Raw genomic sequence first — 86679 nt, forward strand, 5'->3', positions numbered from 1 at the left:
CGGGGGGGGGGTCCGGTGCGTGCTGCCCGGCGCGCGCGCGGGGCGGGGGGGGGGGGGGGGGGGGGGGGGGGGGGGGGGGGGCGCGCCCCCCCCCCCGCGCCGCTGGTGCGCGCCGCCGGACTGGACACCGCGGTCCTCGACCACGACGACGTGCCGATCGCCGACTGGCGGCTGGCCGCCCTCCTGCAACACTCGGCCGAACGGCTGGACTGCCCCGACCTGGGACTGCGGATGGCCGCCCGGCACGACCTCGACACCCTCGGGCCGCTCGCCGCACTGCTGGCCAACTGCCGGACCGGCGCCGACGCCCTGGCCGCCACCGAGCGCTACCTGGCCGTGCACAGCGACGCGCTGAGTGTCGACCGGATCGCCGACCCGGACGGGCGGCCCGGCGTCACCGCGCTGCGCTACCGGCAGACCCGGGCCGGACTGCGGCCGGTGCAGGCCACCGACGCCGGGATCGGGTTCCTGCACCGGGCGATGCGGCGGCTGTTCGGCGGCGACTACGGGCTGATCGACGTCCGGCTGGACTACCGGCCGACCGCGGACCCGGGCGCTTACCTGCGGTTCTTCGGGGCGCCGGTCCGGTTCGGAGCGCCCGAGTCACTGCTGCGGGTGCCCGACGAGCTGCTCACCCGGCCGGTCGCCGGCGCCCGCGAGGAGCTGCGCGACCGGGCCGAGTCCTACCTGCGGATCATCCTGCCCGGGGCGGACGACATGATCGGCCGGATCCGGGCGGTGGTGGGGGAGTCACTGGACTTCGGCCCCGTACCCATCGAGGTCCTGTCGAACCGTCTCGCCCTGCACCCCCGGACGCTGCAGCGACGCCTCGCCCAGCTCGGGACCACGTATGCCGGGATCGTCGACGACGTGCGGCGTGACCGGGCCCGGCTCTACCTGACCGGGACGCGCCTGCCGTTCCACCACGTGTCGGCCCGGCTCGGATTCGCCGAGCAGGCCACCTTCAGCCGGGCCTGCCACCGCTGGTGGGGCGTGCCACCACGCCGGGTCCGCGCACCCGGGAGCCGTATTGTCGGGCTGAGTCAAGTTTCCGGCGGGTAACGGGAGCACGATCACGGCATGACGGACTCGCACGTCGACGTGCTCATCATCGGGGCCGGGATCTCCGGGATCGACATGGCCCACCGGATCAGCGAGCGGTGCCCGGAGCTGACCTACACCATCGCCGAGGGCCGGGACCGGCTCGGCGGCACCTGGGACCTGTTCCGCTATCCGGGCGTGCGGTCCGACTCCGACGTCTACACGCTGTCCTTCCCGTTCCGGCCGTGGACCGGCGAGAAGTCCATCGTCGAGGGTGGTGACCTGCTCGCCTATGTCGAGGAGACGGCGCGGGAGACCGGGGTCGACAAGCACATCGAGTACGGCACCCGGATCGTCGCCGCCGACTGGGACAGCGCCGCCGCCCGCTGGCGGGTGACGGCCTCCCGGGGCGGTGAGCGGTTCGGCTACGTGGTGCGGTTCGTGGCCTTCTGCACCGGCTACTACGACTACGAGGACCCGTACGACCCGGGGTTCACCGGCGACTTCGCGGGCCGGGTCGTGCACCCGCAGTTCTGGCCCCCGGATCTCGACCACACCGGCAGGCGGGTCGTCGTCATCGGCTCCGGCGCGACCGCGGTCACCGTGGTCCCGGCGATGGCCCGCGACGCCGCGCACGTCACGATGCTGCAGCGCACGCCCACCTACGTGCTGGCCCAGCCGAGCATCGACGTCGTCGGGCGGGGGCTCGCCAAGGTGCTGCCGGCCGGCGCCGCGCACCGGATCACCCGCGCCAAGAACACCGTCATGCAGTGGGCGCTGTTCCAGGCCTGCCGCCGCTGGCCGGACCGGATGCGGGCGCTGCTGCGCAAGGGGGCGGTGGCGCAGGTCGGCTCGGCGGACATCGTGGACACCCACTTCCGGCCGCCCTACGACCCGTGGCAGCAGCGGCTGTGCATCGCCCCCGACGGCGACCTGTTCAAGGCCATCCGCTCCGGCGACGCGTCGGTGGTCACCGGGCGGATCGACCGGTTCGTGCCGTCGGGTGTCCGCCTGGAGGACGGCTCGGTTCTGGAGGCCGACATCATCGTCACCGCCACCGGGCTGCGGCTGCGGCTGCTCGGCGGCATCGCGATCAGCGTCGACGGGGTGCCGGCCGACCTGTCGCAGTCGCACGCCTACCACGGGACACTGCTCAGCGGACTGCCCAACCTGGCCGTCTGCATCGGCTACATCAACCTGTCCTGGACCGTCCGCGCCGACCTGACCGCCCGGTTCGTGGCCCGGTTGCTGCGCAAACTGCTCGACACCGGCGCCGACAGCGTGGTGCCCAGCCCGCCCGCCGACCTCGGGCCGACCGGGCCGTTCATGGACATGCAGTCCGGCTATCTGGCCCGCGCCGCGGATCTGATGCCCCGGGTGACCCGCCGCTACCCGTGGGCGTTCCGGCAGAACGTGCTGCTGGACTCGTGGGCAACCAACCGGGCCAAACTCGACGAGGGCCTGGTCTTCGGCCGGGTACGCGCGGAGGTGGACGCGTGAGAGCGGTGATCCTGCACGACGGGAAGCTGTCGGTCGGTGAGGTGCCCCTGCCGGAACCGGGGCACGGCCAGATTCGGCTGAAGGTCACCCGTACCGGGATCTGTGGTTCTGATCTTCATGTCCGTCTCGACGCCGAGCCCAGCGCCGATGTGGCCGCCGAGGTGGGCTATCCCGACTTCGTCCGCCGATCACACCACGTGGTCATGGGACACGAGTTCACCGGAATCGTCGACGCCTACGGTCCCGGCTGCCGCCGTCGCTGGAAACCCGGCCAGGCCGTCGTCTCCCTCCCGCTGATAAAGCACGGCGACGACGTTCACATGACCGGCATGTCCGAGCACGCGCCCGGTGGCTATGCCGAATACCTGCTGGTCTCCGAGGCCGCCACCATGCCGGTCCCGAACGGTCTCGACCCCGATCTGGCCGCCCTCACCGAACCGCTCGCCGTCGCCTACCACGCGGTCCGCCGTGGGGACGTGGCCAAGGACGACACCGCCGTGGTGATCGGGTGCGGGCCGATCGGCCTCGCCGTGATCCTCATGCTCAAGGCCTCCGGAGTCCGCCGGGTCGTCGCCAGCGACCTCTCCGGGCCCCGCCGGGAACTGGCCCGCACCTGCGGCGCCGACGTCGTCGTCGACCCGGCCGTCCAGTCGCCGTGGGACGTGCTCGGTGATGACAAACGGCTGGTCACCGAGGCTACGGCCCTCTACGGGGCGGGGATCGACGCGATGGACGCCCTCCAGCGGATCCCCGGCGTTCCGTGGTGGACGGTGATGCGGGCCGGTCAGCGTTTCGGGGCCGGTCCGCGGGGCGCCGCCGTCTTCGAGTGCGTCGGAGTGCCCGGCGTCATCGAGGACATCGTCACCCACGCGCCGTTCCGCTCCCGCATCGTCGTGGTCGGCGTCTGCATGCGGCCGGACACGTTCCGGCCCACCATGGCCAGCAACAAGGAGGTCGACCTGCGGTTCTCGTTCTGCTACGACCCGGCCGAGTTCCGCGAAACCCTGCACATGGTCGCCCGCCGCCGCATCGACCCGCGCCCCCTGATCACGGGAGTGGTCGGTCTGGACGGTGTCCCCGAAGCGTTCGATCTCCTCGCCAAAGCCGACAAACACGCCAAAATTCTGGTAAAGCCCTAATTCTTGTACAAAAGAGCCGCGACCGGCTGCCACTCCATCCTTTGCCGCGGTGGCTGAGATCGGTGCTTACCCGGGCCCGGCCAGACGTCCCCTCGCCCACCGGTCGCCCGCTTCCGGGTTGCCTGCCCTCCGGCTTTCTGCGGCCGGTGGCGCTCGGTGGGTGGTCGTCGTTGTGCTTGCCGGGTATCGGGCCTGCCCGCTCCCGGCCGTAGCGCCCGTCACGGTTACCGGGGGGCGGTGACGAGCGTGGTGCGCGCTCACCCCGGAAAGCGCCTCGGCGGTCGATGATCGCCCATGATCTGTTTCCCCTGGAAGACCTTGGGCCATCGGATGCATCGGAGAGTCTCTTGCCGGTGGACGCGTCGACCAGAGCGATCTTGAACGATTTGCCACCGTTTCGGGTGGCCAATCGTTCAAGATCGCATAACGTCGCCATGCAAAGGGGGCGAAACGGGCGCTCGCTTCCGGCGAAAGCCCCACTTCCACCTAGCGCGGCGGACGTCGGCCCTCATGCGGTGATTCGCCCGACCTCCCCCTTGCCGTCCTGGGCATCCTCTGACGGCGGCCACGCGGTGCGCACGGGTATTCGACGTCGGCGCATCATTCCGCACGGACAACGGCCACAGCCAGCGCCGCGACGGCGAGGGCCGAGACTAGGCCGATCGTCCATCGCAACATCGAATGCCGGACGTAGAAGTCCTTGGCCCGCTTCCGGAAATGCACGTGGGCGGCGATCATCAGCAGCAGGGCCCCTGCCGGAGCGCCCCACCGGGCGCCGGTGATGAAGCCGCTCCCGCCGGGCCCGTCGACGGTTGCGAAGAGGCCGCTGCCACGCAGCGGCAGGAGATTCCAGGCGGCGAGCGCCAGCGTCGCGGCCACCGCGCCGATCGTGCGGGCCCATCGTCGTGCGAGCCGGTCACGGGTCAGGGCCAGCGCGAGGACCGAGGCCGCGGTGAGGACGAAGAGCAGCCATCCGGCCGCTGCCATGCCGCGCGGGTTCCCGGCGGTGGCTGATCGGGCCAGACTGACGTAGGCATCCGACAACACGGAGAGCGCGACGGGGAAGGCGGCGAAGTACACGACGATGACGACCGTGAACAGGACCAGGACGACGCCGAGACCCCCGAGGCAGCCGAGGAAGCCGGTGAACGTGCCGTCCTTGCGCTGCGGAGGGACCTCGACGCCCGGGGCCGCCGCATCGGGTTGATCGGGGGTCATCGCTTGATCCTAGGACGGGTGCGCTGCTCAGCCGTCAGGTGCCGAGGTGGGACTCGATTTTTCGAGCCAGGCCGGCGACTCCCTCGTGGACCGTCCGGCGGTAGCCGATGAACAGGCGGTTCGCCAGGGGAACCGCCCAGGCGGAGCGCCGGGCGATGTTGTAGACGCGGTAGGTCACGGTCGTCCCGTCCGCGGACGGGACGGCGCTGATCTCCCCGCGGTACCACCAGTGGCCCTGGAAGCCGACGACCCCGGGCCGATGGTCGACGTCCACGTAGGAGCGGGCCTCCTCGCCGCCGAGGAACGCGTCCAGCACCCAGCCGTCGTCGATGAGCGCCCGTACCCGCTCGACCCGTGCGCTCACCGGCGCCGAGGCCTCGAACAGAAGCTTCACGACGCCCGTACCCGGGTGTTGCGGTGTGATGATCCGTCCTCCTCCAGGAGTGGCGTTACGTCGGCCAGTTCGGCCATGTCGGCGGGCCAGGTGAGCCGGCCGGTTTCGATGTCCGCGGCGACCGCGGACACCCAGTCGCGTTCCGCGGTCAGCCTGCTCACCTCGTACTCCGTCTCGATCAGCAGGATGCGCGGCAGGTCCGGCACGGCACGGGCGGCGGCCAGGCGGCGCTCCAGCCCGGCCTGGCGCTCGCGCAGCAGACCGGCCACCGTCTCCGGTGACAGGCAGCCGGCGAAGCTCAGGGCCGCGGTGAGCAGCGACGCATCCGGATCCGGCTCACGCAGCAGCACCCCGATCCGCTCCCGCAGGCGTGCCCGCCCCTGATCGGTGAGCGCGTAGACGGTCCGCTCCGGCCGCCCGGCCTCGCGCACCACGTCGCTGACCCGGATCTCGCCGCCGCCGACCAGCCGATTCACCGCGTGATAGAGGCTGCGCGGTAACCCGGTGACGAACGTCTTGTGGGTTCTTTCGATCAGAAGATGCATTTCGTACGCGTGCCGCGGCCCCGTCATCAGCAGGGCGAGCACCGTCAGCGATGCCAGATCCCGATCAGCCTTACGCACACCCCACCTCCTTATGGCAGTTTGCAGTATTGCAGATCGCCATAGGGGTTCGGTTGCCGGGTTGTTGACAGGCGACCAGGCATGACATTCTTGGTGGTCTCACAGCTGAACCGGCGTGCCATCTCCACAGCCATGCGACGTGCCTCGGAGCGTGCGGAGTGCCCATCGATCTGCCAGGCGTCGACCGAGTGCCGGAAGGCAATCACCGTAGGCTCCTGATCCGGCTGCACCGGCTGTACAACGTGGCGGGCAGGCCCGCCACCCGGGCGATCAGCCAGATGACCCGCAAGAACCCGCGCCTGGAGCCGGTGTCGCACGAGACCGTGAGCGCACTGTTCCGCGGCGACCCGCTGCCCGCGTGGAGCAAGATCCGGTCGATCATCATCGTGCTGTGCCGGGCGGCGGATCAGCCGGTCGATGTGGACGAGGAACTGTCCGTCGGTGTCGAACTGTGCTCATCGGCCTCCCGGAACCCGGCGCCCCGGCCGGAACCCGAGCCCGAGCCGGAACCGGAACCTCACCCGTGGGTGGAGATCCGGCCGCCCGAGCCGGTGGCCGAGGTCATCGTGCACGGCCGGCTTCCCGAACGGGACCCGTTCTTCACCGGCCGGGAACCACAACTCGACCTGATCCACGAGCACCTGACCCGGGATCCGCACGTGCCGGTGGTGGTCCACGGCCCGCTCGGCGTCGGCAAGACGCAGCTGATCGCGGAGTACGCCCGGCTGTACTCCCCGGAGTACCCGATCGTCTGGTGGGTGGACGCACGTGATCTCGACCGGGCCACCACCTCGCTGGTCGAGCTGGCGAAACGGCTGGGCATCACGCCGTCGCCGGACCGGCGGCAGACCCTCGACCGGCTGTTCGCCGCGTTCGGCCGGGCCCGCACCTACCTGCTGATCTTCGACGGCCTGCGCGGCAGCGACATCCGGGCCCTGATCCGCACCATCAGTGGCAGCGTCATCGTGACGACCCGGGACGCGACGTGGGCGCGCGACAGCGCCTACCGCGACGTCGAGGTGCCCGACTTCGACCCCGGCGAGGTCGCCCAGTACCTGCGCAAACGTGGACGGGACGCGGCCGCGGCCGATGCGTTCGGGCGCATGCCGCTGGCGCTCGCCGAGTTCTGCCGGCATCCGTCCACACTGTCGATCGGCCAACCGGTGCTGGCCGAGGTGCGGTCGGCGCTGGCCCGGCTCGGCCGCGATCCGGGGACGGTGCGGCTGCTCACGCTGCTGGCCGGGTTCGGGGCCGGCCCGATTCAGGTGCCGCTGCTGGCGACGGCCGCCCGCCGGGAGGTGCCGGCCGAGCTGCGGGCGCTGCTCAAGGACCAGATCGCGCTGCGCCGCCGGCTGGCCGAGCTGGTGCAGGCGGGGCTGGCCCGGCGCGGCCCGGAGGACGGCGTCGAGATCCCGGCGCTGATCCGCCTCGCGGTGCGCGACCTGCTGCCCGACGCGGCCGGGGAGCGCAACCGCGACCACGTGCGGGAGATCCTGGTGGCGGCCGACCCGGGGCATCCGGAGGACCGGCGGACCTGGCCGACCCACCGGGCCATCGCGGCGCACGTCGGGCCGGCCGAGCTGGTCGACTGGCACCATCCGGCTGCGTACCGGACGGTGCGGCACCAGATCCGGTTCCGGTTCCTGGACGACGACATCGCCGGGGCACGGCGGCTCGGCGAGCGGGTGGAGACGGCCCTGGCGGCGCGGTCCGCCTCGGCCCGGACCGACGAGGCGGTGCTCCAGATCCGGCGGTACCACGCAAACGCGCTGCGGGCGGCCGGGCGGTACACCGAGGCGGAGGCCCTGACCGCGGAGATGACGGCCCGGCTGGCGGCCGACCCGGCGTACACGGATCATCCGGTGGCGCTGGACCTGGCCCGGGGGCGGGGGCACGATCTGCGGATCGCGGGCCACTACCAGCGGGCGTTCGAGCTGGACGAGGAGACCCTGCGCGGGCATCTGCGGTTCTTCCCGGAGGACGACTACCGCACCTCGGCCAGCCGGTACAACCGGGGCGTGAGCCTGCGGCTGCTGGGCCGGTTCGGCGACGCGTACGCCGACGACGAGGACGCCTATGTGCGGTTGCAGGCGCGCATCGGCGTACCGGATGGGGCTTTTCATCGTCTTTTGAATGCCATCGCCGAGGACCTGTACGGGCTCGGCCGCTACCGGGAGATCGGGCGGCGGCTGACCGGGGTGCTCACCCACGGCAAGGGCCGGGAGCTGCTGCGGGCCCGCCGGATGAGCGGGGTGGCGGCGCGGCGGCTCGGTGACCCGGGCGGCGCGGCCGAAGAACTGGCCGCCTGCCATCAGGCCTGCCTGGTGCGGGTCGGGGTGGCCCGCGAGCTGACCCTCGCGGTGGCGATGAGCTGGAGCGGGGCGCTGCGCGAGTTCGGGCGGCTGCGCGAGGCGCTGGACGTCGCGGAACGCGCCGAGCAGCAGTACGAGCAGGCGCTCGGCGCCGACAATCCGCTGGCCCAGGTCGCCCGGGTCAACGTGGTGGCGACCCTGCTGGCGATGGGCCGCGCCGAGCCCGCCCGGCAGATCGGATCCGAGGCGTACGTGGCGTTGCGCGGCCGTCTCGGCGCCGAGCACCCGTTCACGGTCGCGGCCGTGACGAACCTGGCGTCGGCGATGTCGCTGGAGGATCCGGCGTCGGCGCTGGGCATCTCCGAGGAGGCCTACCGCAGCGCCCGCGAGGTCTACGGCGAGTCGCACCCGGACACACTGCTGGCAGCCGCCAACTTCGCCGCCGACGGCGGGGCTTCTCCGTCGCTGGACGCCGTGCTCGGCGGTCTGCGCCGCAGCCTGGGTGCGGGCCATCCGGCCGTCCTGGATGTGGCGCGAGGTGTCCGCGCGATCGCCCACATCGAACCGCCGTCAGCCTGAATCAGGCTGTCAACTCTTGTCAGAACTCGTCCGACATCCGATCCGGCGGAGGCCTTGAACCGTAGCCTGGGACGGTCGCCCTCGTTTCCCCGTGGGGGCGACACAAACCGCGAATTACCAGGTCAACCACATATTGACAGGGTTTGACAGGGCCTTCCGGCGCCGGAGCCGGGAGCGCCGGAGGAGGTCACCATGAATGCTGCATCGGCGGAGGCGCCCAGCGAGGATCGGTGGATCCCGCTAGCCGATGTTTCCGACCTCCCGATCGAGTCGCTGGCGGCCGGGACCTCCGGAGTGCTCGGCCGGTCACTGCGGCAGGTGCTCGACGGTCTCGCCGACACCGACGGCGTGATCAGCGCGTTCGGTTCGTTCGTCGCCGAGGACTGACGGCCGTGGCCCCGGCGCCGCACGCCGCGGCTCCCTGGCCGTACGCCGAATTGGACGTGGCCGCCGTGCGCGCGGCAGGGCACCGGCCGGTCCCGTTCCGCGAGATGGTCCTGAAAGTCCATCAAAGGTGCAACCTGGCGTGTTCGTACTGCTACGTCTACGAGCACCCGGACCAGACGTGGCGTGAGCGGCCGCGGACGATGCCCGACGAGGTGCGCGACGCGGCGCTGACACGCTTCGCCGCGCACGCCCGGCAGCACGGACTCACCCGGGTGCGGGTGGTGCTGCATGGCGGAGAGCCTCTTTTGTACGGGCGGGACCGTCTCGCCGAACTCGCACGGTCGGCGCGCGCGGTGTTCCCGGACGGCTGCCGGGTCGACATCGGCATGCAGACCAACGGCGTCCTGCTCGACGAGCGGCACGTCGCCATGCTGCTGGAGAACGGCATCCAGGCCGGCGTCAGCGTCGACGGGGTGGCCGCCGACCACGACCGGCACCGGCGGACACCCAACGGCCGGGGCAGCTTCGCCGCCGTCGAACGCGCCCTCACCCTGCTCCAGAAACCCGACAACCGGCCCGCGTACGCCGGACTGCTCTGCACCGTGGCGGCCGAAACCAACCCGCTGGCCTGCTACGAGCAGCTACGGGCGTTCGACCCGCCGGCCATCGACCTGCTGCTGCCGCACGCCAACTGGGAGTCCCCGCCGCCGCCGGTCGAGGGGCGCGCCACACCGTACGCCGACTGGCTGATCGCCGTCTTCGACCGCTGGTACGCCGAGGAGGCGCCGCCCCGGATCCGGATCTTCGAGGACGCGATCAACCTGGTCCTCGGCGGGGCCGGCCGTGGCGAGCAGCTCGGCCTCAGCCCGTCCGGCGTGGTCGTGGTCGAGTCGGACGGCGCGATCGAGCAGGTCGACGCGCTGAAGAGCGCCTACGAGGGGGCCTGCTCCACCGGGCTGGACGTGCTGCGCCACGACCTCGACGAGGCGCTCGACCACCCCGGCATCGTGGCCCGGCAGATCGGCCGCGCGGCGCTCGCCGACGACTGCCTGTCCTGCCCGGCCGTCGCCTTCTGCGGCGGCGGCCACTACGCCCACCGCTACCGGCACGGCACCGGATTCCGGTCGCCGTCCGTCTACTGCGCCGACCTGCTGGCCCTCGTCCGCCACGTCTACGACCGTGTCGCCGTTTCCCTCGGGAGAAAACCATGACCGTCGCCGTCCACCGGCTGGCCCCGGACGCCCTCTCCGCGCTGGCGGGCGGGCTCGGCGGCGCCGAGGCGATCCGCGAGCTGCGCCGCACCCAGCTCAGCAAGCATCTGCTGCTCATCCGGTTCCTGCTGGAACAGGCTCCTGACTCTGCTGGAGAGCTTCTGGAGCGCGCCCGGCAGGCCGACCCGGCCGCGTTCCACCGGGTGCTCGGAGACCCGCTCACCGGCGGCTGGGCGGCGATCACCGGCCGGGCCGTGCTCCAGGGCGAGGCGTCGGGCGGGGACCTCGGATATCTGTCGGCGATCGCGGTGGTCGCCGCCGCCCGTGCCGGCGTCGACGGCTCGGTGGCGGTCCCGGTGCACCACGGCCTCGCCGTACTGCCCGGCGTCGGCGCCATCGAGGCCGGGAACGCCGCCACGGTCGAGGTGAGCACGACCGGGGGGCGGCTGTTCCGGCTCAGCGCGGACGGGGTGGTCGAGCTTTCCGCCGGGGACGGCTGGCTGCCGGTGCGTCGGCTCACCGCCGCCACCCGCGGGCAGTCGATCGACCTGGCCCTGGACGACGTGCATCCGTACCGGCACGGGCACCACGTGCCGCCCGCGAACCGGCTGCCCGGCGACGAGGTGCGGCGCTGGCAGGAAACCTTCACCGGCGCGTGGGCGCTGCTCGCCACCCGCCTGCCGGAACGGGCCGCCGAACTGGCCGCCGGCCTGGAGACGCTGGTCCCGCTGCTGCAGACCGACCCGCGATCGGCCCGCAGCGCCACCATCCGGCACGCCTTCGGCGTCTTCGGCCTGACGCGCCCCGGCACGCCCGCCGACTTCGCGGTCACCCTCGTGCACGAGTTCCAGCACTCCAAGCTGAGCGCGATCCTCGACCTGGTCCAGCTGACCGATCCGGACGACGAGGGGCGGTACTTCGCGCCGTGGCGTACCGACCCGCGGCCGCTGCCCGGCCTGCTCCAAGGCGTCTACGCCTTCGCCGGGGTCGCCGACACCTGGCGGGCGCTGCGCGGCGTGATCCCGGTGGCCGAGGCCCGCTTCGCCGAGACGCGGTTGCAGGTGGACCGCGGGCTCACCGCCGTCGAGGGGTCCGGGTCGCTGACCGCCGACGGTCTGCGCTTCGCGGGCGAACTGCGCCGAACCGCCGACCGGCTGCTGGCCGAACCGGTCCCGGACGGCGTGGCCCGGGAGGCGCGCGACACGCTCGCCCGGATCCACGGCGCCTGGCAGGACCGCAACGGCCGCTAGAGAACCCTTCCGGTCGCGGTCCGCGTGTCGCTTCCGCATCTTTTCCCTGTACGCGTGTCGTCGTCCCGTTCCTATTCGCCCTGTTCCGCCCGCCCGGCCCTTCTCGCTGCCCGCTCCAGCCTGTGCCGCCCCCGCCGGGCGTAGATCGGTTGGACACTCCCGCAGGTGCTGCCGTTCCCTCTGGGCGGGTGGTTGCGGTTTGTGCTCGCCAGGCACCGGGGCGCTGTTCCCGGCCGTCACGCCGGTCACCCTGGGCGGGTGGTCCCGGTTTGCTCGCCAGGCACCGAGGCTGCCCGCTCGTGGCCGTTGCGCCGGTCGTCCGGGGTGGGTGGTCGCGGTTTTGCTTCCCAGGCACGGGGGGTGCCCGCTCGTGGCCGTTGCGCCGGTCGTCCGGGGTGGGTGGGCGCGCTTTCGCGAGGGTGGGCGCGCACGGTGGCGGTGTCGTGGTCGCCGACGTGGCCTATCGCCGCGACGGCCGCTCACGTGGCGGCGTTTGTGTGCTTTCACCGTCGAAAGCCCGGCCGGCCGGAACTTCGTTTACCGGTTCTTGTGGAGGGCCGAGGGCGCCGGAGAGCCTGTTTCTCGGTTGTGGGTGGCCGCGATGTCGAGTCGCGCATTCGGATGGCTGTGGCGTCACGCCGGCTCACCGGCGATCTTGGGTGATGGTGGCTGTCGGGCCGATCTTGATTCCTGGTTGTTGTCCGGCGGTCGATCATCGCCCATGATCTATTTCCGCTGGAAGACCTTGGGTGATCGGATACATCCGGATGGCCACCATGGCGCAAGATCGCGCGTTCGGTGACGATCACCCAAGATCCACATCGATACCTGCGGATGACTTGCGCGGCCGACGGTGACCGGCCGAACCTCGCGGCGAAGGCGGGAAACACGCGCACAGGCGACTTGACATCCACCCCCGGCGCCAGCGGAGAAAGAGACTCTCCGGCTACCTCGATCTTCCACAAGAGCTGGTGAACGGGGTTCCTCGCTCACGCGGAGTTCGGGCCGGCCGGCCGGGCTTTCGGCGGTGAACGCACACAAACGCCGCCACGTGGGCGGCCGTCGCGGCGATAGGCCACGTAGGCGACCACGACACCGCCGCCGTGCGCGCCCCCCACCCTTGTGCAAGCGGGACCACCCGCATCGGGCGACGGCCGCAACGGCCGGGTGCGGGCAGCCCCGGTGCCTGGGAAGCAAGACGGCGACCATTCGCGCAGTGTGGCCGGTGCAACGGCAGAGGCAATCGGGTGTCTGGGCGGCAAGACGGCGACCATTCGCGCAGTGTGGCCGGTGCAACGGCAGAGGCAATCGGGTGTCTGGGCGGCAAGACGGCGACCATTCGCGCAGTGTGGCCGGTGCAACGGCAGAGGCAATCGGGTGCCTGGGCGGCGAGACCGCGATCACCCGCGCAGCGTGACCGAAAGCGGGGCCGTGAGCGGCGGCACATGCGGAAGTGACGGTCGGCCCGGCCTGCCTGGGCACCGATCTGCGCCCGGTCGGGGCGGCACAGGCTGGAGCGGGCAGCGAGAGGGGCCGGGCGGGCGGAACGGCCCTGATGGGAACGGGACGAGGACACGCGTACCGGAAAAGGATCGAAACTCGGACCTCGACAAGCCCGGCCGTGCCGATCAGGTGGGCGGCGCCTCGATGTCGCCCTCGAGCCGCTGCCCGGCCGCGGCCGCCGCGACCTCGGGATGGCTGGCGCCCAGCAGGCCGCTCAGCTGATCCAGCGAATCCCGGAAGAGTGCCGCGCCACGCTCCTCGGCGCCGGTGGCCCGCAGATCCAGGGACAGGTTGATGGCCCGCATCAGCACGTACGGATGGTCCTGGCCGCCGCGTGCCGCCGTGCCCTTCGCGTCGGCCTCCCGGCTCAGGCGCAGCATCTCCTCGGACAGTTCCAGCGCCGCTCCGTGCCGGCCGGCCAGCGCGTGGTCGTTGGCCAGGGACGTGCCGGCGCAGATCGTGTACGGATGGTCCGGGCCCAGCTTCACCTGCAACCGCGGGTACGCGTGCTGGTCCAGTGCGAACGCCTCCTCGAACAGCCCGGCGGCCCGCATGATGATCGCCCGGTTCACCTCGGCGGCCAGGGTCAGCGGGTGGTCGTCGCCGAAGTCGTCGCGGTAGCGGTTCAGCGCGTCGTCGGCCAGCTCCGCCGCCTCCGGCAACTCGCCGGCCTGCCGCAGCACGTTGGCCAGGCTCACCGTCGCCGCCACCGAGAACTCGTGGCTGCGGTTGAACGGGGAGTTGAAGCGGTTGGCGGTGCGCTCGTGGTTGGTCCGCATCACCTCGAGCGCCTCGGCGAGCCGGCCCAGTTTCCGCAGGGTGATGGCATGGGTCCGCTCGGACATCAGCACGAAGCCGTGCCGGGCGCCGAGCAGCCGCTCCTGCTCCGGCAGCCACTCCCGCAGCCGCTCCAGGGCGGCGTTGTAGTGGCCGAGACCGTAGAAGTCGCGGGCCACGTTCATGTGCGTGCGGATCACGTTGGCATCGACGATGCCCTGGTCGGCCCAGTGCGAGACGATCTCCTCGTCCAGCTTCAGCGCCTGCGCGAAGTCACCGAACAGCCGGTAGTCGACCGCCAGATTGCCCTTCACCCGCAGCGTGTACGTCTCCTCGTCGCCGAAGACCTCCCGGTGCAGCCGGTAGCTCTCCTCGTCGAACGCCATCGCCTCGCGGTACTGACCGGCGATGCGCATGTCGTGCCCGCGCTGGTTGCCGGTGATCAATGTGTACGGATGCTCGGGTCCCAGCAACGGACTGCCCAGGAACCGGTTGTACGTGTCCAGCAGCAGCTCGGACGCCGTGCTGCTGTCGCCCAGCGCCCGGATCGCGTTGGCGATCTGCGCCCGGGCCAGCAGAGTGGACTGTCCGTCCGGCCCGAGCAGCGGATCGGTCTCGTCCTTCGACCACTCCTCGGAGGCCCGGCTCGCCAGGGCCCGGCTGTTCTCGTAGTCGCCGACGATGTAGAGGTAGCGGGCGTGGTCGAGGACCGTCTGCCGGCCTTCCGGGGTGCCAGAGTGCACCATGTCCGCGGGCGTCAGGTGCGGGCCCATCTCGCTCTGCAGGGCCAGCTCACCGACCTCGTCCGGGTCGCCCGGCTTGGCCACCGCCAGCAGCCGCTGCACGTTGCGCAGAGTCTCCTGGCGCAACTCCGGGTTGAGCGTGTCGCGCAGCACCCGCTGCACCAGCCGGTGAACCTGGAGCCGCGGTGTCCGGTCGCCGGCCGCCATCGCCGACGTGGACCGGCCGACCTGTTTGGCCAGACCGTACTTACGCAGCTCGCGAACCATCCGGCCGGTCGAGATCGAGTCGTTGAGCGCGGCCCGCAGCTCCGCGGTGAGCGCCGCGTTGGCGCCGCGCACCAGCAGCGACTGCCGGACCGGCTCACCACCGAGGAACGCGAACAGGGCGAAGAACTGGGCCGCGGCCCGGTCGTTGTTGTCCAGCTTCTCCAGTGCGACCGACACGAACGCGGCGACGGTCAGCGGATAGTCGGCGGGCTTACCCTCGTTCAGCAGCTCGCTGCGCTCACCCAGCAGCTCGATGTACTCCCCGACCGGCATACCGGTCGCCAGATACCAGGCCGCCGCCTGCTCCAGGGCCAGCGGCAGGTCACCGAGCGCCTCGGCCAGCTCGTCCGCCTCGTCATCCGTGATCGGCGCCAGCGAGCTGGAATCCCGGGTCCGCCGGGTGAGCATCTGCACGCTCTCGTCCCGCCGGAACACGTCGACCTCGATCGGGATGCCGATGTGGCTCCACTCCTCGATCCGGGTCGTCACGATCACGTGGCCGCCGGTCGACGGGAGCAGCGGCGTCAGGTCGGACGGCTCGTCGGCGTTGTCGTAGACCAGCAGCCAGTCCCGGTCGTCGCCACCGGCGGCCAGCCAGTTCAGCACGGTCCGGGCGGTCTCCTGCTGGTCGTCGGCGATCGGCAGGTCGATCCGCTGCGCCAGCTGGGTCAGCGAGGCGAGCACGGTGGACGACTGCTCGGCCGGGATCCACCAGATGAGGTCGTAGCGGTCCAGATTCCTGTGCACGTACTCGATGACCAGCTGAGTCTTGCCGACACCTCCGAGACCCTTGAGCGTCGGCGGGAGAACCGAGGTGGTCGACTCCTTCGACAGCGTGGCGCCCAGCCGCTCCAGCAGCTCCACCCGGCCGGTGAAATTCCTGTTCCGGATCGGGATGTCGCCGACGATCCGCTCCTCCGGCCGGTAGACCCGGGGCCGGGAGGGGCGGCTGCCCGCCGCGAGCGCCCCGAACCGGGCGGACGCGTCACCGGGATGCCAGCGGATCACGGTCTCGGCGAACAGGCGCAGACCGTTCGGCGCGGTGGAGGCCGCCTCCAGGATGGCGGCGAGATCCTCGGCCGCGTCGTCCGAACGGCGAATGCGCAGGGGAGCGGCGAGCATGCCGTTCAGTTCCTCGACGCGTGCGTCCCGCGCGGAGCGATCGGACAGGCCTTGCACTTGAAGAAGGGTCTCGAGGAGCTTTTCACGGGAAAAGGCCAGGTCCGACACGGCTTCTCATTTCCGAAGGCGCGGATGGAGTTCGAACCGAAGGATATCCGAAATGGGTTGCTCACGGGGGCCACGGAAAGCGCCGCATGGTGCCATCTCCGGCAAGCCGGTCCGACCGTACGGCGCTTCCCCGCATCAGCCCTCGTCGATCCAAATGTTGTCGTGCTCCCGGTAGAACGCGACCTTCTCGTCGTCGGTCATCTCGTCCAGATGGGCCAGCCCCTCGAAGTAGCCCTCCCGCGGCGCGCCCGGCGAGAAGTGCAGCAGCATCGACACCGGCACGCCCGACCGGTTCTTGAAGCCGTGCACGCCGCCGATCGGAACATGCACCCAGTCACCCGGCTCCGCCTCGATCCACCGGTCCCCGTTGTAGATGCTCATGACCCCGGACAGGACGTAGAACGACTCGCTGATGGAACGGTGGAAATGCGGATTCGGACCGGTCACCTCGGGCCCGCACTCCCATCGGTAGAGGCCGAAGAGGCCACCCGTGGACTCTCCGGTGGCGAGGTAGTGGATACGTGTGCCGTTCGGGTAGACGAGCTCCGGCTTCGCGTCGGCGGGCCGGTGCAGCGCGCTGTTCTCGCCGGTCTCCCGGTGGTATTTCGGAGGCGGATATGTCATAGATCCATGTCTACCCGAAAGTGAGCACCGGTTTGACCACCTTGCCGGTGGCGGCGTCGTGGGCGGCGGCCTCGATCTCGGTGAACGGGTACTCGGTGACCAGCCGCTCCACCGGCAGACGGCCGAGCCGGTGCAGGTCGATGAGCTGCGGCAGGAAGGTGGCCGGGGCGGCGTCGCCCTCGATCACGCCACGGATCCGGATCCCGTTGTACATCACCGTCATGATGTCGAACTCGGCCTTCCCGCCCAGGCCGACCAGGGCCAGCGTGCCGCGCCGCCGCAGCGCGCCGATGGCCCGGGTGATCACGTCGGGGCGGCCGGTGGTGTCGATCGCGTGGTGCGCTCCGGCCACGTCGGCGTCGGTCGCGCCGAGCGAGAGCGCCAGCTCCAGGCGGGCCGGGTTCGGGTCGACGGCGACGACCGTGCAGCCCAGGGAGACGGCCGCCATCACCGCGCTCAGGCCCACGCCGCCGCAGCCGAAGACGGCCACCGTGTCGCCGGGGGAGGGGCACAGCACATTGAGGACGGTGCCGGCGCCGGTCTGCACACTGCAACCCAGCGGTGCGGCGATCAGCGGGGAGAGCGCGGCGGGAACCCGTACCACATTGGTTTGATATGCCAGGGCGTGTGTCGCGAAGCTGGACTGGCCGAAGAAGTTGCCGAAGACGGCGGAGCCGTCGAGGCTGAGCGGGCTGCTCCCGTCGGCCCGCGTGCCGCGCATGTTGAGATCGCTGCGCAGGCAGTAGGCCGGATGGCCGCCGGTGCACTGGTCGCAGCCGCCGCAGCTGCGGTAACTGAGCGCCACCGTGTCGCCCACCCGGACCGAGCCGACCGCGGCGCCGACCGCCTCGACGACGCCGGCGCCCTCGTGGCCGAAGACCATCGGGGAGATCTTCTCCGGCCAGCGGCCGCGCATCGCCAGGTCGGTGTGGCAGATGCCGGCCGCGGTCATCCGGACCAGCACCTCGTCGTCGCGGGGTGGCTCCAGATCGACGTCACGGATGGTGAAGGCCGCTCCGGCCCGCTCGACGAGGGCCGCCTGGATGCGCACCGGTCACTCCCGTTCGAGGACGAAGTAGTAGTGGCGGCCCTCGTCCAGGACGCCCTTGCCGTTCATCACGCCGAGCAGGGTGTTCTCGCCGGCCTGTTTGAAGTGGTCGAGCACCGGTTGGCCGTCGTAGACCATGGTGGCCGTGGTCTCGCCGCGGAACTCGACCGGCCACAGGCTGGCGCCGCCCTTGGCCCGCTCGACGTCGTCGAAGAGCTCGCCGCCGTCGGTGCGGCAGACCAGCGGCGCCACCTCGGTGAGCGAGTCGAACCGCTTGCCGTGCCAGCGGATCTTCGGCAGGTAGCCCTCGAAGCGGTGGCCGCTGGTGAACTCACTCCCGCGCCAGGCCCCGAGGATGTCCTCGGGGCGCACCGGTGGCAGGGCCGCCCACAGGTCGTCGAGTTCGTCGATGGTGGTCTCGCCGCCGGCCGCGCGGATCTCGGCGAGGCGGAGGCGGGCAGCTTCGGCGTCCATGACCGGCCTTCCTTATTGGCGTCCCGCCAATATAAGACCTATGCGGTGGCCGTGGCGACCTCCCGGGCCGGCTCGGCGGGTGCCTTTGCCTGGCGGCGGCGAGCGCGCATCGCGCCGGCCGCGCAGAGCAGCGCGCCGACGGCGAGCCAGGCGAGCAGGACGACGACCGGCCGGGTGGCGGCGGCGCCGTCGAAGAAGGCGGTCGAGCGCAGCAGCGATCCGCCGGCGCCGGGCGGCAGCAGCTGGCCGAGCGCGCCGGACCAGCCGGGCAGCATCTGCGGGGCGGTCGCGGCGCCGGACAGCGGGTTGCCGATCAGCATCATGGTCGCCGCCCCGATGCCGACACCGGCCATCCCGAGCAGGGACTCCAGACCGAGCACGGTGAGCGCGGTGGCCGCGACGGCGAGCCCGATCGCCCCGGCGTTGGCGAGGTAGCCGCCGCCCAGCGAGCCCAGCCAGAACTGGAGGATCGCGGCCATCGCCAGGCCGCCGGTCACCGCGAACGCGAGGGCGCCGGCCACCCGCCGGCCGGTGCCGCGGACCCGGGCGGTGAGCAGGACGGCGGCCAGGATGCCGCCCAGTACCAGCGGCAGGGCGCCGGCGGCCAGGCCGGCGCCGCGCGGGTCGTCGGTGGGCAGGGCGGCCAGGTCGCGTACGGCGGTGGTGGGCGCCTGGCCCTCATGGGCGAGCGCCGTGCCGAGGGCCTGGAGGGTCTGGGCGACCGCGGTGCCGGCGGCCGAGGCGGTGATCACCTGGGGCGTGCCGGAGGTGAGGTCGATCGCGCCGTACGCCTCCCGGTCCCTGATCAGCCGCTCGGCGGCGGCCGTGTCGGTGACGGCGGTGACGTCGAACGCTCCCGGCAGACGCTGCTCCAGCGCGCCGGTGACCTGCGCGACGGCGGGGGCCGGACCGGCGACGGCGATCGGCACGTCGTGGACCGAGGACCGGACCGCCGGCCAGGCGAAGGCGGTGAGCAGCACGCTGATGATGACCGTGAGCAGCCCGACCGTGGCGGTGACCTGCTTCATGACGGCTCCTTCGTTAAAGTGAACGGTTGTTCGTTTTAAACGATGGGCCGAGTGCCGGGTGTTTGTCAAGAACGGTCGTTCGTTTTAGCGTGGGACGCATGCCACGCGTCACCGACGAACACCGGGCCGGCCGCCGCGCCGAGATCCTCGCCGCGGCCGCCCGGGTCTTCGCCGTCAAGGGGTTCCACGGCGCCTCGATGGCCGACCTGATCACCGAGTCCGGGCTCTCCGCCGGCGCCGTCTACAGCTATTTCCGCAGCAAGGAGGAGCTGATCGCGGCGGTCGCCGACCTCGCCCACGCCACCGCCGACGACGTCTTCGGCGCGCTGCTCGCCGACGGGGCCGTGCCGTCCCCGGCCGACGCGGTGGCCACGATGATCACGGCGATCCACGAGCGGCTCGTCGACGGGCCGCTGCCGAGCGTGGACATCACCCGGCTCGGCGTGCAGGTGTGGGCCGAGGCACTGCGCAACCCCGAGGTGTACGACCGGGCCCAGTGGGTGGTGCTGCGGCTGCGCGGGCACTGCGCCGAGGTGGCCCGCCGCTGGCAGGCCGCCGGCAACCTGCCGGCCGGCACCGATCCGGACCAGATCGGCGCGGCGATGCTCAGCCTCCTTCAGGGGTACGTGCTCCAGCGCCTGCTGGTCCCCCTGACCGACCCGTCCGGCTACGTCTCCGGCGTGCGGGCGCTGCTGGCGTGAAACCCCCGCGGGGAGCCGGCCGGGGAATTTTGTCGGACCCCGGCCGTACCCTCCTGGCATGGTCAATCGTTCACCTTCTCCCGGCATCGCTCCGGTGGGCATCGCCGCGTTCGCCTCCCGAGCCGAGTTCGACCAGGCCGTCGAGTCGGCGCGGCACGCGGCTCAGGCGTATTACGACACCGGCGACGCGATGATGACCGACGCCGAGTACGACGTGCTCGCCGACCGGATAGCCGCGGCCCTCGCCGAGCATCCGGACTGGGACGACAAGGGCATCACCACCGCCGTGGCCGCGGGGGCCTCGGCGGGCGGCGACGTCCGGCACCCCACCGCGATGCTCTCCCTCGACAAGATCAAGACGCCGGAGGAGGTGGCCGCGTTCGTCGCCACCCTCGGCGGTGACGGGTGCCTGGTCGAGGTCAAGCTCGACGGCCTCGCCCTCCGCGCGGAGTATGAGGCGGGCCGCCTCGTGCTGGCCGCGCTGCGCGGCGACGGCGCCACCGGTGAGGAGGTCACCGCCCAGGTCCGCCGCGGCGTCGCCGGGCTGCCGGCCGAGCTGGCCACCCCCTGGACCGGCGAGGTGCGCGGCGAGGTCTACATGACCGTGGCCGACTTCGAGGCGGCCGGCGCCAACCGGGTGGCCGCCGGCGGCAAGGCCTTCGTCAACTCGCGGGGCGCGGTCGCCGGGGCGATCCGCAGCATCGACCGGGCCTACGAGGCACCCATGACCTTCGCGACCTACGAGATCACCGGCGAGGGGGTCGACCCCTCCGGCAGCCACCTCGGGCGGATGGCACGGGCCGAGGAGCTCGGCTTCCCGGCCGCCTGCCGGCTCATCGACGGGGTCGGCGGCGAGCTGTTCACCGCCGAGGAGGTGATCGCGGCCATCGAGGCGATCGGGGCCCGGCGATCCGAGCTGGTCTTCCCGATCGACGGCGCGGTCATCAAGGCCGATGCCGAGAGCACCCGGCGGCGGCTCGGCCTCGCCTCCCGCACGCCGTACTGGGCGACCGCGTTCAAGTACCCACCGGACACCGCCTCCACCGTGCTGCGGGAGATCGAGGTGCGGGTCGGCCGGACCGGGCGGATCAGCCTGCGCGCGATCATCGACCCGGTGCAGGTCGGCGGCACCACCGTCACCAAGGCCACCCTGCACAACCCGCAGTGGGTCGCCGAACAGGGCCTCGCCCTCGGGCAGACCGTCGCCGTGTGGCGGGCCGGCGACGTCATCCCGCGGGTCACCTCGCCGATCGGCGAGCAACCGCACGGGCTGACCCCGTGGGTGGCCCCCGAGGTGTGCCCGCAGTGCGGCGAGGCATGGGACAGGAGCAGCCTGCTCTGGCGCTGCCACACCGCCTCGTGCGCGGCGGCGAACGCGCTGGCGTACTGGTGCAGTCGAGAGGCACTAGACGTGGACGGGGCCGGCGACTCGTTCTGCGACGCCGTCATCGAGGCGGGGCTGGCCCGCGACGTCGCCGACCTGTATGGACTCTCCGTCGACGACATCGCCGAGCTGCCGGTCGGCAGGACCGTGGCCGGCGGGACGGTCATGCTCGGCCGGGCCAACGCGGAGCGGATCGTCGCGGGGCTGGCGGCCAGCAAGGCGCAGCCGTTCAACCGGGTGGTCACCGGGCTCGGCATCCGGATGACCGGCCGCAGCGTCGGCCGGTGGCTGGCGGCGCGGTTCAAGTCGATGACGGCGCTGCGGGCCGCCACCGTCGAGGAGATCGCCGAGATCGACAAGATGGGCCTCATCAAGGCACAGCACGTGGTGGACGGCCTGGTGGCGATGAGCGACGTCATCGACCGTTTGACCGCACACGGGCTGACCATGGAGGTGATCGACGACGGCGGGGCGAAGCCGCTGGCCGGAAAGACGTATGTGGTGTCCGGCTCGGTGCCCGGCTACACGCGCACGACGGTGAGCGAGCGGATCGAGGCGCTGGGCGGGTCGGCCAGCAGCAGCGTGTCGGCCAAGACCACCGCGCTGGTCACCGCCGAGACCACCACAGCCAAGGCCAAGAAGGCGGTTCAGCTCGGCATCCCGGTGATCGACCCGGAGGAGTTCGCGCGCATGCTCGCCTGACACCGGTTCGCGGCGAGATCATCAGGGCCCTATCCTGGCGCGATGCTTACAGAGGGTTACCGGCTCGCGTGGGAGTCCCGGCGAGTGCTGGTGGCTGTCCTGCTGCCGGTGGTGGCGGTCGAGCTGCTGGTGACGGCGGTGCTGGAGCGGTTCGCGGGTGACCGGCCAGTGGTCGGCTGGGCGATGCTCGGCGTGCTGGTGGCGGCCTGGATCGTCGGGCTGCTCGCCGGGGTCGGTGCCGTCACGCGGGGCCTCGGTGTGGTGGGTGCCCTCCGGCGGGCGGTTGCGTTCCTGCCGGTCTTCGCGGCGTGGCTCGTCGCCGTCGGCGGGGCGGTCTACCTCGGCATGCTGATGGCCGCCGGCAGCGGTTGGGTGCCGTTGGCGCTGGCCGTGCTCGCGGCGGGCGGGCTGGTCGCGTCCCGGCTGCTGCTGGCCGGGGTCGCCCGGGTGGTCGGGGGCCGGGACCGGCCGGAGTCCTGGCGCGAGGCGGGGACCTTCCTGCTGGGCGGGGTGGTGGTGCCGGCGCTGGCGGCGTCCCTTCTCCCGGGGTTCGCGGCGGACGTCGTGCTGCTGCCGTTCGCGCTGGCCGCGCAGGTGGGGCTCGCGGCCTTTGCGCACGTGACGGAGATCCCGGCCGGTTCAGCTACGGGCGCGGATGGGGCCGGTTCGTTCGCGGGTGCGGATGCGGCCGGTTCGTTCGTGGGTTCCGGTCCTGCCGGATCGGGCGTGGCTGAGGGGCCGGTCGGCTCGCGTGTGGCGGCGAGGCCGGGGGTGCGGGTCTGGCCGGGAGTCGCCATGATGGCGGTCGCCGTGCTGGTGGCGGGCGGTCCGGCGGTGGCCGGGCGGTTCGGTGGGCCGGTCCGCACCAACGACGGCGGGCCGAGCGGGCCGGTGGCGGTGGCCTGGCCGGCCGGGCGGCATCCGGTGATCGTGACCGAAGCCGGGGTCTGGTTCTGCGACGACGACCTGTGCGAGGAGTTCACCGACGTCAACGGCGGCCCGCCGGCGATCGACGGGTGGGCCACGGTCGGGATCGGCACCGACGGGACGGTCGTCAAGACGGCCGTCACCGGGGGACCGGACAAGGGCGGGCCGTTCCTGCACCATGCGCGCTGCGTACCGGATGGGTGTCGGGAAGCCTGGCTGCCGGTGAGGACGAGCGCCAGGGAGAAGCTCGACCCGATGGCCTCGGTGGAGGCCGCCGGCGCGCCGGCGCCGGACGGCTCGCTGTGGTTCTTCGTGGCCGCGCCGGCCGAGGGCGGGGAGTTGGGACGCTACCGGTTCTCGCTGATCCGGTGCGCGGATCTGGAGTGCGCCGAGCCGCGGCGGCACGACCTCGGCGTCACCGACCGGAGCCCGGAGGACGGCTACCGCAACGGCACGCGCGCCCGCCTGACGATCGGCGCCGACGGCCGCCCCGACGCCGCGTTCTGGACCGGCATGAGCGTCCTCCGATTCAGCTGCGACCCGGTGACCTGCGCGAACCCGCGCAAGACCGCTGACGTCGGCGTCGCGCCCCGGGGTGTCTGGACCACCGCCGGCGACCAGATCGTCGCCTACTTCGACCAACGGCTGTTCCAGGGTACGGAACTCACGACGGTCGCCACCGGCAGCGCGAACGGCACCGGCGGCCTGGCCGTCGCCGGACCGTCGGTCTACGTGGCCGCAGCACTGCCCGGCCCGCCGGACCGGGGCTTCCACCTGACCATCGGCGAGCCGGCTCGGCACTGGCAGCAGACCGTGTGGCGGTGCACCGGCCCGACGTGCGACAACGTGCCGATGGACCGGTACGAGGGCGAACCGCGGCGTGAGCTGCTCGCGGTCGCCGAGGACGGCCGCATCCTGCTGGTCCGCCCCGGCCGCATCGTGCTGCGCGAGGCGCCGTAGATCAGCCGACGAGTCCCGGCGCCGACCACTGCGGATCGCCGATCATCAGGTACGGCGGCGGCCGCCCCCCGTCGGCGATCAGCTTCTCGGCCAGGTGCCGCTGGGCGCAGGCGTCCTCGTCGCGGCCGTGCGCGGTCAGCGCCCGGGCCAGCAGCAGCCGGCCGCGTGCCTGCTCCCAGCGGTTGCCGGTGCTCTCCGCGGCGAGCACCGCCAGCATCGCGTGCCGGGCCGCGGCGAGCAGGGCGGCGCCCACGTCGGTCCGGGACTGGTCGTGCAGCTCCCAGTTCGCCTGGGCGAGCCGCCGGTGCAGCATCGTCCGGCGGTGGTCGTCGCCCTGCTCCCCGCCGGTGACCGGGCACAGATCGTCGATCACGTTGCGGTGCCGGTGGTGCACGTGATGCCGGGTCGCCGACACCATCGCCCGCCAGTACGCGTCGTCCGGCAGCGGCCCGTCCAGGTATGGATCGGCGAGCTGTCGTGCCGCCTCCAACCGGGACCGCAGCGTGGGCTCGCCACCCGTCCTGAGCAGCGCCTCACCCTCGGCCACGTGCCGTTTCGCCCGCTCCGCCCAGCCCAGCTCGCCGTACACCTCGGCTGCCGTCAGGTGCATCAGCGCCCGGCCGCGCAGCAGCTCGGGCCGGGTCCGGGACCGGACACCGTCGATCACCGTCTCGCACTGCTCGTAGCGGCCGGCGATCAGATCGATCCGCACGTGGGCCAGCAGGTAGTCGAACGCCAGCACCGGCGACGGCGTGATCTCGGCCCACCCGGTCCGGGCCGCGACCGTCACGGCGGCCGGATGCGGGCGGGTGAAACCGGCCACCAGCCGCAGGGCGAAGTCCCGGTCGCGCTCCAGCAACGCCGGAACCTCCTCCCACAGGCTCTCCTGCTCGAACCGGATCCAGGCGAGACATTCGGCGGCACGGGCGCGCGGCGACGTCTCCGGGATCCAGTGGTGCGCCATGTCCAGGCCGGGCAGCGGATGCTGGGCGCTGCCGTCCAGCGCCGACCGGGCCAGCTCCAGGTAGACGCCGCGCAGCCGGTCCAGGGCGTCCCGGCACGTCGAGGCCAGGTCGGCGTCCTGGTTGAGGTGCGCCTCGGCGAACGTCCGGACCAGCGGATGGAACCGGTAGCGGGCCAGCTCGAACCGGTCGTCGCGGCCGGCCGGCTCGAGCAGCCGGGCACCGGCCAGAGTGGTGGCGATGACGTCGCTCTTCGCGGCGCTGACCCGCAGCAGCGGCCCCAGCACCCAGGAGGCGAACGACCGCGACCGTACCTGGGTGAGCAGGCACAGCGCGTCGCGCTCCAGGCGGCTCAGCCGGCCGAACTCGGCGGCTGTCCCGGCCACCGCCGCGGTCGCCCAGCGCGGGCGGCTGGCGCGGCCCAGGTCGGCGGCGATCGACTCGGGACTCAACAGCGCCAGGTCGGCGCCCTCGTCGGCGACCCGCGCGCCGAGCGCCTGCAACGCCCCGGGCAGCCGGCCGCACGCCTGGACCAGACGGACACTCGACTCGATGGCGGTGAACCCGTCCAGGCCGGTGACCGAGCAGAGCAGGTCCAGCGCCTCCCGCTCCGGAAGCGGGTCGAGCGCGAAACCGTGCACGTTGAGCTGCGGTGACAGGTTCCGGCGGCTGGTGATGATGACCAGTGAGCCGGGCGCGTTCGGCAGCAGCTCGGTCAGCTGCGACGGCTCCTGGGCGTCGTCGAAGACGAACAGGATGCGGCGCCCGGACACCCGGGCCCGGAACAGGCTGGCCCGTTCGCTGGGGTTCGCCGGGATCTCGTACGCCCACGCCAGCTTCTGCAGCACCATGGTCAGCAGGTCGCCGCTGGCCACCGGGACGCCCGCGTCGGTGAGGCTGACCCGTACGTGACCGTCCGGGTAGTGATCCGCCACCGCGTCCGCGGCCCGCCGGGCGAGCGTGGTCTTGCCGACGCCCGGCATCCCGTGGATCAGGACCGCCTTGGGCGCCGGGGCGCCGGTCTCCCGCGGCTCGCCGAGCAGGGCGATCACCCGGTTCAGGTCGGCGGCCCGGCCGACGAGCCGGTCGGCGGTGGGGCGCCGGGCCGGCCGGGGTGGCCGGTCGGGCCAGACCAGGACGGTGGCGACGGCGGCGGCCAGCAGCAGCTGGATGCCGGCCAGCAGCACCGACCACCAGCCCCCCTGCCACGCGCCGGTGACCGCGACCAGCGCGAAGAGCAGAGGGAACACCACCGTCGAGCGGCGGCGCAGGCGCCAGGACCAGACCCTCTTCATCGCACCTCGGCGTACGGGGGCGTCTCGAACCGTTGCCGGGTGCGCTCGGCCGCGTCGTCGCCGCATTCGGACAGCTCGTCGCGGGCCACCTGCCAGTGCGCCTGCGCCCGGCGGCGGTGACCGTCGGCATGCGCGGGCCGTCGTTCGGCGTCGGTCCAGTGCAGTTCGGCCAGCAGCAGGGCGGCACGGCCCCGGCCGTACCGGTGCTCCATGTCGGAGAACGCGTAGAGCGCGTCGCGGGCGTAGCGGAAGGCCTCGTCGGAGCTGGCGTCGGGTTGGGCGAGTTTGGCCCGGTCGTAGGCGATCCACGCCAGCCGCAGGTGCTGGCCCCGCCGCAGGGCCCAGCGTTCCGCCTCGTGCGCCGCCCACCGGGCCTCGTCGCGCTGGTGGGCGCGCCCGTACACCCGGCCGTGGGCGCGGTAGAGGCGGGCCCGTAGATCGATGCCCTCGTCCGGCAGGGTGGCGCAGATCCGGTCGGCCTGTTCCACGGCGGCGCGGCCCAGTTCCACGTTGCGGCGGCTCTCCAGCCGGGCGGTCTGGAGAAGCGCCAGCACCAGCTCTTCGGCCTCGTCCGGTTCGGAGGCGCCGCAGTTGTCGACGATCCAGGCCAGCGACCGGCGGGCGGCGTGCTCGTCGCGGCAGCGCATCGCCAGCACGGCGGCACACCGGTGGGCCCGGTAGGTGGCGAGCCGGGGCGCCGGATCGTCGATCAGACCGGCCGGCACGAAGTCCCGCAGCGGTCCGGCCACCCCGGACTCCACCCGTACCTCGGCCAGGGTGGCCAGTGCGAGATCCATCCGCTCGTCGCCGGTGGCGCGGGCCAGTTCGACCGCGCGCCGGGCGGTGGCCAGCGCCCGGCCGAGGTCGCCGGCCTCCAGCCGGGCCCGGGCCGCCGCGATCGGGCCGGCGATGTCGGGGGCCGGTTCCCGGCGCCGGCGCTGGAGCAGCCGGGCCCGGTCGTCCGGTTTGCTCTCCTCCTGGAACTTCTGCCGGGCGAAGAGCAGGACGTCCTCGCTGACCCGGTAGACCGGCACGCCGAGCGGGTCGGTGCTGGTCCGCGACAGGAAACCGGCGACCAGCAGCCGGTCGACCACCCGCTGCGTCTCGGTCTCGTCGGTGCCGGTCAACGGCGCAAGAGCGGACAACGGGAACGAGGTACGGTCCAGACAGCCGATCAGCCGCAGCCCCCGCCGCTCGTCGTCACCCAGCAGGTTGTAGCTGACCTGGAGCGCCACCGTGACAGCGGCGCCGTGGCCACGGCGCTGCCGCAGGGCCGACAGGGTGGTGGCCGGATCGCTGTAGATGCGCCGGATGGCGTCGGCGTGCGAGCCGCTGCGGCTGGCCAGCTGGGTGGCGGTCAACCGCAGCGCGTTGGGGTGGCCGTGCATGGCGCGGACTATGCGCCGGCAGGTTTCGTCGTCGTCCACCCAGGTCTCCGACACCATGGCCCGGATCAGGTCCATCGACGGTTCCTCGGCCAGCGGTTCCAGCGGCAGAACGGGCCAGCCGCAGTCCTCGAAGGCCGCGCCGTTCGCGGTGGTGACCAGCACCGCGCATCCGGCGCCGTCCGGCAGCAGCCGCCGGACCAGTTCCGGGTCGTCGGCGTCATCGAGGACGACCACCGGCCGGTGGCGGGCCGCCAGCGCCCGGAACAGGGCGGCACGCTCGTCGAGGGTGACCGGCACCTCCAGGTCCGGTCTGCCGAGGCCGGTGATGAAGACGCCGAGGACGTCACGCAGGATCCGGTCGTCGTCGCGCTGCCCGCCGGAGACGTGCGGTTCCCGGCTCATGTCGCCGAACAGGGTGCCACCGGGATAGCGCGAGGCGAGCCGGGTGGCGGCCACCGCGGCCAGAGCGGTCTTGCCGATGCCGTTGGGGCCGGCGATCACCGCGACGCGGACCCGGTTCGCGCCGTCCAGGATGGTGTCGAGTTCGTCCATCTCGGCCTTGCGGCCGACGAAGACCGGTGGCAGGGCGCCGACCGCGGACGGCACGAGATAGTCGCGGGCCGGGGGGCGTCTGCGGTGCAGGAACGGAATCAGCATGAGTACGCCGACGGCGATCACCAGGATGCCGAGGGAGAACCACTGGATCGCGCCGGGTGAGGACCGGGTGCGAACGAGAGTCGCCAGCACCGCGCCGGAAGCGAGAATCAGGGTCCACCGGGAGCGGATAATGGTGGGGATGATCCCATCGGCCTCGTGCGAGAAATTCTCACGCCACGTTGGACTCATGAATTCCCCCCAGCTCACGTTGCCGGCATAGCTGAAGCGACGGCTTGGTCCCGCGGAATTTCATGATGACGTATACGGGTGGCACCAGGCCATAGTTCGCCCACCGACGGGAACATCGCAATGTCACCGTTTGGGATGATCATTCCCGTACCGGTTCCGACCTTTGCTTTTGGCCTCCCGGACAGCCATCCCGGAACCATTGGAGCGAATACCCGTCCGTAATGTTTAACCCATGAGTGGGCCGACGGACAAACAGGGCGTCCGCCTTCGGGGTGCCGGAACTTAAGGTGACCGGCGTGCAGGAGGCAGCCACCCGGTTCCGACTCGAGGAATCCATTTCCGATCTCGACCAGTTGCGGCACGACCTCGCCGATTGGACGGTTTCCGCCAGACGGCTCGGACCGCAGGGTCAATATCTCGACCAGCTGTCGCTGCTGGCGGAGATAGCCGGAGCCGGCATCGAACAGGTACGTCACGACCTGCTCGCCGGCGCGGCGGTGGCGGCGGGCGGCGAACTCTACGAGGAGTGCCGCCGGGCCGACCACCGGACCGCCCTGCTGCGACGGTTCTGGCGGTGGTACGCCGACCGCCTCGACCAGCGGCGTGACGACGGCTACCGGCCCACCCTGGCCGCCGCCGACGAGATCGTGCGCAGCACCTGGCAGGCGCTGTTCCCGGACGATCAGACCCGCCCGCCCACCCCGCTGCCGCACGTCGCCCCGATCGACATGGCCGTCTCCACCGCCCGCGACGAGGTGCCCCGTGACCTGCGCGCCCCGTCCGAACCGGTGCTGGCCAAGTGGACGGAGCTGATGCCGCTGTCCACGATCGCGCTGCCGTCGACGGTCACCCGGCGGCCGTGGTGGCTGGTGGTCATCGCCCACGAGTGCGGGCACCAGGTCGCCGCCGAGGCGGTGGACGACGGCGACGGCTCACCGTCACCGGTCCTCGAGGCGGCCGCCGCACGGGCCGGCGCCGGCGACGGCGAACAGCAGGACTGGCGGAACTGGGCGATCGAACTGTTCGCCGACGCCACCGCGGCCGTCACCAAGGGCACCGCCCCGACCTGGTCGGTGATGGAGCTGGAACGCGGCACAACCGGCACCCTGCTGCGGCCCGACGTCGGCTACCCGCCGCCGGTGCTGCGCTGGTGCGTGGCCGACGCGGTGGTGGCCCGGATCGGGCTCACCAGGGTGGTGCCGGACGCCGACCGGGAACTGCTGGCCGGGTCGCCGTTCGCCGGGCACGCCGCCCGCGCCGAGGCGATCGCCGCCGCCCTGCTGGACATCCGGTTCGGCGGCACCACACTGCGCGAGATAGGTGTCCGCAGCCGCGACTGGGAGCGGACAGCGTGCCGATGGCGCGACGCGCTGCTGGGCGCGACCGAACCCGCGGCCGGGACGGCACCGGAATCGGCCCGCCTCTGCGTCGCGGGCGGCACCATGGCATGGCGCCGCACCACGGCCGGGGCCAGCGGAGCCATCGACCGGGAACGGCTGCGCCGCCGGCTGTTGCAGGTCCTGCCGCATAGCCGGCCGAAGAGTGTCCGCCACGCCGCACCACGACCGGTGGGGCGGGCCGCGGCCGTCACCCGGCAGGTACTGGACGACCTGCGGAGCGACACCTGGTGAGGGCGATCGTGACCGTGGGACGCCGGGCCTGCGCCGACATCCCACACTGGCCGGTGCTCGTCGAAGTTCCCGGCGCGGGGCCGCTGACCCGCGAGATGCCGGCCCAGCCGGACGACACCGGCCGGTGGTGGCCGGCCGGTACGCCGGACGAGCGGGACACCCTGGTGGCACTCACCGACAGCCCGGGCGCCGCGCCGTCCATCCTGGCGGCCACCCGCGAGTACGGCCGTTTCCTGCTCCTGGCCCTGCTCGGCAACGACGGCTGGAAACTCGTGTCCGCCGCACTCGTTTCCGCGGCCGAGCCACCACTCACCGAGATCGAGGTGCGTCTCCCGCCCGGCGACGCCGACCTGCACGGCCTGACCTGGGAACTGCTGCACGCACCGGACGAGGGCGGCGAGTTCCTCGCGCAGGACCCCCGGCAGCCCGTGATGATCGTGCGGGGGGTCGTGTCGCAGGCGGCGAACGGCCGTACCGTCGCACCGGTCACCGGCACCGCGCGGATGCTGTTCACGGTCGGCAGCGAACTGCACGACCCGGAGGTCCGGGCCGGCGCCGAGGTGATGGCCATCATCCGCGGGTACGACCGGAGCAGCTCGCTGATCGACTTCCGGGTCCGCTCCCAGATCACCGTGGACCGGCTCCAGCGCTCGTGCGCCGAGGTTCGGCCGCACATCCTTCACCTGATCGCGCACGGCTCGTACGACCCGGAGTCGGCGGAGCACGCCGTACAGTTGCGCGCCGAACCCGGCGGATCGCCCGCCGCCGCCGAGGTCGAGCACGTCAACGCCCGCGCCCTGGCCGAGGCGCTGCGCGGTGACGGGGAACTGCCGGTCATCGTGTTCCTCAGCGCCTGCGAGAGCGGGGACACCCGGCCCGGCGGCACCGCGATCGCCGCCGAACTGGTGGCCGCGGGCGTGCCGATCGTGCTGTCGATGACCGGCCGGATCTCCAACACCGCCTGCCGGACGTTCGCCCGGGCGTTCGCCTCCGCCGTGGTGAAGGGCAAACCGCTGCACCTGGCCACCGCGGAGGCCCGGCGGCTGGCCTTCTCCCGGGCACGCGACGGCGAGATCGACTGGGCGCTGCCCGCCGTCTTCATGGCGACCGACGTACCGGCCGACTTCAAGGTCATCGACCACACGGAGAGCGAGACGTTGCGGGAGTTCCTCCGCGACCTCGGCCCGGAATGCGCACCGGTCTTCCACGCCCGCGACGAGTTCTTCGACCTGCTGGACCACCTCCTGGACGAGAAGGACCCGCTCGCCGTCCTGCTGGCCGCCGGCCGCGGCGCGACCGTCAGCCCGGGCGGCACCCGGCTGCTGCGCGAACTGTCCGCCGCCGCGCTGCGCGCCGGCCACGTCCCCTGCAACGTACGGTTCGTGCCCACCGACATGCCGAAGAACGCGGCGCAGCTCGCCCTCGACGTACTCGTGGCGATCTGCTCCACCCGGTACGCGCTCAAGCTCGACCAGAACTTCCCCAGCGTCATCCTGGCCGGCATCGAGGACGAACTCGGCCCGGACAACCTCGCCAAAGTGCTGCCGACCCGCCGCCAGGGCACGGCGCTACGCGCGAAACGGCTCCGCCCGGCCGTCGCGGAGATCGACCCGGCCGGCTTCACCGACGAGCTGACCGCCTGCATCCGCCGGGACCTGCTGGAACTGGCGACCGCGGCACGTCGGGAACACCCCGGCCTGTTCACCGGCTCCTGCCGGCCGATCCTGCTGCTGGACGAGCCGCAACAGATCCCCGACCTGTTCCGCCACCTGGGCATCCTGCTGTCGCCACGGGGGCTCTCCGCCGAGCACAGCGACCGCGAGTACCGCGCCAAGATCCCGGTCGTGCTGTTCACCAAGGAACCGGCGATGCGGCCCGGCGGCGCACGGTCCGTGCTGGCCCGGGCGCTGCAGGACGAGGACTGGGCGCGGACCGCCGAGGTGCTGCTGTTCCAGGAGATGACCCCGCCCGAATACCCCGACTTCGTGGCCGCCGCGTGGCGCTGGCTGGTCATGCACCCGCTGCCCAAGGGCGACGGCGGCCACACCCGGCCGCTCACCGTGATCGCCGACAAGGAGGAGAGCTGGGCCGAGATCGTACGGCAGCAGACCAGAGGCCGGCAGGTCATCTACTCCAGGGACCTGATGACCGCGATCACCGAAGCCGGCCGGGCGCAGGAGGTGCTCGAGGAGGACAACGACGACGCCGCCCTGGAGAGCTGGCAGGACTCCCGGAGCGCCGCATGACCGACACCACCGCGGCACTGTGGCTGGCGCTGGCGCCCTCCTGGACCGGGGAGGCGGCACTGGCCGCCGGACTGCCGGTAGCCAGCGCCGACGACGAGGACACCTACTTCGCCCGGCTCAGCACCGTCGTCGGCGACTGGGAGCAGCAGGGGCTGGCACAGCGCAACGGCACACTGACACCGGACCAGATGTGGCTCACCGAGTTCTGGCACACGGCCGCGCGACGGCGTACCGCATTGGAGTCCGCCCGGGCGGCACTGGGCCGGACCGCTCTCGCGGAACAGGCGCGCCGGATCGCCGTCCGCCTGCGGGACCTCGACCTGGACATCCCGCTGGCCCCGGTGATGCGGCACTGGATCGAGCTGGCTGTCGCCGACACCGCCGGCCGCCCCTTCCTCGAACAGGTCCGTGACCTGTGCCGGTTCCCGCACGTCGCGGAGGCGCAGGAGCACATCACCGCGGCGGAGATCTTCGAACCGGTGGCCGGACCGGCGTTCCGCGACGCCGTCGAGGCGGCCCGGCGGCTGCTGCGCCTGGCCGTCCGGCGGGCACACGACCGTCACTCGCTGCGCGACTATCAACCGCGCAAGGCATGGACCGCGGACTTGCGCGCCCTGCTCAGCGACGACAGCCCCGAGTGGGCGATGCACCTGATCGGTGCGGGCGGCACCGGCAAGACCTCCTTCGTCCGGTACGTCGCGTCCGGCGACCTGGCCGAGCAGAACGACCTCGACACACTCATCGTCGGACGGGTCGACTTCGACTACCTGAGCCCCGCCTACCCGGCCCAGCGGCCCGCCCACCTGCTGACCGAATTCGCCGACGAACTGGCGCCCGAGGTGCGCTCCGGGGCCGCCGAGGAGGCCCGGGCCGCCTTCTACCGGCTCGCGGCCGCCGCGAACGAGGCCACCGGCGCCGCCCGGGCCGACGCCACCGCCGAGGTCGTCCAAGCCTTCGTCCGGTTCCTGTCCGCGCTGCCCGGCCGGATCCTGCTGATCCTCGACACCTGCGAGGAACTCTCCCGCACCGACCCGTCCGGCACGCCGGACGCGGCCCTGACCGCCACCTTCCAGGTACTGGCCGCCGTCCACCGCGGACTGCCGGGCCTGCGCGTCCTGCTCTGCGGCCGGCGACCGATGAACCCAGGCCCGGAGGTCGCGATGCGCACCGTCCGGGCCCGCGGATTTACCGAGAAGGAGGCCACCCGCTACCTGACCCGCCCCGACGACCACGTCGTCATGCAGGCGTCCCTGGTCGAGGCGATCCTCGAACTGTCGCCGGAACGCACCGAGCGACCGGACCACGCGGCGCGCCGCTTCAGCCCCTTCGACGTGCGGCTCTACCGCGAATGGTGGGCCTCCGAGAAGGACATCACCGTCGAACAGCTGCGGCGGTCCGGGCGGTCGGCCTACGTCCAGGAGCGCATCGTGGGCCGGCTGACCGAACGCTGGTCGGCCACCGCACTGCCGGCCGTGGCCATGCTCGGCACCTTCGACGCCCGCACCCTGGAGTCGGTGATCCCGGACCACGGCGACATCGCGGCGGTCATCGCCGAATTCGCCCGACAGGACTGGATCGACACGCGCACCGACCCGGCCGGCGACGGACAGCTCCTCGAGGTCAACGCGTCGATGCGGCCGTTGCTGCGGATCTGGGCACGGGCCCAGGGCGAGGAGCGGCTCCTCACCGACCGGCGGCGCCTGGCCAGGACACTCGGCGGGCAGGTGCAGTCGCTGCCGCTGGAACAGCTCAGCGTCGCCAACGTGGTGTCGGCGCTCCGGCTCATCACCGGAGTCCCCGCCGTACAGCTCTGGGAACGACTCGAAGCGCGGATGGCGACACCGAGCGACTGGTCGTGGATGGGCCGGCTCTGCCCGCGGGTGCTGGGCGCACTCGCCGAAGCCCGGATCCCGGCCGAACAGCGGCGGGAGGGCGCCGTGCCGGACGACTCGGACCCACCCGACGACCTGTTGATCGCCGCGGTCCGCGCCACCGCCGTCGCCGTCGCCGCACGCGCCGGCGCCGACTTCGACCGGTCCGTCGAATGGCAGGAGGTGCTGCGGCTCGCCACCGGAAACCCGGAACCGGTCGCCGAGCGCCTGCGCCTGCGTGCCCGGCTCGGCGTCCTCACCGCCGCGACCCGGAGGACCCTGGCCGCCCCCGGCGCCGTCGACACCGCCGAGGCCCTGATCCGGGCGGCCACCCAGCACGATCAACTGACCGGTGGGATCGTCGCGGCGATCGAGGCGGTCGCCGAGACCGAGCCGCCCGGAACCCGCCTGGAGCCGATCGCGGCCGCCGCGCACGACTGGCTCGCCGTCAACGACGACCCGGTGACCACCACCTGCGTACGCCTGGCGCTCTACCGGCTCACCCCGGACGCCGAGGATCACCGGCTGACCGCCCGCGACCTGGACCGGGCCGTGCGTGACACCCCCACCGACGTCGACCGCTGGGCGGACTGGATCGCCCCGCCCAGCATCCTGATCCGGCTCGACCTGCACCTGGCTGCACGCGCCTACCTGAGCGGCGACCCGTTGCAGGAGCTGCCGCTGCGCCGCTGGGAACGCGACGCCGAGACCCGCCCGGCCACCCTGGACACCGACCGCCTCCTGTCCGTCTGCCTGCACCTGCGGCTGGGCCACGGGACGGTGGCACGCGATCACCTCGACCGGCTGCGCCCGCTGGCCGGGCTCACCGGCCCCGCCATCACCCGGCTGCGCGTGCACCGGATCATCCCGCCGCTGTTCCAGAGCCTCAGTTACGGCTATCTGATGCTCGGCGACACCGGAACCGCCCAGCGGCTGCTCGACGACAACCTGCGATGGGCCCGCGAACAGGGCGACACGGAAACCGTGCGGTCCGCGGTCGACGGCCTGCTGTGGCTGGGCCGGCGGCTGCGCCGAACCCTCCCGGCGGACCTGCCCATCCCCTCCGACCCCTCCGACCCGGATCTGGACGGGCGGGCCGATATGGCCCGGGCACTCACCGACGGGACACCGCCACCCGCGTCGCCGTGCGAGTCGGCCGGCCAATGGCACCGCCGCTGGCAGGCGCTCAGCATCGATCCGCGGACCGCGGCACTCGGCGTGCCCCCGCTCCCGGAGCGGATGGAGGCGGTCGACCCCGTGCAGCGTGAGTTGCTCCTCGCCGATCTGCGGGAGGCCACCGCCGCCGGCGCCGACGTGGCCGCGATGACGGAAAGGATCCGGGCGCTGCCGGTGGCCGGACCCGGAACCGGGATGTTCGACCCGGTCATGCACACCGTCTACTCGGTGCTGGCCGTCGCCGCCCCGGCCGAGCTCGGACGGTTCCGTGAGGACAACCCGGCCCGTCCGCCGCTCTTCCTGGCCGTGGCCGCACTCGAACTCGGAGAGCAGCGGGCCCTGCGCGACCCGGCGGGCGCGAAACCGCTGCTCGACCTGGCCGCCTGGCTCAGCGAGTCGCGCAGTCCGGTGCTCGGCTTCCAGGCCGCGACGCTCGCGGCGCTGGCCCACGTGCACGAGGGCGCCGACCGGAGCGACCTCACCACCCGCGCGCTGGTCCTGGGTTTGAACACCGCCTACACCCGGATGCGGGAACACGTGGGCGGCGACATGCTGCCGGAGTGGGCCGCGCTGACCGATGTGCGGACCGACCGGGAGCACCCCTGGGCGGGCTGGCTCACCCGCGTGCGGGTGGCGATCACCGCGCTGGCCGGGCGGCCGGACCACGGTCCACCAGCCGCGCCGGCGGTCCGGCCGGTCGAGCTGTACCCCATCCGGTTCGGCACCGACGCCGACGCCGACGCTGAGGCCGGCCCGGTGCGGGGTGCCGCCAAGTTCGTCGTCCCCCGGCTGGACGGGCCGGCCAGGCTGCGGTTGTCCCTGGTCGCCATGCAGGCGCGGTTCCGCCGGATTCCACAGCTGACCGTGCAGGTCCTGCCGCGGCCCCGCAAGCTGGTGCTCACCACCGGCCGGGAACCGTGGCGGGGCGCCGCCGAGCTGACCGCCTGGTCGCTGCCCGGGATGGGCCCGTTCGGTGCGGTCCGGATGGGGGCCGGCGACGCCGTGCCCGACCTGTCGGCGTCGATGCGGGCCATGGCCGGGGAGCACTCGCGCCGGGTGTGGCGGCTGATCCTGCAACTCGGTGACCAGGTTCGTTTCTGGGAGGACGAGATCACCGAGCGGCTCGGCATGACGGACGGGGCGGTGATGCCGCGCTGGTACCGGGAGTGGCCGCCGGGCGCGGTAGCACCTCTGTCCGATCGTCTGCCCGATCGGCTGTCCGATGGGCTGTCCGCCCGGCGCAACGGCGGCTCGCTGGTGCGCGTGCTGGACGGCCGGGTCGGGCGAAGCCGATCCGAGTTCCGTTTTGTGGAACGGGCCACCCGGCAGGTCATGACCCCGGCCGACGTGGCCGGACTGGACGCCTCCGCCATCGTGCTGCGGACCACCGCGCCGGCCGACGGGGAGCCCGACGAGGTCCGGGACATCGACGCGCTGCGCCTGGCGGTCCGGTGCATGGCCGCGGGCGTCCGCAACCTGCTGCTGCTGCCCCGCCCGTCGGCGTCGGCCGCCGACCAGATCGCGGAACAGGCCGGTGAGCTGAACGGCCGCGCCGGCCCTCCCCGTGGCATGGACCTGATGGCGCTGGCCGACAGCGCCCGGAACCGAGCCGAACCGAACAGGGGACACGTCGTCCTCTTTCTGAGAGGAGAGCCGGATGACGGCATTGGATAACCTGCGCGCCCGGGCCCGCCATTGGTGGAGCCGCGACGCCGAGCATCTCGTCTATCACTTCCTGCCGACCCCCGGCACCGAGCCGGTGCCGCGGGACAGCTACCTGCGACTGTGGGTCGGCGACCTGTTCGTCGCCGAGGCACGCCGGCACGGCGCCGACGTGCTGCCGGCACTGCGCGCCACGGTGGCCATGACACAGCCGAACGGGCTTCGCGGCGTCCGGTCCACGGTGTGGCAGGCGGAACCCGGGCAGGAGGCGCAGGGTGTCCGGTCCGGCGCGCTGACCGGCTGGTTCCCCTACAGCGGCGGGACCGTCTCGGTGCAGGCCTGCCTCTACGCGATCAAGGCGAATGACTCGCTGCGCCTCGCGATGGACGTCATCGGGGCCCTGACCTCCGCCGTCGTCCCGTCTCTGGCCTCGGTGGCCGGGCTCGGCGAGCAACTCGCCAAGGGCATCGACCGGGTCGAGGCGGCGATCGAGGACGCCGGCTCCGGCCCGGTGCTCGTCCTGGACAAGGACTACGCGGTGGGCAGCTCCACCGGCGCGCTCCACCCCGGGCACATCGTGGTGATCAACACACCGGCCCGCTCCTTCGACGTCGGCGGGCTGGCCCTCACCGAGGGCCGGCTGACCCACGACGGCGCTCCGCTGGACGGCCTCGACTACCTCCTGATCGAGATCCAGGCCACGGCGAACCGCGACGACTGGGCCTTCCCCCGCCTGGACGAGTTGTTCCAGAAGGCCAAGGAGGCCGCCGTCCGGCGGGAGGCCCCGATCCTGAAACGCCTCCGCGAGGAACTGCTCGTCCTGGTCTACACGTGCGCCGACCTGACCAGCGCCGACCAGAGGCGTGTCGCCGCCCAGCTGAAGGAGGAACTGGAGGAGGCGGGCCGCGGCGTCTCCGCCCGCGACACCATCACATCCATCGGCCGGATGGTCGCCGAACGCGGCCTGCCGAACGCCCGTCAGGTGGCCCATCTGACCCTCTCCGATCTGCTGGGCTGACCGCTGTCAGCTGTCGGTGCCGAGATTGGCCATGAACGCCGTCGGGTAGCGGTCGCCGCGGGCCGCGCCCACCGGCACCGCCTTCTCGATCTCGGCTAGATCCGCGGCGGCCAGCCTCACCTCCACCGCCGCCAGCGACTCGGACAACCGCTCCCGGCTGCGGGCGCCGACCAGCGGCAGGATGTCGGCGCCCTGCGCGGCCACCCAGGCGATGGCCAGCTGCGCCACGGTGCAGCCCTTGGCGTCGGCGACCCGCCGCAGGTCCTCGACGAGCGCCAGGTTGTGCTGCACGTTGCCGGCGGCGAACCGGGGACTCATGCCGCGCATGTCGCCGGGCGCCGTCGGCTGCCCGGCCCGCCAGCGGCCGGAGAGCAGCCCGCGGCCGAGCACTCCATACGCCGTCATCGCGATGCCCAGCTCCCGCAACGTCGGCAGGATCTGCGCCTCCACGGCCCGGGACAACAGCGAGAACTCGATCTGCAGATCGGCGATCGGGTGCACGGCGTGCGCCCGCCGGACCGTCTCCGCGGTCACCTCGGAGAGCCCGATCTCGCGGACGTGGCCGGCGTCGACCATCTCCTTGATCGCGCCGATCGTCTCCTCGATCGGGACCGCCGGGTCGAGCCGGGCCGGCCGGTAGACGTCGATGTGGTCGACGCCCAGCCGGGTCAGTGAATACGCCAGGAAGTTGCGCATCGCCTCCGGTCGCCCGTCCATCCCGCCGAACACCGGCCCCGGCCCGCGTAACTGACCGAACTTGACGCTGAGCCGATAGCTTTCCCGTGGACGGCCGCGCAGCGCCTCGGCCAGCAGCAGCTCGTTGTGGCCCATGCCGTAGAAGTCGCCGGTGTCGATCACGGTCACCCCGGCGTCCAGCGCCGCGTGCACCGTGGCGATGGACTCGCCGCGGTCGGCCGGCCCGTAGACCTCCGACATGCCCATCGTGCCCAGTCCCAGAGTCGGTGTCCGCATCGTGGTGCCTCTCCGTCGTCGGTGTGCTCTCCACAGTGCGGGGCGGGCCTGCGGACGAAAAGCGGAGCGTCGAGCCTGGGACAAGCGCTCCCTGGCTACGTGCCAAGGCGGGGAGCAGCATTGACGTCATGCAACGTGAGCAACTCGCCGACTTCCTGCGCCGCCGCCGCGCGGCGATCCGTCCCACCGAGGTGGGCCTGGCCGACAACGGCATCCGCCGGACCGTCGGTCTGCGCCGCGAGGAGGTGGCGATGCTCGCCGGGATGTCCGTCGACTATGTGGTGCGCCTGGAGCAGGGCCGCAGCAGCCAGCCGTCGGCACAACTGCTGGCCGCGCTGGCCCGGGCGCTGCGCCTGTCCGACGACGAGCGCGACCACCTGTTCCACCTGGCCGGGCACCAGCCACCGCCGGCCACCGGGGTGGCCCGCCTGGCACGGGCCGGGCTGCTGCGGGTGCTCGACCTGCTCGGTGACACCCCGGCGCTGGTGATGTCCGACCTGGGAGAGGTGCTCGCGCAGAATCGGGCGGGCCTGCTGGTCGCCGGTGACCAGCGTGGTCGCACCGGTGACTGCCGCTATCTGGTCTATCGCTGGTTCACCGAGCCCGCGACGCGTGCCGCGCATCCGCCCGAGGAGCACGATCAGCAGGCCCGGCAATTGGTGGCCGACCTGCGTGCGACGGCCGGGCGGCGGTCCGGGGACGAGGAGGTGTCCGGGCTGATCGGGCGGTTGGCGGCGGCCTCCGACGAGTTCCGTTACCGGTGGGCCGAGCACGAGGTGGCGGTGCGCCGAGCGGATCGCAAGACGTTGCTCCATCCACGGGTGGGCCGGCTGCGGATGGACTGCGAGACGCTGATGACCCCTGACCAGGGGCAGATGCTGCTCGTGTTCACGCCGGCCGACGACGAGACCCGCGAGCGGCTCGCCCTGCTGATGGTCGTCGGTGTGGAGGAGTTCGCCGACCCGGCCGGGTGAGCCCGGCGAGCCGGCGGGCGCGCGGGAGGCGCGCGTCCGCCGGCCAGGAGACGGTCCGGTTGGGTGAGGGATGGGTTCGTCGAGTGGGAGGCGCGCGTCCGCCGGCCAGGAGACGGTCCGGTTGGGTGAGGGATGGGTTCGTCGAGTGGGAGGCGCGCGTCCGCCGGCCAGGAGACGGTCCGGTTGGGTGAGGGATGGGTTCGTCGAGTGGGAGGCGGGCGCCCGCCGGCCAGGAGACGGTCCGGTTGGGTGAGGGATGGGTTCGTCGAGTGGGAGGCGGGCGCTGTCGAGGGAGGGTGTGCTGTTTAGCGGAAGGCGTCGATGTTGGCGGACAGCCAGTCGGCGAAGGTGCGGGACGGGCGGCCCAGTACCTGTTCTACGTCCGGGCTGACTCGCTGTTCTTCGGGGGTGGGGGCGCCGATGATGTCCAAGGTGCCGTCGACCACCGGTGGGGGCATGAAGGTCAGCATTTGCTCGCGGGCTTCCTCGACCGGCTGGTCCATGAACCGGACCGGCTCGCCCAAAGCGGCCGCGAGATCTGCTGCCCGCTGTCGGGGGCTGATCAGTTTCGGGCCGGTCAGGGCGTACACCTGCTTGTCGTGTCTTTGATCCTGGAGTGCCGCAGCGGCGACCTCGGCGATGTCACCCGGATGGACCAGCGGCAGGCCGACATCGCCGAAAGGAGATGAGACGGTGCGTGACGTGCGCACCTGCTCGGCCCAGGCAAGGGTGTTGGAGACGAAGCCTCCCGGCCGCAGCAGCACCCACTCCAGGCCGGAGTCGCGCACAGTGTCCTCGAGCGCGCGCAGTGGGGCGTGCGATACAGCGCCGGGCCGGGTCCCGGCTGCCTGCGAGGAGAGCGCCACGATCCGGCGGACGCCTCCAGCCCGGACCACATCGACGATCGCCGGGATGTCGAGGTGCGCGCCGGCGCCGGAGACCAGCAGGAAGAACGCCTCCGCTCCGGACACTGCCTCCCGCAGACTCTCCGGATCGGCGAGGTCGGCGCGATGATGTTCGACCCCGGCAGGGAGTGCCCCGGCAGGGAGTTCCCCGGTGGCGAGTGCTCCGGTGGTGAGTGGTCGGGCGGGGAGGGTTTCCGGCGCGTGCCGGGAGATTGCGCGGACCTTGGCTCCGGCCGCAGCGAGGGTGCGGACGAGTGGCCGCCCGACATTGCCGGTGGCTCCGGTGATGACGTACATGTTCGGCTCCCTGTCGTTTGTGGATCAACGCAGGATCGAACGCTACATGCCTGGTGATAGTAGGTACCTAGAGGAAAGTGACTACCCTTGGAGGATGCATGGGACACAACCCGAACAGGCCTGCCCGATCGCTCCGGTGGTCGACATCGTGTTCAGCCGCTGGACGACGCCGATCCTGTGGGCGCTGCACGAGTTCGGCCGTCAGCGCTTCGTCACGCTGGAACGCCGCATCCCGTCGATCACGCCCAAGGTGCTGACCCAGCGGCTGCGGCAGCTGGAACGCGACGGTCTGATCACCCGGACGTACTATCCGGAGGTGCCGCCCCGGGTGGAGTACGAGATCAGTGAACTGGGACGCAGCCTGGGGCCGCTCTTCGCCCACCTGTCGACGTGGGCCTCCGACAACCTCCCGGCGGTGGACGCCGCCCGGGCCGCCTACGACTCCACCGGGTCGAAGTCCTCCGGCGCCGCGCCGTAACGGGCCGCGAAGGCCGCGTCGAGCCGTTCCCCGTCCGGCATGAGCCGGTGGTAGGCGGCGGACAGCCGGTCCTCGGCGTCCTCGTCGCCGCTGTCACCGGCCGCGGTGGGCAGTTCCGCGATCAGCGTGGCGAGATCGTCCATCGCGAAGTAGCGGGCGGCGGCCGCGGCGGCGGTGATCTGGCCCGGTTCGCAGCTGTCGGCCGCGTGGTTCGGGCCGCCGTTCTGCACCATGCCGTCGACCAGGAGCAGTGCGCTCAGATGCCGGTCGCCCACCCCGGTTCCCTCGTACTCACAGGCCCGGTTCCAGACGTCACGGAGCACGTCACGATCAGCCATTCCGACATTGTGCGATGCCGCCTCACGATGCGGTGGCGGATTCCGCATTTGGCCTGGCCGGAGGGCGCCGCATCACGGCGCTGTGGCGGATTCCGTATGGCGTCATCACGGTGCGGCGGCGGATTCCGGATAGCGCCGCGGTGGGTGGCCGACCTGAACCCGCGGGGCCGAGTTCTGCCGCAGGCACGGTTGCGCCGCCGACGGGACGGTTCGGGTAGGGGACGGGGAGCAACAGGTCTGCGTGATCTGTATCGGTCATCGGTAGTAGGAGTGGACGGCCGGCTGGCCGGTGTAGTTCGGGCCGGCGCGATCGTCGGCGCCGAGATAGACATATGGCAGGGCGAGTTCGCGTGGGCCGGTGCAGCTGATCCGGTGACGGCGGGCGTCGTACTCCACCCCGGCTGCCCGCAGCAGCGTGGTGAGGTGCCGTCCGGCGGGCCGGCCGTCGGCCATCCGGATGCTCGTCAGGTCCAGGTCCGCGACGAATCTTCCGCCGGGTTTCAGCCACTTCAGGATGCGTACGAGCAGCCCGAGCTTGTCCCCGACGTAGTGCAGCCCGTGCACGCAGGTGATCAGGTCGAACGTCCGGTCCGGGGTCCACGACTCGACCGGCGCGGCGATCAGTTCCGGTCCGTCACCGGGCGCGAACGCGTCGACCAGGTCGACCCCGACGAGCGTGGCCACGTCCAGGAGGGCCGCCGCCTGGATCAGCGCCCGGCCACTGCCGCAGCACAGGTCTAGCCAGGAACGGTCCGTCCCGCCCAGCAGTTCCACCGGATCGAACCCGAGCACCTTGGCGTAACTGTTCACCCCGGCCAGTTGCCGTTCCCGGTTCATCGCGTTGTTCGCGACCACCGACGACACGTGCAGGGCCTGATCATCGAGCAGCATGCGCCCACGCAATCACACCGGCGGAAGCCTCAGGCGGCCACCCGGTTCTGCTGGGCGGCGAGCATCTCGTCGATGGCCCCGGCGGGCAGCGGGCGGGCGAAGTGGAAGCCCTGCGCCTGGCGGTAGCCCAGCTCGTACAGCCGCTGGGCCTGCTCGGCGGTTTCCACGCCCTCGGCCACGGTGCGCAGGCCCATCGTCTCGGCGATGCCGGTCAGTGCGATCGCGATCGCCTCCTGCTGCGGGCTGCCGCCCAGGCCGTCGACGAACGACTTGTCGACCTTGATGGCGTCTACCGGGCAGGTGCGCAGCAGGCCCAGCGACGAGTGGCCGGTGCCGAAGTCGTCCAGGGCGATGTTGACGCCGAGTTCGGAGAGCGCGGTGACGCTGGCCAGGGCGCGGCCGCCGCCGAACACGGCGGTCTCGGTGATCTCGATGGTGAGCTGCTGTGCCGGCAGGCCGTGCCGGGCCAGGGCGGCCGCGACGATCTCCGGCAGTGCCGGGTCGAGCAGTTGCCGGGCCGACACGTTGACGGCTACCGAGCGCAGCGCGTCCGGTCCGTGCCGGTGCCGCCACTCGGCGGCCTGCGCGCACGCGGTGTCCAGGATCCAGGCGCCCAGTTCGACGATGAGGCCGGTGTCCTCGGCGACGGGGATGAATCCGGCCGGGGAGACGTCTCCCCACCGGACCAGCGACTCGACGCCGACCAGGCGGCCGTCGGGCAGGTTCACGATCGGCTGGTAGAGCAGGTGGAACTCGCCCGCCGCCAGACCCCGGCGCAGGTCGGCGGCGACGGTCGCCCGTCGGCTGAGCTGCCGTTCCAGGGTGGCGTCGTAACGGACGACCCGGCCGCCGGCGCCGGCCATCGCCTCGCGCAGCGCGAGTTCGGCCCGCCGGTACGAGTCGGCCGCGTCGGCGGTGTCGCCGTCCGTGACCCCGATGGAGACTTCGACGAGCAGTTCGTGACCGGCGGCGGACAGCGGTTCGGCGCCGGCCGCGAGCAGCCGGTCGACGGTGCCGGGTGCGGCGGTCAGCAGCAGGCCGAATTCGTCGCCGCCGAGCCGGGCGACCACGGCGTGGCGGCCGGCCAGGGCGGTGAGACGTTCGGCGTACGCGGTGAGCAGCGCGTCGCCGGCGGCCGGACCGAGGCCGTCGTTGATCGCCCGGAACTCCTTGAGGTCGATCAGCACCACGGTGTGCGGTCCGGCGGTGGACTCGACGGCCTCGGTGAAGTAGCGGCGGCTGAACAGGCCGGTCAGCTCGTCCTGCATGGCCTGCCGGGCGACCGTGTCGAGCAGGCTGTTGTTCTCGGCGAGCGCGATCGCCTGCCGGGCCACCACGAGCAGAAGCAGCATGGTGGTGCCGGCCACCTGGACCGTGGTCAGGTGGCCGGTGCGCAGGAAGACGATGGCGACCAGGAGGCTGACCAGGCCGGTGGCGACCAGTGGCACGGCGCTGCCGCGCCGCCCGGCCGACGCGGGTGCGATCCAGGGGGAACCACCACCGGCGGCCAGCCGGCGGTGCTGCGCGTGTGCGGCGAGCACGCCGAACAGGCCGACGAACGGCAGTACGGCGGCGCTGCCGTTGAGGTGCGGCCAGGGCCGTAACGCGGTCATCAGCAGGGTTGACAGCGGTCCGGCGAGCCCGATCGGGGCCAGCCACCAGAGCGAGGTCCGGGGGATCGGGCTGCGCCGCGCCGTCATGATCTTGACGACGACCACGGCGCCGGCCACCGCGATCGCGATCATCGCGATGTTCAGCCACCAGGCCGACTCACTGACCCCGAACCGGTTCATGAACCAGCCGATGTACTGGGACGTGGCGATGCCGCCGGTCACCGCGACCACGGCGACGTCGAGCACCGCGGTGAGCAGTTGACGCCAGGTGCGCCCACCGCCCGGCAACCGCAGCAGCGCCGTGATCGCCAGGACGGTGCCCACCACGTACAGGCAGAGGGTGCGCGCGCCGATCGGCGGCATCCCGGACCAGGGCAGGGTGAGGACGTCGACGGCCTGGCTGATCCCGGCCAGCAGCACGAAGCCCATGGCGACGGCCACCCGCCGCCAGAAGGCGCGCAGGTCGCCGCCAGTACGGACCGCGGCGCCACGGAAGGCGGTGACCGCGGCCGCGAGCCCGGCCACGGCCGGGACCCAGACCAGCGGCACCGGATACGCGGCCCGGGTTCCGGCCACGATGAGCACGACCTCGGCGACCGCCATCAGTACGGCGAACCTCGTCAACCATCCCGGTCGAGCCACATGACCTCCCCTCAGCTCTTTGGTGTCCGACGTATCCGCACGATCGGCGCGCGCCGGCGAGAGTTGAGGGTGGGGGAACTCATCGTGCGAGCAGATCCCGCAGTGTCTGCTCGAGTTCGGTGGCGCAGCGCACCCGGCGATCGCCGCACGGCCGCAGAACGCCGCGGTTGTCGGCGTCGTACAGGGCGGCCAGCTCGGAGGCCAGTTGCGGGGGCAGTCCGGCATCGGTCAGCGCGCCGAGCCACGCGGGCTGCGGGACGGTCACCACGGTGAGCTCCCGGCCGAGCAGTTTGCCCAGGACCTCGGCGACCTGCCGCTCGGTGTAGGCGGGCGCCTCCAGGTCGACGACCTCGCTCGCCGCGGGCGGGGTGAGCAGCGCCCGTGCGGCGGCCGCGCCCACGTCGACGGTCGCGGCCATCGGCAGCGGCACGTCCGCCGAGTCGGCGAAGACCGGGTAGACGCCGGACTCGACGGCCCCGGTCTCCAGGGCCTTCTCCTGGAAATGCGGCGACCGGATCGCGGTGAGCCGGGCGCCGGTCGCGTGCAGCGCCTGCTCCAGGTGGTGCAGCCAGCGGATCGGGCCGGTGCCGTCGGGCAGGTCGGCGCCGGTCGACGACAGCATCACCACGTGCGGCACGCCACTGTCGGCCACCGCCGCGGCGATCGCCTCGATCATGGTGGGCTCGGCGCCGCCGGTGAACGGCAGCATCACGAACACCCCGCGGCACCCGGAGAACGCGGTGCTCAGGCCCGTACGATCAGAAAGGTCGGAAACCGCGACGTCTCCGCCGGGGTGGGCCGACGCGGGGTTGCGGACGACGGCCCGGACCGGCGCGCCCGCGGCGAGTAGCGCCCGCGCGGCCGCGCCGCCGACGCGGCCGGTGATCCCGGTGACAGCGAACATGTGTGCCTCCCTCGATTGGTGATTACAGTCTTTCGGCGAGGAGTGAGACGATCCATGTTCGCTGGGCTCGTTCGCATGTCTGAGCGTCTACGCTTCGGCCTCATGGATCCGCTGGGAGATCTCCTCGACGGGGTACGGGCGCACACCGCCGCCTTCTGTCAGGCCACCCTCGACCCGCCGTGGGGGCTGCGGATCGTCGACCGGGCGCCGCTGGCCCTGGCCGCCCCGCTGCGGGGACAGGCGTGGGTCGTGCCGGACGAGGGTGAACCGACGCTGCTGCGGACCGGGGACGTGGCGATCGTGCAGGGCCCGGAGCCGTACACGGTGGCCGACGCTCCCGGCACGCGCCCGGAGGTCTTCGTGCACCCGGAGAACCGCCTGATGACCGCCGACGGCTTCGACATCACCGCGGACACCAAGACGCGCACCAGGGCGGCCCGGCTCGGTGGCCCCGACGGCGGTGCGACGCTGCTGGCCAGCGGCACCTACCAGGTCTCCGGTTCGGTCAGCGGCCGCCTGCTGGCCGCGCTGCCGCGGGTCGTGCACGTGGAGCGCGAGCACGTCCAGTCGTCGATCATGGACCTGCTCTCCGCCGAGGTGGAACGGGACGAACCGGGTCAGCAGGTGGTGCTCGACCGCCTGCTCGACCTGGCGCTGGTCGCCGCGCTGCGGGGCTGGTTCGCGCGCCCGGCCGCCGACCCGCCCGGCTGGTACCGCGCACACGGCGATCCGCTGGTCGGCGCGGCGCTGCGGATCATGCACGACGATCCGGCCCGGTCGTGGACGGTCGCGTCGCTGGCGGCCGCCACCGGCGCGTCCCGGGCGGCGTTCGCGCGCCGGTTCACCACGCTGGTCGGGCAGCCGCCGATGACCTATCTGACGCAGTGGCGGCTGGATCTGGCGGCCGGGGCGCTGCGGGACACCGACGCGACGATCGCCTCGATCGCCCGGCAGGTGGGGTACGCGAACGCGTTCGCCCTGACCGTAGCGTTCAAGCGGGAGCGCGGTTCTACGCCGCAGCAGTTCCGGCGGTAGCCCGCAGCGCAGGTGTGGCCGGGGCGCCGGCCACTACTTCCGCTGACGGAGGCGCTCGCCGCGCTGTGCTGAACGCGACGTAGCCGGTGCCGCCGGCAAACGGCACCGGCCCGCCGGGTCAGTGGGCGACCGGGCAACCGCCGGTCAGCTTGCTCAGGAACTGGTTCGGGTCGTAGTAGTGCTCGACCTCCAGCAGCTTGAGGTCGTCGTTGACCTTGGCGACGCTCAGGCCGTACATCTCGATGGTCTTGCCGTTGGGCTGGTGGCCGTGGTACTCGCCGTCGAACGAGCCCCAGTGCCGCCACTTGAAGGTGACCACCGGCGGCGGGCTGAGGACCTCGAGGACCTCCCAGTAGAAGCCGTTCGGGAACGCGCCGTGGAAGACGTCGTGCTGACCGTCGAACGACTCCGGCTTGTAGAACGGGCTGTCACCGACCAGCACGTTGTAGCTGCCGGTGTCGGCGATGTCCTGCGCGGACGCCCACGGGCCGCCGTTCACATTGGTGCGGAAGTGCTCGGTCACCATCGAGACCCAGGTGGACGGGTCCGTCTTGTGCGAGACCTCCATCTCGAAGACCTGCACGATGGACTCGACGATCGCCTCCAGGGAACCGGGGGCGTGCTCGGTGGTCCGCTGGCCGGGCATCACGGTGTGCGACAGGTGGTAGTCGGGGGTGCCGTGGCGCCACTCGGCCTGGTCGGCGGCCTCGATCACGGCGGTGCGGCCCTGCAGCCACAACGGGGTCTCAGACAACGTCTGGTGTCCTTCCAGAATGAGGGGCAGGGGGCTTCGACGTGTTGCGTCCTGATTACCCCCCGTAGTTCAGAGCGTTGATCACGATATCCACGTAGGACCGGCGGCAAAAGACCTCATCGGTTAACACCTATTTGCATAACGACTTATCTATTAACGAACGGCAAAGCGTCGATTCAATTGTCAATAATCGCCGGGCGGCGCGCCGGGCCAAAGCCTACTAAGTCAATGGGAGATGTGGTTAGCTGGGAGCAGGTCAGACCCCATCGGGAGGACGTGTCCATGACCAGCACCGTCATCCGCCGAACGGGCACGGCGAGCGAACCGGCCACCCATGCCGGCACCGTCGTGATCATCGGCGGCGGCGCCAGCGGCGTACTCGCCGCCTGCGCCCTGATTCGATGTCCCGACCACCGCATCGTCCTGATCGAGCCAGGGGCCACGCCGGGACCCGGTGTCGCCTACGGCACCGCCCGGCCCTGGCACCTGCTCAACTCCCGCGCCGCCGCGATGAGCGCCGACCCCGGCGACCCCCAGCACCTGCTCCGCTGGAGCCACGCCCGCGGCCTGCCCCTGGACCCGGCGGACTTCCTGCCCCGCGCCCACTACGGCGCCTACCTCGCCGACCGGTTCACCCACGCCCTCGGCAGCGGGCGGATCGACCACCGGCGAGCCACCGCCACCGCGGTACGCCCCTACGGCGACGGGCACCTCGTCCTCGACGACACCGGCGCCGCCACCTACGCCGACCACGTCGTGCTCGCCCTCGGCAACCCGCCGCCGCACCGGCCCGCGGGCATCAGCGACGCCGCGTACGACAGCGGCGCCTGCATCGGCGACCCGTGGGCGCCCGGGGCGCTCGACTCCGTACCCCGCGACCAGCCCGTTCTGCTGCTCGGCGCCGGCCTCACCGCGATCGACGTCGCGCTCACCCTGACGGAACGACGGCGTGCCCCGCTGGATCTCATCTCCCGCCGCGGCCTGCTGCCACTCGCCCACCCGGACCGGCCACCCGCCCCGATCGACCTGGACCTGCCCGCCTCGCGCGACCTGGCCCCGCTGCTGCGGGCCGTGCGCGCGGCCGTTGCCGCGGGCGCCGACTGGACCGCCGTCGTCGACGCCGTCCGCTGCCGCGCCGACGACCTCTGGACCGGCCTCGACCACGCCGCCCAGGACCGCTTCCTGCGCCACTGCCAGCGCCTCTGGGAGATCCACCGGCACCGCATGGCGCCCCCGATCGCGGCCCGCGTCGACCGCCTGCGCCGCGACGGCGACCTGCGCGTCCGCGCCGGCCGGATCAGCTCCGTCGAACCCCAGCCCGGCGGCGGCCTCACCGTCACGATCAACGGCGAGACCCCACAGTGGTACGCGGCGGTGATCGCCTGCACCGGCCCCGCCCCGGCGCCCGTCACGCCCGGCCCCCTGCTCGGCGCCCTGCTCGACGAGGGGCTGTTGCGCCCCGGCCCGCACCGGCTCGGCCTCGACACCGACACGGACGGCCGCGCCGGGCCCGGCCTGTGGGTGATCGGCCCGCTGAGCCGCGGGCACCTCTGGGAGACCACCGCGATCCCGGAGATCCGCCGTCAGGCCGAGCAACTGGCCACCGCGGTAAATACGTCGCGGGCCCGTTCGGCGCCCACTACGGTCTGACCGACTGATCCGCCGACGAGGGAGGCCATCATGTACCGCGACGACGAGACCGACTTCTCCTTTTGAGCCGACCAGCAAGCGCCGCCGGGGGTTCCCTCTAGCGAGTCGCAGGTCAAACGGGGGCTGCGAGTCGTGGGGAAGGACACCGAGCTGATCGAGAAGCTCGGTGGCAACGACCCCTGCCCGTGCGGCACCGGGCGGCGGTTTCCGTCGCTGCTGCCGCCGGGGCGGGCGCTTCGACGACAGCAACGGCCACTACTACTGCCGGGACTGACGTCCGTTGGTGGAGGCCGGAAAGCATTCGTGGTCAAGGTCCACGTTTCGCTTCCGGCCTCTTTCTTGTACGCGTGCGCGCGCACGGAAGGCTACGCGTGCGCGCGCACGGAAGGCTACGCGTGTGCGGCTGCCGAGGTCACATGCCATGTGGGCGACCACGACACGGCGACCGTGCGCACCCACCCGCCGAGACAGCGGCCGGATCCGCGGGACCACCGATCTCAGCCCGGCGGGCGCGGCGAAGGCGCCAGCAGAGCGTCGCGTTCGGTTTCGAGTTTGCGGAGGCGGTCGCGGACGTCGGCGGTGCGGGCGGTCAGCGCCGCCCGGACCTCCCGGACCCGCAGGAACGCCTCGACGATCTCCTTCTGGCCACGGTTGATCCGGCCGCGCACCGCCAGGTCGGTGAAGATGTTGTCGAACATGACGTCGAGGAACTTCGTGGTCCCGTTGATCTCCAGGGAGATCGGCGCCGCCTCCCGGTCGTCGCCGAGTTCGTGGCGCATGACGCCGACCTGGTGCTGAGCGGCGGCCACATAGTCGTCGGCGTTCTCGATGCGCTGGTGCTTGAGGTGGCTGCCGAACGCGCCGCCGCCCATGAACGTGTCGTAGGCCGACCACTTCCCGGCCGATCCGAGCAGCTCGTCGGCGCGCCGGAAGCCCTCGGCGGCCTTGCCCGCGGCGATCTCGGCGCGCTGGAGCCGGGCCAGTTCGGCGACCAGGTCGCCGCGGCGCCCGGCCAGTTCGGAGAGGCGTTCACCGGTGGGGTGGCCGGTGTCGCGCAGGTGCTTCTCCTTGGCGGCGAGCGCGGCGGCGTACGCCGAAGGGGTTGATCGTGCCTCGTCGAGGCGTGCGCCGAGGTCGTCGAGCTGCGCGCGCAGCGCGGCGAGTTCCTCACGGGCCGCCGGAATCCGGACGCCCGCGGCGGCTGCCTCGGCCCGCCCGCCGCGCAGCGACGCGAGCAGCCGCGCCGGGCCGGTGGCACGGTCGGCCAGCCGGGTCAGGCTCGCCAGTTCGGCGTCGGCCTTGGTGATGGCGGCCTGGAGGGCGGTCCGCCGTGGCATGAGCTGTTCGCGTTCGGTGAGGAGGGTGGCGAGGCGGGCGATCTCCCGGTCGAGATCTTCGAGCGACGGCATGTTCAACGATGGAACTCCTGATCATTCGCCGGTGAAGACGGGGGTCCGCCGCTGGAGGCTGGCCAGGATACCTTCGGCGCTGTCCCGGGTCGCCCAGTGGATCTTCTGTTCGGCGAGTTCGTGGTCGAGCGCCTTGCGGACGCGTTCGGCCAGGTCGCCGCGGAGGGTGGCGCGGATCGAGCGGACCGCGAGCGGTGCGGACGCGGCGATCTCGGCGGCGAGCCGGTGCGCGGTCTCGCGCAGCCGGCCGGGTGCGGCGAGCCGGTCGGCGAGACCGAGCCGGAAGGCCTCCTCGCCGCCGACGCGGCGGCCGGTGAGCAGCATGTCGGTGGCGGCCTGCCGGCCGATCAGCTCGGGCAGGGTGACGCTGACGCCGAAGCCCTGGTGGAAGCCGAGGCGGGCGAAGTTGGCGACGAACCGGGTGTCGGCGTCCGCTACGCGAAAATCGGCGGCGCACGCCAGGCCGAGGCCTCCGCCCACCGCGGTGCCCTGCACGGCCGCGACGATGGGGGTACGGACGTCGAACAGTTCCACGGCACGCCGGTAGAGGCGTTCCGCCGCGTCCACGTGGTCCCGGGCGAACTCGCCGCCGCCGAAGTCCGCTCCGGCACAGAAGTGGCGGCCCTCGGAGGCGAGCACGATGACCCGGCAGCCGGGGGTGTGGTCGAGTTCGAGGGCGGCCTCGACGATCCGCCCGATGAGCGCCTCGTCGAAGTGGTTGGCCGGTGGGCGGCGCATCTCGATCAGGGCGATCCCGTCGTCGACGGTGACGGACAGATCGGTGCTCACCACGTGCCTCCCGGTGCGGAACCTTAACGAGCCCTCATGGTCGCACGGCGCTGATCTCCGGGGTCGCGGCCGGTCTGGTGGCCGCCCGCTTCGTCGCAAACGCGACGAGGCACGGAAGAAAGTAAACCGGAAATCACAGCGGTCGACATCGACTGACCTAGATTGAGGGCTCAGGTCAAGGAGGACCGGCATGCTCTCATCCGCACAGACTCAGGTGTTGCGCCTGCTCTGCGACACCATCGTCCCCTCCCTTCCGCATCCCGGCGACACCGACGGGTTCTGGGCGCGCAGCGCCACCGACGTCGGCGCCGACCAGGGCGTGCTCGCGATGCTCGCGACCATGCCCGACGAGCAGCAGGCGGCGATCGGCGGCCTGCTCGACATCCTCGCGCTACAGGGCTTCGGCACCGCCTCACCGGAGTCCCGCGAGCAGATCCTCACCACACTCTCGCTGGCCTCCGCCCCGGCGGCGGCCGGCATCGGCTCGCTGACCAGCCTCATTCTGCTGATCACCTACGGCGCGGTCGGCCCGGACGGCCGCAACCCGAACTGGACCCGCCTCGGCTACCCCGGCCCGGTCACCGCGGTGCCGGCCGACGGGCCGGCCATCACCCCGGTCCGGCCGGACGGCGGCGACCTGGAACTGGAAGCCGACGTCGTGGTGGTCGGCTCCGGCGCGGGCGGCGGCCTGATCGCCGGCCGGCTCGCCGCCGCCGGACGCCGCGTGGTCGTGCTGGAGGCCGGCCGTTACCGCACCGAGGCCGACTTCCACCAGCTCGAACTCGCCGCCTACCAGAATTCGTACTGGCGTGGTGGCCCGCAGCCGACCGGCGACCTCAACGTCACCCTGATGGCGGGGGCCGGCCTGGGCGGCGGCACGGTGATCAACTGGACCAACTGCCTCAAGACCAGGGATGGGGTACGGCGTCAGTGGGCCGACGAGCACGGCCTGGCCGACGTGGCGACCGACGCCTTCGACCGGCACCTGGACCGGGTGTGGCGGGAGCTCTCGGTCACCGATCAGTGCTCGGAGCTGAACCGGGTGCACGAGGCCATGCACCGCGGCGCCGAGGCGCTGGGCTGGTCGTTCGCCACCATCTACCGCAACTGGGACGAGAAGCGCCACGACGCCGCGATCGCCGGCCACCTCGGGTTCGGTGACCCGTCCGGCGCCAAACGGTCCACGTTGAAGGTCTACCTGGAACCGGCCGTCGCCGAGCACGGCGCCCGGGTCGTGGACGGCTGCCGCGCCGAGCGGGTGCTGGTCGAGCAGGGCCGGGCGGCCGGCGTGGTCGGCCGCTGGACCAGCGAGGACGGCACCGGCACCGCGACCGTCACGGTACGCGCGCCGGTCGTCGTGGTGGCGGCCGGCGCCCTGGAGACGCCCGGTGTGCTGCTGCGGTCCGGGATCGGCGGCCCCGCGGCCGGCGACTACCTGCGGCTGCACCCGTGCACGGTCACCATGGGCGACTACGGCACGGACATGCAGGCGTGGTGGGGCGCGCCACAGGCCGGGCTGGTCGACGAGTTCGCGAACGTCGAGGACGGCTACGGCTTCCTGATGGAGAGCGTGCAGTACACCACCGGGCTGGGCGCGTCGGCGCTGCCGTTCACCACGGCCGCCGAGCACAAGCAGGCGATGTCCGACTACCGCAACAACGGGTCGTTCATCGGGCTGATCCGGGATCGCGGGCACGGCCGGGTCACCCTCGACGCGGCCGGGAACACGGTGGCCTGGTATTCGCTCACCGACGACCTCGACGTGCGCAACATGCGGCGGGCCGTGGGGGCGGAGATCCGGCTGCACCACGCGGCCGGGGCGCGCGGCATCCGGGTGCTGGGCCGGGGCATGCCGGGCTGGCGGTTCGGCGACGACCTGGAGGCCTACATCGACCGGGCGCGGCGGCTGCCGTTGCGGGCCGGTGGGGCGACCCTCTTCTCCGCACACCAGATGGGCAGCTGCCGGATGGGCGCCGACCCGGCGACCAGTGTGGCCGACCCGCGCGGCGAACTGCACGACACCAAGGGGGTGTGGATCGGTGACGCGTCGGCGTTCCCGACCCCGTCCGGCACCAACCCGATGATCACCATCATGGCCCTGGCCTCGCGGACCGCCGCGAACATCGAGGAGGTCGAGCGATGAGCACCGACCGGTTCTACATCGGCGGACGGTGGGTCGCGCCGAGCACCGGCGAGACGATCGAGGTCGTCGACCCGTACACCGAGGAGGTTTTCGCCACCGTCCCGGCCGGAGGCGCGGCAGACGCCGACGCCGCCGTCAGCGCGGCGCGCGCGGCCTTCGACGGCTGGGCCGGGACCCCGCTCACCGACCGGATCGCCGTCTGTGACGAGGTGTCGCTGCGGTTGCAGGAACGGCAGAACGAGCTGGCCGCGCTGATCTCGCGGGAGATGGGCTCGCCGTTGCCGTTCTCGGTCATGGTGCAGACCGGGCTGCCGATCGCCACGTTCACGTCGATGCGGCATCTCGCCGAGGATCTGCCCTGGCAGCAGCGGATCGGGAACTCGCTCGTGGTGCGCGAGCCGGTCGGTGTGGTTGCGGCCGTCACGCCGTGGAACTACCCGCTGCACCAGGTCGCCGCGAAGGTGGCGGCCGCGCTGGTGGCCGGATGCACGATCGTCGTGAAGCCGAGCGAGGTGGCGCCGCTGAGCGCCTTCGTCCTCGCCGAGATCCTCGATCGCGTGGGGCTTCCGGCCGGGGTGTTCAACCTCGTCACCGGCTACGGGCCGGTCGTCGGCGAGGCGCTGGCCGGGCATCCGGGCGTGGACATGGTGTCGTTCACCGGGTCGACGCGGGCCGGGCGGCGGGTCGGCGAGGTGGCCGCCGGCACGGTGAAACGGGTCGCGCTGGAGCTGGGCGGCAAGTCGGCGAACGTCATCCTCGACGACGCCGACCTGAAGCAGGCGATCATCGACGGGATCAGCAAGTGCTATATCAATTCCGGTCAGACCTGTACGGCCCTGACCCGCATGCTGGTGCCCCGGGCGATGCTGCCGGTGGCCGAGGAGATCGCCGCCACCGTGGCCGGGCAGGTGACCGTCGGTGACCCCGGCGCGCCCGGCACCGTGCTCGGGCCGCTGGTGTCGGCCACCCAGCGGGACCGGGTTCGTGACTACATCGCGCGGGGCGTCGCCGAGGGCGCGAAGCTGGTGTGCGGCGGCGCCGAGCAGCCGGACGACCGGCCGCACGGCTATTTCGTCCGGCCGACCGTGTTCAGCGACGTCCGCCCGGACATGACGATCGCCCGGGAGGAGATCTTCGGGCCGGTGCTGGCGATCGTGCCGTACGACGACGAGGCCGACGCCGTGCGGATCGCCAACGACAGCGACTACGGCCTGGCCGGCGGCGTCTGGTCGGCCGACCGGGACCGGGCGGTCCGGGTGGCCCGGCGGCTGCGGACCGGGCAGGTCGAGATCAACGGGGCGGCGTTCAACCCGCTCGCCCCGTTCGGCGGCTACAAGCAGTCGGGGCACGGCCGGGAACTGGGCCCGTACGGCATCCTCGAGTTCACCCAGACCAAGGCGATTCAACTCTGAGTTCCACCCGCCGGTTCTCGGCGCGGTGGGCCGGGGTGTCGTCGGGTGCGGCGGGGCGGGCCTCGCCGTACCCGACGACGGTCAGCCGGAAGGCGGCGATCCCGTAGCCGCACCGAACCACGCGGACCACCCCGGCCCGCTCCAGGCTGAGGGCCAGGTTGGTGTCCCGGTCACCGGCCGCGTCGGTGTGCCCCTCGATGCGCAGCCGGGCACTCGGGTTGGCGGCCAGCACCGTGGCCACCCGGCTCAGCACCGCCCGGGATTCGCCGCTCAGCTCGGAGCCGCCGGTCCGGAAGGTGAGTGCCGGCAGGTCGTCGAGCCGGTCCTGCGGGTCGGCGACGGTGAGCCGGTCCAGGACGATCGCGCCGGTGTCGCGGGCGATCGTGGTGAGCGCGGTACGGGCGGTCTCGTCGCGGGCCGTGCCGGTGAGCGTGAGGGTGCCGTGGCCGAAGCGCATCGACGCGTCCGGCGGCAGCGCCCGGACCAGGGCGGGCAGCCGGTCGAGCATCGGGTCGGCGGAGACCTTGGCGGCCACCGTGATCCGGTCGTCGACGGTCCCGAACGTGCCGGCGGCGGCGTCGTGCAGGGCCGTCCGGGTGGCGGCGGCCGCGACCCGCCCGCTGAGGTGGGCCCGGCCGTCGACAGCGACCAGCAGGAACGCCGGTTCGACCGGGGCCGCGGCCGCCACCACCTCGGTGCGCACGGCACGCACCCCGGCCACCGTGGCGAGCACCTCGCGGGCGTGGTCGGCCTGGCTCTGCGATCCGGTCACGACGGTCGCGTCCCGGCCGGAGAACGACACCCGTACGCCGGTGTGCCCGGCCGTGGCCAGCGCGGCTTGCGAGCGGGTGGCCAGGTCGTGCTCGATCCGGTGCCGGTTCGGCCCGAGCTGGAATCCGGCGAGCACGGTCAGCCCGAACAGCAGCGCCAGGCCCGCGAACCAGCGCCGGGTCGCGGCGTCGGTGAACGCCCCGCTGATGGCGCCGGTCACCGGGCCGCCGTCTCGGCGTCGCGGTCGGCGACCAGCCGGGCCTGCCGGCTCCAGGTGGACAGGCTGGGGACGAACCCGAGCCCCGCGGCCCGCATCGCCTCGCGCATGGCGTCGTCATCACTATCAGCCAGCTGTGCGATGGTTCGGATCCCGGCGGTGCGCAGCGCGGCCGCCACGGCCGGATCGATGCCCTCGATCCGCCGCAGTTCGTCGCCGTCGCTTTCCGGCGCATTATCGGTGTGCTGACGAGCATCGGACGACACATTTCCGAAACGTGCGGAGAACCTGCCGACAGCGACGCCCAGAATGAACGCGAGCACGATGACGACGAGCGACTGGCCGACGAACCAGGCCACTGTGACCTCCGGAAACAGCTGTCCTGCGATGCGGCACACAGTAGCTGTCCTCGCGCCATTTGCAAAATGGACCGTGACGCCTGTCAGTGAGTGACCGCGTGCTCATCGAACGTCATTTCGCAGGCTTGTTCACCGTCCACACAGGGCATGGATATATTCCAGGCACGCGGTAGGGATTGATGCGGTCGTCAGGCTGGGCAAGGATACGGACCGTCGGGCAAGCGGCCGACGGCGGGCGTCGCGGCTTCTGTCGCGGTGATCCGTGCAATGATCGAAATCGGTCACTTGCGATGGGTGTGCCGGTATGGACTTGAACGACCCGTCATGTTTCGCTGAGGCATACGGTATTTCCCGGGGGAGAGCGATGGACTCGAGTCGGATCGGCGCGGCTCTCCTGCCCCTGATTCCCGTCAAGACCGCCCAGCCTCGGGTGACCCGTGCCGGCGTCGACCGGCAGCGGCTGTTCGAGCTGCTCGACGCGGCCATGGACACGCCGGTCACGCTCGTCAGCGCGGGTGCCGGCTGGGGCAAGACGATGCTCGTCTCGACCTGGGCGCGGGCCGGGCGCAAACCGGTCGCCTGGCTCAACCTGGATCGCCACGACAACGACCCGCAGACCTTCTGGGCGTACGTGGTGGCCGCCCTGCGTACCGCCGGCCTGCTCACCGACGGCAACCCGCTCGCCGCGCTCACCTCCGTCCCGGCCGACCAGCGGGAGCGAATACGGGTCATCGCCGACGGTCTCAACCGTCTGCCGGACCGGTCCGTGCTGATCATCGACGATTTCCACGAGATCGACGACACGCGCGTGCTGGCCGAGATGAGCGATCTGCTGCGATACCCGCCCGAGCCGGTTCGGCTGCTTCTCATCAGCCGGGCCCGGCCCGCCCTGGGCCTGCACCGGCTGCGTGTCGCGGGCCTGATCACCGAGATCCGGGCCGGCCACCTGGCGTTCACCGAGCCGGAGGCCGCCGACCTGGTTTCCGGGCACGGGGTCACCCTCACCGCCCCGGACCTCGCCACCCTCCTGGGGCGGACCGAGGGCTGGGCCATCGGCCTGCACCTCGGCGCCGGCTTCCTGGCCGGGCACCACAGCCGGTCGGTCGCCGAGTTCGCCGGTGACGGCCGCGGCATCGACGAGTACCTCACCGAGGAGGTGCTGGCCAACCGCAGCCGGCGGCAGCGCCGGTTCCTGCTCCAGACCAGCATCTGCGAGCGGATCTGCGCCGGCCTGGCCAACGCCGTCACGGCCGGCCGGGACGGCCAGCGCATGCTGGAACAGTTCGAGCACGAGAACGACTTCGTGATCCGGCTCGGCGACCGTCCGCTGTGGTTCCGCTACCACCACCTGCTCCGCGACGCCCTCGGCCACCGCCTCCAGGTGGAGAGCCCGGCCATGGTCACCGAGCTGCACCGGCGGGCCGCCCGCTGGCACGCCGCCAACGACTCGGTCATGGAAGCGCTCACCCACGCCGTCGCGGCGGGCGACTGGACCTACATCGGACGGCTGGTCACCGGCCAGGCCGCCCCGCTCGTCCTCTCCGCACACCGGTCCGCGCTGGTGCGGCTGCTGCGGCAGGTGCCCGCCGACCGGCTCGACTCCACCGCCGAGCTGATGATCTGCGCCGCCGTCCTGCTCTTCCACGACGGCGACTACGAGGCCATCCCGGTCCGCCTCGACCACGCTCGCCGGCTGCTGCGCCGCCGCCCCGGCGACGAGCACCGGCCGGTGGAGCTGATGCGCCTCACCCTGCGGCTGGCCGCCGACCGTGCGGTCGGTGACCTGCCGGCGGTCCGGGCCGGCTGCGACGAGCTGCTCGATCTGCTGGCCACCGACGTCGCCGCGGGAGGAGCCGCCGTCACCCAGCAGCGCGCGATCGCGCTCAACAACCGGGGTCTGGCCAACCTGTGGTCCGGCGACCTGGACGCCGCCGTTCGCGACCTGTGGGCGTCGGCCGGCGCCTCCCGCGCCGCCGGGCTGGAACTCGCCGAGATCAACGCCGACGGCCATCTCGGTCTGCTCGAGGTGATGTGCGGTTCGGTCGCCGCCGCCCGGCAGATCGCCGGCGACGCCCGCGAACGGGCCATCAAGCGCGGCTGGCAGCACACCGTGCAGTCGGTGGCCGCCCATCTCGCCATGGTCCTGGTCCACCTGGAACGCGGGGAGTTCGCCGACGCCGAACAGGCCCTCCAGGACGGGATGCGGGCACACCACAGCGAGCCGGAGGCCGCGCAGCGCGTCGTCATGTTCGGTGCGCAGGCCAGATTGGCCGCGACCCGCGGTGAGCCGGCCAAGGCACGGGTCTTCCTGGAAGCCGCCCGCGCCGACCGGAGCCCGCGCACCCGGATCCCGTGGCTGGACCGCTGGCTCACCATGATCGAGATCGAGGCCGACCTGGCCGCCGGGGACATCGGCGCGGTCCCGACCGGAATCACGGTGGCCGACGGCGATCTGGCCCAACAGGTCGCCCAGGCCCGGCTCGCGTTCGCCCACAAGGACTTCCGGCGGGCCGGGCACCTGCTCGACCCCCGGCCCGCGGTGCTGCCCTACACCGCGGCCACCGTGGAGGCCGGCCTGATCATCGCCCTGATCGCGGACATCCGAGGCCTGGCCGGCCAGGCTGTCGACCTGCTCAGCGACACCCTCCGCCTCGCCGAACGCGAACAGATCCGCCGCCCGTTCCTCGTCCACGCCGACGGGCGTCTCGACGACCTCCTGCACCGCCTCCAGCTCCTGCGCCCCGGCGACGGCCACGTGACCTTCCTCGAGGAGGTGCGCTCCGCGATCCGCGCCACCCGCAAGACCGCGGCCACCGAGGTGCTCAGCGAACGCGAAGCCGAGGTGCTGCTCTTCCTGCCGACCATGCTCAGCTCCGCCGAGATCGCCCGGGAACTCGGCATCTCGGTCAACACCGTCAAGGCGCACATCCGTGCGATCTATCGCAAGCTGGGCGTCGCTAAACGCAGCGAGGCGGTCGCCCGGGCCCGCGACCTCGGCCTCCTTTAACCCCTTTCCGGTACGCCGTTCGCGTACCCCGGGTGGAATTTCGCCGAGGCGCTGCGGCCTCCAGGCCGCTGTGCCCGCGCCGGGCTTGAGTGGTCCGTCGCCCTCGGAGCCCTACGCGTTCCGGTCCCATGCGGCCAGGATCCGGGCCACCGCGTCGGAGGCCCCGACCGGATCGGCGGTGCGGTCCAGGTCGCCACGGTCGCGGCCGGCCACCAGGTAGCGGTCGCCGACCGGCCGGATCCAGGCGACCGCCCGGTTCGGGGCGACCGCGACGCCCGGCCGGAGACCGAGGTCCCAGTGGCTGGTGAACGGGTACAGCGCCCGCAGCCGGGGCTCCTCCGCGGCCGCCCGCAGAAACCCGGCCAGTTGCCGGCCGTGCGGCACCGGCTCCTCGCCGTCCAGGTAACGCCCCCACCGGAACGCGATCGCCTCCGCCTCGCCCCGCTCGAACGCCTCGGCGAACCCGCCATAGGTCACGAACCCGTGGGTGGCGCTCAGTTCGGCCACCTTCGCACCGGACAGGAACGTGCCGATCCCGGCGGCGACCTCCCCGAGGTCGGCCGTGCGGCCCCGCGCCATCCGGACGCCGCGCATCCAGAAGTCGAGCAGGAAGGCGCGGTCGTCGACGGCCATCAGCACGGTCACCTGCCGGTCACCGGCCTCGATCCGGGCACCCACCCGGATCCAGCCGGGCGACGACGGGACCTCGGCACGCAACGGCACACCGGACTCCTCGAACCGCGCCTGGAGGGCGGTCCGGAGATCCCCGGCGGCGACGATGTCGGAATAGTGCAGCGGATCGGGCGCGGCGCTCACCGGATCGAGGGTACTGACTGTGGCGCCCCCGCGGGGTGACGGATCACCTGTCCGGTATCAATTCGCCGCACCGAACCAACGGGGCAGGTGCCCGACGAGGTCGGCCTGGTCGTCGCCGGCCCACGCCACGTGCCCGTCCGGTCGCAGCAGCACGGCCGGCACGTCCAGTTCCTCGCTCACGTCGACCACATGATCGACACGGTCCGTCCAGCCGGTCACGTCCAGCCGGCCGGACCGGTCCAGCAGCAGGCCACGACCGCCGCGGGTCAGCTCGTACAGCCGGCCGTGCTTCAACCGCACGTCCCGCAGCCGGCGGCCCAGCAGGTCGTGGCCGGGGCCGAGGTCGTAGCGCACGTTCAGCGCGGTGATCTTCTCGATCAGGTGGCGGTTCACCTCCTCGAAGCCGATCAGCTCGGCCAACAGCCGCCGAACCGCCTGCGGGCCCGGCTCGGTCGACATCAGCTCCATCTGCGCGCGGGTGTTGTTCAGGACGTCGGCGGCGACCGGGTGCCGCTCGCTCTGGTAGGTGTCGAGCAGGCCGTCGGGGGCCCAGCCCCGCACCGTCGCGGCGATCTTCCAGCCCAGGTTGAAAGCGTCCTGCACACCCAGGTTCAGCCCCTGCCCGCCGGTCGGCGGATGGACGTGCGCGGCGTCGCCGGCCAGGAACACCCGGCCGTCCCGGTAGCGCTCGGCCAACCGGGTGGCGTCACCGAACCGCGACAGCCAGCGCGGCGAGTGCACCCCGAAATCGGTGCCCGCCACCTCCTGCAACTGCTGCCGCACCTCGTCGAGAGTGGTCGGCGTGGTGCGGTCCTCGGCGACCCCGGCGGCCGGGACCACCACCCGGTACACCCCGTCACCGAGAGGACCCAGCCCGAACCTCTTCTGGGTACGCCGGACCTCGGCGACCACCTCCGCCACCGTCTCCGGCGACGCGGTCACCCGCACCTCGCCGAGCAGCGTCTCCACCCGCGCCGGCTCACCGGGGAAGCCGATGCCGAGCAGTCTGCGCACGGTGCTGCGGCCGCCGTCGCATCCCGCCAGGTACCGGGCCCTCAGCCGGGTGCCGTCCGCCAGCTCGACGGTCACCCCGTCGCCGTCCTGGCTCAGGCCGGTCAGCTCGGCGCCACGGCGGATGTCGGCGCCCACCGCGGCGGCGTGCTCGGCCAGCAGCCGGTCGGTGACGGTCTGCGGGATGCCGAGCACGTAGCCGTGCGCGGTGTCGAGGCGCTCCGGCGCGGGCGCCTCGATGCCGGCGAAGAAACCCGCCAGCGGATGAGTGCGCCCGTGCGCGAGGAAGCGGTCCAGCAGGCCGCGCTGATCCATGATCTCGATGCTGCGCACGTGCAGACCCATCGAGCGTACGAACGGCGGCGGCTCCGGCTCCCGTTCCAGAACGACCACGTGCACCCCGTGCAGCCGAAGCTCGGCCGCCAGCATCATGCCGGTCGGCCCGCCGCCGGCGACGATCACATCGATCATTCTCTGCCCCGTTCTGGTTGTGGACCGCGATTCTCGCCCAATTCCGCACTCTTGCCGCAAGTCCCCCAGTGCGATATAAGTTGGAAGTGGCAGGCTTCCGCTGTGGGCCTTCTACCGGCCAGAAGTCGTAGGGCGCGGCCGTCGAATCTGGACCGTGGACAGAGGGCCGGACTTGCCGAACAGCGAAGGCTGAGCGGCATGACTACGGCTCAAACCTCGCCGGCCACCATCACCCCATCAGCCGGGGACCGACGGATCGCCGCCCTGGACGTGCTCCGCGGATTTCCACCGACGGCACAGACAGCGTGGAAACCGTCCACCGCCTGAACCTGTCCTGCCCAGGTGAACATTGGTGCCAACCGCATCAAGATGATCAAACGACAGATGTACGGTCGAGCCGGCTTCGACCTGCTCCGCAAACGAGTGCTGTTGGCACCCTGAAGAAGAAGCCGGCGTGCGGGTGGTCTTCTCGGTGCGGGCGCGGGTTTGGGCGAGACGGTAGGAGCCGGTGCCGGTCTCGATAATGTTGCCGCCGAACGTGAGCCGATCGACGATCGCGGCGCCTATCTCGACTTCGATCTTCAAATCTGCGTCTTGACCTGCCGTTTCGTTTCGTGGACGGATGTCTTCGACTGCCCCACACCCGGGTCTGGCTCAGAGGGTCCGGTGACGCCGTTGGAGAATCATCGGATGGATGTTGTCGAGCTGCTTGGTCGTGCAGCGGAGCTGGTTCCGGCCGCGCTTGAGAACCGCGCGGAAGCAGCGTCGGCGGCCCGCGAAGCACATACGCTGAGGCACGAGAGGAGACAATCATGCGCACACGCGTCGACCAGATCAGCGACCGGATCTACCGAATCTCCACGTGCATCCCGGATATCGCCCCAGGAGGCTTCACCTTCAACCAATTCCTGGTCGATGCCGAGGAGCCGATGCTTTATCACACCGGCATGCGTCGACTTTTCCCGCTGGTGAAGGAGGCGATTGAACGGATCATGCCGGTGGAGCGCCTGCGCTGGATCTCCTTCGCGCACGTCGAGGCCGATGAGTGTGGCGCGGTCAACAACTTCCTCGCCGTCGCCCCGCATGCACAGGTTGTCCACGGCGATCTCGGCTGCCAGGTTTCGCTCAACGACCTCTGCGACCGAGATCCCCGGCCGCTGGCGGATGGGGAGATCCTCGACATCGGCGGCGCCACACTGCAACGGCGCCTGATCGCGCTACCCACGCCGCACGTACCGCACAACTGGGAGTCGCACATGCTGTTCGAGCAGGAGACTCGCACACTGTTCCTTGGCGACCTGTGCACCCAGTTCGGCGACGGACCGCCCGTGACGGACCAGGCTCCGTTCGAAGCGATCATCGCCGCCGAGGACCTCTTCCACCAGACATCGCTAGGCCCGGCGGTGCCGGCAACCTACCGGCGCCTTGCCGACCTTGAGCCCGTCACTCTCGCAGTGATGCACGGTTCGTCCTACACCGGGGACTGCCCAACCCTGCTCAGAATGGTCGCGGACATCTACCAGGAGCGCTACGGATGCGGGACACCGCTGCTGGGTCAGCCGCTACCGGCGCACAAGCTTGTCGGTTCAGATTGAGTCGGTGTTTCAGTTGGCTGTGGCCGGTAGCAGTCGCCTTCGGTCACATCATTCCGCGGTACTTCTGAAGTGTCGCCGCCCCACACGGGGAGATCGTGGCGCAGGTACCCCTGCTGACCGTAGGAATGGCCGTCGCCGACGTCTGCTGAGCCGTACCCCTTGCATTCGACACGTCCCTACGGGTTGCTGCGCCGGGCGGCGTCAACGTAGCGGATCGTGTCGCGCATGTCGTCGGCGTGTGCCACCGGGGTAGGTGACTGAGCACCGTCGCGAACAGGATGAGGTCGCCGTCGGTGACTGGTTGGACGTGCCGGCGTCGTCTCCTCGTTCCGAGGCGAGGCAGCTCCGATCGCTTGAGGTAGGGCAGGGGTATCGCTCAGCGTCGTGGTGGTCAGCGCTGACTTCGTCACCACCCGGCAGTGGGCCGCCTTCCTGATCGGGCTTTCACCGGGTCGGGGCATTGCCGCCGGTCGACACGTGCGGGGTGGCGGAGAGTTGTGCCAAGGTGTCGCGATGGTGCGTTACGTCTTGAACGACCGATATGAACTGCGGTCGATGCTGGGAAGCGGCGGAATGGCCGCGGTCTGGCAGGCAACCGACCGGTGGCTCGGGCGCATGGTGGCGGTCAAGGTGCTGCACGAGCGGGTGCTGGCCGACCCGACCGTCGCGGGCCGGTTCGAGCGGGAGGCCCGAATGGTGGCCGGACTCGCGCACCCGAACATCGTGGCGCTGCACGACGTCGGTGCCGACAGCGGCGTCCCCTACCTGGTGATGGAACTGGTGTCGGGCCGCAGCCTCGCGGCACTGCTGTCGGCCGGTCCTCTCGACATCGCCGGAGCGGTCGGGATCGCGGCCCAGGTGTGCGCCGCACTCGAGGCAGCATCCGAGGCCGGAATCGTGCACCGTGACATCAAACCGGCCAACATCCTGATCACCGACGACGGCCGGGTCAAGGTCTGTGACTTCGGCATCGCCCGCGTGGCCGGGGCCACGCGGAGCGAACTGACCGGTTCGGCGCAGATGCTCGGAACGAGCACCTACATGGCGCCCGAACAGGTCGCCGGCGGTGCGGTCGACGTCCGCACCGATCTGTACGGGCTCGGCTGCGTCCTGTACGCCATGCTGACCGGGAACCCGCCGTTCACCGGCGACAGCCCGATGCGGATCGCCTGGGACCACGTCGAACGCGTCCCGCCACCCGCCTCCGCCCACCGCCCCGTGCCGCACGAACTCGACCTCCTGCTGCAGGCCATGCTGGCGAAATTCCCCGCCGACCGGCCATCGGACCCGGCAACTGTGCGCGCCGCCCTGGAGAACCTGAACCTCGCCCCCGAGCCCGCACCGCCCAGCATGGCCGCGGATCCGGAGCCGGCTCGATCCCGGCGGGGCACCGATGACGGGCCCGCTACAGCCTCGAATCGGAATCCCGTCCACCGTGAGGAAGGCGCCGGAGGCGGAACCGCTGTGGCGTTGGATGGGCTCCCTGTCCACCGTGAGGAAGGCGCCGGAGGCGGAACCGCTGTGGCGTTGGATGGGCTCCCTGTCCGCCGTGGGCGAGTGGTCGAGGATGCTTCCGTTGTGGCCTTGGATTGCGAGGCGACCCAGCCCTTTCGGGTGACCGAGGATGGCGAGGCCGCGTTGGGCGTGGATCCGAAGGTGGCTGACTGCGGGGTGGCCGTCCGGTCCGGGCGCGCCCGCGGTGGACTTCTTCTCACCGGGCTGGGCACAGTCGTCGGTGCCGGGGTGCTCGCGATGGTCGCGGCCACCGGGGCCGTTGGTCCGGGGCCGCAGACGGCGCCCGAGCGAAGCAGCCCACCGGGCACCGCTGTGACCTCGCCAGCCGCCACCACACCGGACGGCGCGGCGGCGCCTGATGAGGCCGCGCCGGCCGGGGTCGCCGTCCTCGACGAGAAGGCGGCCCGCGACCTCGTCAAGAAGCTTGAGAAGGAGAACGGCGGCAAGGCCAAGAGAGACAATTCCGAGGCTCGGCGAAGGCTCAACGACCTACGCCGGGCCGGAAAGCTCAAGGAGGCCGCCTATCGGGCCGCCCTCGCCGAACTCGACCCGCCGGCGATGTGATCAGACGCCACCGTCCACGGCGATCACCTGGCCGGTGATGCCGGTGTTGGCCGCCGAGGCGAGGAACACCACCGGGGCGGCGATCTCCTCGGCTGTCAGCAGCCTGGCCAGTGGAATGGTGTCCAAATAGGCCGTTTGCAGTGTGTCGGTGATGTGCGTGTTGGTGCGGGTCCGGGTGAGGCCGGGTGACACCACATTCGTCAGGATGTCGCCGGAGCGGCCCAGAGAGAAGGCTGCCGATCGGTTGAAGCCGTGAAGAGCCGCCTTCGCCGCACCGTAAAACTCCCCGCCGGCCATGCCGTGTGAGGCGATCGACGATGACACGTGCACGAGACGACCCCAACCGCGCTCGCGCATGTGTGGGGTGACGAGCCTGGTCAGTGCCACGGCGCCCTCGATGTTGTCGCGTAGCACCCGCAGCCACAGATCGTCCGGCGCGCTCTCGAACCCGCCGGTGTGGTCGGGCTCGGCGGAGCCCCAGCGGACCGCGTTGTTGACCAGCACGTCGACCCGGCCGGTCCAGGCCAGCACGCCCTCGACCAGGTCACGGGCCGAGGCTGGATCGCCCAGCTCGAACCGGAAAGCGCGGCCGCCCAGGTCGGCGGCGAGTTTGGCGGCCGCGTCGGCGGCATTGTGATAGGTGATCGCCACGTCGGCGCCCTCGGCGGCGAACCGGCGGGCGATCGGCTCGCCCAGCCCGCCCGTCGCGCCAGTGACGATCACGGTTCGGCCGTTCAGTCCCAGATCCATGGGAATCACCCTGCCCCGGTCGGCCGCAGGGAGGGAGGCCCGGTTGATCCTAGCCTCGACAGGGCCAGGCTACGGGAGCCGGATGTGGCTAACGTCGAGGCGTGAGCGACAACGAGTTGGGGCGATTCCTGCGGGAGCGGCGAGAGGCGACCGCGCCGGCCGAGGTCGGGCTTCCGGCCGGGCCACGTCGGCGGACGCCGGGGTTGCGCCGCGGCGAGGTGGCCACTCTGGCCGGGGTCAGTGTGGAGTATCTGACACGGCTCGAGCAGGGCCGTGACCAGCATCCATCACCCGAGGTGCTCAACGCGCTCGCCACCGCTCTGCGGTTCAGCCGGGCCGACCGGGAGAATCTGCGCTGGCTCGGCAAGGCCGCGTCCGGGGTGATGTGCCCAGCGGGGCACATGCCGGCCACCGAGGTGCGGCCGACCGTTCGGGCGCTGCTCGGCAGACTGGAGCCGGGCCCGGGCGTGGTGCTCAACCGGCTCGGTGACGTGCTGGCCGCCACCAGCGGATACGAGGCGTTGTTCCGGCCGGTCGGGCTTTTCGACGGGCGCCGGCACAACATCCTTCGGTTCGTCATGGCGGATCCGCGAGCGCGTGAGGCGTTCCCCGACTGGGGCCGGGTGGCCGAAGGCCACATCGCCCAGCTCAAGAGTGAGGTTCGCCGCGGAGATCCGCACGCGGTGGAGCTGGCCGGTGATCTCACGGTGCTGGTCGGGGCCGAGTTCACCGAGCGGATGGCGGCGCCGGGCGGCTTCCCGGAGCGGTCCGGTGTGGAGTTGCTGGCACATCCGGAGGTGGGTCTGTTGCGGCTCGCCTTCGAGGTGCTGGACCTGCCGGATGCCGATGAGCAGCGACTGATCGTCCACCTCCCGGCCGACGAGGCCACGAGGGTGGCGCTGGACCGGCTGTCTGGCCGCCGGCCAGGCGCATTGCGCGCCGTGTGACCGGGTAGGAAACGCCGTCCGGGCCCGCGTCGTCCGATGGTGACCGTGAGGCCGCCGACGGCGACCTGCGCGGCGGGACCGCAGGGGCGGATGTGAGATCAGAAGGGGTACGGGCCGAACCGGCCCCACGCCAGGACGGCGGCGAGGATCAGCAGGACCATGTTGACGCCGATGCTGGAGTACTCCCTGCGCCGGGCGTGCACGACGGCCGCGCCGATCATGGTCAGGACCAGGCCGGTCGCGGCGAGCGGGACCAGCACCGGTGCGACACCGACCAGCGGGGGCAGGATCAGGCCGACGGCGGCGAGCAGTTCCAGCGCCCCGATCAGCTTGATCATGCCGGGGCTGAAGTCCTCGGTCCAGGCTTGGCCCGCCGCGGCGAGTTTCTCCTTCGGTTGGGACAGCTTCATCACGGCGGTAGCGGTGAAGACGGCGGCCAGTAGGCCGGCGATGATCCACAAAACGATGTTCACCAGGTTCTCCAGGCATTCTATGACTTCAAGTGTTGAGTGAACCGTAATTGGCGATCACTTCATCGTGCAAGTCAAAACAAGGTTTGATCACTTCAGCTGTGAAGTTATGCTCGATGGCGTGGAAGATGCTCAGGAACCGCGCTGGCTGGACAATGACCAGGCTCAGACCTGGCTGGCGTTGGCTGCGACCATGATGCGGCTACCCGCGGCGCTGGACGCCCAGTTGCAGCGCGATGCGGGAATCAGCCACTTCGAGTATCAGGTGCTGGCCGGGCTGTCGATGTCGCCGGAGCGCACCCTGCGGATGAGCGTGCTGGCCGGCTTCGTCGAAGGATCACTGTCGCGGCTCTCCCAGGTCGTCGCCCGGCTGGAGAAACGCGACTGGGTCCGGCGCACCCCCGACCCGGCCGACGGCCGCTACACCCTCGCCGTTCTCACCGGCACCGGTTGGGACAAGGTCGTCGCCGCCGCCCCCGGGCACGTCACTGAGGTGCAGAGACTGATCTTCGACGCCCTCACCAAGGCCCAGCAGCGCCAGCTCGGTGAAATCGGGCGCCGCATCCTCGCCAGGATCGACCCGAACGACCCCTGCGTCACCGGCCGCCTACCCTGACCCGCCGCGATGCCGGCACCCGACTGCCAACCGCGATCAACAACTCTCACCCGGAGTGCCAGCTCAGACCCTCGCGGGAGCACTGATGGTCCCGGGGTGCTGGTCGTGCGCGGATGGGATCAGAGGGTGATGCGGAAGGTGCGGCGGTAGACGTCCGGCGGGACGCCGATCGTGCGGTGGAAGTGGCGGCGCAGTGTGGTGGCCGTTCCCATGCCGGCCGCGGTGGCTACCGACTCGATGCTGTCGTCGGTGGACTCCAGGAGTTCCTGGGCGCGGCGGATGCGCTGGGTGTGCAGCCACTGCAACGGGGTGGTGCCGGTGATCGTGTGGAAGTGGCGGGCCAGGTGGCGGGAGCTCAGGTTCGCGCGGCGGGCCAGGTCCTCGACGGTCAGCGGCTGATCCAGCCGTTCCATCACCCAGACCAGCAGCTCGGTGAGGGGGTGGCCGTCCTGCGCGGGCACCGGGGTGGACACGAACTGGGCCTGGCCTCCGGCCCGGTGCGGTGGGACGACGAGGCGGCGGGCCACGATGTTGGCCACCGCTGAGCCGCGGTCGTGCCGGACCAGGTGCAGGCACAGGTCCATGGCGGCGGCCTTGCCCGCGGAGGTGAGGACACGGCCGTTGTCGACATACAGAACGTCGGGGTCCACCTCGATCTGCGGGTATCGGGTCGCCAGTTGGGTGGTGTGTGCCCAGTGGGTGGTGGCGCGCAGGCCGTCGAGCAGTCCGGCGGCGGCGAGGACGAAGACGCCGGTGCACAGTGAGACCACCCGGGCGCCGGCCTCGTGGGCCGCCCGGACCGCGTCGACCAGGTCGGCGGGCGGGTCCGCCTCCACGTCGGCCAGCGCCGGGACGATCACCGTGTGGGCGGTGGCCAGGTGCTCCAGGCCGTGATCGGGTTCGACCAGGAAGCGGCCGGCCCGCACCGGGTGGGTGCCGCAGACGGTGACGTCGTACCACGGGCCGGGGATGGCGTCCGGTTTGGAGCCGAAGACCTCGTACGCCAGCGCCAGCTCGAAATGCAGCATGCCGTCGGTGGCGGCGACAGCGACAGACTTCATGTCGGAAATTGTACGGTGCTTGTCGTTCCAGACACTGGTTCGGCTCTCTGTGTCAGGACAGGATTCTGGGCATGGAAAACGGGATGGACGCGAGTGTGGCGGTTTTCGGGGCGTACGGGCACACCGGGCGGTTCGTGGTGGCGGAGCTGCGGAAGCGGGGATACGAACCACTGCTCATCGGCCGTGATCTGGACCGGCTGCGGGCCATGGGGCAGGGTGAGGCGCGGCGGGCGACCGTCGGCGACCCGGCCTCGCTGGACCTGGCGCTGGCCGGTGCGGCCGCCGTGATCAACTGCGCGGGGCCGTTCGCGGAGACCGCCGGACCGCTGGTCGAGGCGGCTCTGCGCGCCGGTGTCCCGTATGTCGACGTGGCCGCGGAGATCGAGGCGAACGCCGACATGTTCGCCCTCTTCGCCGAACGGGCGCGGGAGGCGGGTGTGCCGGTGGTTCCGGCGATGGCGTTCTACGGTGGCCTGGGGGACCTGCTGGTCACCGCCGCGATGGGGGAGTGGATCGCCGCCGATGAGGTGCACGTCGCGTACGGGCTGAGCAGCTGGCATCCCACGGCCGGGACGCTGGCCTCGGGCACCGTCTCGGGGCAGCGCCGCGGTGGCCGCCGGGTCCGGTTCACCGGCGGCGAGTTGCGGTACCACGACGACGCCCTGCCCAGCCTGGAGTGGGCCTTCCCCGGGGCGCTCGGCACACAGCCGGTGATCGGCGAGTTCACCATGGCCGACGTGGTCACCGTGCCCAGCCACCTCGACGTCCCGGAGGTGCGCACCTACATGACCGCCGTGGCGGCCGCCGACCTGGCCGCCGCCACGGCGGCACCGGTCGCCGTGGACGATCACGGCCGGTCGGCGCAGACTTTCGTGGTCGACGTGGTCGTCCGTTCCGGCGGCGAGGAGCGCCGGATGTCTGCTGCGGGCCGGGACATCTACGCGATCACCGCACCGCTCGCGGTCGAGGCCGTCGCCCGTCTGCTCACCGGCCGGTCGAAGGCGGTCGGCGTGGTGTCGGCAGGCGCGGCCTTCGACGCCCGGGACTTCCTGGACGCCCTGGCGGACCACCTGACCATCCAGGTTCCCGCGGAGAGAAGCGGCCGCTGAGACGACCCGCCCGCCGCCGTGGTCGAGGGGTGGGCGCCGAGACCCGCCGGCGGGAGCGGCGTCAGGCCGGGTCGAGAGGGATGTCCACACAGGCGTCGAGGAGACCCGTCACCGGCCAGGCGATCACCAGGGTGAGGGTGTCGCTGTCGGGCCGGTCCACCAGGAACTCGGCGGTGGACCGGAACTCGGTGTCGCCGCCTCCGGCCGTGCTCTCGTGCGCGGGCAGCCAGACCGCCTCCCGGTCGTGCAGGACCGCGACCGCGGCACCCGGACCGCGTCCAGGGCGCCCGCCGGGGAAGGCGTCGGCGCTCGCCGCCCGCGCCGGTTCGCCGTGGGCCACGCTGAGGATCTCCAGCGACAGGATCCCGCCGACCGTGGTGAGCCGGTTGAGGACGACGGCCACCCGGCGGTCGCGGTTCAGGACCCGGGGCCCGGCGATGACCCGCCCGGCTTCGATGTGTGGCGTCCGGTGACAGAATTCGCCGGTACGGCTTCGCAACGGTGAAGGCGGCCGCCGGACGTCGAACGGCGCCACCCAGATCGGGACGGCGCCGTGCTCGACCGCCGCCCGGTCCGGCAGCGGCAGCTCCACGACGGTCTCCGGGAATCCGATCTCCGGCCATGCGAACACCACCGGCGCCCGGTCGAACAGTGGCGGCAGTATCAGACCGGCGCGGATGCTCGGCCCTTCGACGCCCTCGTAGTGGTCGCCGCTCCAGGACGACCGCGAGCCGCCGAACTGCCACTGCGCCCGCCCGGACGGGTCGAGCCAGGCGATCCGCAGGTCCATGCCCTCGTCGTGGTCCGGCAGCAGCCGGCGCGGGGCGGGCGGGGTGAACCGGCCGGCCCTGATGTCGGCCTGCCGCTCGGGTCCGCTGCGCCGATCGAGCGGGCGGCGTGCCAGAAGGTCCAGCTCCAGGCCGGTGGGGCGGGAGATCGCGCGCACCACGCCGACGGTCATCTCGGGCCGGTCGACGATCAGGCCTCCGTGGTGCGCGAGCACGCCCAAGATCTCCACATGCGACACGCGCCAGCCTAACGTATTGACGGAGGCGGGGGATAACCGTTAGACACTATGGCTAACGGTTATCCCTAGGGGGTGGCATGCAACAGGAAGTGGTTCTGGCGATGCTCGCCAAAGAGCCTTCCCACGGTTACGAGCTGCGCGCCCGGCTGCGCGACGCGCTCGGGCCGCTCGGCGAGGCGATGAACGCCGGTCAGGTCTATGTCACGCTGACCCGCCTCGAAAGGGCCGGCCTGCTCACCGCGGAACGGTCCGCCGACGGCGCCGACCGGGCTGACCGCAAGGTGTACGAGCTGACCCCCGACGGCCAGCAGCGGGTCGCCGCATGGATCGCCGAGACGACCTGGCCCAAGCCGGACCTGGCCGAGTTCCATCTGAAGCTGATCGCGGCGGCCGCCGCCGGGCTGGCCGACCCGCTGGCCATCGTCGACACCCAGCGCCGTGAGCTGCTGCGCCGGCTGCGCGACGCCCAGCGGGCCGCCATGGCCGAGCCGGAGCACTCGGCCGCGGCGCTGCTGCTCGAGGGCATCGTCCTCCGGTTGCAGGCGGACCTGCGCTGGCTGGAGGCGTGTGAACAGACCTGGACCCACCGGAGGAGCGGATCGTGACCGTCGTGTTGAGCGCCCGCGGCCTGCGCCGGCATTTCGGCGGCGGGGAGAGCGGTGGGCAGAGCGGTGGGCAGAGGGCGGTGGACGGCGTCGACCTGGACGTCATGGCCGGCGAGACGGTGGCCGTCATGGGCCCCAGCGGCTGCGGCAAATCCACTCTGCTGCACCTGCTCGGCGGCCTGGACCGGCCGTCCGGTGGCCGGATCGAACTGCACGGCCGCCGGATCGACGATCTCGGTGAGAAGGCGCTGGCCCGGCTCCGGCGTACCGGCATCGGCTTCGTCTTCCAGTCCTTCCACCTGCTGGACGAGCTGACCGCGGTGGAGAACGTGGAGATGCCCGCCCTGCTGGCCGGCCGTTCCCCGCGGGCCGCACGCCTTCGCGCCACCGAGTTGCTGGACCGGGTCGGTCTCGCCGGGCGGGCCGGGGCGCTGCCGTCGCAGCTCTCCGGCGGTCAGCGGCAGCGGGTCGCGGTGGCCCGGGCGCTGTCCAACGAGCCCGCGGTGGTGCTCGCCGACGAGCCGACCGGCAATCTGGACAGCGCCGCCACCCTCGACGTGCTGCGGCTCTTCGACAGCCTGCACGAGGCCGGGCAGACGCTGGTCATCGTCACCCACGACGCGCGGATCGCGGCCACCGCCGACCGGCTCCTCTCGATGCGCGACGGCGTGCTCATCGACGAGACCCGGCTCACCGGCGGCACCGGTGGACGGCTCGGCAGCCTCGTCGGCCTGGAGGACTGAGAACCGTGGGCCGCCTGCTTCTCGTCTCTCGCCTCGCCGTGCGGGATCTGCGCCGACGCCCCGCCGAGGCCGTCCTCCTGCTCCTCGCCATCCTCGCCGCCACCAGCACACTCACCCTCGGACTGGTGCTGCGTGACGCCGCGAGCGACCCCTACCGGCAGACCCGGGAGGCGACCCACGGTCCGGATGTCGTCGTCTTCGCCGATCTGGCCGCCGTCACCGAACTCGTGCGGGACCCGGCGATCGTGGCGACCAGCGGCCCGTACCCCGTCGTCGCGTCACGGCTGAACGCCTCCGGGCGTACCTCTGATGTGCAGGTCATCGGCCGCGACGCGGAAGCCGCGGCAGTCGATCAACCCGCCGTCGTCGAGGGCGCCTGGGTGAGCGACGGCGGAGCCGTCCTGGAGGCGGCCTTCGCCGACGCCCTGGGAGTCCGGCCCGGCGACCCGGTCACCCTCGGCGGCCGGACCTTCCGGGTGGCCGGAACCGCGGTCACCGCCGCGATGGCGCCCTACCCGGCCGTGACCTGCCTGGTCGACGAGGGCTGCCTGCACGGCGCCGTCCCGCAAGACCGATCGTTGCCGGAGGGCTTGCTGCGCGATCCGGGCCTGGTCTGGGTCACCCGGGCGGACGCACGCGGCCTCACCGCCGAGACAAATTCATCACGGTACGTGGTGAGCGCCCGACTGGCCGACCCGGAGCAGACGCGTGCGTTCATGGACCGGTATCTCGACGGCGCACCCGTCCCGGTCGGCATGGCATCGTGGCAGGAGATCCGTGACGAGGCCACCGAGCTGGCCCGTGACTCGCAGATCCTGCTGATGATCGGCGCCTGGCTGCTCGGCCTGCTCGCCACGGCCAGTCTCGCGGTGCTGGTCGGCGGGCGGATGGCCGATCAAACCCGCCGGGTCGGCCTGCTCAAGGCGGTCGGCGGCACCCCGGGCCTGGTCGCGGCCGTGCTGCTGGCCGAGTACCTGCTGGTCGCCCTGATCGCGGCCGTGGCCGGGCTGACGATCGGGACCCTGGCCGCACCGCTGCTCGCCGAACCGGGCGCCGGGCTGCTCGGCACCGCCGGCACGCCGTCGCTCACCGTGACGACGGCTGCCGTGGTGACGGCCGTGGCCCTGGGTGTGGCGGTTCTGGCCACCACCGTCCCGGCACTGCGGGCGGCGAGAACCAGCACGGTCGGCGCGCTCGCGGACACGCCCCGGCCACCCCGCCGGATCGGCTGGCTGATCAGGATTTCCACGCGCATGCCCGTACCCCTGCTCCTCGCCCTGCGGGTGACCGCCCGGCGACCGCGACGGGCGCTGCTGGCCGTCGCCGCCATCGCCGTCACCGTGAGCGGCATCTACGTGGCGCTGATCCTGGACGGGTTCCTCACCGGGGACGCGATGGTCGCCGGATACACCGAGTTCCAGGTGGCGGCGCTGCGCCGGGTGCTGCTGGTGTGGACGGTGATCCTGCTCTGCCTCACCGCGGTCGACGCCGTCGTGATCACCTGGGCGACCGTGCTGGACAACCGGCGTTCGTCGGCGCTGGCCCGCGCGCTCGGCGCGACGCCCGGAGACGTGAGCGCGGCGCTCGGGACGGCCCAGGTGCTGCCCGCGCTCGGCGGTGCGGTCCTCGGCGTCTTTCCCTGTGGTTACCTGCTTTTCGCCGCGATCATGCGGGCCACCGGCGGTGACGGGGACCGGGCCACGCCGCCGTCGCTTCCGCAGCTGGCGATCGTGGTGGCCGGAACGGTGCTGGTGGTGGGTGCGCTCACCGCGGTTCCGGCGCGGCTCGGTGGCCGGCGCCCGGTCACCGAGGCGATGCGGGACTGAGCAGGTTCCCGGTATCGGATGCTGGCGATGCCCCGCTACCGTGTCGGGCATGGTCGGTGAAGATCCCCGCACGTTCCGTTACGGCGTCCTGATCACGGTTCTGATCACCGGCGGGTTGCTCTGGCCGTTGGCCCATGTCGCCTGGTGGAGGTCACGCACCGACGCCACCGGATACACGCTCGTCGAGGAGAGCCTGACCGGCATCGGGGGTGTCGCGTTCCTGTGGTTCGCCGGTGCGGCGCTGCTGGCGTACGCGGTCGCGACATGGCCGTCGCGGTTCCGCCGGGCGGCGACCGTCGCGGGCCTGGCCGCCTCGGCCGGCACCCTGATCGTCTGGACGGTGCTGCTGCTGCGGGTGCTGCGCCGCGAGGAGCAGACGCACCAGGGCTGGGCTGCGCGGGTGTGGGAGCGACGGTCCGATGTGTCCGGCCGGATGCTGGCGGAGACCGGCGCCGACGGGTTCACCTCGGCGATCGTGGTGCTGGGCCTGCTGGCGCTGATCGGGTGCCTGCTGGCTCTCGGCCGGCGGCACGAACGGACGGTCCTGATCGTCGCCACGATGGTCGTCGCCGTGGCCGGCGTCCTCACCGCCCGGGTGCGGGAGTGGGTCACCAGCGGGCCGGAGACGGCCGAGGTCGTCGGGAGCTGGCCGGACGGCTGGTTCACCGGACGGTCGACGGTCGTCGTCCTGGCCGTGCTGGTCCTGATGTTCGCCGTGACCCTCAGGCTGCGGCCGGGACAGTCCGGCGCCGTCAAATGGGGCATGCTCGTGGCGGTCTGCTCCTTCGTCGCCTTCTACCTGATCATGTTCGACACCGTCGAGAAGCCGCCGCTCTACCCGTATTCCGCCGACGAGACCACCGCGTTGCCCACCAACCCCGGCGTCAACGTGGCCGGGCTGCTGTTCCTGTCGATGTACCTGCCGCTGCCTGTCGCGATCCGGGTGGCCTGCATCGACCGGATCCGGAGGACAGCCGAGCCGCCCCTGCCGGAGCCGGTGCCCGATGACGTGGTCGCCGCCGACGTGGTACCTGATGACGTGCTGCCGGACGATGTGTTGCCGGACGATGTGGTTCCGGTAAATATCGACACGCCGACGGGGCGGCCGGTTTGAGCGGCGGAGGGGCTAACTTCTCCGTCATGCGCGGTGATTCACATTACAGCCGGGACCTTCAGCTCGGGGCCGCCATGGGCGCCTGGGCCTCGAGCCGGGACAGTCCGATCCAGACCGAACTCGACGGACCGCGCAGCGGCGACGAGCTGGAACACATCTGGATGCTGACCATCTCCGGGGACCACCTCGAAGCCGTCGTGACCCTCTTCCGCGGCGCCCGCGCGGAGGTCACCGTGGTGTGGTTCTCCGCGAAGGAGGACGGCGTCTACACCGGCCGGGGGACCGGGCTGACCCCCGGCCGGCTCACCGAGATGCTGGACGGCATCGCCGTGATGGAGCGCGGCGGCGCGGCGCCCGCCTGGCTCCGGCCGGTCGCCGAGAGCTGACGGGTCAGCGCTTGAACCTGGCGGCCAGTGAGCGGGACACCTCCGCGGCGTCGAATCGGGCCGGCTGGAACTCGTCGGCGTGGTCGAGGCCCAGCCACTCGCGCATCTCCGTGTGTGCGGGGTGGGCGGGATCACCGATGATCTCGACCAGCCGCTGGTAGCCCCAAATGCCGCCGCAGTCGTCCGGCGGGGCGGCACGACGGCCGCCGGTGCATCGCGGGTACGCCTCCGAGCCCCGTTCCAGCACCTTCTCCACCAGGATGTCGTGCTCCCAGCCGTCGCCGAAGTCGTAGGTGTACCGGATCCGGCCACCAGCGCCGGCCGCCACCTGTTCCAGGGTCACCGGGCGTTCGGCCTGATGACCCAGTTCCGGGTCGGCGGCACCGAACGTGCCGTACCCGGTCTCGAAGGCGTGCAGATGGCTGTCGTCCCAGTCGAAGGCGACCTGGATGATCGTGTGCAGGTCGGCCAGGCCGGTGTCCGCCGGGACCTCCAGACGCCGCCAGATCGGCGGCTTCGCGTCCCGCAGACCCACCTTGAGCTGGAAGACCGGCGCCGGGCCGTCGGACTTCTTCCGTTTCGCCGGCAGCTTCGCACCCGGTGCCCGCCGTCGCGGCGACGTCTCCGTGGCGATGCGGGTGAACAGCTCGATCTCGTCATCGAGGTGCTCGGCCGGTGGGCGCGCAGGCTCGGGGAGGGTGCGCACCCGCGCCCGCAGCAGCACGGCGAGCTGGTGGTAGCCGGGTTCGTCGCCGTCCTCGTACTCCGCGGCGATCTCGTCCGGGCCGAGGTCGGCGTCATGGGCGGCGCGGGCGGACAGGGCCCGTTCGGCCTGCCACCGGAACTCGTCCGGATCCAGGTGGGCGCCGGTGATCGGCAGCCCGTGCTCGCGGGCGTTGTCCTCGATCGTGGCGACGACCTGCTCGAGGGCCTCGCCCGGGAACAGCACCACGTCGACGGCGGCGTGGCAGTCACTGTCGTCGATATTGACGGCGAAACCGTCGATGCGCCCGGCCCGCTCGAACGTGCCGAGCAGCACCGACGACGCCTGCCCGGACGGCTCGGCGAAGCGCCGGTAGACGCCGGGCGTCACCGGCATGCGTGCCTCGGCCAGCCACCGCGGCGCGCGCAGGCCGGCCGGTTCCAGGCGGGCGGCGGCCTCGGCGGCGGCCGTGCCGTCGTCGATCAGGGCGATCGCGCGCAGCACGGCGAGCGCGGCGGGGGTGGCGGTCCGTTCCAGCTCCGGCACGATGACGGCGGCGACGGCCTCGGCGAAACCCGCACCGGCCAGGTCGCCCATGGCCAGCAGGCCGGCGGCGAACAACTCCGCCTCGACGGCCTCCTCGATGTCGAGGAGGGGACCGCCGTCGTCGAGCAGGTCCGCGACGAGAGCGAGCGGTTCGAGTTGCCCGCCGGAGCAGTCCGGGCAGTCGCACGTGACCGGACCGGCCTGGACCTGGCGCACGACGCGCTGTCCGGTGCTCCGGGATCTCTTCTTGCGGCCGCGGCTGACAGGGCTCATCTGATCATCCTGCCGGATGCCGGGATCCCGGGTCGCGGGGGTCACCCGGACGGGGGTGATGCACTCCCGGCCACGACCGGTGACACGGATCACGGCGCCCGGCCCCCTGGCGACCGGCCGCCTTCCGCCATCCGGCGCAACCATTCAGTAAACCCGTCAACCCGTTCGAAGGGCATCGCGATGAAGCTGAGGCATCGCCTCCGGATCGGCGCGCTCGTCACCTCAGGCGCCGCCGATGTCGCGCCACATGCCGAGGCAGCCGGCTACGACCTGGTCGCGGTCACCGGCCCGGACGCGTGGACCACGCTGAGCTGGATCGCCGGCCGGACCACCGGCATCCGCCTGCTGGCCGCCGGCCTCGCCGTGCCCGAGCACGATCCCGCCGTGCTGGCCCGCTCGGCCGCGGCCCTCGATCTGCTTTCCGGCGGTCGCCTGGAACTCGCCCTCACCGGCGAGCCGGACGTCCTCACCGAGGCCATCGAGATCATCCGCGGCCTGCACGACACCGCCCGGCCCGGGCCGCTGCGCCATCCAGGCCCGCGTTTCCGCATCCCGGGTGCTCAGCGTGGGCCCGCGCCGGCCCGCCACATCCCGATCGCGGTCACCGGGCCCGGTCCGCTCCCGCTCGCCGACGGCTGGTTCGCCGGGACGCCCGCCGATCTGCGGGCCGCGCCGGACCTGCCCGGGGAGATGCGGCGCGCGGTCGTCGTACCCCTGGATTCTGGTCAGGGTGATCTGCTCGAAGCCGTCATCGAGCACGGCGCCGACACCCTCCTGGTCCCGATCTCGGATCCGGCCGATCTCGGCCGCTTCGCGGCGGGCGAGCTCCGGGAAGCGGTCGCCCGTCTGCTGCCACATCTGCTTCCGGTCGTCGCCAAACCCGCATCGGTACGGTCGAAGCGCCGCCCCGGCATCGAGTACGACGCGGTCCCCGGCTCCCTGGCCGAACTCGCCGTCGAGCCCGGCGACCCCGGCTACCAGCGGGTCCGCTCCACCTACATGCGCGGCGGCGCACCGGGCCTGGTGCTGCGCCCGCGCACCGTGGCCGAGGTCGCCGAAGCGCTCGCCTTCGCCCGCGCCCACCCGCATCTGCCGTTCGGCGTGCGCAGCCGCGGGCACGGCATCAGCGGCCGCTCCACCAACGACGGCGGCCTGGTGCTGAGCGTCGCCGCCCTCGACGGGATCGAGATCCTGGACGAGTCGCGCCGCCTGGTCCGGATCGGCCCCGGCGCTCGCTGGACGGACGTCGCCCAGCGGCTGGCCCCGCACGGCTGGGCGATCACCTCCGGCGACTACGGCGGTGTCGGTGTCGGCGGGCTCGCCACCGCGGGCGGCATCGGCTGGCTGGCCCGCAAGCACGGCCTGACCATCGACCGGCTGGTCGCCGTCGAGATGGTCCTGGCCGACGGCGGCCCGGTTCGGGCGTCGCACCGGGAGAACCCGGACCTGTTCTGGGCGGTCCGCGGCGCCGGTGGCAATTTCGGTGTGGTCACCGCCTTCGAGTTCGAGGCCGACGAGGTGGGGAACGTCGGCTTCGCGCAGCTCGCGGTCGGCGCCGACGACCCGGCCGAACTGCTGGTCCGCTGGGGACGGGCGATCGAGGAGGCGCCCCGGGACCTGTCCGGCCAGCTGATCATGGGCCCTGCGCGCCGCGGTCAGCCGAGAATCGCCCAGCTCGCCGCGGTCGTGGACGCCGACGATCCGCAAACCATCGTCGACCAGCTCCAGCCGGTCGCCGCGGTCGGGCCGCTCTACGATCAGAACGTGGTGCTCACCCCGTACGCCGGGATCATGGCCAACGCCTCCCCGGCCGACCACGACGGGCACGGCGAGCCGGTCTCCCGGTCGGCGCTGGTCGACCACCTCACCCCGGAATTCGCCAAGGCGGCCGCCCGGCTGCTGGACAGCGGCGCCGCCCACTGGTTCCAGATCCGTACCGTCGGCGGGGCGGTCGCCGACGTGCCGGCCGACGCGACCGCCTACGCCCACCGGTCCGCCAACTTCTCGGTCGCGGTGATGGGCGCCGACGAGCGCCGCCTGGAAACCGCCTGGTCCGAGCTGCGCGACCATTTCGACGGCCTCTACCTGAGTTTCGAGACCGGCCGGGGCACGCGGGTCCTGGACGCCGCGTTCCCGCCCGCGACGCTGGCACGCCTGCGGGAACTCAAGCGACGCTACGACCCCGGCAACCTGTTCCGCGACAACTTCAACATCGAACCTGGGGGTACGCGATGACCGACTACGGTCACGATCTGCTCTTCGGCGTCTTCGTCACGCCCACCGCGGAACCGGTGCGGCAGGCGGTCGACGCGGCCGTCGCCGCCGACCGGGCCGGGCTCGACCTGGTCACCTTCCAGGACCATCCGTACGTGACCCGGCTCGCCGACACGTGGACGCTCATGTCGTACGTCGCGGCCCGTACCGAACGGATCCGGATCAGCGGCAACGTGCTGAGCCTGCCGATGCGCCCGCCCGCCGTGCTGGCCCGCTCGCACGCCGCGCTGGACCGGCTCACCGATGGCCGGATCGAGATGGGTCTCGGCGCGGGCGCCTTCTGGGACGGCATCGAGGGCATGGGCCAGCGCCGTCTCACCCCCGGTCAGGCGGTCGACGCCCTCGACGAGGCGATCCAGGTCGTCCGTGAGGTGTGGGACGCGGACGCGCCGGGCGGGATCCGGTTCGACGGCGAGTACTACCGGCTGGCCGGCGCCAAACGCGGTCCCGCCCCGGCGCACGACATGAGCATCTGGGTCGGCGCGTACAAGCCGCGCATGCTGCGCCTGATCGGCCGGGCCGCGGACGGGGTGCTGCCGTCGCTGTCCTACCTGCCCGGCGGGATCGGCGGCTACGCCGAGATCAACCGGCACATCGACGGCGCCGCCGTCGAGGCGGGCCGCGAGCCGGCCGCCGTGCGCCGCCTGCTCAACATCGACGGCACCTTTGCCGCGGCCGGCACCGGTTTCCTCGAGGGCCCGCCCGAGCAGTGGGCCGAGGACCTCGCCGGGGTGGCGCTGGGACACGGGGTCAGCACGTTCATCCTGGCCACCGACGATCCCACGGTCATCGCCACCTACGCCGGGGAGGTGGCCCCGGCGACCCGCGAACTCGTCGCCGCCGAACGGCACTGAACCTCCGTCCGGCGGGCACGGAATCTCCACAACGGATTCCTACCGTCGGCCGGCGCGCCTACCGGGACTTCTACCGGTGGGGCTCCATCTGGCGCGGCGCGACCCCGCGCTCCTAGCCGGCCGTGTCGCCGAGCGCGATCAGGACCGTCCGCAGCGCGTCGATGGCGGCGCGGGTCGCCTCCGGGGGGACGTCCCGTAGCAGGGCCGCCTGAGCCGCGCTGGCCGCGCGGACCGCCTCCTCGGCCTTGGTGACGCCCGCGGGGGAGAGGCGCACCCAGGAGCTGCGGGCGTCGGACGGGTCGGGGTCGCGCTCGATGAGGCCGGCCAGGGTGAGCCGGCGCAGCACGTTGCTGGTGCCGCCGGAGGTGAGGGCCAGGCGCTGGGTGAGGGCGGACGGCCGCAGCCGGTAGGGCTCGCCGGCGGCGCGCAGCACGGCCAGGATGTCGTACTCCGCCTTGGTCAGGCCGAGTCTCGCCAGTTTCGTCTCGACCGGGGCGTTGAGCAGCGCGGACAGCCGGGCCGCCCGCTTGCTGATCTCGAGCTCCGCGCCGACCACGCCGGGGAGCTCGGCGTCCCACGCCCCGGCGATGTCGTCCACCACGTCCCTGGCCACCGGATCATCTTACTTGCGCCCAACAAAGCTTTCTGGATACCTTTTAGAAAAGCTTTCTAGGGGGAGACATGGATCTTGTGATCAGTGGCGGCCGCCTGCTCTCCGGCGAGCGCGCCGACGTGCTCGTGGACGGCGGCCGGATCGTGGCGGTCGGCCTGTTCCCGGCCGCCGGAGCGGACGAGGTGATCGACGCGACCGGGCTCGTCGTCGCGCCCGGCCTGGTCGACGGCCACCAGCACGTCGCGCAGGCGCCGCTGCGCGGCATCGGCGCGGACATGACGCTCGCCGACTATCTCGCCACCGTCCTCGGCCGGCTCCTTCCGGCGTACGGGCCGGACGACGCCCACGACGCCACCCTGCTCGGCGCGGCCGAAGCCCTGAACGCCGGCATCACCACCGTCCTCGACTTCGGCAACGTCACCCGGACACCGGAGCACACCGACGCGGTCCTGGCCGCCTACGAGACGGCCGGCATCCGGGCCGTGGTGGGGCACAACAACCCGGCCGACGAGGCCGACGTCCGGCGGCTGGCCGGGCTGCGCGGGCGGGTCACCGGCGCGCTGGCGATCAACGGCCCCGGCTTCGGCGACTGGGCCGGCACCGTCCGCGAGATCGAGCTGGGCCGGGACCTGGGTCTGCTGGTCACCATGCACGCGGGCGGCGGCCCCGGCTCACCGCTGCGCCGGCTCTACGACGAGGACCTGCTCGGCCCGCACCTGCACCTGGTGCACGTCAACGGGCTGACCGGCGAGGAGGCGAAACTGCTGGCCGGCACCGGGACCGGGGTCACGGTCACCCCGCTGGTCGAGGCGACCATGGGGCACGGCGTGTCGGCGTACAGCGCGTTCGCGGCCGCCGGCGGGCGGGCCGGGCTGGGCACCGACGTCGTGGTGAACGCGCCGGTGGACCTGTTCGAGCCGCTGCGGGACACGCTCCGGTCGCACCGGCTCACCACCGGTGTCATGCATCCGGCCGCCGGCATCCTGACCGCGGCCACCGCCGACAGCGCGGCCGCCATCGGTCTCGCCGACCGGGTCGGCACGATCACGCCGGGCCTCCGGGCCGATCTGATCCTGATCGACGGCCTGGCGCACCTGCCGTTCGGGCCTGGGCTGGCCGGCGCGGTGGTCACCACCGTGGGGCCGGGCGACGTCCGTACCGTGATCGTCGACGGCCGGATCGTGAAACGCGACGGTGAGCTCGCCGGTCTCGACCTGCGGCGGCTGCGCCGGGCAGCACGAAGGCGGTGACCCGCACCGGGTCACCGCCTTCGCCCATCCGCGTGCCGCTAGGCGGCGGCCCGGACCGCCTGGTCCAGCTGGACGGGCGTCACGTAGCCGGCCTCGACGGCCAGGTCGCCGAGTTTCTGCCACGGGCCCTCGGTGATGATCTGCCGGTCCAGGAGCTCGCCGAGCTGCGACTCGTTGAGCAGGCCGGCGGCCATCAAGCGCTCGCCCACGTGCTTGCGCGCGGTGACCGGCCGGCCCTGCGACCGCCGGCCCAGGGCCAGGTGGGCCACCGGGGCCAGGCAGGTGACGATGGTCAGCATCGCCCACAGGTACAGCGACAGGAACGTGTGACCCAGCGCGATTCCGGCCACCATGAAGGCGGCGCTCAGGACCGCCCAGCCCAGGTGCGGCCGGAAGGTGCGCCACGTGTCACCGGTCGCCGCCTTGCCCTTCGGTGTGACCACGTAGGCCAGCGGCCGTCCGGCCAGCTGGGCGGCCGCGGCGGCCAGGTAGACCGGCGCGGTGGCCAGTTCCAGCGCCATCCCGGACAGACCCCACGAGCGGCGCTCGTGGGCGACCAGGTTGAACCGGCGGGTGAACTGGATGAACGCCATCCCGAACGCGATGTTGGCCAGGAACAGGGCGGCCCACAGCACACCGGGCAGCCGGGTGATGGTGATCCCGCCGACCAGGTAGAGGCCGGTCAGGAAGATGCCGCTGACCCAGGAGATCGCGGTGGTGGGGTAGTGGGTCTGCAACGCGGCGAAGGACAGCCGCTGGCTCACCTTCGGCAGCCGGCGAAGGACCGCCGGCGAGTGGCCGCGGGCGATCTCCCAGATCCCGTACGCCCACCGCTTCTGCTGGCTGAAGAAGTCCGAGTACGTCGCCGGGCCCTCGCCGACCGCGACGATGTCCGGCGTGTAGACGCCGCGCCAGGTGCTGCCGGTCGCCGGGTTGACCGCCCCGAAGATCACCATCGAGGTGAGGTGGTCCTCGATGATCGAGTCCTGGTAGCCGTCGATCTGCTTGAACGCGGCCGGCCGGTACAGGTGGTTGGTGCCGATCAGCAGCGGCGCGCCGCGCCCGTTGCCGCCACGCTGGATCACCCCGTGGAACAGGTAGGCCAGCTCGGCCGCGCCCCGGGCCACGAACGACTCGGTGAGGTTCGCGTACACCTGCGGGGCGACCACGAACGCGGTGTCCGGGTCGGCGAAGTAGCCGAGCGTGCGCTCCAGGAAGTTCGGGTACGGCACGTGGTCCGGGTCCATCTGCGCGACCACGTCGTAGTCACTCTCGTGCGCCGACCGCCAGGAGTTGTGGTTGCCGTGCTTGGTGCGCGCCTTGTACGGGCCGGACGGCTGGTTCCACTCCGGGTGCCCCTTGCGGCTGAAGTGGCGTACGCCGAGCCGCGCGCACCGGCGCCGTACCTCCGGGTCGTCGCCCTCGTCGAGCAGCCAGACGTCGAGCACCCCGTCGTGCCGGATCCGCTTCATCGCCCGCAGGGTGGCCATGACCAGCTCGACCGGTTCCTTGCCGGGGACGATCGTGGTGAGCACGGCCACCCGCATGCCGCGCGGCGGCGTCATCGGGATCGGGTCACGGGCCCGGGCCGCGAAGAACGTCAGCACGCAGGTCCGCAGCCCGACGATGACCTGCATGATCACCATCACCGCGAGACCGGTCACGGTGAGCGCGGCCATCACCGGGTTCAGCCCGTCGACCACCGGCAGGTTGCCCGGCAGCAGCAGGTACACCCCGAGCACCACGGCCACGACGACGTGCGCCACGCCGAGCGAGCGCAGTGTCCAGTCGTCGCGCCGCGAGTAGGCGGGCCGGTACAGGACCCGCCCCCCGGTCGGCCGCAGAGGCCCGGTGATCTCGGTGGCCGTTCGGCCGTAGAGCGCACCGGGGATTCGTCTCTCCACCAGTTGTTCGGTCACATGTCTCCCCGTTCTCGATCGTCCGGGCCACCATCGGCGGGGAATCCGGGGATCGGAGGGGAATCGTCAGCCTGGCGTCCAGCGGATCAGGAAGCCGTCGTCGAGCCCGGCGAGTTCGCCGGTGGTGGGGTGCCGGCGGGACGGGACGAAACCGGGCACCGAACCGAGGCGCTCGCCGGTGTGCGGGTCCCAGATCGTCAGGCCGTCGCATCCGGCCGCGTAGAGGTGGCGGTCCGAGGCGAACAGGTCGCCCCGCGGGCCGGCGAACGCGTGCACCAGCTCGCCGTTGACGGCGCTGAAGACTCGTACGCCGGGGAGGTGCTCGATGATCGGGCGGCCGATCCCGTACACCGCCAGCAGGTCGTCGCCGATCCAGCAGACCGGCCCCCGCCAGCCGAACTCATGCCGGCACAGCGTACGCCGGGTAGGGCCGCCGTCCGCTTCGAAGACGTTGCCGTCGAGCCAGCGCCGCAGGTCCCAGACGCACGGTACGCCGGTCGGCCCCGGCACCCAGCCGTCGTCGGCGATGCGGTCGCCGCCGGGGGAGACGTACAGGGCGCCGTGGAAGTAGCCGTACCCCTGGTCCTGGTCGCGGGAGGTGAGCAGCCGTCCGGTGGCCGCGTCGCTGACGTCCAGGCGGGTGCCGGCGGTCCGGTGCACGAGCACCGCCCGGTCCTCGTGCATGGTGAACGCCGCCGACAGCTCGACCCGCTCGTGATCGAAGTCGCCGCCGTCGAATGTCAGGGCCGGCCGGCCGGTGTCCAGGTCGATCACGTGCCCGGTGCGGCCGTAGTCGTTCACGATCGCCGCGTACCGGCCGTCGGGAGAGGTGTGCAGCCGCAGCCTCGGCAGCGTGCGGGCCCGCCGGGTCACCCGGTCGGCGCGGATCCGCTTCCTGATCAGGGTGGAGGTTCCCGATCCCGCGTCGTGGCGGAGCAGTCTCCCGGAGCGGGTCAGCACCAGCCACAGCGACCGGCCGTCGGCCGACGGCAGCCCGGTGAAGTCCAGCACCTGACGCTCCGGAAGCCGGCTGGCGGACTTCGTGCCGGCGAAGGTCTCCGGCCGTTCGCGGATGCCGGGCTCGCCCCGCCAGCCGAAGAGGTAGCCGGTCTCCCCGGCGTCGTAGAGGGCGACGCAGTCCTCGCAGATCGTCTCCCAGGCCGGCGGTTCGACGTCGCAGGCCGTGCAGGCGAGGTCGGCGGTGAGGCCCTCGCCGGTGAGCAGCCGAAGGTACTCGGCGTCCCTCCTCTCAGCGGGCCGGATCAGGTGCGGGCAGACTCGGCTGCCACCGGCGAACCCCGCGTGCCCACAGGCGAGCGTCTCCACCCGGCTGAGTGTGCCTGACCCACGCCACGGCGATCTTCCGGGCAGAATGCGGGTTGTGGCACAGACGATGAGCGAGCCGGAGTGGCGGGAGTTCCTCGGCGCGGGGACGCGGACCGGGAAACTGGCGACGGTACGGGCCGACGGGTCACCGCACGTGGTGCCGGTGTGGTTCGTGCTGGACGGCGACGACCTGGTGTTCAACACCGGCGCCTCGACGGTGAAAGGCCGGAATCTGGCCCGGGATCCGCGGGCGTCACTCAGCGTGGACGAGGAGGCCCCGCCGTACGCGTTCGTCACCGTCCGTGGCAGCGCGACTCTCAGCACGGACCTGGCCGACATGCGGGTCTGGTCGACCCGCATCGCGCACCGCTACATGGGCGCCGACCTGGCCGACCGCTACGGCGCCCGCAACGCGGTCGAGGGTGAGCTGCTGGTCCGCCTGCGGATCGAGCACGTGGTCGCCTTCCGCGGCGTCGCCGACTAGCAGCGGCTAGGACCTGTATCAAAGTCGGTTACAGCCATTCGTTGATCGCGGCGATGGTCACGGTGGCTTCGTAGCGGACGGCGAGTTTGTCGTACCGAGTAGCGACGGCGCGGTTGCGTTTGAGCCTGTTGATG

At 72.1% G+C, this 86679-nt stretch carries 67 protein-coding genes and 1 pseudogene; 35 read left to right on the forward strand and 33 right to left on the reverse strand.

Annotated elements, in window-relative coordinates; translation table 11 throughout:
- The first annotated feature begins 105 nt into the window (after positions 1–105).
- The 3 genes from KZ829_RS27555 to KZ829_RS27565 are packed head-to-tail and all read left to right on the forward strand — an operon-like array spanning position 106 to position 3680.
- A complete protein-coding gene (locus KZ829_RS27555; protein WP_220146820.1) occupies positions 106–1062 on the forward strand; it encodes an AraC family transcriptional regulator in 957 nt (318 codons plus the stop codon).
- 18 nt (positions 1063–1080) lie between these two features.
- On the forward strand, positions 1081–2541 hold the full coding sequence (locus tag KZ829_RS27560; RefSeq protein ID WP_220146821.1) for a flavin-containing monooxygenase: 1461 nt from the start codon (positions 1081–1083) through the stop codon (positions 2539–2541).
- Complete coding sequence (locus KZ829_RS27565) at positions 2538–3680, forward strand: zinc-binding dehydrogenase (RefSeq protein WP_220146822.1); 1143 nt, start codon at positions 2538–2540, stop codon at positions 3678–3680. Before KZ829_RS27560 ends, KZ829_RS27565 begins: the two co-directional genes overlap by 4 nt.
- A gap of 600 nt (positions 3681–4280) precedes the next feature.
- On the opposite strand, the gene KZ829_RS27570 is transcribed toward KZ829_RS27565, so the two are convergent.
- Genes KZ829_RS27570 through KZ829_RS27580 form a run of 3 tightly spaced genes read right to left on the reverse strand, consistent with a single transcriptional unit; the run spans position 4281 to position 5915 of the window.
- Positions 4281–4898: a hypothetical protein gene (locus tag KZ829_RS27570; protein ID WP_220146823.1), complete on the reverse strand. Its 618-nt coding sequence runs from the start codon at positions 4896–4898 to the stop codon at positions 4281–4283.
- A 34-nt stretch (positions 4899–4932) separates the two neighbouring features.
- Complete coding sequence (locus tag KZ829_RS27575; protein ID WP_220146824.1) at positions 4933–5292, reverse strand: hypothetical protein; 360 nt, start codon at positions 5290–5292, stop codon at positions 4933–4935.
- Complete coding sequence (locus tag KZ829_RS27580) at positions 5289–5915, reverse strand: PadR family transcriptional regulator (RefSeq protein ID WP_220146825.1); 627 nt, start codon at positions 5913–5915, stop codon at positions 5289–5291. Before KZ829_RS27580 ends, KZ829_RS27575 begins: the two co-directional genes overlap by 4 nt.
- 158 nt (positions 5916–6073) lie before the next feature.
- On the opposite strand from KZ829_RS27580, the gene fxsT (KZ829_RS27585) reads away from it, so the two are divergent.
- The 4 genes from fxsT (KZ829_RS27585) to KZ829_RS27600 all read left to right on the forward strand — a co-directional run bounded on the left by fxsT (KZ829_RS27585) (position 6074) and on the right by KZ829_RS27600 (position 11654).
- The gene (fxsT, locus tag KZ829_RS27585; RefSeq protein ID WP_220146826.1) at positions 6074–8806 is read left to right on the forward strand and encodes an FxSxx-COOH system tetratricopeptide repeat protein; all 2733 of its coding nucleotides are present in this window, start codon (positions 6074–6076) and stop codon (positions 8804–8806) included.
- A 192-nt stretch (positions 8807–8998) separates the two neighbouring features.
- Positions 8999–9193, forward strand: coding sequence for an FxSxx-COOH cyclophane-containing RiPP peptide (gene fxsA / locus KZ829_RS27590; RefSeq protein WP_220146827.1), 195 nt, complete (start codon positions 8999–9001; stop codon positions 9191–9193).
- Between the two features lie 5 nt (positions 9194–9198).
- Positions 9199–10404, forward strand: coding sequence for an FxsB family cyclophane-forming radical SAM/SPASM peptide maturase (locus KZ829_RS27595; RefSeq protein WP_308285684.1), 1206 nt, complete (start codon positions 9199–9201; stop codon positions 10402–10404).
- Positions 10401–11654: an HEXXH motif domain-containing protein gene (locus KZ829_RS27600; protein WP_220146828.1), complete on the forward strand. Its 1254-nt coding sequence runs from the start codon at positions 10401–10403 to the stop codon at positions 11652–11654. The genes KZ829_RS27595 and KZ829_RS27600 overlap by 4 nt, the downstream gene beginning before the upstream one ends.
- Positions 11655–13282: 1628 nt before the next feature.
- Here KZ829_RS27600 and fxsT (KZ829_RS27605) read toward each other — a convergent pair.
- The 5 genes from fxsT (KZ829_RS27605) to KZ829_RS27625 all read right to left on the reverse strand — a co-directional run bounded on the left by fxsT (KZ829_RS27605) (position 13283) and on the right by KZ829_RS27625 (position 19348).
- Positions 13283–16174, reverse strand: coding sequence for an FxSxx-COOH system tetratricopeptide repeat protein (fxsT, locus tag KZ829_RS27605; RefSeq protein WP_308285685.1), 2892 nt, complete (start codon positions 16172–16174; stop codon positions 13283–13285).
- A 135-nt stretch (positions 16175–16309) separates the two neighbouring features.
- Positions 16310–16798 carry a cupin domain-containing protein gene (locus KZ829_RS27610; RefSeq protein ID WP_220146830.1) on the reverse strand — a complete coding sequence of 163 codons (489 nt, stop codon included), beginning with the start codon at positions 16796–16798 and terminating at the stop codon, positions 16310–16312.
- A gap of 10 nt (positions 16799–16808) precedes the next feature.
- Positions 16809–17849, reverse strand: coding sequence for an NAD(P)-dependent alcohol dehydrogenase (locus KZ829_RS27615; RefSeq protein WP_220146831.1), 1041 nt, complete (start codon positions 17847–17849; stop codon positions 16809–16811).
- A 3-nt stretch (positions 17850–17852) separates the two neighbouring features.
- Positions 17853–18320, reverse strand: a complete 468-nt coding sequence (locus KZ829_RS27620) for a DUF4334 domain-containing protein (protein WP_220146832.1) — start codon at positions 18318–18320, stop codon at positions 17853–17855.
- A 38-nt stretch (positions 18321–18358) separates the two neighbouring features.
- On the reverse strand, positions 18359–19348 hold the full coding sequence (locus KZ829_RS27625; RefSeq protein WP_220146833.1) for a hypothetical protein: 990 nt from the start codon (positions 19346–19348) through the stop codon (positions 18359–18361).
- 98 nt (positions 19349–19446) lie between these two features.
- Here KZ829_RS27625 and KZ829_RS27630 point away from each other — a divergent pair, with 98 nt between their 5' ends.
- From KZ829_RS27630 to KZ829_RS27640, 3 genes are read left to right on the forward strand one after another with little or no spacing between them, the layout of a single operon-like run.
- Positions 19447–20049: a TetR/AcrR family transcriptional regulator gene (locus KZ829_RS27630; RefSeq protein WP_220146834.1), complete on the forward strand. Its 603-nt coding sequence runs from the start codon at positions 19447–19449 to the stop codon at positions 20047–20049.
- A 58-nt stretch (positions 20050–20107) separates the two neighbouring features.
- Entirely contained in the window at positions 20108–22135 is a 2028-nt protein-coding gene (gene ligA, locus KZ829_RS27635; protein ID WP_220146835.1) for an NAD-dependent DNA ligase LigA, read from the forward strand.
- A 42-nt stretch (positions 22136–22177) separates the two neighbouring features.
- On the forward strand, positions 22178–24022 hold the full coding sequence (locus KZ829_RS27640; protein ID WP_220146836.1) for a hypothetical protein: 1845 nt from the start codon (positions 22178–22180) through the stop codon (positions 24020–24022).
- 1 nt (position 24023) lies between these two features.
- Here the strand turns inward: KZ829_RS27640 and KZ829_RS27645 are convergent, their stop codons facing one another.
- Positions 24024–26279 (reverse strand): NB-ARC domain-containing protein, encoded by a 2256-nt coding sequence (locus KZ829_RS27645; protein WP_220146837.1) that lies wholly within the window; start codon positions 26277–26279, stop codon positions 24024–24026.
- On the reverse strand, positions 26276–28513 hold the full coding sequence (locus KZ829_RS27650) for an AAA family ATPase (RefSeq protein WP_220146838.1): 2238 nt from the start codon (positions 28511–28513) through the stop codon (positions 26276–26278). The genes KZ829_RS27645 and KZ829_RS27650 overlap by 4 nt, the downstream gene beginning before the upstream one ends.
- A gap of 296 nt (positions 28514–28809) precedes the next feature.
- Here KZ829_RS27650 and KZ829_RS27655 point away from each other — a divergent pair, with 296 nt between their 5' ends.
- Genes KZ829_RS27655 through KZ829_RS27670 form a run of 4 tightly spaced genes read left to right on the forward strand, consistent with a single transcriptional unit; the run spans position 28810 to position 38117 of the window.
- Entirely contained in the window at positions 28810–30144 is a 1335-nt protein-coding gene (locus tag KZ829_RS27655) for a hypothetical protein (protein ID WP_220146839.1), read from the forward strand.
- A gap of 8 nt (positions 30145–30152) precedes the next feature.
- The gene (locus tag KZ829_RS27660) at positions 30153–32390 is read left to right on the forward strand and encodes a CHAT domain-containing protein (RefSeq protein ID WP_220146840.1); all 2238 of its coding nucleotides are present in this window, start codon (positions 30153–30155) and stop codon (positions 32388–32390) included.
- Complete coding sequence (locus KZ829_RS27665) at positions 32387–37111, forward strand: hypothetical protein (protein WP_220146841.1); 4725 nt, start codon at positions 32387–32389, stop codon at positions 37109–37111. The genes KZ829_RS27660 and KZ829_RS27665 overlap by 4 nt, the downstream gene beginning before the upstream one ends.
- Positions 37095–38117 carry a hypothetical protein gene (locus KZ829_RS27670; RefSeq protein ID WP_220146842.1) on the forward strand — a complete coding sequence of 341 codons (1023 nt, stop codon included), beginning with the start codon at positions 37095–37097 and terminating at the stop codon, positions 38115–38117. Before KZ829_RS27665 ends, KZ829_RS27670 begins: the two co-directional genes overlap by 17 nt.
- 6 nt (positions 38118–38123) lie before the next feature.
- Here KZ829_RS27670 and KZ829_RS27675 read toward each other — a convergent pair whose 3' ends face one another.
- Complete coding sequence (locus tag KZ829_RS27675) at positions 38124–39089, reverse strand: aldo/keto reductase (RefSeq protein WP_220146843.1); 966 nt, start codon at positions 39087–39089, stop codon at positions 38124–38126.
- Between the two features lie 128 nt (positions 39090–39217).
- Here KZ829_RS27675 and KZ829_RS27680 point away from each other — a divergent pair, with 128 nt between their 5' ends.
- The gene (locus KZ829_RS27680; protein WP_220146844.1) at positions 39218–40063 is read left to right on the forward strand and encodes a helix-turn-helix transcriptional regulator; all 846 of its coding nucleotides are present in this window, start codon (positions 39218–39220) and stop codon (positions 40061–40063) included.
- Between the two features lie 305 nt (positions 40064–40368).
- Here KZ829_RS27680 and KZ829_RS27685 read toward each other — a convergent pair whose 3' ends face one another.
- Positions 40369–41265 (reverse strand): SDR family oxidoreductase, encoded by an 897-nt coding sequence (locus tag KZ829_RS27685; protein WP_220146845.1) that lies wholly within the window; start codon positions 41263–41265, stop codon positions 40369–40371.
- Between the two features lie 94 nt (positions 41266–41359).
- Between KZ829_RS27685 and KZ829_RS27690 the strand changes: the two genes are divergently transcribed.
- Positions 41360–41743: a winged helix-turn-helix transcriptional regulator gene (locus tag KZ829_RS27690; protein ID WP_220146846.1), complete on the forward strand. Its 384-nt coding sequence runs from the start codon at positions 41360–41362 to the stop codon at positions 41741–41743.
- Here KZ829_RS27690 and KZ829_RS27695 read toward each other — a convergent pair.
- The 4 genes from KZ829_RS27695 to KZ829_RS27710 all read right to left on the reverse strand — a co-directional run bounded on the left by KZ829_RS27695 (position 41701) and on the right by KZ829_RS27710 (position 46131).
- Positions 41701–42081 (reverse strand): hypothetical protein, encoded by a 381-nt coding sequence (locus tag KZ829_RS27695; protein WP_220146847.1) that lies wholly within the window; start codon positions 42079–42081, stop codon positions 41701–41703. The two genes, KZ829_RS27690 and KZ829_RS27695, sit on opposite strands and share 43 nt — an antisense overlap.
- Before the next feature lie 255 nt (positions 42082–42336).
- The gene (locus tag KZ829_RS27700) at positions 42337–42972 is read right to left on the reverse strand and encodes a class I SAM-dependent methyltransferase (RefSeq protein ID WP_220146848.1); all 636 of its coding nucleotides are present in this window, start codon (positions 42970–42972) and stop codon (positions 42337–42339) included.
- Between the two features lie 29 nt (positions 42973–43001).
- Complete coding sequence (locus tag KZ829_RS27705) at positions 43002–45227, reverse strand: putative bifunctional diguanylate cyclase/phosphodiesterase (protein WP_308285686.1); 2226 nt, start codon at positions 45225–45227, stop codon at positions 43002–43004.
- Between the two features lie 79 nt (positions 45228–45306).
- The gene (locus KZ829_RS27710; protein ID WP_220146849.1) at positions 45307–46131 is read right to left on the reverse strand and encodes an NmrA family NAD(P)-binding protein; all 825 of its coding nucleotides are present in this window, start codon (positions 46129–46131) and stop codon (positions 45307–45309) included.
- A gap of 102 nt (positions 46132–46233) precedes the next feature.
- Between KZ829_RS27710 and KZ829_RS27715 the strand changes: the two genes are divergently transcribed.
- Positions 46234–47166, forward strand: coding sequence for an AraC family transcriptional regulator (locus KZ829_RS27715; protein WP_220146850.1), 933 nt, complete (start codon positions 46234–46236; stop codon positions 47164–47166).
- Positions 47167–47284: 118 nt separating this feature from the next.
- Here KZ829_RS27715 and KZ829_RS27720 read toward each other — a convergent pair whose 3' ends face one another.
- A complete protein-coding gene (locus KZ829_RS27720; RefSeq protein ID WP_183225207.1) occupies positions 47285–47920 on the reverse strand; it encodes a nuclear transport factor 2 family protein in 636 nt (211 codons plus the stop codon).
- Positions 47921–48202: 282 nt separating this feature from the next.
- On the opposite strand from KZ829_RS27720, the gene KZ829_RS27725 reads away from it, so the two are divergent.
- Positions 48203–49570, forward strand: coding sequence for an FAD/NAD(P)-binding protein (locus KZ829_RS27725; protein WP_220146851.1), 1368 nt, complete (start codon positions 48203–48205; stop codon positions 49568–49570).
- A gap of 497 nt (positions 49571–50067) precedes the next feature.
- Here KZ829_RS27725 and KZ829_RS27730 read toward each other — a convergent pair whose 3' ends face one another.
- Together KZ829_RS27730 and KZ829_RS27735 are read right to left on the reverse strand one after the other, a co-directional pair.
- Complete coding sequence (locus KZ829_RS27730) at positions 50068–50979, reverse strand: coiled-coil domain-containing protein (protein WP_220146852.1); 912 nt, start codon at positions 50977–50979, stop codon at positions 50068–50070.
- A 21-nt stretch (positions 50980–51000) separates the two neighbouring features.
- Positions 51001–51768: an enoyl-CoA hydratase/isomerase family protein gene (locus KZ829_RS27735; RefSeq protein WP_220146853.1), complete on the reverse strand. Its 768-nt coding sequence runs from the start codon at positions 51766–51768 to the stop codon at positions 51001–51003.
- Positions 51769–51958: 190 nt separating this feature from the next.
- Here KZ829_RS27735 and KZ829_RS27740 point away from each other — a divergent pair, with 190 nt between their 5' ends.
- Both KZ829_RS27740 and KZ829_RS27745 read left to right on the forward strand, forming a co-directional pair.
- Positions 51959–53911 carry a GMC family oxidoreductase N-terminal domain-containing protein gene (locus KZ829_RS27740; protein WP_220146854.1) on the forward strand — a complete coding sequence of 651 codons (1953 nt, stop codon included), beginning with the start codon at positions 51959–51961 and terminating at the stop codon, positions 53909–53911.
- Positions 53908–55323, forward strand: a complete 1416-nt coding sequence (locus tag KZ829_RS27745) for an aldehyde dehydrogenase family protein (RefSeq protein ID WP_220146855.1) — start codon at positions 53908–53910, stop codon at positions 55321–55323. The genes KZ829_RS27740 and KZ829_RS27745 overlap by 4 nt, the downstream gene beginning before the upstream one ends.
- Here KZ829_RS27745 and KZ829_RS44660 read toward each other — a convergent pair.
- On the reverse strand, positions 55295–56314 hold the full coding sequence (locus KZ829_RS44660; protein ID WP_220146856.1) for an OmpA family protein: 1020 nt from the start codon (positions 56312–56314) through the stop codon (positions 55295–55297). The two genes, KZ829_RS27745 and KZ829_RS44660, sit on opposite strands and share 29 nt — an antisense overlap.
- Complete coding sequence (locus tag KZ829_RS27755; RefSeq protein ID WP_220146857.1) at positions 56311–56670, reverse strand: helix-hairpin-helix domain-containing protein; 360 nt, start codon at positions 56668–56670, stop codon at positions 56311–56313. The genes KZ829_RS44660 and KZ829_RS27755 overlap by 4 nt, the downstream gene beginning before the upstream one ends.
- A gap of 364 nt (positions 56671–57034) precedes the next feature.
- On the opposite strand from KZ829_RS27755, the gene KZ829_RS27760 reads away from it, so the two are divergent.
- Positions 57035–59677, forward strand: a complete 2643-nt coding sequence (locus tag KZ829_RS27760; protein ID WP_220146858.1) for a winged helix-turn-helix domain-containing protein — start codon at positions 57035–57037, stop codon at positions 59675–59677.
- 111 nt (positions 59678–59788) lie between these two features.
- On the opposite strand, the gene KZ829_RS27765 is transcribed toward KZ829_RS27760, so the two are convergent.
- From KZ829_RS27765 to KZ829_RS44165, 3 genes are all read right to left on the reverse strand, one after another.
- Complete coding sequence (locus tag KZ829_RS27765) at positions 59789–60493, reverse strand: DUF6193 family natural product biosynthesis protein (protein WP_220146859.1); 705 nt, start codon at positions 60491–60493, stop codon at positions 59789–59791.
- Positions 60494–60550: 57 nt separating this feature from the next.
- On the reverse strand, positions 60551–61975 hold the full coding sequence (gene rox / locus KZ829_RS27770) for a rifampin monooxygenase (protein WP_220146860.1): 1425 nt from the start codon (positions 61973–61975) through the stop codon (positions 60551–60553).
- A gap of 237 nt (positions 61976–62212) precedes the next feature.
- Positions 62213–62560 carry a hypothetical protein gene (locus tag KZ829_RS44165; RefSeq protein ID WP_281428263.1) on the reverse strand — a complete coding sequence of 116 codons (348 nt, stop codon included), beginning with the start codon at positions 62558–62560 and terminating at the stop codon, positions 62213–62215.
- A 227-nt stretch (positions 62561–62787) separates the two neighbouring features.
- On the opposite strand from KZ829_RS44165, the gene KZ829_RS27780 reads away from it, so the two are divergent.
- The gene (locus KZ829_RS27780; RefSeq protein WP_220146861.1) at positions 62788–63570 is read left to right on the forward strand and encodes an oxygen-binding di-iron domain-containing protein; all 783 of its coding nucleotides are present in this window, start codon (positions 62788–62790) and stop codon (positions 63568–63570) included.
- A gap of 384 nt (positions 63571–63954) precedes the next feature.
- Positions 63955–65649: a protein kinase domain-containing protein gene (locus tag KZ829_RS27785; protein WP_220146862.1), complete on the forward strand. Its 1695-nt coding sequence runs from the start codon at positions 63955–63957 to the stop codon at positions 65647–65649.
- Here KZ829_RS27785 and KZ829_RS27790 read toward each other — a convergent pair whose 3' ends face one another.
- Positions 65650–66399 carry an SDR family NAD(P)-dependent oxidoreductase gene (locus tag KZ829_RS27790; protein WP_220146863.1) on the reverse strand — a complete coding sequence of 250 codons (750 nt, stop codon included), beginning with the start codon at positions 66397–66399 and terminating at the stop codon, positions 65650–65652.
- 101 nt (positions 66400–66500) lie between these two features.
- On the opposite strand from KZ829_RS27790, the gene KZ829_RS27795 reads away from it, so the two are divergent.
- A complete protein-coding gene (locus KZ829_RS27795) occupies positions 66501–67346 on the forward strand; it encodes a helix-turn-helix transcriptional regulator (RefSeq protein ID WP_220146864.1) in 846 nt (281 codons plus the stop codon).
- 98 nt (positions 67347–67444) lie between these two features.
- Here the strand turns inward: KZ829_RS27795 and KZ829_RS27800 are convergent, their stop codons facing one another.
- A complete protein-coding gene (locus KZ829_RS27800) occupies positions 67445–67819 on the reverse strand; it encodes a DoxX family protein (RefSeq protein ID WP_220146865.1) in 375 nt (124 codons plus the stop codon).
- Between the two features lie 118 nt (positions 67820–67937).
- On the opposite strand from KZ829_RS27800, the gene KZ829_RS27805 reads away from it, so the two are divergent.
- Complete coding sequence (locus KZ829_RS27805) at positions 67938–68432, forward strand: MarR family winged helix-turn-helix transcriptional regulator (protein ID WP_372453903.1); 495 nt, start codon at positions 67938–67940, stop codon at positions 68430–68432.
- Between the two features lie 119 nt (positions 68433–68551).
- Here the strand turns inward: KZ829_RS27805 and KZ829_RS27810 are convergent, their stop codons facing one another.
- Positions 68552–69493 carry a helix-turn-helix domain-containing protein gene (locus tag KZ829_RS27810; protein WP_220146867.1) on the reverse strand — a complete coding sequence of 314 codons (942 nt, stop codon included), beginning with the start codon at positions 69491–69493 and terminating at the stop codon, positions 68552–68554.
- 71 nt (positions 69494–69564) lie between these two features.
- Between KZ829_RS27810 and KZ829_RS27815 the strand changes: the two genes are divergently transcribed.
- Complete coding sequence (locus tag KZ829_RS27815; RefSeq protein WP_246636334.1) at positions 69565–70602, forward strand: saccharopine dehydrogenase NADP-binding domain-containing protein; 1038 nt, start codon at positions 69565–69567, stop codon at positions 70600–70602.
- A 61-nt stretch (positions 70603–70663) separates the two neighbouring features.
- Here KZ829_RS27815 and KZ829_RS27820 read toward each other — a convergent pair whose 3' ends face one another.
- Entirely contained in the window at positions 70664–71620 is a 957-nt protein-coding gene (locus tag KZ829_RS27820) for a hypothetical protein (protein ID WP_220146868.1), read from the reverse strand.
- A gap of 86 nt (positions 71621–71706) precedes the next feature.
- On the opposite strand from KZ829_RS27820, the gene KZ829_RS27825 reads away from it, so the two are divergent.
- Genes KZ829_RS27825 through KZ829_RS27845 form a run of 5 tightly spaced genes read left to right on the forward strand, consistent with a single transcriptional unit; the run spans position 71707 to position 76303 of the window.
- Positions 71707–72234 carry a PadR family transcriptional regulator gene (locus KZ829_RS27825; protein ID WP_220146869.1) on the forward strand — a complete coding sequence of 176 codons (528 nt, stop codon included), beginning with the start codon at positions 71707–71709 and terminating at the stop codon, positions 72232–72234.
- Positions 72231–72977 (forward strand): ABC transporter ATP-binding protein, encoded by a 747-nt coding sequence (locus KZ829_RS27830; RefSeq protein WP_308285687.1) that lies wholly within the window; start codon positions 72231–72233, stop codon positions 72975–72977. The genes KZ829_RS27825 and KZ829_RS27830 overlap by 4 nt, the downstream gene beginning before the upstream one ends.
- 5 nt (positions 72978–72982) lie before the next feature.
- A complete protein-coding gene (locus tag KZ829_RS27835; RefSeq protein WP_220146870.1) occupies positions 72983–74803 on the forward strand; it encodes an ABC transporter permease in 1821 nt (606 codons plus the stop codon).
- A gap of 49 nt (positions 74804–74852) precedes the next feature.
- Positions 74853–75917 (forward strand): hypothetical protein, encoded by a 1065-nt coding sequence (locus KZ829_RS27840; protein WP_220146871.1) that lies wholly within the window; start codon positions 74853–74855, stop codon positions 75915–75917.
- A gap of 26 nt (positions 75918–75943) precedes the next feature.
- Entirely contained in the window at positions 75944–76303 is a 360-nt protein-coding gene (locus KZ829_RS27845) for a hypothetical protein (protein WP_220146872.1), read from the forward strand.
- A gap of 4 nt (positions 76304–76307) precedes the next feature.
- Here the strand turns inward: KZ829_RS27845 and KZ829_RS27850 are convergent, their stop codons facing one another.
- Positions 76308–77825: a plasmid pRiA4b ORF-3 family protein gene (locus KZ829_RS27850; RefSeq protein ID WP_246636335.1), complete on the reverse strand. Its 1518-nt coding sequence runs from the start codon at positions 77823–77825 to the stop codon at positions 76308–76310.
- Positions 77826–78005: 180 nt separating this feature from the next.
- Here KZ829_RS27850 and KZ829_RS27855 point away from each other — a divergent pair, with 180 nt between their 5' ends.
- Positions 78006–80060, forward strand: coding sequence for an LLM class flavin-dependent oxidoreductase (locus KZ829_RS27855; protein WP_220146873.1), 2055 nt, complete (start codon positions 78006–78008; stop codon positions 80058–80060).
- Positions 80057–80953, forward strand: coding sequence for an LLM class flavin-dependent oxidoreductase (locus tag KZ829_RS27860; RefSeq protein ID WP_220146874.1), 897 nt, complete (start codon positions 80057–80059; stop codon positions 80951–80953). Before KZ829_RS27855 ends, KZ829_RS27860 begins: the two co-directional genes overlap by 4 nt.
- Positions 80954–81065: 112 nt before the next feature.
- On the opposite strand, the gene KZ829_RS43345 is transcribed toward KZ829_RS27860, so the two are convergent.
- Positions 81066–81566, reverse strand: coding sequence for a MarR family winged helix-turn-helix transcriptional regulator (locus tag KZ829_RS43345; protein ID WP_220146875.1), 501 nt, complete (start codon positions 81564–81566; stop codon positions 81066–81068).
- Between the two features lie 68 nt (positions 81567–81634).
- On the opposite strand from KZ829_RS43345, the gene KZ829_RS27870 reads away from it, so the two are divergent.
- Positions 81635–82816 carry an amidohydrolase family protein gene (locus KZ829_RS27870; protein ID WP_220146876.1) on the forward strand — a complete coding sequence of 394 codons (1182 nt, stop codon included), beginning with the start codon at positions 81635–81637 and terminating at the stop codon, positions 82814–82816.
- Positions 82817–82854: 38 nt separating this feature from the next.
- Here KZ829_RS27870 and KZ829_RS27875 read toward each other — a convergent pair whose 3' ends face one another.
- On the reverse strand, positions 82855–84735 hold the full coding sequence (locus tag KZ829_RS27875) for a glycosyltransferase family 2 protein (RefSeq protein ID WP_308285688.1): 1881 nt from the start codon (positions 84733–84735) through the stop codon (positions 82855–82857).
- Between the two features lie 66 nt (positions 84736–84801).
- A complete protein-coding gene (locus KZ829_RS27880) occupies positions 84802–86061 on the reverse strand; it encodes a WD40 repeat domain-containing protein (protein WP_220146877.1) in 1260 nt (419 codons plus the stop codon).
- Positions 86062–86116: 55 nt separating this feature from the next.
- Here KZ829_RS27880 and KZ829_RS27885 point away from each other — a divergent pair, with 55 nt between their 5' ends.
- Positions 86117–86545, forward strand: a complete 429-nt coding sequence (locus KZ829_RS27885) for a PPOX class F420-dependent oxidoreductase (RefSeq protein ID WP_220146878.1) — start codon at positions 86117–86119, stop codon at positions 86543–86545.
- A 28-nt stretch (positions 86546–86573) separates the two neighbouring features.
- Here the strand turns inward: KZ829_RS27885 and KZ829_RS43350 are convergent.
- Positions 86574–86679: pseudogene (locus tag KZ829_RS43350) on the reverse strand (IS5 family transposase); the annotation flags it as partial.

This window comes from Actinoplanes hulinensis (assembly GCF_019429605.1).
GTDB classification, from domain to species: Bacteria; Actinomycetota; Actinomycetes; order Mycobacteriales; family Micromonosporaceae; genus Actinoplanes; species Actinoplanes campanulatus.

Coding starts and splice junctions, on each gene's coding strand:
- KZ829_RS27715 (WP_220146850.1), top strand. CDS start 46,234: ATGGATCCGCTGGGAGATCTCCTCGACGGGGTACGGGCGCACACCGCC.
- KZ829_RS27675 (WP_220146843.1), bottom strand. CDS start 39,089: ATGCGGACACCGACTCTGGGACTGGGCACGATGGGCATGTCGGAGGTC.
- KZ829_RS27685 (WP_220146845.1), bottom strand. CDS start 41,265: ATGTACGTCATCACCGGAGCCACCGGCAATGTCGGGCGGCCACTCGTC.
- KZ829_RS27690 (WP_220146846.1), top strand. CDS start 41,360: ATGCATGGGACACAACCCGAACAGGCCTGCCCGATCGCTCCGGTGGTC.
- KZ829_RS27560 (WP_220146821.1), top strand. CDS start 1,081: ATGACGGACTCGCACGTCGACGTGCTCATCATCGGGGCCGGGATCTCC.
- KZ829_RS27810 (WP_220146867.1), bottom strand. CDS start 69,493: ATGAAGTCTGTCGCTGTCGCCGCCACCGACGGCATGCTGCATTTCGAG.
- ligA (WP_220146835.1), top strand. CDS start 20,108: ATGGTCAATCGTTCACCTTCTCCCGGCATCGCTCCGGTGGGCATCGCC.
- KZ829_RS27650 (WP_220146838.1), bottom strand. CDS start 28,513: ATGAGTCCAACGTGGCGTGAGAATTTCTCGCACGAGGCCGATGGGATC.
- KZ829_RS27695 (WP_220146847.1), bottom strand. CDS start 42,081: ATGGCTGATCGTGACGTGCTCCGTGACGTCTGGAACCGGGCCTGTGAG.
- KZ829_RS27620 (WP_220146832.1), bottom strand. CDS start 18,320: ATGGACGCCGAAGCTGCCCGCCTCCGCCTCGCCGAGATCCGCGCGGCC.
- KZ829_RS27780 (WP_220146861.1), top strand. CDS start 62,788: ATGCGCACACGCGTCGACCAGATCAGCGACCGGATCTACCGAATCTCC.
- KZ829_RS27610 (WP_220146830.1), bottom strand. CDS start 16,798: ATGACATATCCGCCTCCGAAATACCACCGGGAGACCGGCGAGAACAGC.
- KZ829_RS27600 (WP_220146828.1), top strand. CDS start 10,401: ATGACCGTCGCCGTCCACCGGCTGGCCCCGGACGCCCTCTCCGCGCTG.
- KZ829_RS27700 (WP_220146848.1), bottom strand. CDS start 42,972: ATGCTGCTCGATGATCAGGCCCTGCACGTGTCGTCGGTGGTCGCGAAC.
- KZ829_RS27680 (WP_220146844.1), top strand. CDS start 39,218: ATGCAACGTGAGCAACTCGCCGACTTCCTGCGCCGCCGCCGCGCGGCG.
- KZ829_RS27710 (WP_220146849.1), bottom strand. CDS start 46,131: ATGTTCGCTGTCACCGGGATCACCGGCCGCGTCGGCGGCGCGGCCGCG.
- KZ829_RS27855 (WP_220146873.1), top strand. CDS start 78,006: ATGAAGCTGAGGCATCGCCTCCGGATCGGCGCGCTCGTCACCTCAGGC.
- KZ829_RS27745 (WP_220146855.1), top strand. CDS start 53,908: ATGAGCACCGACCGGTTCTACATCGGCGGACGGTGGGTCGCGCCGAGC.
- KZ829_RS27665 (WP_220146841.1), top strand. CDS start 32,387: ATGACCGACACCACCGCGGCACTGTGGCTGGCGCTGGCGCCCTCCTGG.
- KZ829_RS27740 (WP_220146854.1), top strand. CDS start 51,959: ATGCTCTCATCCGCACAGACTCAGGTGTTGCGCCTGCTCTGCGACACC.
- KZ829_RS27725 (WP_220146851.1), top strand. CDS start 48,203: ATGACCAGCACCGTCATCCGCCGAACGGGCACGGCGAGCGAACCGGCC.
- KZ829_RS27625 (WP_220146833.1), bottom strand. CDS start 19,348: ATGAAGCAGGTCACCGCCACGGTCGGGCTGCTCACGGTCATCATCAGC.
- KZ829_RS27670 (WP_220146842.1), top strand. CDS start 37,095: ATGACGGCATTGGATAACCTGCGCGCCCGGGCCCGCCATTGGTGGAGC.
- KZ829_RS27570 (WP_220146823.1), bottom strand. CDS start 4,898: ATGACCCCCGATCAACCCGATGCGGCGGCCCCGGGCGTCGAGGTCCCT.
- KZ829_RS27790 (WP_220146863.1), bottom strand. CDS start 66,399: ATGGATCTGGGACTGAACGGCCGAACCGTGATCGTCACTGGCGCGACG.
- KZ829_RS27845 (WP_220146872.1), top strand. CDS start 75,944: ATGCGCGGTGATTCACATTACAGCCGGGACCTTCAGCTCGGGGCCGCC.
- rox (WP_220146860.1), bottom strand. CDS start 61,975: ATGATCGATGTGATCGTCGCCGGCGGCGGGCCGACCGGCATGATGCTG.
- KZ829_RS27640 (WP_220146836.1), top strand. CDS start 22,178: ATGCTTACAGAGGGTTACCGGCTCGCGTGGGAGTCCCGGCGAGTGCTG.
- KZ829_RS27860 (WP_220146874.1), top strand. CDS start 80,057: ATGACCGACTACGGTCACGATCTGCTCTTCGGCGTCTTCGTCACGCCC.
- KZ829_RS27850 (WP_246636335.1), bottom strand. CDS start 77,825: ATGAGCCCTGTCAGCCGCGGCCGCAAGAAGAGATCCCGGAGCACCGGA.
- KZ829_RS27840 (WP_220146871.1), top strand. CDS start 74,853: ATGGTCGGTGAAGATCCCCGCACGTTCCGTTACGGCGTCCTGATCACG.
- KZ829_RS27645 (WP_220146837.1), bottom strand. CDS start 26,279: ATGAAGAGGGTCTGGTCCTGGCGCCTGCGCCGCCGCTCGACGGTGGTG.
- KZ829_RS27815 (WP_246636334.1), top strand. CDS start 69,565: ATGGAAAACGGGATGGACGCGAGTGTGGCGGTTTTCGGGGCGTACGGG.
- fxsA (WP_220146827.1), top strand. CDS start 8,999: ATGAATGCTGCATCGGCGGAGGCGCCCAGCGAGGATCGGTGGATCCCG.
- KZ829_RS27825 (WP_220146869.1), top strand. CDS start 71,707: ATGCAACAGGAAGTGGTTCTGGCGATGCTCGCCAAAGAGCCTTCCCAC.
- KZ829_RS27730 (WP_220146852.1), bottom strand. CDS start 50,979: ATGCCGTCGCTCGAAGATCTCGACCGGGAGATCGCCCGCCTCGCCACC.
- KZ829_RS27870 (WP_220146876.1), top strand. CDS start 81,635: ATGGATCTTGTGATCAGTGGCGGCCGCCTGCTCTCCGGCGAGCGCGCC.
- KZ829_RS27760 (WP_220146858.1), top strand. CDS start 57,035: ATGGACTCGAGTCGGATCGGCGCGGCTCTCCTGCCCCTGATTCCCGTC.
- KZ829_RS27630 (WP_220146834.1), top strand. CDS start 19,447: ATGCCACGCGTCACCGACGAACACCGGGCCGGCCGCCGCGCCGAGATC.